The following is a 111,427-nucleotide window of genomic DNA, read 5'->3' on the forward strand; positions in this document are numbered from 1 at the left end:
CCTCAATCAGAGGTTCCCAGATCGCCCATGTCTCGTCCGTAAAGGTGCCTGTTCTGTCTCCTTCTTCCATCCCTACAATATGGGAAGAAATTCAAGATCTAACAGGCCCTAGAACGTGTTTAGGTGGTATTTTTTTCCACCCAGACACTGTGCTGTGCGAAAGACCGATTGCTTTGGCCACTACTACGCAGCCTCCCGCCCGGCGAACTATCTCTCGTGTGTCCATGCATTAAATGTCGGACATTCCAACATTATTGTCAAACGGAAATGTCGGCACAACCGGCACACGCAGAGAAACCGCCTGCCATGATGGCGACGCTATGACAGATACCACATTAGGGAACAGATTGAGAACACTGCGCAAAGAGCGTAGGATCACTCAATCAGAGGTCGCGTCAGCGGTGGGGGTTTCAAGATCTCATCTCGCTACCATTGAACGGGGGCTCGACAATCCAGGGCGGGAGACCCTAATGGCGTTGGCTGACTTCTATGGAGTATCTATGGACTGGCTGGCCGCCACACCAGGGCGAGCAGTCTCGTCGGTAGATATTAGGGCTCAAACACATGAAGAGGCTCTGCTCTTGTCGGCCTTTCGCAAATTGCCGAAAGACGAAGCTGAGCCTCTTCTTAGAATGCTTATCAGCAGATCAAAATCTGCCGACAAGTCATCGTGATCAATGTAAGATATTGGAATTAATGACTTTGTAGACGAAGTCAGTGCCGAGGCGGCGAATGGCTTTGTCGCCAGCCAAGTGGATTGCGGTTTCTGCATTGAAGCACCCACCGTCGGCGCTTTCTGTGCCTTCACCGTAAATCATCGCACGTGCCGCTGGCGTTCCTTGGGCGTCTCTCACATCCACGCGGCCAGTTATTTCGACATGAGCTTCTACTCTACTCGAAAACATCCGAGGTATCACGGAAATGCGGGCAGAAATGTCTTCCGCGTCAATTCGCATGTTGTAAGGGGCTGTCATTACTTCGCCATCGTGAGTTTCTGTTGCTTTAGCAAATCCCGCAGAAATCGCAGCATCCAAGGTTTCTTTGATTCCCGGTCCAATGCTTAATTTATATGTATGCGCCGCGCATGAAGCGCTTTCCGGCTCTATTGACTTGCTCGCGTTTGTTAAATCTTGGGTATATGAATACTGCGTCGGAGTCTGAATAATTCTATTTGGCATTACTTCTGACGCAGATGCTCCGGTTCCCGACAGTGTTATCGAGTGTGAGCAGGCACTCAGCATTACCATGCTACCTAAAGCGAATACGATATTGAGTCTCATTTGTTTGTCCCACATAAATTTCACCGGTCCCATACATGGAATTTTCCTAATAAGAAGTCGTAAAAATGCATTTCTAAGAGCCTGTTTGGAAAATCGGTCTGATGTGATTCAAGCTCTGGATGTGGACGCCAGAGCAGAGGGGCCGGATGGCCAGGATCACCCGCAAGACGAAACGCTACCCGTCTGACATGACGGACGAGGAATGGGAGCGGATCGCGCCATTGATGCCAGGCCCAGGGCGTCGTGGCCGCCCACGGGAGGTCGAATTCCGTGAGGTGATTAACGCGGTGCGCTATCTTGTTCGTTCAGGCTGCGGTTGGCGCATGCTGCCGATCCACTTCGGGCACTGGCGCACGGTCTATGGCTGGTTCCGGGAACTGGCGCGACGGTTCCTGTTCCAGACCATCCATGACGTTGAACTGATGCTCGACCGGGAGCAGGCAGGCCGCGAGGCCAGTCCGACAGCGGCGGTGATCGACAGCCAGAGCATCAAGGCGCCTCATGCAAAGACAAGAGGTTACGATGCCGGCAAGAAAGTCGTCGGACGCAAGCGCCATATTGCCGTCGATACGGACGGGCGCCTCCTGATGGTCAATCTGACCCCGGCCGATATCTCCGACAGTGCCGGCGCCCAGATGATCCTGGATGCGATCCGCAAGCGTTGGCCATGGGTGAAGCATCTGTTCGCCGATGGCGCCTATGACCGCCTGAAGTTGATGGACAAGGCGACTTATCTGGATTTCATCGTCGAGATCATCCGCCGCCGCGACGCAGCAAAGGGTTTCGAGTTACTGCCGCGACGTTGGGTGGTCGAGAGGACTTTCGGCTGGATGACCCGCTGGCGGCGGCTCGTACGTGATTATGAGCATCGTGTCGACGTGTCACAGGCCATGATCTTCGTCGCCATCGGCGCCAATCTCATGCGCAGAAATGCACACCCGTGATTTTCCAAACAGGCTCTAACCTGATGTCGGAAAGCCCGACGTTTTTTGTTGACGAAAATGTTGGGATATCCGACATTAGCCCATCACCCACTCGGGCGATGGAGAACGAGATGCACCACATACGACCTGAGCGGCACGCAGTTGACGTAGCCCTACAGGATCTGATGGCACACGCTGGCGACGCTGATGCAGCCGGCCCGTGATGCAGAAGCCATCACCTCAATTCAGAACGCAGCGCGGCGTGCCGTTAGCGCGCTGGAACGCGAAACCGGAACTGGCACGGGATCTGCGGCCGCACATGCTTGCCTCATTCCTCATCTGGGAGCGGTATCGTGACTGCCCCGGCACCGGAAATGGTCCGGACGCTTCAGGCGTCGGTGCGTCGTCTGGAAGCGCAGGCCGAGCTTGCTTTGGTTCTGGCGCAGCACATTCGCGACGGCCGTTGCAACAAGGATGCGCGGAACCAGCTTCTTGTTCTGTCTGGCGAATGCGTCAGTGCGATGCGCGAGGAAGAGAAGGCTGTCGCGCTCCAGCGGGGAGAGGCGGCGTGAACAGTTTACCAATGCTAAACACAACTTGTTACGTCCCCATGGCGGAGAGACCCAATGCCGGAAGAGTTAACGGTTGTAGACGCAGACCAAGAAACGGCGTGGGGTGCTATCGGTACAGAGTTTCCTTTATGGCAAGCCAAAGAGGCGATGTCACAAATAGAAAAGCGAATTACCGCACAGACGACCACCTTAGGGGTCTACGAAACGCGCGCCACAACTCTTCTGGGATGGTTGAGCGCGGAAATCATAGCTACAGCGACAGCTGCCATATCCAGTTTATTGAAGGCCCCAAGTCCGGTTATGGATACAGGGACGACACTTATTTTGGCTGCGAGCGTATTGATTCCTGCAATGACCTCAGCCTTTTGTTTGGCGAAGGTCTTTTCCTCGAAAGATTGGTCTCTTGGTGGCGTGGATATCAGATGGCTGATGGACGCCGACCACGCAGATCCAAGCGAACTCGAAGTTTTGCAGGAATTCGCGAAAAAAGGACTGGCAGGGGTGTCTGCCAACCACAGTATTCTTTTGTCCGCCTACAAATGGCTGACGCTGGGATGGAAGATATTTCTTGTCGTCCCAGTATCAGCCCTGATTGTCAGCCTTTTCGTGGCGTTGGTGAAGTAGGAGGTCTCGGTGGTGGAGCAGAAGGCGGAGTCTGCTTTGTGTCAGGTGTCCTTGGCACCACCGGTGCCGTACTAGGGCCACTTGGCCGCATCGGAGCTTTTACCACAGGTTTCCTCATTGCTGGAGTTCACACCGCAATGATGGAAGCGGCCGGGGCGGCTGACAATTGTCGCTCCGGCATGCGGGGTGCGTCATGAGCCCGCTTGAAGCAATTCGGCCCTGCCCGTGCCGGGACCAGGTTTTGGTCAATCTGACGGGGCAGTTTTTATCCTTCGCAGACGCTTTCGAAGAGGCCGCGCAGGACTGTCGAACACGCAATTTCATTCCGGCGTCTGAGGCTTGGCTGAACGTCGCGCGGTGCTTCCGTGATCAGGCCGCCATCCTCAAACGCCACATCAGCCCCGTCGATGCCGACGTGCGGGCGGAGTAACGTACATGCAGATTTCCCCTGGCTTTGAATTCGCTTCTCATACGCGCATCGAAAAGCGCAATCGTCCCGTGACGGTTCGCGATCCGTCCGGACGCCGCAACGCTTTTGCCGAACCGATGCATGGCCGTGAAGTCGCCATCAAGACGATCTCGGGCCGCACGATTGAGCACGTGATCATGCTGGAGAATGGCGTGGAACTGACATGCCCGCCGACATGGGTCAGCGCTGCTCCTCATATGCCGGTTCCAAGCCGCGCTTGGCATCCGTACTGCATCACGGGAGGCGCTGTGTCATGAGATCGCCTCATCTGATGCCGAGATCCGGAATTGATCCGCTCCTGATTGGCGTGTGGGCTTCGATTTTGCTTCTCAGTGCGATGGTCTGGGGACTTGCCTTTGAGATGGGTCGGGATCTGGGCGCAATTATCTGGGGCTATGTGCTTGGACTGCATTTCAACGCGATCGCTGTTGTTCTGATGGCGCTTATGGTTGTGGTGCTGGTCGAGAAGGGGCGCGGCTGACGATGCCGCGCTACCATCTCTCGCTGACGCCGATCGACAACGGCCTTTACAGCGCAATGCTCATGGACACGGCCATGAGATGGCCGATTGGCTTCCGCACTTGTCGCCGCACGCGCATTGAGGGACGAGCCGCCATCGTCGGATCCAGCACGGACGGGTTGCCGGGTTGGGAACTGACAGTTCGGCCGACATCTGACGGAATGTTCCAGGCCGATGCAACTGACGGCCGCGACTGGGAAATCCGGTTCCCGGAATGCGTTCTGGAGCAGGATGGCGCCGGCAAGCGGATCGATGGATGGGCTGAAGAGGCCGAGATAATCGAAGAGAAGAAAGGAGAAGCGGCGTGATTGATCACATGCTCACTCGGCGCGAAGTGGAAAGCCGGATCGGCCTGAGCCGGAGTTCCATCTATCAGCGCCTTAAAGACGGATCATTCCCCCAGCCGGTGCGGTATGGAAGCCGCACCGTGCGCTGGAAAGAGAGCCAGATCGCTGCATGGCTCAAGGAACAGGAGGATAAATACCTTCGTAAGAACTGTAATCTAGTCGACCCATAAAGGGATTGAGATGATAGGAGCTACTAAAAAAGTCGATAGTTCCTATCATCTGTGCCAGTTTTTTTGACTGGAGCCGATACTTCGTCGAGGATTCGAAGCCAGTCATCATAAACACTAAGAAGCAGATTGTTTATTTCAGTTATATCTAGGAAATCATTTCCTTCATAAATATGCTCTTCGAGATAAAATCCCTTCTTTTTGCTCCCAAGTATATTTATAATGCACGGAAGAACACTATCTAAGTCAGGATCTTGACTTAGTACAAATGCCTTTTGGATGCTGAAAACAATCTTTCTGGTTATGCTGCTGTCGATTCCTGACTGGGACCGAAAGTCAAGAAAGAGAGAAAACGCAACTCCACTTTTAATGCCAATTCTATCATGCCAAAATTTTATGTTTTTATCATCTGGAAGCGTTGGCCCGAAAGGCATAGGAAATTCTCTAAATAAAACATTATTTTTTCTTATATAATCAAAAAGAATCCTTCCCTTTATTATATTAAATTGCTGAGCTCTTTCAGGGTCTTTTTGTTTCTGACAATCTCTACGAATTTTCTTTTCGATGTTTTCCCATGGAACATCAGGCAAAAGTAAACCTAGCTCATTCTTCACATTTAAAATGTAGCGCGAAAGCCATGAGGCACATGGCGACCATGATACCCGGCTCGGTTGAGCAGATATCCGATTGCATTTTCACACAGAGGGACACGCGGACGGCGGCTGTTCGGAAAGAGGTGTGGCCAGCGATCTGAAAACGGGCGAAGGGCCTCAATGACCTCGACAGCAGCCGGCGCCAGAGGAACGACATGTTCGCGATCCATCTTCATGCGTTCGGCAACGATCACCCAGATAGGCTCCGATCCTGAAAGATCGTGAAACTCGTCCCAACGAGCACCTCGAACTTCACCTGGGCGCACGGCCGTCAGGTAAAGCAGTCGCATTGCCAGCAGAGTGACGGGATGGGCCGCCATATCTTCGGTCTTCCGGATCATTTCGCGCGCTTCATCCAGATCAGTGATCGCGGGCTGCCGCCCACGCTTCACCGGTCGCAGTGCCGGCTTCACGACAGCAGCCGGATCGGAATCCGCTCGATCAGTTGCGATGGCATGCACGAAGATTTCGCTGATGCGCTGCCTGATCCTATGGGCTGTCTCGATCGCTCCACGGTCTTCGACGTGCCTCAGGACATGCAGGACAGTGCGAGGCGTGATCTGTGAGGGCGGAAGCTTCCCAATCAGCGGAAAGACATCACGCTCAAGACTGGTGATGACATCATGGGCATGGCGCGGCCGCCATAGATCTCGGCGCTGGCCATACCATTCCCGCGCGATAGCTTCGAACACCTCTTCATGGGCTGGGCGCAGTAGCGCAGGAGCGATCTTTTTGTGCGCCACGGGATCAATACCTTGGCGCTTGATATCCTTGGCTGCATCGCGGGCGCGCCTAGCATCCTGCAGCGACATTGCAGGGTAGGGGGCAAGAGTAAGTGTTTGCTCTTTGCCTTCAGGAGAGCGGTAACGCATTCGCCAGATCTTGCTTCCAGACGCCATGACGTGGAGAAAAAGACCACCGCTATCTGCCAGACGGTAGGCTTTCTCGGCGGGTTTGGCCGTCCGGATCTTCGTATCTGTCAGCATTAGCGTTTACCCACACTCCACAAATTGTTTGCCCACTCCATACCCACATTCCTTGTGGCCTGGTTAGAACAAAACTGGAACACTGTGGATGCAAGAAAATGCCAAAAACCCTGGAAGATCAAGGGTTTTGGAACAATCAGAATTTACGAGGAAAACCTTTTGGCGGATGGGGTGGGATTCGAACCCACGGTACGGTTACCCGCACGCCAGTTTTCAAGACTGGAGCCTTCAACCGCTCGGCCACCCATCCGGTAGCAGGCTTATGCGTCAAAAAGCCTGATTTCGCAACAGCAACTCAAGACCATTAGGTCTTGGAACGATGCGTTGAATGTGTAGCCGCCTTGGCTTTGTGCGATCCTGTTACTTTAAGACGACGATTCAATGGCGCACGTGCCAGCACATAATGGATCATGCCCAGTTTCTTCAGGTGTTGGCGAGAGGCCGCCGACAGATTGCCCGTTCGCCCGCTTGCCGCCATCATGCGAAAACCTTGTCGTCGTGCGGACGCGCTGCCTGCCCGAGCGATGATGAGGGGAACCTGTGGCCGTGAAACGGGCGCCACACCTTCGTCCTGAAAGCCCTGATCCAGAAGGGCCGCCATTGTGCGGGTGCGCTCCGCATTGGAGCGCGCGCCCATCACTACGCCCACTAATCGCACATTGTCGCGCGCGGCGGAGCTTACGAGGTTGAGGCCAGCCTGCGCCGTATATCCCGTCTTCATGCCATCCGCTCCGGGATAAAAGCGCAGCATGGGGTTATGATTGGGAATTTCGCGTCCATGGAAATAGAACAACGGCACGGAAAAATAGTGATAATCTTCCGGAAAATCGTTGATGAGATGCCGTCCGAGCGTCGCCAAATCTCGCGCTGTGGTCACCTGATCAGGGTTGGGAAGTCCGGACGCATTGCGGAATGTCGTGGAACTCATTCCCAGCGCATGTGCCTGAGCGGTCATCATGGCTGCGAATCGATCTTCATCGCCGCCCACAAGTTCACCCAGTGCGCAGGCCGCGTCATTAGCCGATTTGGTGACCAGCCCCAGAATGGCCTGTTCGACAGTGATGTAGGAGCCGGGCACCAGTCCAAGTTTCGATGGCTCGCGGGTTGCGGCGCGGACGGAGACGGGAACCGCCTGATCAAGGGAAATCTGACCCGAACGTAGGGCGTTGAACGTCATATAGAGCGTCATCAGCTTGGTAAGACTCGCTGGATAACGCTGCAGATCCGGATTGATCTGGGCCATCACGGCGCCGCTACGGGCATCGGTCACGAAAGCGCTGATGCGGCCTACATACTGGGCGTGTGCGGCCGGAACGCTGAGAAGAGCGGACAGAAAAGCTGTTCCGACAGCCAGTCGCCGCATGAAACGATTGCTGAAGGAGGGCCGACCGGTCTCGATCCCGTCGCGTTTACCGAATGCTGACGGTGTAGGGGGCAGATCATTCATCATGGCGATCAGTACGAGAATCCTGTGAGCCGGGCACTCGAACCTTAGCAGTGCCGATTCGACCGTCTAGGCTAAAAGTGGCTAACAAGATGACAAAAATACGGATGGGAGGGGTGAGAAATGCGGGAAGCGTCTTCACGACTTCTCAACTGTGGGGAATTGGAGACACAATGACGCCCAAGACGCATGGGGCTGTGCCCGAATTCCTGTTCCCTTGACCGGGTCGGGGGTTTACAGAGACCTCATGAAGTCACGCGATTGGACAGAAGCAATGGGCGGCTCGGCTGGCTTTTGGCCAGCGAGCCACAGAGATGTCAGGCGGGTTGTCATGACGGAAAAGCCCGAAGACGGCGGCGATGACGTTGGTGTTCTGGTAAGGACAACGACGAAGACGCGCAAACCGTCGATGTACAAAGTGCTTATGCTCAACGACGATTATACGCCGATGGAGTTTGTCGTGCATGTGCTGGAGCGGTTCTTCAACAAGACCCGCGAAGAGGCGACCAGCATCATGCTGCATGTGCACAAGAAGGGGGTAGGGGTCTGCGGCGTGTTCACCTATGAGGTGGCCGAGAGCAAGGTCGCGCTCGTCATGGATTTGGCACGACAGAACCAGCATCCGCTGCAATGCACCATTGAGCGGGACTGACACCGGGAATAATTTTTTTCCCGGTAAAACCAGTAAAATGAGAAAACCCGCAAAGACGCGGGGATCAGAGATCCCCGCAGCATAGTTCCTCAGGAGTCGTGCTCGTCCTTTTCGGACGGAACGTCGATGTCCGAACTGATGTCGTCGGCATCGTCGTCCAGATCGGCGGTGTCCTCGATGGCGTCGTCGTCATCGTCATCACCGGTGTCGAGATCGATGTCATCATCGCTCTCTTCGGTCGGCTTGGGCGCCTTTACGGGCACAGGCGCGGGGATGTCCCCCGCGCGTTTGAGACGGGGAACCTCGGCAGGCTGGTCGGCGCCGCATTTCGGGCAGACGGCCGGCTCCTTGTTGAGGTCATAGAAACGCGCACCGCAGGAGACGCAGACGCGCTTGGAACCGAGTTCAGGCTGGGCCATGTTGAACCTGTCGATCGTGGTCGAGGGCGGGAGAAGATTTCCCGCAGGGATGCACAGTATGTGGGCGCAAACGACCGCACGCATCCCGAGGGCAGGGCACATGCCAGTTCAGGCCCATGGCGTCAACCGGACGTTGGGGAAAAGTGGCGAAACTGCCTTGTGTGCCGTTTTTCTGCCGTGATTTTTTCATGCCATGGCAGAAACGGCAGTCTGGCTCCTGAGTCTGGGTGCCTTGATGGAGAGCAATGCAAGATGTGTCGCAACGGGGAGCGTCGTATCCTTCGGATTCTGAGTGTTGGGGGGCTGCTGGCACTGGCCGCATGCAGCGCGACATCCCGACCCGGAGGTGACCCTTCCCAATGGGGACGTGGGAATTATACGCCCCCGGGCACGACCAGCGATCCGTGGGGGCCTTATGTCCGGGAAGCCTCTGGGCGGTTCCAGTTGCCGGAACAGTGGATTCGGGCCGTGATGAATCAGGAATCGGGCGGCAAGGAATATCGTAACGGTCGCCTGACCCGCTCGGGCGCGGGGGCAATCGGGCTGATGCAGCTCATGCCGTCCACATGGTCCTCTCTGGCGGCGCAGTATGGACTGGGCAACGATCCGTACGAACCGCATGACAATATTACAGCAGGATCTGGTTATATCCGGCAGCTCTACGATCGTTTTGGCTCGCCGGGTTTTCTGGCGGCCTATAACGCCGGACCGGGGCGGCTGGAGCAGTATCTTCAGGCAGGAACGCCGCTGCCGGATGAGACGGTCAATTATGTCGCGTCCATCTCCCCGCATCTTGGCGATACGGTCCCGGCTGTGGGGGCTACGCCTGTCATGGTGGCTAGTGCGTCGCAGCGCGTTCCGACTGTCCCGACGGCTTCTGTCGTGCCTGTCGAGACCGCAACTCTTTCCCGGACAGCGGATGGGTGCCTGAGAAACGTGGACGCTGCCTATGATCCGTCCGACTGTCTGGTGGATCGCGATGTTCCACATGCGGATCCGGCTCCTTTGCCGCCACCTCAGCCTACGATTACGGTGGCGTCCACTCAGCCTTTGCCGGCGCCGCAGCCAGCGCCTCTTCCCACTGAACTGGCGAGTTATGTGGAGCCGGTTGGTCATCGCGCCCCGGTCATGCAAGCGTCTTATGCTCCTGTGCGGGGGATGGGAGGTTCGTGGGCCGTGCAGGTCGGAGCCTTTTCGTCTGGCGGAGAGGCCCGTATGGCGCTTGCTCAGGCGCGCGCCATCATAGGTCCGCTGAGCGCCAGTCCGTTGGTGATGCGTGTGCCGTCCAGTGCGGCGCCTCTTTATCGTGCGCGGCTTGTAGGGCTTGGGGCGGAGGATGCGGCTGCGGCCTGTCGCGCCTTGCGCAGTCACGCCATGGCCTGCTTCCGGGTGCCCATCGCCACCTGATGCGATTGGCCCTTCCCGTGCGGATGAGCATTGCCCGACGCCGCCCCGTTCGCTAGACCGCCGCCTTCGCACGGGCATCCGTCCGCGCATCGGGTTCAGGGGCTGGGGGTGAAATGGCGCGCAATCGGGTTCGGAAGGGACGGCCACTGGATGGGTGGCTCGTCATCGACAAGCCGACAGGCATCACCTCCACGGCTGTCGTGGCCATCGTCAAACGGGCATTCAACGCGCAGAAGGTGGGACATGGGGGGACGCTGGACCCCTTGGCGACCGGTCTTCTGCCGATCGCTCTGGGGGCGGCCACCAAGACCGTGCCTTATATCATGGACGGCACGAAACGGTATCGCTTCACCCTGCGGATGGGAGAGGCGCGCGATAGTGATGATGCCGATGGCGCGGTGACGGCCACCTCCGATGTGCGCCCGACGGATGAGCAATTGCGCGCGGCAGCTGCGGCGTTGACGGGTGATATCATGCAGGTGCCCCCCGTCTTTTCCGCTCTCAAGGTGGCGGGCGAGCGGGCCTATGACATGGCGCGTGATGGTCGTCCTCCCGAACTGCCGCCGCGTCCCGCACGGGTGGATCGGTTCGAACTGATCGAGCGCCCGGATGCGGATCACGCCGTGTTCGAAGTCGAGTCCGGCAAGGGCGTTTATATGCGCTCGCTGGCGCGCGATGTGGCGCTGGCCTGCGGGACGCTCGGGCATATCGCCGTGCTGCGACGGCTCAGGGTGGGACCTTTCACGGAAACGGATGCGATTTCGCTGGACAAGCTGGCCGCAAGCGCCGAAGAAGGCCCCGCTTCACCGGAACTTCTGCGTCCGGTCGCGACCGCGCTGGCCGACATCCCGGCGCTGGCCCTGACTTCGGACGAAGTGGTTCTCCTGCAGCACGGGCAGGCTCTTGGCCTGCTGGATTTTGTCGGTCGTATCCCTCAAACGGGCGCTGATGGAATTGTCCGTGCGATGGACGGGGAGCGTGTGCTGGGGCTCTGCCGTCTTGAAGAAGGATGGCTGAGGCCCGTTCGTTTGCTTTGAATTCTGGGAGACGATGATGTCGATCACAGCTGAGCGCCGTACGGCGCTGATTGAGGAATACCGCACGAATCCGACCGATACGGGTTCGCCGGAAGTGCAGGTTGCCATCCTTACGGAGCGCATCAACAACCTGACCGAGCATCTGAAGACGCACGCGAAGGATTTCCACTCGCGTCGTGGCCTGCTGGTGATGGTGGGTAACCGCCGTGGCCTGCTCGACTACCTCAAGCGCAAGAGTCAGCAGCGCTACGAGACGCTGATCGGGCGTCTGGGTCTGCGTCGCTGAGCATGACAGGTCGGGTGTAGGGTGGCGTATCCGCTGTTTTACCTGCGCCGATAATCCTGTATGGGATCGCCCGAGGCACCGCTTTGCGGGGTCTCGGGTTTTTCATGCCCGGATTCCGGGTTCATCTGCGCCGAACCGGCCGTCGCAAGGGTTCGATCCGTTACGGCGTTTCAGGCCACATGGCGTCCTGGCGTTTTGCGCCAGCCACCATGCCGTCCGAGACGCTGTCCGCATTCGGGTCGTCCACTCTCCTGAACGGATTTGTCTGTTTCTGAGGGAAGGCGAGGCTCCTCCGTTCGGCCTGAAGTAAGGTTCGACTGAATGTTCAACTACTTCCGCAAGGAAATCGAATGGGGCGGCCGCCCGCTGATTCTGGAGACGGGTAAGATCGCTCGTCAGGCGGATGGCGCGGTTGTTGTGACCTATGGCGAGACGGTGGTGCTTTGCACCGCGGTTGGCGCCAAGACCGTCAAGCCGGGGCAGGACTTCTTCCCGCTGACCGTCAACTATCAGGAAAAAGCCTATGCTGCGGGGAAAATCCCCGGCGGCTTCTTCAAGCGTGAAGGACGTCCTTCCGAAATCGAGACGCTCAACTCGCGTCTGATCGATCGTCCGATCCGGCCGCTGTTCCCCGAAGGTTTCCGCAATGAGGTTCAGGTCATCACGACCGTTCTGAGCCACGACATGGAAAACGATCCGGCGGTTCCGGCTCTGATCGGTGCTTCGGCGGCTCTGACGCTCTCCGGCATTCCGTTCTTCGGTCCCGTCGGCGCGGCGCGTGTCGGTTATAAGGACGGCGAATACATCCTGAACCCGACCATCGACGAGGTGAAGGAAAGCGAGCTTGACCTCGTGGTCGCCGGCACGGCGGAAGGCGTGCTGATGGTGGAATCGGAGGCGTCCGAGCTTTCCGAAGCCACCATGCTTGGTGCTGTGAACTTCGGGCACAAGACGTTCCAGCCGGTTCTCGACGCCATCATCGCGCTGGCCGAGCATGCGGCGAAAGCGCCGTGGGAACTCGAAGGTCCAAGCAAGGAGGCCATCGCGCTTCGCAAGAAGGTCGATACGCTTGGCCGCAAGCTGTTCACAGCAGCTTATAAGGAAAAGGCCAAGCAGGCGCGTTACGAAAAGCTCGCTGCTGCCAAGAAGACGGTTCTCGACAAGCTGACGGCTGCTGATCTGGATGCCGAGGCGGCCAAGCCGATGCTCAAGGAGCTTGAGGCCGATATCGTGCGTGGCGCGATCCTCGACACGGGTCTGCGCATCGACGGGCGTGACCTGACGACGGTTCGTCCCATCGTGTCCGAGGTCGGTATCCTGCCGCGTGCGCATGGCTCGGCCCTGTTTACGCGCGGTGAGACACAGGCGCTGGTGATCGCGACGCTCGGCACCGGTCAGGACGAGCAGGTGATCGATGCGCTGGAAGGCGAGTATCGCACCAACTTCCTGCTGCACTACAACTTCCCTCCGTTCTCGGTGGGCGAGTGCGGTCGCACGGGTTCGCCGGGTCGTCGTGAGATCGGCCATGGCAAGCTGGCATGGCGCGCCATTCATCCGCTTCTGCCGACAAAGGCCGAGTTCCCCTACACCATGCGCGTGGTCTCCGAGATCACGGAGAGCAACGGCTCGTCTTCCATGGCGACGGTCTGCGGTTCTTCGCTGGCGCTGATGGATGCGGGTGTTCCGCTGAAGCGCCCGGTGGCGGGCATCGCCATGGGACTCATCAAGGAAGACCGCGGCTACGCTGTGCTGTCCGATATCCTTGGTGACGAGGATCACCTCGGCGACATGGACTTCAAGGTGGCGGGAACCGAAAAGGGTGTCACTGCGTTGCAGATGGACATCAAGATCACGTCCATCACGCCGGAGATCATGGAAATCGCGCTTGAGCAGGCGCGTGGTGGCCGTCTGCACATTCTCGGTGAGATGAGCAAGGCGCTGACGGAAGGACGTTCGGACGTGTCGGCGACGGCACCGAAGATCACAACCATGAGCGTGCCCAAGGAGAAGATCCGCGATGTGATCGGTTCCGGCGGCAAGGTTATCCGTGAGATCGTGGAATATTCCGGCGCCAAAGTGGACATCGGGGACGATGGCACGATCACGATCGCTGCGATGTCCGACGACCAGGCGCAGAAGGCCATCTCGCGCATCAACGGGATCGTGGCGGAGCCGGAGATCGGCCGTATCTATGACGGCAAGGTCGTCAAGACGGCGGATTTCGGGGCATTCGTGAACTTCCTCGGTGCGCGTGACGGACTGGTTCACATCTCGGAACTGGCGCAGGGCCGCGTCGGTCGCACGACGGACGTGGTCAAGCAGGGCGATGCCGTGAAGGTCAAGGTCATCGGTTTCGATGATCGCGGCAAGGTGAAGCTCTCCATGCGGGTTGTGGATCAGGCTACGGGTGCCGACATCACCTCCGAGGTGGGAGAGAAGCCCGCTCGCGCTCCGCGCCGCGAGGACTGACATCGTTTGACGACGGGCAGTTGGTGGGGCGGGCGCCGTGACGGAGTGGTCACGGCGCCCGCCTGCGTATGGCGCAGCCTCTGGCAATGATCCCGGTGCGGATGACCGCATCTGGTATGAACAGAAACGACGATGAGACAGGCATGAAGGCGATCAACGCAGTTAGGTTGGGCGGAGCGGAGATTCTGCCACTGGTCGAGGGCGGGAAGGGTGTGTCCGTCTCCACCGGTGAGTCGGCCGGCGCCTGGGCCGAGGCTGGTGGTGCGGGCACTATCTCCATCGTCAACGCCGACAGCTACGATGAGAACGGCAATGTCGTGCCGCAGATTTACAGGGGCAAGACCCGGCGGGAACGACACGAAGAACTGATCGACTACGCGATCCGGGGCGGCATCGCTCAGGCGCGTATCGCGCATGAGCGTGCAGGCGGCAAGGGACGTATCCACGCCAACATCCTGTGGGAAATGGGCGGTGCCGAGCAGGTCATCACGGGTGTTCTGGAAGGGGCCAAGGGGCTGATCCAGGGACTGACCTGTGGCGCGGGTATGCCTTACCGCCTGTCCGAGATCGCAACCCGTTTCGGTGTTCACTATTATCCGATCATATCTTCGGCACGCGCGTTCAATGCGCTGTGGAAGCGCGCCTACAGCAAGAGCTCCGAGTTGCTGGGGGGCGTGGTGTATGAAGACCCGTGGCGCGCGGGCGGACATAACGGTCTGTCCAACACCGAAAATCCGCTGGCTCCGGAAGATCCGTATCCCCGTGTGGCCGCTCTGCGTAAGCTGATGCGGACCTTCGGGCTGGGCGATACACCGATCATCATGGCCGGTGGTGTGTGGTGGCTGGAAGAATGGCAGGACTGGATCGATAACCCTGAACTGGGGCCAATCGTTTTCCAGTTTGGAACGCGTCCTCTTCTCACGACGGAAAGCCCTATCCCCGAGGCATGGAAGGCGCGTCTGCGCACGTTGAAAAAGGGCGATGTCTATCTGAACCGCTTCTCACCGACGGGCTTTTATTCTTCTGCTGTGAACAACAGTTTTCTGCAGGAACTGCGTGAGCGTTCGGAGCGGCAGGTGGCGTTCTCGCCAGAGCCTCTCGGCGAACTGGTGGCGAGCTATGGTGTGGGCGCACGTAAGCGCGAAGTCTTCGTGACGGAAGCGGATCTGCTGCGTATTCGTGCGTGGGAGGCCGATGGTTTCACGGACGCCATGCGCACACAGGATTCCACGCTGATCTTCGTGACGCCGGAGCGCGCGCGCGAGATCGTGGCGGATCAGGTTGCCTGCATGGGCTGCCTCTCGGAATGTCGGTTTTCCAACTGGAGCCAGAAGCCTCCCGAATACAGCAACGGCCACAGGGCTGATCCCAGGTCGTTCTGCATTCAGAAAACGTTGCAGAACATCGCACACGCGCATGGTCCGGACGAGGAAGAGATCGCGGACCATAATCTGATGTTTGGCGGCACGAATGCGTGGCGTTTCGCGACCGACCCGTTCTATTCGAACGGCTTTGTGCCCACGGTCAAACAACTTGTGGAACGGATCATGACGGGCCGCTGAGGTCGTCTGGCGTTACGTTTTGTCAGCAGGTGAAAGCATGTTCTTGCGTTCGTTCGTCGTTATGAGTGGCCTGTTCCTGACGGGTGTGACGATGTCTGTCGCCAGTCACGCGGAAACCGTGCTGACGCCGGCCGATCAGGGATGGATCGCGCGGGTGCAGGATGCCATGAATGGCGTTACGACGCTTGAGGGACGTTTCCAGCAGGTTGCTCCCGATGGGCAGCGCACGACGGGGCGTGTCTGGTTGGCGCGGCCCGGTCGCATGCGCTTTGAATATGACAAGCCAAGCCCGCTTCTTCTTGTGGCCAATGATGGAAAGGTTGTCTTTCGGGATTCGCAACTCGACCAGACCACCGAAATGCCACTTGAACGGACGCCGCTTGGGCTATTGCTCGCGGAACATCTCTCTCTGTCGAGGGATGTGACCGTAACCGATTTCCGGCATGAAGACGGTATATTACGTGTTGCCGTTGTACGCACGGCGTCACCGGGAGAAGGGACGCTTGAGATGATCTTCTCTGCCCAGCCTGTGGCCTTGCAAGGATGGATCGTCACCGATGCTCAGGGGCACCGTACGCAGGTAATGCTGACCGATCTGAAGGCCGGAAGACCGTTGTCACCCGATCTGTTTGTTCTGCCGCAAGGCGGTTGATCTCAAGCGGAGGGGTATTGTCGCAACTAAGATTTGATTTTGTAAATAATTTCAGTGAGTGCTTGGTGGATTCTATCGCGAATATGGGGTGGAGCTAAGAATTTGTGTTGTGTCGAACGGAAGCAGCGTTTTGTTGGAGATATCCACACTCATTGATTGAACGGTGGTGTCTGTCGGATTAAGACCAAAGCATCATGCAGAACGTGGACACGACAAAGATATCTTCCTCAAAGCTGGCTCCCATCGACCTCGGTGGTGTGGTGCTCGACACCCCAGTGATCCTTGCGCCCATGGCCGGTGTGACGGATCTGCCGTTCCGCAGGCTTGCGCGCAAGCTGGGTGCGGGGCTGGTCGTTTCGGAGATGATCGCATCGTGGGCGATGGTACGTGAGAACGCCGCCACGCTCCGCATGGCGGAGGTGGCGGACGGCGAGGGACCGAACTCCATCCAGCTTGCTGGATGCGAACCCGCAGCGATGGCTGAGGCTGCCCGCATTGCCGTCGCGCATGGCGCAAATATCGTGGATATCAACTTCGGTTGCCCTGTGCGCAAGGTGGCGGTGGGCCAGCAGGCCGGCTCCGCTCTCATGCGAGATGAGGCGATGGCCGCGCGGTTGCTTGAAGCGACTGTCAAAGCTGTGGACGTGCCAGTCACGCTCAAAATGCGCATGGGTTGGGATCATGAGCATCTCAACGCGCCTTCACTTGCTCGCATCGCGCAGGACTGTGGAATCCGTATGGTGACAGTGCATGGCCGCACCCGTCAGCAATTCTACAATGGCGTCGCCGACTGGCGCTTCGTGCGGCGGGTGAAAGAGGCTGTGGACATTCCTGTCATCGTCAATGGTGACATCATCACCAAGGAAGACGCGCGCACGGCGCTTGAGCAGTCGGGTGCAAACGGGGTGATGATCGGGCGCGGGTGCTATGGGCGGCCGTGGTTTCTCGGTCATGTGGCAACCTATCTTCGGACAGGGATTGCCCTGCCGGAGCCCGATCTGGAGACAGAACGCGGCATTGTGCTTGAGCATTACGACATGATGCTGCGCCATTTCGGTGAACAGCCGGGCCTGCGGCTCGCCCGCAAGCATGTTGCGTGGTACTCGGCTGGACTGCCGGATTCGGCGGGTTTCCGTGCCTCCATCACGCGAATGGACGATGCGAAGACCGTCATTGCGTCCATCAATACGTTTTATGATGAGCAGATCGCCCGGGGCGCCAGTCATACGCCCCGCCGTTCCCGTGAGGGGCAGATGCCGTCGTCCGAGGGCGTGGTGACAGATTGCTGCGCGGATGGTCTTCAGGCGGCATGAGCAGGCAGTGGCGGGCGCAGGCCGGATGAAAGACCGGCCAGCCAATGAAGCTACTGCCCCTGATGCGGCATTGCTGCTGGACACCTTGCCGGTTCCCATCATGGTAATGGGCAAAGACGACGCCATTCTGGCGGTCAACAATGCCGCCGAGATGTTCTTTGCCCGCTCGCGGGCCCTTCTTTGTCAGGAGCATCTGGGGGCACTGCTCTCTGCGGATCATCCGCTTTTTCCCTTGATTGCGCAGGTCCGTCGCAGCGGTGTCATGGTGACGGAGCATGACGTAGAGCTGACCGCGCCCCGTTTTCATCACGAAGATATCTGCGTTCATGCCTGCGCGATCCCAGAATGGCCCGATCGGGTGATGCTGGTTTTTCAGGATTCTTCGTCCACTCGTGCGCTCGACCGGCAACTGACGTTCCGCTCGGCAGCCCGGAGCGTGTCAGGAATGGCGGCCGTGCTGGCGCATGAAGTGAAGAACCCGCTGTCGGGCATACGCGGTGCGGCCCAGCTTCTGGAAAGCTCCGTCAGTGAGGCGGACCGGGAACTGGCGGTTCTCATTCGAGATGAAGCCGACCGTATTCGTGCTCTGGTCGAGCGAATGGAAATGTTCGGGGAAAAACCGGTCGGACGGCGGCCGGTCAACATCCACCAGATTCTTGAGCACGTGCGAAAGCTCGCGGAAAAAGGCTTTGCTGCAGGCATCCCGATTGTCGAGCGGTATGACCCGTCCTTGCCCCATGTGTGGGTCAATCGCGACGAACTCGTGCAGGTGCTTCTCAATCTGGTGAAAAACGCGGCCGAGGCCATTGTGGAATCCGGGCGACCGGGGACCATCACTCTCCAGACCGCCTACAGGCAGGGCGTGCGACTGGCTCTTCCCGGTTCCACAGAGCGTCGGCATCTGCCTCTGGTGGTTACGGTGAGGGATACGGGACCGGGTATTCCCGAGGCCATCCGGCCCCATCTGTTCGAGCCATTCCTAACCACCAAGACCTCGGGTTCGGGGCTCGGGCTTGCTCTGGCCGGCAAGATCATCAACGATCATGGGGGAATAATTGAAGTCGAAAGTCGTCGCGGATGCACCGAGGTGAGCCTTCTTCTTCCCGTGGTGACGGATGCTGGGCGGCGTGAGCGTGAACATGGCGAGTAAACGGGCGAGAGCGAGCGGGCGGGATGTGCAGGCGCCATGAGCGCGCCTGTTGTTCTGGTTGCCGATGATGATCGGTCCATCCGCACGGTTCTCGGACAGGCGCTAGGTCGAAATGGATACGAGGTGCGGACCACGCCCAGCGCTTCCACGTTGTGGCAGTGGGTGGAGGCGGGAGAGGGCGATCTGGTCATCACCGATGTGGTGATGCCCGAGGAAAACGGGCTCGATCTGCTCCAGCGCATCCGGGCGTTCCGTCCCGATCTGCGTGTGATCGTGATGAGCGCCCAGTCCACACTTGTGACGGCCGTAAAGGCCACCCAGCGCGGCGCGTTCGAATATCTGCCAAAGCCCTTCGATCTTACTGAACTGCTGGCCGTGGTGGAACGGGCGCTTGAGGAGCCAGCTTTTACCTTTGAAGAAGGCGGTGAGCCCGCGCCCGAGGAGCGCATGCCGCTTCTGGGCCGTTCGGTGCCCATGCAGGATATCTATCGCATCATCGCCCGCCTCACGACGTCCGATCTGACCGTGATGATTACGGGTGAAAGTGGAACGGGCAAGGAACTGGTGGCGCGCGCGCTGCACGATTACGGGCATCGTCGCACCGGGCCTTTCGTGGCCGTCAATCTGGCCGCCATTCCAAAGGATCGCATCGAGACGGAACTGTTTGGACAGGAAAGCGGGGGCGGCCGCGTTTCCGGTCGCTTCGAGCAGGCGGCGGGTGGCACCCTGTTTCTTGATGAGGTGGGCGATATGCCGCCTGAGGCGCAGATACGGCTTCTGCGCGTGCTTCAGGATGGCGAATTTACGGTCACGGGCGGTCGTCGGGCGATTCGCGCCAATGTGCGGATCATTGCCGCCACTCAGAAGGATTTGCGTCAGGCGATTGCCGCCGGGACGTTCCGTGAAGATCTGTTCTATCGGCTCGATGTCGTGCCCATCCGTGTTCCGCCCCTGCGCGATCGGGTGGAGGATATTCCCTTGCTCGCCCGTCATTTCCTCGATGAAGCGCAGGAGGAGGGACACACTCCCAAGACCCTGACACAGGATGCCCTCGACCAGCTTCAGTCGTGGCGCTGGCCGGGCAATGTGCGCGAACTTGCCAATCTCATGCAGCGCATTGTGGCACTTCATCCCCAAGAGAGTGTGACGGCCGCACTGATCGAGGCGGAACTGGCCGGTGCGCAGCCAGAAACGACGGGAACGAGTGGCCCCCGGGAGGAGGAATCGTTCGCGGACGTGGTGGCACGCCATATCCGGCGCTATCTTGCCATGGGGGATGAGCATGGTGATGGGCTGCACACGGCCCTGCATGAGCACATCATTGCGGAAGTGGAGCGTCCTTTATTGCGGGTGGTGCTGGAGGCCACGCGGGGCAACCAGATCCGGGCCGCTGCCATTCTGGGACTGAACCGCAACACGTTGCGCAAGAAGATCCGTGAGTTGGACATTCCTTTGAGCAAGGGGCCATGAACTCCTCGGATCAGCCTGTGGAAAAGAAGGGAAGCGTGAAGCACTTCCTTGAGTTGCGCGGTGTGTGGGTCACGCTCGCGGCGCTGGCGCTCATGCTGGTGTTCGCAATGTTCGTCGTGCTGTCAGGAGGCGCGGCGCTGGCCCATCATCCTCACATTCAAAACGCCGTCTTCGTGCTGGGTGGGCTGGCGCTGGCGCTGCTGGCGCTGACAAGCGGCCTGCGTGTGCGGCGGCTCATCAATGAGCGGCAGTCGGGAGAGGGAGCGGGTGCGCGGCTGCATGTGCGGCTTGTGCGTCTCTTTGGCCTTGTCGCGGTGGCGCCAACCATTGTGGTGGGCATCTTCGCCACTCTGTTTTTCGATTATGGCATCCAGATATGGTTCTCGGATCGTGTGAACACAGCGCTGAACGAGGCGCTGGAAGCATCGCGCGGGTATCTGAGCGAGCACAACGCCAACATCCGCACCGAGGCCTTCTCCCTGTCGAACTATCTGGTCAGCGCGGAGAACGAGCTTCAGGTCAACGGCACCGATCTGCTGCACGATCCGGACACACTCGGGCAGATGCTCGACAGTCAGGCCACGATCCGCGGCCTGACGGAAGCTGTGGTGTACGATCCCATCACCAACCGCGTGATCGCCACGGGTGGCCTGCTCAGCCGTTCAGGCTATGAACAGCCCCTGCCGCCGCCTGCCGCCACGATGATGGCGCGGACCAATGACGTGGCGATCTATGACAGTCCCGACGAGAAGGTGGTGCGCGCTGTCGTGGCGCTGGGGGAGACGCCGGAGATGATGCTGGTCATCACCCGTCCGGTCGATCCCGAGATTCTGGGGCATATGCGTAAGACCGAGAAGGTCGTTGCAGATTACAGGCGCCTCAATCACAATCGTACGAAGATCCAGACCACCTTCGTGATGATTTTCGCGCTTGTGGCCTTGCTGGTGTTGCTCGCCGCCGTGCTGATGGGGCTGGCGCTCGCTACCCAGATCGCTCGCCCGCTGGGACTGCTCATGGACGCATCGCGCCGCGTCAGTGAGGGCGACCTTGCCGTGCGCGTGCCCGAGGTCGGGCGCGACGATGAGATTCGCAATCTCTCGCATGCCTTCAATCTGATGACGGATGAACTGGCCACTCAGCGCACCAAGCTGATGGAGGCGTATGCGCAGATCAACGAGCGGCGACGGTTCACGGAGGCCGTGCTCTCGGGTGTTTCGGCCGGTGTGATCGGGCTGGATTCACTGGCGCGCATTGAGCTTCCCAATCGGGCAGCGTGTGAGCTTCTGGGGAAAGATCTTACTCTGGAGGTCGGGGTGCCGCTGGCTGAGGTGATCCCCGAGTTTGCCCCCATGCTTGCGCCATTGTGCGACGGGACGGATCGGGCTCTGACCCGGGAGGTGCAGATCGGTGAGCCGGGCAGCCGCCGTGTGCTGTTCGTGCGGGCGGCGGTCGAACTTCGCAATAATGTGACGGAGGGCTACGTCGTCACGTTCGATGACATCACCGCTCTTCAGGCGGCCCAGCGCAAGGCGGCGTGGGCAGATGTGGCACGGCGTATTGCGCACGAGATCAAAAATCCCCTCACACCCATCCAGCTCGCCGCCGAGCGGCTCAAGCGGCGGTTCCTGCGTGAGATCACCACCGATCCGGACACGTTCAGGCAGTGCGCGGACACCATTGTCCGGCAGGTGGGCGATATCGGTCGCATGGTGGACGAGTTCTCCGCGTTTGCCCGCATGCCGCAGCCGCGCATGGCGGAGGAAAACCTCAACGAGATCGTGCGTGACGCGCTGGTGCTCCAGAAAGGCGCGCACCCGGATATTTTCTACGATGTGGTTCTGCCCGAAGAGGGACTCCGGCTGTCGTGCGATCGTCGTCAGTTGGGGCAGGCTCTGACCAATCTTTTGCAGAATGCCGCGGATGCCATCGCCATGACCGGGCGACTGGGGCAGGGGAACGGTGAGGAAGAGAATGGCAAGGCGGGTGGACATATCCGCGTGGAAGTGCGGCATGACGGCGCGCGCGCGTGGATTATCGTCACAGATGATGGGGTTGGACTGCCCGGAGAAGACCGCGACAGGTTGACCGAGCCCTACGTTACGCACAAACCTCGGGGGACGGGTCTGGGGCTGGCCATTGTCAGGAAAATCATGGAAGACCATGAAGGGACAGTGGAACTCAGGGATCGTCCCGACGGAACAGGCACCGAGGTGATCCTCAGCCTGTCGATCAAGGCCGGAGTGCAGAAGGAAGACGATGGCGTATGAAATCCTGATCGTCGATGACGAACCGGATATCCGCATGCTGATCGAAGGCATCCTTCACGACGAAGGATACGAGACACGCGTTGCGGGCGATTCCGAAGCGGCATTGGCGGCTTTTCGCGCGCGCCGGCCTTCGCTGGTCATTCAGGATATCTGGTTGCAGGGCTCGAAGCTTGACGGGCTGGATGTGCTCAAGACCATGCAGGTCGAGGATCCGACCGTCCCGGTTGTGATGATTTCGGGGCATGGTACGATCGAAACCGCCGTGAGCGCGTTGCAGCATGGCGCTTACGACTTCATCGAGAAGCCTTTTCAGTCCGATCGTCTGCTGGTCGTGGTCCGTCGCGCGCTGGAAGCGTCGCGTCTGGAGCGTGAGAACGCGGAACTGCGGCTGCGCGCCGGCCCCGAGAGCACCCTGTTCGGTGAGAGCGGCACGATTGCCAATGTCCGCGCCCAGATCGAGCGCGTGGCGCCCACCGGTTCGCGTGTGCTCATCACCGGCGCGCCGGGGGCAGGCAAGGAAGTCGCGGCCCGCATGATCCATGCGCGTTCGCGCCGTGCGGATGGTCCCTTTATCGCCCTGAACTGCGCGACGCTGGCACCGGGGCGGTTCGAGGAGGAACTGTTCGGACTGGAAGGGGCGGAGGGCATTCCGCGCCGCATTGGCGTGCTGGAACGCGCTCATGGCGGCACATTGCTGCTCGATGAGGTCTCGGACATGCCTCTGGAGACTCAGGGCAAGATTGTTCGCGCGCTTCAGGATCAGAGCTTCGAGCGGATCGGTGGGTCCACACGGGTGAAGGTGGATATTCGCGTCATCTCCACGACCAATCAGGATCTTCAGGCCGAGATCGCAGCGGGCCGTTTCCGTGAGGATCTTTATTATCGGCTGGCTGTCGTGCCTCTGCGGATTCCCAGTCTGCGCGAGCGGCGCGAAGACATTCCCGAACTGGCCCGTATGTTCCTGCGCCGGGCCGCCGAGACGGCGGGGTTGCCGGTGCGTGAACTCAGCGCCGACGCGATGGCAGCACTTCAGGCTTATGACTGGCCGGGCAATGCGCGCGAACTGCGTAACCTGATGGAGCGTCTGCTCATCATGATGCCCGGCAGCGGCACCGATCCGATCCGCGCCGACATGCTGCCGCCCCAGATCAGCGAAGGCGCTCCGGCGCTCCTGAAGTTTGACTCCAATGCCGACATCATGAGCCTGCCGCTTCGCGAAGCGCGGGATCTGTTCGAGACGCAGTATCTACAGGCGCAGCTTCTGCGGTTTGGCGGCAATATCAGCCGTACGGCGGGATTTGTCGGCATGGAACGCAGTGCGCTGCACCGCAAGCTCAAGCAGCTTGGCGTCACGTCGGAAGATCGTGCCACAACGTGAAAAGGCGTTCTGTTTCTGCTGTCATCTGGTATGCGTGACGCACAGCCTGAAATTGATACGCGCGCCTGTATTCCTTACATGCGCGATTGTGGCATGATCGCCAAAACCTGTTCCGAACCGGGGCATGGGCGGTCTGCCGCCCTGACGCACCTTTGATTACGGGCGGAAGAACAAGAACGAACAAGAAACAGGACTGCATCGTGGCAAAGACACCGACCCAGAACGTCCAGGACGTCTTCCTTGGCCATGTGAGGCGCGGGAAGGCGCCGGTCACGATTTTCCTCGTCAACGGCGTCAAACTTCAGGGCGTCATAAGCTGGTTCGACGACGAAACCGTCCTTCTGCGACGCGACGGTCACACCCAGCTTGTCTACAAACACGCCATCAGCACTGTCATGCCCCTCGTGCCCGTCAACGTCTTCGAAGCTCCCAACGGGAGTGCGAGCGTGACGTCCGGCACGGAGCGCGAGGCGACCCTTCAAGCGGAGAGCGACGAAACTCTTGCCGACGACATCTACTGAAACAGCCACCCCGGCCACCCGCGCCGCTGTCATCCTCCCATGGGAAAAGCCTGATCGCGATCAGGACGCCCGCGCCGCTGACGCCCGGCTGGAGGAAGCGATCGGGCTGACCTCTTCCATCGGGCTGGTTGTGGTTCTCAATGCCGTGCTGCTGCTGCGTTCCCGCCGTCCCGCGACCCTGCTTGGAGCTGGACAGGTCGATTCCCTGCGTGAAGCGGTGGCGCGGGAAGAGGTCAAAGTCGTGGTCATTGACGCCCGGCTGTCTCCCGGCCAGCAGCGCAATCTGGAAAAAGCTCTCGGCTGCAAGGTGATCGACCGGACGGGGTTGATTCTCGACATCTTCGGCGCGCGCGCCGCAACCCGTGAGGGCTCACTTCAGGTCGAACTGGCGCATCTGGAATACCAGCGTTCCCGTCTGGTGCGCCTGTGGACCCATCTGGAACGTCAGCGCGGTGGCTTCGGCTTCCTCGGCGGCCCGGGCGAGACGCAGATCGAGGCGGATCGCCGGATGATCGGTGATCGTATTGTTCGGCTGAAAAAAGAGCTTGAGCAGGTCCGTCGCACGCGCGGACTGCATCGCAGCGCCCGCAAGCGGGTGCCGTTCCCCATTGTGGCGCTTGTGGGCTACACGAACGCGGGCAAATCAACACTGTTCAATGCACTGACAGGTGCAACCGTCTATGCGCAGGATCAGTTGTTCGCCACGCTCGATCCCACCATGCGGGCGATTGAACTTCCATCCGGACGAAAGGTGATCCTGTCCGATACGGTGGGGTTCATCAGCGATCTGCCGACGGAACTGATTGCGGCCTTCCGGGCAACGCTGGAGGAAGTGGCGGAAGCAGACATCATCCTGCATGTGCGTGACGTGGCGCATCCCGACACGGCGGCACAGAGGACCGATGTGTTGTCCGTTCTGGGTGATATGGAACGCGATCACATGCTGGACGCCCATTGGCGCGACCGGGTGATCGAGGTTCTCAACAAGGCCGACCTGCTCGGTGGTCCGGAAAATGTGCCGGTGCGTGAAAACACGGTGGCCATCTCAGCGATCACGGGAGATGGGTTGCCGGAACTTCTGGCGGCGATTGATGCCCACCTGACTGAATCCATGGTGACAGCCCGGTATGACATCCCTGTGGAGAAAGGGGATGCCATGGCGTGGCTGTATGAGCATGGGGAAGTGCTGGAGCGTCAGGATGACGAGATGCGTATCGTCGTCACTGTGCGGATGCGTGCCGAGGATCAGGCCCGGTTCGACCGGCTGTTCCCAAAACTTCTGTCGCCAGAGTCCTGATACACAGAGAGCGCGGAAACCATCGTGGTTTTCGCGCTTTGGGGCGTTTATATGCGCAATTTCTGCGGGATCAACGAACAGATCTCGCAAGTAATCTTACGGTCTGATATGGCGCTACTTTTTAAGGGAAAGTGGCGCGAGTGACGGGGCTCGAACCCGCGACCTCCGGCGTGACAGGCCGGCGCTCTAACCAACTGAGCTACACCCGCTTTTTTCAGTGACCCGGTGTTCCGTGCCGCTGTTGAGGGGCTTTATACTCGGGTTTTCGCAGCTTGCAACACCGTCTGGCGAAAAAAACGCACGTTTTGGTCCGAAGGCGTGAAATTTGACGGAAAGATTAGGAAGATCAACATGTTGCCAGAAATGTGGAAGGCGCTTGTGCACGGCGTCGCTTCAACGATTGTGTGAGAAGTTAAGGGCAGCCCGATTTCACCTTGGCGTTCTGAGCGTTCTCACAAGATGATTTCTGCGAAAACAACCCCGTGGTCTGAGCGGCTAGCCTGTCGTGCCGCCAGACCACAGGGGGGCTTTTAAGGCTCAGTTCGCAGGAGCGGCTTCCAGCGCTGCAGCAACACCATGAAGTGTCGCAGCGATGCGCACGGCAGTCTGGACCTGTTCGCTCGACAGACCGCCTTCACGAACCGCGCGCTCGTGGCTTTGCACGCACATCTCACAGCCGTTGATGGCGGAGACGGCAAGCGACCAAAGTTCGAAGTCCACCTTGTCCACGCCGGGACGGGCGATCACGCTCATGCGAAGCTTTGCAGGCATTTGCGTGTAGTCGCCACCCACCATATGCGTGAAGCGATAATAGATGTTGTTCATGCCCATGATCGCGGCTGCGGCCTTGGCGGCGTTGAGCGCTTCGGGCGAGAGCTTGCCGCCGAATTCGTCGAGAATATCGCGGGTCATTTCCGCGTTGCGGCAGGCGATGGCGCTGGCGACGAATGTTCCGGCCAGCTTCTGTTCATCGAGCGTGATGTCGGAGGCGAGGCTGCTCAGATTGAGGCGCAGATCCTTTGCGAAATCGGGAATGCGGTCCTTGAGTGCGTCAATCGACATCGTGTTTGGCCTCGGTGGAAATTTCGGTGGGTAAGGGGTTGAGGGAAGGGACGTGGCGTCCGCGCAAAGGCGGACACCACGATTCCCGGTCGTGCGATCAGCCCTGAAGGAAGGCGTCGCCCTTCTTCCAGTTGCACGGGCACAGCTCGTCGCTCTGCAGACCGTCAAGGATACGCACGATTTCCTGCGGGTTACGGCCCACCGAGAGATCGTTGACCGACACGTGACGGATGATGCCGTGCGGATCGACCACGAACGTGGCGCGCAGATCGACGCCTGCGTCCTTGGCAATGATGCCCAGAGCCTCGGACAGCTCGCGCTTGATGTCGGACAGCATGGGAATCTCAAGCTTCTTGAGGTCCTCATGGTGCAGACGCCAGTTCAGGTGAACGAACTCGCTGTCGATGGACGCGCCGTAGACCACGGCATCACGGTCGGCGAAGTCCTTGGCCAGCTTGCCGAACGCCACGATCTCGGTCGGGCAGACGAAGGTGAAGTCCTTCGGCCAGAAGAACACGATCTTCCACTTGCCGGCATTGGACGTGTCGGAAATCTGGACAAACTTGCCCTCCAGACCTTCCGGGCCACCCGGAACGGCGGTCAGATCGAAGCTTGGAAACTTGTCGCCTACTGTCAGCATCGGAATGCTCCTTGTATGTAGCGGTAATTGAGACAGGAAACCGGTTCCGGCCCCCTGCGGACCCTATCCATGACAGCAGGAAGAGGGAGGTGCCAATGAATAATTCAGCATGGCATGATCGACGCGGTCGATGGTCGGATTTGCTTTTTTAATAAGATATTCGATCATACTCCCGTACAACCGACGTGGCGGAGAGAATACGACATGGTGGCGTTTCCATCGCCTCAACAGTTGAGATACCTGCTAGCACTAGCGGAACTGCGCCATTTCGGGCGGGCGGCGACGGCCTGCTCGGTGACGCAATCCACGCTTTCCGCCGGCATTCTCGCGCTGGAGCGGCAGCTTGACGTTCAGCTTCTTGACCGGGAAGTGGGCAAACGCGTGGTCTTCACGCCGCTGGGTGAGGAGATTCTGCGACGGGGCAGAGTCGCGCTGGAAGCGTTGGAGGCAATCTGCCAGGTGGCGGAAGCATCGCGCGATCCGATGACGGGACCAATGCGGCTGGGCATAATCCCCACCATCGGGCCGTTTATTCTCTCTCGTCTCGTGCCGTTGGTGAGCGATCTCTTTCCGCGAGTCCGGCTTTTCATTTCCGAGGACATGACCGAGCGCCTTCAGGAACGGTTGATGACGGGGCGACTGGATGTTCTTCTGCTGGGCATGCCGTGTGACTGTGACGGGCTTGAGACAACACCCTTATGGCGCGATCCGTTCGTGCTGATCGTTCCGCCGGGACATCCGCTGGAAGCATTGCCGGTCGTTCCGCTCGACCGGTTGGCGGGCGAGCGGATGGTTCTGCTTGAGGACGGTCATTGCCTGCGGGATCAGACGGTGGATGTGTGCCGACAGGGAAACAACTGGGCGGATAGCGAGCCGGAAGCGATGCACACGGCGTCCTCCCTGCATACGCTGGTCCGTATGGTGGGGCAGGGACTGGGAATCGGTCTCGTGCCGCAGCTTGCGGTCGATCATGGTCTTCTGGACGGGGCAGGTGTGATGGCGCGACCGCTGACGGGTGGACCGGTCTGGCGGACCATCGGACTGGGATGGCGGCTCCGCTCGCCGCGCGCCGAGGACTTTCGGACCCTTGCAAATGGTTTGCGGCGGTTGGGGCCTGAGGGGGCCGTGATTGCGGGAAACGCGCTGGAGACAAGGGTCGGTTCTTGAAGAAAAGCGGCCACAAGGCACGGTTTTCCTAGGTTGAGTGGGTGTTGTGCGTTGACTTTCCCGGTCTGGCTTCGTATGTCGCAGCACCTTTTGTTGCAGGTTTCCTGCAGCCGCATGAATGAAAGAAACGGGTCATGAAGATCAGAAACAGCCTCAAGTCCGCTAAGGTGCGTGACAAGGACTGCCGCGTCGTTCGTCGTCGTGGCCGCGTCTACGTCATCAACAAGAAGAACCCGCGCATGAAGGCGCGTCAGGGCTGAAACCTGACCGTCATGTCCTCTGACATGCAGCGTAAGGCCCGCCCGTCAGCCCCTCACGGAGGCTCACGAGGCGGGCTTTTTCGTATGCTCGCGGTGCTCACTGTATGGGGGGCGATCCCGTCGGTGCTGTGCCATGCAGCACCCCCAACGACAGCCACTCCCGCTCCCGCCCCGAAAGACTCCAAGACGGATCTGGTGGCACGGTTGGCTCACGCCCAATCCGCTCAGGAAGCAGCACTGATCCGTCAGGCGCTCGAAGGATTGCGGCTCAAGCCCATTCGCCCGGCCACGCAGCTTCTCGTGCGCCGCGCCACGCGGGAACTGGGCGAAGAGAAGCCTGCGGAGGCGATTGAGGATATGGGAGCGGCTCTTGCTCTACAGAGCGATGTCGCGGCCTTGTGGCGGATGAGGGCGCAGACACGTCTGTCCGGCGGTGACGCACGGGGCGCCATCAGCGATCTGGGTGAGGCGCTTCAGCGTGACCCAGAGGATGCCCAGTCATGGCAGACACTGACATCGGCTGAAGAAGCGGCTGGAGCCAACGATGCTGCGCTGAAAGCGTGGGAGCATGTCATGGCGCTCGACCCACTTACGCCGGGAGCGGTGAAGACATACGACAAGCTGAAGCTCAAGGCGTACGGTCAGCCGACCTGACGTTGAAGGAAAACTGTTTCTCCCGCCCGTGCTATAGGGGCGGGAGAAACGTGCGTAATGCTCAGCTATTGGCGCCGAAGGTCGTGCGCGTGATTTCGAAGAGGAACCACGTGCGCTTTTCGCTCTGATCGATCCAGTTTTCGAGCAGGCTTGTCGTCGCACAGTCCCCCACGTCGCTGGTAAGGCCGTGCAGCGACCGCATGGAGGCGACAAGCTGTTTGTTGTCTTCGCACAGTTCCGCAATCATGTCCGGCGCATCGACATATTCGGCGTTGTTGTCCTTGATGCGCTGGTGCGTGCTGATTTCACCGATGGAATGCAGCGTCAGGCCGCCGATGCGACGGGCGCGCTCGGCCACCGGGTCTGTCATGGCGAACAGCTCGGCGCTCTGGTCATCGAGCATCAGATGCAGGTCACGGAAGTGACGGCCGCTCATGTGCCAGTGGAAGTTTTTCGTTTTCAGGTAAAGAGCGAAAACGTCGGCCAGAAGAGCGCGCAGACCGGCTGAAATCTGCTCCACGCCTTCGCGCGGGAGGTCCGAAGGTGTGCCGAGAAAATGCTGAACCTCGGCTGCATAGGCCGCTTTGGCTTTGGTCTTGTCGGTCGTTTTCGTCGTGCTCATGACAACATTCCTCTGATCGTTCCGGCCGTTCCCACGTGGACGTGCATATACCGCCACTGAGAGGCCGCGCATGTGAGACAACGGTTTTCGATACCGTCGGTTCATGCACGATCTGTTTGAGGACACTGTCAAGGCATGGGAGCCGTGTGATATTTACGCTCCCGCAGCCGTGATCCGGTGGAGGTGCCGGTGCGGTGATTTTCCGAAGGAGTCGGGAAAGAAAGCATGTCCATCACGCAGGATGGATTCAGCTTCCTCCGTGAAATGCCGGTCCGCTCGATGCAGCGTGAGCCCCGGCAGCATGCGCGCTCCTCCGCGTCCCAGATGGCGACCGCGCACAAGAACGATACGGGCCTCCCGTGCTCCGCCGGGCCAGAGAGGGACGATTTCCGTGCTTCCGATGCGATGACGCTCACAGGCTGCCAATGTGCGGGCAAGCAAAGCAGCGGGTATCGCTAGAGTGAGTGAGCCGCCCGATGTGAGAAATCCAGCCAGCGCCCGGATCCAGTCTTCCGGCGTGCGGGCGCGTGCGCGGCGGGCAAGGTCACGGCGCGCGTCCGGACACGGGGTGCCGGTGGGAGGATGCCATGGCGGGTTGGCCATCACGTGATCGAATCGTTCCGTCAGACGGAGCGTGCGGATGTCGGCCTGCAGGATCTGGAGGTTCGTTCTGTGATTGAGGGCGAGATTTTTTCGTGCGAGTTCCGCCATCGCAGGGTCGAGTTCCACCCCCGTGCCAACGAGATCATGTACGCGCTCGGTCAGGCAGAGCAGGCCCGCTCCGGCCCCGCAACCGGCCTCCAGAACCCGCTGGCCCGGACGTGCGGGGACGAGGGCCGCCATGAACACGGGTTCAAGCCCGGTGCGGTAGCCATTGTGGAACTGATGGTACATGACACGTCCTCCGAGCAGCGTGTCGTGGGTGATCGCGACATCGGGAACAGAGAGCGGAATTGCAGGTGGGGCAGGGGTCACAGCTTGACCGCCTTCGGAGCGCCGCTCATATGCTGAAAAGAACAGGGTAACCTGTGGCGGGAGAAAGTCATTTGCGCGTTGCAGTCAATCGGCCGGAAACGGAGGGCTCAGGCCCGGAAACGGAGAGCCCCATCGGTGTGGTGGATGCCGGTGCGCGTGACGAGGCGCGCGGTCGGGATGGCGAGACGGCCCTGAGAGGGCTTGCCGACTATCTTGCCGATGATATGGCGGCCTGCAATCGGGAAATCGTCGCGCGGATGCAAAGTGACGTGCCGCTGATCCCCCAGTTGGCCGCGCATCTGGTGGCGGCAGGTGGCAAGAGGCTCCGTCCACTCCTTGTGCTCGCGGCGGCTCGGCTGGCAGGCTATGACAAATATGGCGAGGACATGCGGCATGTTGGGGTCGCAGCCTGCGTCGAATTCATTCACACCGCTACATTGCTGCATGACGATGTCGTGGATAACAGCCAGTTGCGGCGCGGGCTGGCGAGCGCCAACGCCGTGTTCGGCAACAAAGCCTCCGTCCTCGTCGGGGATTTCCTTTTCGCACGCGCCTTCCAGATTCTTACGGCGGACGGATCGCTGCCCGTGATGGCGATCCTTTCCGCCGCCTCCGCGACGCTGGCGGAAGGTGAGGTCATGCAGATGACCACACAGAACGATCTGTCCACGTCCGTCGAGCAGTATCTCAAGGTGATCTATGGCAAGACGGCGGCCCTGTTCGCCGCAGCCTGTGAAACTGGGGCCGTCGTAGCGGAAGCGCCGGACAGTGTGCGTGAGGCGCTTCGTCTGTATGGCGCCAATCTCGGCATGGCTTTTCAGCTCGTCGATGATGCTTTGGACTACGCCGCCGATCAGGCCGTGCTCGGCAAGACGGTTGGCGATGACTTTCAGGAAGGCAAGGTGACGCTTCCCGTGCTGGCCGCTTATCACGCGGGCAACGAGGAAGAGCGGGCTTTCTGGGTGCGCACGATCGAGAATAATGAGGAGCAGCGGGAGGGCGACCTCCAGCGCGCCCTCGATCTCATTGCGCAGACCGATGCGATCGGCGTGACGATGGCTCGTGCGCAGGAATATGCGGAAGACGCCGTAAAGGCGCTGGCCCGTATCCCTCAGGCAGCACCCGGTTCAGCCCGTCATCGTCATGAGCCGCTTCGCGAGCTTCTAGTCGACGTTGCGCTCTACACGGCCAATCGTGCGCGCTGATATTATTCGGAGTTTTTCGGATAGGTTCAGGTTGAGGCCCAAAGTTCGGGCTGGTCGTATCTGAGCTTCTTCAGTCCATTTTCCAGACGCGCCGGGTTATAGGGCGGTGCTGTGAACCAGATGTGTTCCGGTTCGCTCCTTACTCCTGTTGAGAGACCGGTCGTTTCCAGCACATGCCGGGTCTGACGTGCCACGGCGTCTGCCGGGTCCAGCCATGCAACATCTGGCGGCGAGGCGGCACGCAGGGCGTCTGCTACGAAAGTGTAGTGTGTGCAGCCAAGCGCCACAGCATCGATGCGTGATCCTGAAGGTTGCTCGAACAGTCCCGCCACATCCTGTCGGATGCAGGTGGCATCGGGCGGAACACCCCGGAACGCACTCTCGGCAAGAGCGGCCAAATCTCGTGCGCCGTAGGCGATCACTGTGCAGTCAGGCGCGTAATGGTTTCGAAGATCCGTGATGTAGGCGCGGCGCACGGTAGCCGGGGTGGCCAGTAGCCCGATCACCTTGCTGCGTGTGATCCGGGCGGCCCAGCGAATGGGTGGCACGCACCCCACAAAGGGCACGCCACAGATCTCACGCAACGCGGCGAGAGCGAGTGTGCTGGCGGTGTTGCAGGCAATGACGACGACATCGGGGGCAAGGCGCAGGATGGCGTTCTCAAGCAGCGACACGATGTGCCGTTTGAGAATATCGTCGTCTTGCCCGCCGTAAGGAAAAAACGCGGTGTCGGCGAGATAGTCGATATGGGCGTGGGGGAGATGGCGGCGCAGGGCGGCGACGATGCTCAGCCCCCCGATTCCGGAATCGAAGGCAAGGATACGGGGAGAGGCGGACAGCGTGAAGCTGCCCGCCCTCATGTTGTCGCCTGCCGTTTCGTCCATCGTGACGTGTCGTTAGGAATCGCGCGCGGTCTTGAGCGCGAGAGCCTCTTCGAGGCTGCCCACGCCACCATGCTTTTTTGACCAGCCGCATGGATCTTCGAGGAAGCGGCGCACTTCCGCAGCCGCGCCTTCTGCGAAGTAAGGCCGTTCGGCAGAGGCTTCCAGAACATCCCACCATGTGCACAGTGAATGCAGGGTGATGCCCATATCGGCCAGCGTCTTATGAGCGCCGGGAAACACGCCATAGAAGAAGACGACGAATGTGTGTTCCAAGATGGCACCGGCATCACGCAGGGCCTTGGCAAAGCCGATTTTGGAGGCGCCATCCGTCGTGAGATCTTCCACCAGCAGCGTGCGCATGCCCTCCGGCACATCGCCCTCGATCTGGGCGTTGCGGCCAAAGCCTTTGGGCTTTTTGCGCACATAGGCCATGGGCGTCATCATCCGGTCTGCGAACCAGGCGGCAAAGGGAATGCCCGCCGTCTCGCCGCCGACCACGGCGTCGATGCTTTCGTAGCCAACGTGACGACCGATCTTTTCCACACCGAGTTCCATGATCTTCGCACGGGCGCGGGGAAAGAAGATGATACGGCGGCAGTCGATATAGACCGGGGATTTCCAGCCGGAGGTGAGGGTGTAGGGCTCTTCGGGACGGAAATTGACGGCTTTGATTTCAAGCAGAATGCGCGCGGTTGTGAGTGCTGCATCCCGGTCCCACGCCGAAGCGTCATTGCCGAGAACCGATTCCTGTTCGATCATGCGTGTCATGTCCCTTCTTCCTTGCGCGCGTTCTTCGGCGTTGTGGTGGCATAGCCGCAGATCGCTGGAAAATCCATCGGGAGTCGCCCGGTGCTGGCATATGGGCGTGATGATGGAAGAAAGGCGGGACGCATGATCCGTGAAGAAAGGACATGCAACACACCTTTGTGGATTATCGAATCGGGTTTGTCGAAGGGTGAGGCCGGGCCGGCTCATGCACTGGCCAGCCGGTTTGATCTGTCGTTCCGTCGATTGCGCGATTTGGCTTCCATGGAGCCGGGATGCGTGCCCCCGCGTCTGGTGATGACATCCGGGTCTTCTGCTGCGTTTGCCGGATTGTCGTTGCGCCGTCGTTTTGGCGTGCCCGTTGTGCACTGTACCCATCATGGCACGACTGGTTTTTTCGGGCAGCGGCTGTTCGATGAACTAATCCTGTCCGCGACGCATCCGGTGCGAACACACGGCACGCATGTTATCCCCGTGCTTGGGCCTCTCAGTATCGTCTCCCCCACGCTCTACGAACGGGCGCGGCATGTATGGGGTGAACGTCTGGAGCATCTGCCCAGCCCGAGAGTGGCCGCTATTCTCGATGCCGGAGGCGCAATCGATCCCCGGCGGGCGAGTGTTCTGGGACGGCAATTGGGAGAGATGGTGCGGGCGGAAGGTGGCTCGGTCATGGTGTCCGTCGCGCGTGGTGTGGCGCGGGAGGTTGCCGAGAGTTTCATCGCGGGTCTGGATGAGTGTTTCAGTCTTGTCTGGCGGCATGGTGAACCCGATGACGATCCGACATTGGGCTTTATGGCCTGTGCTGACGCCATCGTGCTCTATGGGTGTCGAGTGGAAACGGTGATCGAGGCGGCAGCCAGCGATCTTCCTTTGTTCGTGGAGGCGGCTCCCGGCCGTTTCGGAACGTGGAATCGGCTCGTTCGCACGTTGATGGAACAGGGGATGCTCCGGCTTTTCGATCGGGATATTTCACCGTGGTTGCGGTCCCCGCTCGATGAAGCTGGCCGTGTGGCGCAGATGCTGCGTCGTCGTTTCGGTCTCTGACGCATCCGTGAGATGAAGAGGCGCGAATCATTGGCGCGAAAGGTCATCGCAGGCTTGCTTCCTGCACCATCAAACGCCTATAATACACGAGTTGAGAATGATTATCAATTCAAGGAAGCCTGCGGTGACTGATATCACCCGGATCAGCCGGAAATGCGAACGTGCCGTTATCACGGCTTACCAGGAGCTGCGGCTGGTGGGGACCAACGATGTCTCGGCCTTCAACGCCTGCACCACGCTCTATCGTATCCATCACCCGGAGGCTTCGGTGAACGAAGCGCGCCGACTGGTGTCGGAGTGGATTGACCACCACGTCGTTCGCAAGAGCGAGGCTCCAACGAAAGGATGCGCCTGCCCGTAAGGCTTTTGCATCTGGGATAAAAAAGGGGCGGCCTGATATGGCCGCCCCTTTTTTCTTTGCTGTGTGCGAGAGCCATTCCCCATTCTGTATACAGAATGGGGAATGGAAGACTTCAGCGTTTGTCGAGAGCCGTGAAGTCGCGGCGGTCCGAACCGGTATAGAGCTGGCGCGGACGGCTGATGCGCTGCCCCGGTTCCTCGATCATTTCCTTCCACTGGCTGGTCCAGCCGGTGGTGCGGGCGACGGCAAACAGCACGGTGAACATGCTGGTGGGAATCCCCATCGCCTTGAGGATGATGCCCGAGTAGAAATCCACGTTCGGGTAGAGCTTACGCTTGACGAAGTAATCGTCGCTCAGCGCGATTTTTTCCAGCTCCACGGCCAGATCGAGCAGCGGATCGTCCTTGATGCCAAGTTCCGTCAGCACCTCGTGGCAGGTGGCCTGCATGATCTTCGCCCGTGGGTCGAAGTTCTTGTAGACGCGGTGCCCGAAGCCCATCAGCTTCACGCCGCTGTTCTTGTCCTTCACCTTTTCAATGAAGGAAGGGATGTTCTCCTTGGAGCCGATCTGTCCCAGCATCTTGAGAACGGCTTCGTTCGCACCGCCATGAGCCGGTCCCCAGAGGGCCGCAATGCCGGCGGCAATACACGCGAAGGGATTGGCGCCCGTGGAACCGGCCAGCCGCACCGTTGAGGTGGAGGCGTTCTGCTCGTGATCGGCGTGCAGGATCAGGATACGGTTCATGGCGCGTGCCAGAACCGGATTGACCTTGTACGGCTCGGAGGGGCGGGCGAACATCATCGAGAGGAAATTCTCGGCGTAGTTCAGGTCGTTGCGCGGATACACGAACGGCTCGCCGATCGTGTATTTGTAAGCCCATGCCGCGATCGTGGGGATCTTGGCGATCAGGCGCATGGCCGAGAGTTCGCGGCTCTCGGGGCGTGAGATGTCGTTGGCATCGGGATAGAACGCCGACAGCGCGCCCACGGTCCCGCACAGGATGGCCATCGGATGGGCATCGCGGCGGTAGCCGTTGAAGAAATTGCGGATCTGTTCGTGCAGTAGAGTGTGATTCGTGAGCGTATTCACGAACGTCTCATGCTGCTGCTTGTTGGGCAGTTCGCCATTGAGCAGAAGATAGATCACCTCCGGATAGGAAGCATGCTCGGCAAGCTGATCGATGGGGTAGCCACGGTGGAGAAGAATGCCCTTCTCGCCGTCGATGAAGGTGATCTTGCTCTCGCACGAGGCCGTTTCACCGTAGCCGGGGTCAAAGGTGAAGACACCCAGATCAGCGGTCAGGCGACGGATGTCGACGACCTCTGGCCCGAGCGTCCCCTTGAGAATCGGCAGGTCAGCCGAGTTGGCCCCGATTTTGATGCTGGCGGTTGTTCCCGTCACTGCTTCCTCCGACGCGCTCAATGGCGCTGCTTCTGAAACGAACTGCCCACGCACCGGGAGGTCGTGGTGTCCCCACTTTTGTCCCTGATCGGACGCGAAACCGAAAGCCGCTGGACCGTCACCTTGTTGAGAGGCGGGACGATCCATCCCTATTTCCGCTCAATTTTGCGAGAACGACTCAAGCCAGGCCGTTCGTGGCCCGAGCGCTTTCCATGTCAGCGCAATCGACTCCCGCTCTTCCACTTCCACATGGAAGGTGGCGAGGGTGCCAAGCGCGAAATCGGAGTCGAGCGCGCGTTCCACACCGTTGAGATAGCGGGCGAGGGCGGGAAGCCCCGGATTGTGCCCCACAAGAAGGATGGTGTGGACCGAATCTGACGTTGCGCGCAGGCGCGCCAGCAATTCGTCTGGGGCGGCCAGATAGAGAGTGGGCTCAATGCGGATTTCGGGGCGTGCGCCTTCTCCGAAAGGCAGCAGACCGGCATAGGTCTGGCGTGTGCGCATCGCGGGGCTGCACAGGACGAGATCGGGCACGAGCCCGGCGCGACGCATGCTCTCGCCTCGGCGGCGCGCCATCATGTGGCCTGCCTGCGTGAGCGGGCGCGCCTGATCGGCCGCGCTTCCAAACTCATTGCCTCGTGCCGGTTCGGCCTCGCAGTGCCGCAGGAGAAGCAGGCGATGCGCGACCGGCCGGATCATGCGGCGGTGCCCGTTTTTCCGGCGATGGCTTCGTGATGACGAATGACTTCGCGGATGATGAAGTTGAGGAACTTTTCGGCAAAATCCGGATCGAGATGCGCGTCTGTCGCAAGCTGCCTCAGCCGCGCGATCTGCCGGGCTTCACGCGCGGGATCGGCGGGCGGCATGTGATGCCTGGCTTTGAGTTTGCCGACCTCCTGCGTACACCGGAAGCGTTCGGCCAGCATGGCGACAAGAGCCATGTCGATGTTGTCGATGCTCTGACGCAGTGACGCCAGTTCCGCGCGCGGATCCTTCTGATCGTCCGCGCCGTTGGTCGTCTCATGAGTCCGGTCTGCCGTCACGCTTCTTGGTCCTGTCTTCTTACGACGGGTTCATGCGGCCTTTGCCGACCCGCCTTTCATTCTGAAAGCGGATTCATTCACCACGCCGTGATGTCTCCTGTCAAAAGGAGTCGCGCACGCTGCGCCGGTCTCCCGGCATGGGAATGGGAGTCGGCTCGTAGGCGGGCGGTGCAGGGTAGTCGGGCTGATCGGTCTCATCGGGCAGGTCGATCCATGCCAGATGTCCCCCTTTGCCCGCTCCTGTGTCCACGAACACGGCCGTTCCTCCGGAGCGGCCATGCTTCACCCATGGGCGTCCATCGGTCGAGCGGCGGTCATGTCCGCAATAGACGGTATAGCCCGCCGGAATATGATCGACCCAGTTCAGACGACGTTCGGGATACCCGTCCGTCTGGGTGCGGCCCGTGACCTCACCGAACAGGGCGCGGGAGAGAAGGTGCGAAACACTGTCGAGGCCGGGAGGGCAGGACTCGCTTAGCATGCCGGTGTGGAACGCGGCATGAACGAAGATACGGCGCCCGAATTTCAGCCATGTGGGGGCGGATTCAAAGAGGGGCAGCGCGTGTTCCAGAACGTCCGAATTACCGGGCTCGAAAAGCTGGTGGATGGTGGCTTCCAACGTTTCGTCCCGACGGAGCTTGCGGCCCAGAAGAGCGCGGCCAAGCTTGCGATCGTGATTGCCCAGCAGAAAGAGACCGCGACCCTCTTCGAGGATCGAGTCCATCAGACGCAGCACGCCTGCGCTATCGGGGCCATAATCCACCAGATCGCCCAGTTGTACGATGAAGCGGTCTGTCGCCACCGCATGCCGGAAAGCTTCCAGATCGCCGTGGACATCTCCCACCACCCGGATGCGGCGACCGGCAACTCTGCGCTGGAACTCTCTTTCGTCGTGCATCGCCTGCTCACCATTCATCTTCTTGTCATATTGGCAGCCAAATCCCGCGAGCGAAGGGGGCCGCGTCATTTTTCCTGCATATGTAACACCATACGTCCGTGCTGTGGGGTGCCCATCTGAGGGAAATATGTGTTCACGAGCGCGTGGCAATGGGGCGATGCACAATCATGTGACAGGCTAAAGCCTGCGAATTCAGCCTAGAGTGCGCTGCAAACGGACCGCGTTTGTTGCGAAAGACGGTTGCCGCGCATGTGAAAAATGGCATCAGGCACGTCGGAACGCTCCATCGGATCGTTGCACGGAAAACCGATTTCAGGTCGGTGTCCGTGGAAAATCGAAACGTGAAGCTGAACAGGACCCTATTCTGATGACTGATCGCATTCGCAATCCGGCGCTACGCAGCAAAGAGAAGCCCGCTGCCGCTGCTGCCGCTCTTATTGGAAATGGCGCAACCCTGGGCACAAGCGGCTTCACGGGCGCGGGTTATCCCAAGGCTGTCCCGATGGCGCTGGCCGAGCGCATTGAAGAGCTGCGCGGGAAAGGCGAGGACCTGAAGGTCCGCCTCGTAACGGGCGCATCCACCGGGCCGCAGCTCGACGGTGCGCTGGCGAAGGTCCATGGCGTGTCCTACCGCTCTCCGTTCAACACGGATGCGGCGATGCGTAACAACATCAATTCGGGTGAGACCGAGTATTTCGACACGCATCTCGGATTGGTCGCGCCGCGCTCGGTGCAGGGCAACTACGGCAAGTTCGATTTCGCCATCGTGGAAGCCACGGCCATCCGTGAAGATGGCGGCATCGTTCCGTCCTCCTCGGTCGGCAATTCGCAGACCTTCCTTGATCTGGCCGAGAAGGTCATCATTGAGGTCAATTCCTGGCAGCCTGAGGGGCTGGAAGGTATGCACGACGTCTGGCGCGGCAATGCCAGCGGTATCCCTCCGCGTGACCTCATTCCCCTGCGCAGCGCCGATGACCGTATCGGTGAGACATTCCTGCGGGTCGATCCCGAGAAGATCGTGGCTGTGGTGCGCACGGACGACCCGGATCGCAATGCGCCGTTTGCCAAGCCGGATGAGGCGGCAAAGGACATCGCCGGTCACCTTCTGGAATTCTTCGAGCATGAGGTGAAGGTGGGCCGTCTGCCGCCCAACCTGCTGCCGCTTCAGTCCGGTGTGGGCAACGTGGCCAATGCGGTGCTCGACGGTCTGAACGAAGGTCCGTTCGAGAATCTGATGGGCTATTCCGAGGTCATTCAGGACGGCATGCTGCGGATGCTCGACAATGGCCGAATGAAGATCGCCTCCGCTACGTCCTTCTCCCTCAGCCCGGATGCCGTGGAAGAGATCAACAACCGTATCTCGTTCTTCCGCGAGAAGATCATCCTTCGCCAGCAGGACATCAGCAACAACGCCGAAGTCATCCGGCGGTTGGGCTGTATCGCCATGAACGGCATGCTGGAGGCCGACATTTACGGCAACGTCAATTCGACCCGTGTAATGGGATCGAAAATGATGAACGGCATTGGCGGTTCGGGCGATTTCGCGCGCAACTCCTTCCTGTCGATCTTCCTTACGCCTTCCACGGCGAAGGACGGCCATATCTCGGCCATCGTACCGATGGCGGCGCATGTCGATCACATCATGCAGGACAGCCAGATCATTGTAACGGAGCAGGGACTGGCCGACATGCGCGGTCTTGGCCCGGTGCAGCGCGCCGAGGTGGTGATCCGCAACTGCGCCCATCCGAGCTATCGCCCACTGCTGGAAGACTATCTGGAACGCGCCAAGAAAAGTTCGTTTGGCAAACACACGCCGCATCTGCTCACGGAAGCTCTTTCGTGGCATCAGCGTTTCATTGAAACCGGGTCGATGCTGCCGCGCTGAACAGCCGTCCAGAAAAGACTTCGACATCCGGGGCGTCCTTCACGGGGCGCCCCGTTTGTTTGTGAGGGATGGAAAAATGAAGGTCATGATCGCCTGCGATTCCTTCAAGGAAAGCCTCGATGCCGAGGACGTGGTCCGTGTGATTGCCGAGGCGTTCGAGGACGTCTTTCCCAATATCTCCTGTGTCCGCTGTCCCATGGCCGATGGTGGAGAAGGCACGGTTGCGGCTTTTGTCACGGCAACGGGTGCTCAACGGATCGAGGCAACGGTGACGGGCCCGCTTGGGGCGCCGGTAAAGGCTGGATTCGGTCTCTCTGCCGATGGTGAGCTTGCCGTGATCGAACTGGCGGAAGCGGCGGGACTGATGCTCGTACCGCCCGCTGAACGCGACCCATGCCGCGCTACGACTCGCGGTGTTGGTGAGCTGGTGAAGCTGGCGTTGGATCGTAACTGTCGTCGTGTCGTGCTGGCGGTAGGAGGGAGCGCCACGAACGACGGTGGGGCGGGACTCGCTCAGGCGCTGGGTGCGCGGCTGCTGGATGCTGGCGGTCGGGAGATTGGAGCCGGAGGACTGGCGCTGAGAGATCTGGCGCGAATCGATATCTCGGCGCTCGATCCGCATCTGAAGGACGTAACGGTCGATCTGGCATGCGATGTGGACAATCCATTGCTTGGGCCGGATGGCGCGTCCGCGATGTTCGGTCCGCAGAAAGGCGCGTCCCCCGCGATGGTGACGGCGCTGGATGAGGCGTTGGGGCGATACGCTCAACGCCTGCGTGACGATGTCGGACGCGATGTGGCTCACGTGTCGGGCGCGGGAGCGGCTGGCGGCACGGCGGCTGGCGCAATGGCCTTTCTGGACGCACGGATGCGCTCGGGCTTTGAATTGATGGCCGGTCTACTGGGCTTGGAAGAGAAAATCCGCGAGGTCGATCTCGTCATCACGGGTGAGGGGCGACTGGATGAGCAGACAGCACGCGGCAAGGTGCCGGCCGGTGTGGCGTCAATGGCACGTCGCCAAGGTAAGCCAGTGATCGCGCTGGGTGGGTCGCTGGGGAAGGGCGTGGACAGTCTGGGTGAGGTGGGAATCGACGCCGTGTTTGGCTCGGTTCCCGCACCGGCCTCGCTGGAGGAGGTACTGAAACACGCGCGGGAGAATCTGCGGCGCGCGGCGCGTAACGTCGCGCTTGCGCTGCAAATCGGTCAGAGACTGCCGCGCTGAGCGGTCAGCTTTCGCCCAGAACGTGAGCGAAATGGTCCGGCGCGCTGGTGACGACGATGTCCACCGGCTCGCGCAGCAGGGCGCGAATGGCTTTTGGATTATCTTGTGGATCGGGACTGTCGGCAATCACCACATCCGCTTCACGGTGAGCGGTGGCGAATAGAGTGGGGGAGGCGTTGGCCGGGAGATATTCGGCATAGGGATGCTGGCCAGCCAGTCGGTGGGCGGTAAGCTGGTCGCGTGTCGAGCGAACCGGAATGGCGACCATGAGCGATCGATCGACTTTCAGCGCGGTTCGGGTTTCGCTCTCATTGCTGGCCACGATCACGGCCTGATGTCTCATGCCACTGGAACGGATAAGGCGCGCTGCTGGCTGGATGTCAGCTTCCTGCAAGGACAGCATTACCAGTTGGTGCTTGCGATGCGAGGCGTGCAGAGCCTCCTCCAGCGGCACGGTCTGTCCCTCGTCCTTTACCGCCAGAGTGTTGTCGGGAGTCCGCACCACTTCGAACGCGACCATGGACGGTGGTTGCGTGGGGGCTTCCGTCTTGGGCTGATCCGCCTTTCGGGATGGGAGGACAGCGTCAGCCAGTTCGGAGAGCGCGGAAGGCGCGCTGGTGGGGAGTGTGTCGGTTGCGGCCTTGCCCGTCGCACAGATGACCAGCCCATGATGGATGCGCGTCAGTAGCGCGTCCGCGTGCGAATCACGCCACAGGACGACAGCGGCCAGACTTCCCAATATGCCCAACGCCATGATGGTGTTGCGACGGCACTGTTTCGTCAGACGTGAGGAACGACCGATCGTGGGAGGAGATGTCGGCATATGATCCATGTTCACGGAGGAATCAGACATGAGCGTCTTCCTTCTTTCCCGCGCCGGCCATGGCCGCGGCACGTTCGAGATCGACGGACAGCACGCGACTGACGCCGCGCTCCTGCATGGTCACGCCGTAAAGGCGATCCATATGCGCCATGGTGAGTTGATGATGCGTCACGACAAGAAAACGGGTTCCACCCTCATTGGCCATGTCGCCCAGAAGGGCGCAGAAGCGTCCGACATTGGCATCATCAAGCGGGGCGTCAACCTCGTCGAGGACGCAGATTGGCGCCGGGTTACACCGAAAGACCGCAAAAATAAGCGAAAGCGCGGTAAGAGCCTGTTCGCCACCGGACAGCAGAGACAACGTAGCGAGCTTCTTTCCCGGCGGCTGGGCATAGATTTCCAAGCCAGCCTGCAACGGATCGTCGCTGCCGACAAGTCCCAGATGAGCACGCCCTCCGCCGAACATGCGTGAGAACAGGGACTGGAAGTGGTGGTCCACCTGCGTGAACACCGCCATCAGGCGCTCGCGGCCTTCCTTGTTGAGCGAGCCGATGGAGCCGCGTAGGCGGGCGATGGCGGCTTCCAGTTCCGCGTGTTCGCGGCGGATGGTCTCGATCTGCTGTTCGGCTTCCTGTGCTTCCAGATCGGCGCGCAGATTGACGGGGCCGAGTTCCTCGCGCTCGCGCGTGAGACGGGAAATCTTGCGGCGCAGACCAGTCTCCGCCGATTCTGTGAGATCACCCACGGGGGCGAGGGGTGGCTCCGGCGTTTCGGCCAGAAGCTGTGCGAGGATAGCCTGCGCCTGTTCGTTCTTGCCTTCACTGCGCACGACTGTCTCGCGCGCTTGGGTCAACGCGGTTTCTGTCTGGCGCCGGCTTTCCTGTGCGTCTTTCAGCCGCACCTCGGCGGCTTCGCGGGCCGCGTTAGCCTCCTGATAGGCTTTTTCGGCATCGTCCAGCGCGGCGAGAGTGGTCGTGCGCAACCGCAGCGCTTCCTCGGGCCGGGTCGCGACGGTGCGATGTTCTTCCGCAACCCCCGCCAGTCTCTGCTCGGCTTGTACAAGCTGGGTGCGGGCCACGCTCTCACGCTCGGTCCATTCGGCCAGTGCCGCTTTCAGTGCGCTTTCGCGGCTGCTCAGGGTCTCGCGTTCCGCAAGGAGCGCTGCGCGGGTTTCACCTGCTGCCTGCTCATCCGCACGAAGGGCTGTGATGCGGGCGCGGAGCGTTTCGGGGAGGGCTTCCTGTTCTGGGTCGATGGCGGCGGCAGTTACGGCCTGACGGGCCGCCTCCAGCGCGGTCGTGGCGTCCGCCAGTTCCTCGTCGAGAGAGTCCCGACGCGGGAGCAACGCTGACAGTTGCGAGCGCAGTTCGAGCGCGCGGGTTTGCAGGATACGTGCGGCCTCGGTGGCGGCGGTTAGTGCCTGTTCGGCTTCAGCGCATGCGGAACGTGCGTGAGCCTCGGCCTGCGTGCTCTCAATGGCCTCGGCTTGCGCAGCTTGCAGGTGGTTCGTGGCGGCTGCCGGATCGGCGGTCTCATCCAGAGCCGCCTGCGCGGTTGTCAGCGCCTTGGCGGCCGTAGCGCAATCGGTCTCAAGTCGCGCCAGATCGGGCGTGATGGTGGCGAGTTTCGTCTCGGCGCTGGTGTGGCGGGACTCCGTCGCCTGCCGGGCACGTTGCGCCTGTTCCAGCACCTGTGCCGTGCGGCGACGGGTTTCCCGCGCCGCCGTTTCGGCCTGTTGGGCGTTCAGGTCGCGTGTCCGTGCCGCGTCATGTGCCTGTTTCAGCGCTGCCGGATCCGGCAGCGCTTCTTGCGCAGCCTGCGCTTCGGTAAGGGAAATACGGGCGGCGTCGAGAGCCTGTGCCGCGCGTTCGTGTTGGGGACGCACCGCGTCCAGCCGGGCGCGGGCTGCGCCATGACGGCGGGCTGTCTCGGCTTCGTGTGTCCGGGCTTGTCCCAGTGCCGTTTCAATGGTGGCGCGCAGTTCACGGGCTTGCCGCATGGCCGCTTCAGACTTTGTCTGAGCCTGCATCGCTGTGCGTGCGCGGGCTTCCGCTTCAGGCTGGTGATCTTCAAGTTCGGCCAGACGAGTGCGGGATTCGAGCAGGATACGGCGCTGGGTCAGACGTTGGGCGGCGGCGTTCGGCTGCCCAGCCGCAATCCGATAGCCATCCCAACGCCACAATGCGCCTTCGCGGGTGACGAGGCTCTGTCCGGGCTGCAACGATCTGGCCAGCGCGTCCCCATCCGCCGTGTCTTCGATCAGGCCGGACTGTGAGAGGGCACGGCGCAACGTGTCGGGAGCGCTCTCCACCATGTCCGAGAGGGCACACGCACTGGCGGGTAGCGCGGGAGACGTCGCCCATGCCCCAAGGGCAAGCCAGGCGCGTGGCGCGGCGGGAGAGGCGCTGGCTTCCGGCGCGTCCAGTCCGTCGGCCAGAACGGCGGCCACGGCCATTTCCAGTCCTGCAGGAATACGCAGCAGATCGGAAACGGGTGTAATGCCCTGTGTTGAGTCTTCTGGCTCTTCGCTCCCAAGCGCCTGCGCAAGACCATCGATGCGGGCGCGAAGCTGGGTCAACTCCGCGTTCAGCGTGCCAAGAGCCGCTTCGCATTCCCGGGTGGCGCTGGTGGTGCGCGTGAGGGTTTCTTCAGTCTGCGTCAGCGCGGTTTCGGCATCCTGAAGACGATGTTCCTCTTTGGCGCGTGCGGCTTGTGCTTGTTCCAGAACAGAGTCCGGTACAGCATCGCGTTGGGCCGTCTCCAGCTCTTTCACGAGGCTTCCGGCTTCCTGCTCGGCGCGTTTCAGCGCGGCTTCGGCCCGGCGAACAGTCTCACTCGTGGCGGCGCGAAGAGTGCTGTCTTCCTGTACGCGCGCCCGCGCTTCCAGCAGCGCACTTGCGGCTGCCGCGCGTTCGGTTTCAGCGGCTTCGAGCGCGCGGGCGGCTTCTGTCTGGGCTGCTTCGGCCTGTGCGAGGGCTGTCGCAAGGGCTGCACGCTCCGTCTCGGGGACAAGGCCGCGTTGCGCCTCGGCCTGTCGCGCCATCAGCGCGTCCCGGTCGCGGGTCAGGGCGGCGAGCGTGTCTTTGGCGGTGGCGTGCGCTTTGGCGCGTTCTGCATGACGGGTTCGCGTGGCTTCGGCAGCATTTTGGGCGATGGAGAGCGCCAGATGGGCATCGGATTTCCGCTGTGTGGCGGTCTCCATGGCCTCTCGACAGGCAGAGAGATGCGCGTTTGCCTGATGGACCGTGTCTTCCGCAGCTTTCAGGGCCGCGTCATCGGGCATTTCGGCGTGAAGCTGCGTGAGTTCCGCTTCCAATGCCACCCGTGCCTGCGTCAGGCGATCATGACGGAGGGATGTGGCCTCCAGTGCCGTGCGCGCCTGTTCGGTGCGGGTGCGTGCGGCCGAGACATCCGCTGTGGCGCGTTCCAATGCATCACCCGCGTGCGTGAGTTCCGTGCGCAGGTGGGTGATCGTGGTGTCCGCTTCCTCCTGCCGGGCGGGCAGTGTGGCGCGAACGGTTTCGATAGCGGCCACTTCCTCGCCAAGGCGCGTGAGGGTGGCTTGCGCGTCCTCCATACGGGAGAGAGCCGCGTCCCGGTCGGCTTCGCTCTGCTTCAGACGGGAGCTTGCGGCCTCCAGCGCCTGCGCGGCCTGTTCTTCCTCGCGCGCGATGCCTTCGGCGGCCACGCGCTGGCGTTCCAGTGCTGTTCGGCGCTGTTCGGCTGCCTCACGAATGGCAGGCAGGGCGCGATCGGCTTCGTATTCGCCAAGGACAGCGGTTTCTGCGGCCTCCTCGGCGGCGATCAGAGCGTTGCGGGCAGCGATGGCGGCCAGCCGTGCGCGTTCCACCTGCTGGCGCGCACGGGCATGCAGCAGGGCGAGCAGCGTCGTCTCCGCCTCGCGCAGATTGGCGGAGAGTTCGCGATATTTCGCGGCCTGTGTGGACTGCCCCGCCAGTCCCTGTAACCGGGTTTCAAGCTGGATCTTGAGGTCTTCCGCGCGGGTGAGGTTGGCTTCAGTCGCCCGTAGCTTCAGTTCCGCTTCGTGGCGCCGTGCGTGCAGGCCGGTGATCCCGGCGGCTTCTTCGAGGATGGTGCGGCGCTCTTCGGGGCGTGCGCCGACCAGCATGGCGACACGGCCCTGACTGACCATGGCCGAGGAGCGCGCCCCGGATGCCAGATCGGCAAACAGGGTCTGGATGTCGCGACCGCGCGTTGCCTTGCCATTGAGACGATAATCGCTGCCGGACCCGCGCTCGGCGCGGCGGGTAATTTCCAGATCGTCCTGTTCGGCAAAGGCGCCGGGACCGAGACCTTTGGCGTTCTCCAGAACCAGCGTGACTTCGGCAAGATTGCGTGCGGGGCGACTGGTGGTGCCAGCGAAGATGAGATCGTCCATCTCGCCGCCACGCAGGTTGCGCGCGGACGTCTCGCCCATGGCCCAGCGCAGACCCTCGACCACATTGGACTTGCCGCAGCCGTTCGGCCCCACGATGCCGGTTAGGCCCGGAAGGATGTCCACCGAGACCGGATCGGCAAAGCTTTTGAAGCCCGCGATCCGCAACTGCACGAAGCGCGCGCTCATGAGAGAGGCGCGGACCTGCGGTCAGATGGGGCGGCAGCCGGAGAGAAGAGGCCCGTCATGTTGGAAAGGAGGGCGCTGTTCAGCCGCCCGCCGCCACGACCTTTTTCTCGAAAGCGTCATAGGTCAACTCACCCTGACGATAGACTTCATCGTTGAAACGGAATGTCGGCGTGCTGTCGATGTGATACTGCGCTTCGGCCCGGTTCTGCTCCGCCATGATGGCATCGCGCAGTGCAACGTCATTGACGGTGCGGTCAAAATTATCTGCTGACATACCGGCGAGACCGGCCATCTTGCGGAGCTGGTCTTCGGGGTTCCCGTCCTGAATGAACGCCCAGCGGTCCTGATTGGAGAAGAGAGAGAGGATGAACGCCTCATAGCGTTCGGCGGGCAGGGCGCGGGCCACCTGTGCTGCCATCAGGGCGATGCGGTCGAGGGGGAAGTCACAGAACACATAGCGGATGCGACCGGTGTCGATCAGCTTCTTCTGCACCTCGGGGAACACGTCGATGGCAAAGCGCGCGCAATGGGTGCAGGTCAGGGAGAACCATTCCTCGACCGTCACCTTGGCGGACGGATTGCCCAGCGCGCGCGGCGCCATGCGCGGGTCGGCGCTCGTTCCCGCAGCGCGTGCGACGGAGAGGAATGCCGGTGCGAGGGCGGCGGGAAGCGTGGCCCCGAGAAGGGCGCGACGTGTAATCGACATGGCGTTTGGGCTCCGCGCTGGATGGGTCGTGGAGAAAGAACCGGGACGCTCATGACCGCACGGCGCGATGGGCGTCAAGACTGCAGTGCATGGAAATTCGCTCACGTGTTCTGGTTTTCGCCACCTTTGAGGTTCATATGTCTCGCTGTGCCCCTGTTCGGGGTAGATGTGCAGAAGCAGGACAACAACTTCATGAAGAAACTACTTTGCCTGACGGCCGCGACCATGATCGCAGCCAGCTCGGTCTCCGTGGCGCATGCCGAGCCGGGCGGTTGCATCAAATACGGTGCGGCAGGAGCGGTCGGCGGTCATGTGGCCAATCATCATGGCGTGCTGGGTGCCATGGGTGGCTGCGTGACGGGCATGTATGTGCGTCATCGTTACCGCAAGGAAGCGCGCGCGAAGGCGGCTCTGTACGATCAGGAGCATCCGGGCGCAAAAGGCACATATGCCGAGAAGGCCACGGCTTACGATGTGGAGCACTCCACACAGCCGGGCAAGATGAACTCTGACACTCCGAGCACGCCGGCGGCACCCGCTCAGGCGCAGCCCGCAAATGGCGCGCAGCTCTGACGTATAAACGGGGCGGCCTCCATGAGGAGGCTGTCCCGGTCAGTTTCCGGAATGCGTGTCAGGGGGGAGCAGCGTGTGGCGTTTGCCGGACGGGTCGCTCACGGTTCTCTTCTCTGTTTCCAGATAGTCCGGCCCCAGCGGCACTTTTCCATGACCGCCCGGGATGTCGAGCACATAGGTCGGCCACGCCAGACCGGTGACACGGCCACGTAGTCCCGCCAGCAGGCGCCGTCCCTCTGTGATGGGGACGTAAAAGCGCGACGTTCCCGGCGCTGGATCGAGTTGGTGGAGGTAATAGGGCTTCATCCGGTTTTCCACCATCGCACGGAACAATCCCTCCAGCGCGGATACGCTGTCGTTCACACCGCGCAGCAAAACGGATTGTCCCAGAACGGGAATACCACGTCGCACGATGCGTCGGAGTGCGGCGCGGCCCGTCTCCGTAAACTCCCGCTCGTGGTTGGCATGCACCACCAGCCACATGGCCTGACGCTCCAGTTCCATTGCGTCCATAAGATCGTCCGTAATCCGCTCCGGCGCGGCCAGCGGGACGCGCGAGTGGATGCGCACCGTTGTGATGTGCTCGATATTTTCCAGTTCTCGCAAGATATAACCGAGGCGCCGTGGGGAGAGCATCAGCGGATCGCCCCCTGTGAGGATTACCTCGCGTATGGCCTCGTGGCTGCGCAGCCATTCCAGCGCCCGTTCCAGCGCCGCTTCATCCAGCAGGCCGCCATCCGGCCCGACATGTTCCCGCCGAAAACAGAAGCGGCAGTAAAGTGGGCAGATCAGAAGGGGTTTGAGCAACGCCCGGTCGGCGTAGCGGTGCACGATCCCCGGAACAGGGGAGAGCGCGTCGTCCCCTATGGGATCTTCGCGCTCATATGGCGCCATCTCCAGTTCGTCCGGCGAGGGGATGACCTGAAGTCCGATCGGATCGTCCGGGCGTTCGATCAAATGAAGAAAGGTCGGGGGGATGGCGGTGGCGTAGTCTTGCGCCACACGTTCGAGCGCCGCGCGGTCGTCCGGACGGGCAAGACCGTGTTCGATCAGGGCGCCGGGGGTGCGCAGCGTTTCGTTCCGAGATGGAGAGGAGCGGGAGGGCATGACGCGGTTCTAGCGTCGGGCAAAGGATATGGGCAACTTGCGTTTCTCCGGGTGGCACGCCACCTCTGCGCGGCAGACGCCTGCGCGAAAGAGGATGAGCCATGAACAGGACAAGCGATCCGTCGGATATCGCCGAGCGATTGCCCATGTTGCGCCGTCGCAGCCTGATGCTGCGGGCCACACGGGCTTTTTTCAATGGGCGTGGTTATCTTGAGGTGGAGACGCCCTGTGCCGTGTCGGTGCCCGGAGAGGAAGTGCATCTGGAGGTCTTCGCCACACGGCGAACGATGCCGGATGGAAGGTCCGAGCCTCTTTTCCTGCACACGAGTCCCGAATTCGCCATGAAGCGCATTGTGGCGGCCACAGGGCTGCCGATTTTCCAGCTCGCGCGGGTCTGGCGCAATGGCGAGGCCAGCGCCTTGCATGCGCACGAGTTCACGATGCTGGAGTGGTATCGCCCCGGTGCCGATCTGGATGCGCTTATGGACGAGACGGAGACGCTGGTACGCACGCTTCTGCCGCCCGTTGTGCTGCGCGACGGGTGTGAAATTGCCGTCGATACACCTTTCGAGCGGCTGACGATGGCGGAGGCCTTTCGCCGGTATGTCGGAGCGGATGTGCTGGGGACAATGGAGGACGCGCAGGCTCTGGCGTGTCAGGCGGGCTGCACGTTGCGTGAGGGAGAGAGCTGGGAAGATCTGTTCTTTCGGCTGCTTCTGGAGCGCATCGAGCCTGTAATCGGCCGTGAAAGGCCAACATTTCTCACGCACTGGCCGATCAGTCAGGCGGCGCTGGCGCGGGCCTGTCCTCAGGATCCGCGCGCGGCCTTGCGGTTCGAGCTGTATCTGGGGGGCGTTGAACTCGCCAATGCCTTCGAGGAGTTGACGGATGGGACCGAGCAGCGCAGGCGGTTCGAGGCTGATCGTGCGCGCAGGCAGGAACTCTATCCTCAGCATCCACGCTGGGAAATGGATGAAGCACTGCTGGCCGCGCTGGACACCATGCCTCCCACGGCGGGGATTGCCATGGGGTTCGACCGGCTGGTCATGCTGGCAACGGGCGCTCCCCGGCTTGCGAATATCTTGTGGCTGGGATGATTTCGGGCCAGCATGCGCGGCCCCGCAATGGTGAAGGCAAGGACAGGATCATGGTCGCAAGGCGTATCTGGCCATTGATGGCCGTTCTGGCAGTCACAGCCTGCGCATCGGGGCCAACCCCCGAGCAGCGCAAGCGGCTTGACGCTCTGATCGGGCATACGGATGTGGATGTGGTCCGGGCATTCGGCGTGCCGACTCGCACCTATCAGGCAAGTGGACATCTTTTCCTCGCCTATATCGACAACCAGACTGAGTACTATCCCGGCAGCATGGGCTGGGGATGGGGTTGGGACGGCTGGGGTTGGGATGGTCCCGGCTGGGGAGGAGGTGGTTGGGGCGGCGGCTGGGGTGGTCCGGGCTGGGGATATGGATCGGGTTTCGGGCCGTCCTATTACAACTCCGTCTGTCAGACCGCCTTCGAACTTGCCAATGGGCGCGTGATTGGCTGGACCATGCGGGGAGACGGGTGCTGATCGTCCCGAGGATCGGCGCGCGATTTACGGATACGCAACCTGTGTAACATCAGGTATGACACGCACGGTGCTTCCGTTGGGAGGTGCGTGGACATTCGTGACGGGAGATCTGGATGCTGACGGGACGGTACGGTGCGGCGGGCGCCATGATGATGATGGCGCTGTCCCTGGGAGCCTGCCAGAGTCCGGCGCGACAGGATGCCTACAAGGTTGTCGGCAGCAGCAACTCCTTCATGGCGCCCACTGTGTCGGGCGCGCGTAACTACACCCCTGCGGGAGAAAAGGACGCGCCGAACAGCAATGTGGCGTATCCCGACCCCGAAACGCCGATTTACTATGATCGTCCTCTGTCGGAATCCATTCTCTCCGCCATCGAACTGGGAAACTACTCCCGCGCGCTTCAGGTCAGCGGATATGACCGGCTGCTACAGATGGCCGGACCCTATACGGTCTTCGCCATTCCCAATGAGCCGATGAAGCATGTCTCGGAACAATATCCCGGTGGACTTCTGGATCCGGCCAACGCACAGGCGCTGAAGAACCTCATGGGCTTCACCATCGTGCCTGGAAAATGGTCTGTGGATCGTTTGCGGCGGGTCATCGCCCGGATGCAGACACATGCTGTCGGTCTGCGCACGCTCTCTGGCGCTCTTCTGACTGTGTCGGTGGAGCCGGGAACGAACCAACTTGTCCTCAGCAATGCGGCGGGCACCATCAATCGGATTTGGGTGACTGGAATCCCGCAGTCGAACGGGGTGCTTTATTTTACCCAGTCCGCTCTGCCGCCAGTGTTTCCCGCGTTGCCCGTAGCCGGGCAGTCGCAAGTGGCGCTGGGTGTGAAAAGCGCGCCGCTGGCAGCCCCTGCCTCCACCACGCATTGAACATTTACGGCGGACGGCGATGGCCGCTCGTCGTGATGTCATGAAAAAAGGCTCCGACCGTTTCCGGTCCGGAGCCTTTTTTCTGGGTCATCCTGAAGGGGGCTGGGTTCAGCCTTCCATTGCTGCGATGATTCCGGCGCGCACAGCGTCCAGCGCCGCGTCCACCTTGTCCGCTTCGGGGCCGCCAGCCTGCGCCATATCGCGACGACCGCCGCCTCCTTTGCCCCCCAGGGCCACGCTGGCAGCCCGGACGAGCGTCACGGCATCCAGCTTCTCGGAAAGGGCCGGGTTGACGGCCACGACCACACTGCCTTTGCCGTCAGCCGTCGAGACGAGGGCGACCACACCTTCTCCGATCTGCTTGCCAATGGTTTCGGCCAGTCCCTTGAGTTCCCGCGCCGGGGTTTCTCCCAGATTGCGCCCAGAGAACGGGACACCGGCGATGGTCTCGACGGCGGTCGTCTCGGCTGATCCCATGGCCAGCTTGCGCTGAAGATCGGCGATACGCCGCTCCATGGCCTTGCGTTCGTCCAGCAGGGTGGCGAGACGCTCCGGCGCTTCGGCCACGGTGACTTTCATCATTGCGGCCATCTGGTTCAGGCGGTCTTCATTGGCATGTGCCGCAGTTTCGGCCGCCACACCGGCCACGGCTTCGATGCGGCGTACACCCGCCGAAACACCGCTTTCCGAGGCGATGCGGAACAGGCCGATATCACCCGTGCGGCCGACATGCGTGCCACCGCACAGTTCCACTGACCAGCCGGGCTTGTTACCGTCCTCGCCCCCCATGGAGACTACACGGACTTCATCGCCATACTTCTCACCGAACAGGGCCATGGCGCCTTCGGCCTGCGCCTGTTCAGGTGTCATGATGCGCGTGGTGACCGGTGTATTGGCGCGGATACGGGCGTTGACCTCTGTCTCGATCTCGTCGAGTTCCTCGCGCGTGATCGGACGTGGCTGGCTGACGTCAAAACGCAGTCGGTCCGGCGCGTTCAGGCTGCCTTTCTGGGTGACGTGCTCACCTAGACGACGACGCAGCGCCTCATGCAGAAGATGTGTGGCGGAGTGATGGGCGCGGATCGCGGCGCGTCGTGCGTGCTCGACCTCGGCTTTCACGGCCATACCCGGCTTGAGCGTGCCTTCTGTCACGGTGCCATAATGTACCAGCAGGTCGCCAAGCTTCTTCTGCGTATCGGAAATGGCCACGCGCAGGCCCGGAGCGGTCAGGGTGCCCGTGTCACCCACCTGACCGCCGCTTTCACCGTAGAAAGGAGTCTGGTTGAGCAGGACAGCCACTTCCGTACCGACGCCAGCACTCTCCACGTTCTGGCCTTTAGCGACCACGAACTGCACTTCGGCTTCCGAAGTCTCGGTTCCATACCCAAGGAACTCGGTGGGACCGAAGCGGTCGCGGGCTTCGAACCAGACCGTTTCCACGGCGGCATCTCCCGAGCCACTCCATGCGGCGCGGGCGCGATCGCGCTGCTCCTTCATGGCGGCCTCAAAGCCCGGTACGTCCACGATATGACCGCTTGAGCGCAGTGCGTCCTGCGTCAGATCCAGTGGGAAGCCGAAGGTGTCATACAGCTTGAAGGCGACATCACCGGGTAGAGGTGATTTAGCGGGAAGCTTGGCGGTTTCTTCGGCCAGCAGGCCCAGACCACGATCGAGCATCGCCTTGAAGCGTTCTTCCTCACTGCGCATGGTCTCGCGGATGAGAGCCTGTGCCTGCGCCAGTTCGGGATAGGCTGCGCCCATCTGCTGAATCAGTGCGGGAAGCAGTTTGTAGAACACCGGTTCGCGGGTGCCCATCATGTGCAGGTGGCGCATGGCGCGGCGCATGATGCGACGCAGGACGTAACCGCGACCGTCCTTGGACGGCAGTACGCCGTCGGCGATCAGGAATGCGGTCGAGCGCAAATGATCGGCCACGACACGGTGGCTGGCGTTGAACTCACCATCCGGATCGCGGGACGTGACTTCGGCCGACGCGAGGATGAGGGCGCGGAACGTGTCCGTGTCGTAATTGTCGCGCTTGCCCTGCATGATGGCGGCAAAGCGTTCCAGCCCCATGCCGGTGTCGATGGACGGACGGGGAAGCGGTGAGCGCGTTCCCGGTGGGTCCTCGAAGAACTGCATGAACACGAGGTTCCAGATCTCGACGAAGCGATCCCCGTCTTCGTCCGGGGAACCCGGAGGGCCGCCGAATACATCCGGTCCATGATCGTAGAAGATCTCGGAGCACGGTCCGCACGGCCCGACATCGCCCATTCGCCAGAAGTTGTCGGTGGTGGGGATGCGGATGATGCGGTCATCCGACAGCCCCGCGATCTTGCGCCACAGTGCCGCCGCTTCCTCGTCCTCGGAATAGACAGTGACGAGCAGCTTGTCCTTCGGCAGGCCGAAATTGGACGTCACGAGTTTCCATGCGAACTCGATGGCTTCAGGCTTGAAATAGTCCCCGAACGAGAAGTTGCCCATCATCTCGAAAAACGTGTGATGCCGCGCCGTATAGCCGACATTGTCGAGATCGTTGTGCTTACCGCCCGCTCTTACGACCTTTTGCGCGGTCGTCGCCCGGTTGTAGGGGCGTGTCTCCTGCCCGGTGAAGACGTTCTTGAATTGAACCATTCCTGCGTTGGTGAACAGCAGCGTTGGATCGTTGCTCGGCACCAGCGACGACGACGGCACGATCTGATGCCCGTTGGACGCAAAGTAGTCGAGGAAGGCAGAGCGGATTTCGTTAGTCGTTGACATGATGGGGAAAAACGTCCTGACGGCGGACAGGCGACGCAAATGTCGTCAGTCCTGGAGAATAAAGATGTCTTTGTGCTTTAGCGCAGTCGATACGGGCAGGCAAAGAGTGGCGATAAAGCCTGAAGACTAGGGGCGAGATACGGGGGCTACGCTCTCTTTGTTTGCGGTTGCAACGGCGCTTTCAGGACATTCCGGATCAATCATTCCCGTCGAGATTTCCGCCAGTTCCAGCAGAGAGTCCGGTGCCCGTTCGCGAAAGACCAGTTTCTGGCTGAGATTGAAATTTGCAAACAGGCCCGCAAGAGAGCCCGCGGCCAGCGCGAGGAACTTGTGCTCGATGAACATGGGATTCAGCCAGAACAGCAGATAGACGGTGCCACGATTGAGCAGGAAGCCGAGGCTGTTGGCGGAAAGAAAGCGCAACCATTGAAGAACGGGATGTTCCGAATTGCCGGCATCACGGAACGTCCACAGACGGTTGGTGATCCAGTTCATTGTCGCGGCCACGAGATAGGCCACAAGCGTGGCCGCGATCAGGCCGATGACCGGTGTCAGGGCGTAAACGATGGAAATATCCCAGAGCAGACCTGCCGTTCCGACGATCCCAAATCTGATGAAGCGTCCAAGCGTCTTTGTCCGGGAGGCTGAAACAGCAGGAGAGGAGGGCATGAACGGTCCGATGGGCTTGATACTGGGCAAGAAAAAGGGCGCCCCGTGGGACGCCCTTCTTTCGTAGTCATTCTGACTGGATTCGGCGAACCGAAAATCAGTGCAGGATGATTTCCACGCGACGGTTCTGCGGCTCGCGGGTGTTCGCGCCCGTCGGAACCAGCGGGTGCTCTTCACCGTAGCCGTGGATGTCGATGGCGGACGCCGGAACGCCGTCACGAACCAGTTCGGCCTTGACGCTGTCAGCACGACGGATCGAAAGACCCATGTTGTACTTCGCACCAGCCGCGCCGCCACGAGCCGACGAGTTGTCGGTGTAGCCGTTGACTTCAATGCGCGTCGTCTGGACGTGCGTGGAAGCCTGAGCAGCCTCAGCAACGATCTGACGAGCGCGGGCCGTAAGGGCCGACTTGTCCCAATCGAAGAACACGAGATACGTGCGGGCCGGGGTAACGGCCGGCGGCGGCGTGTAGGGCTGAGCCGGCGGCGGCGGGGGAGCCGTGTCGAAAGCGTAGCGCAGGCCAACCATGAACATGTTGTTGAAGCGATGGTTGGAACCGACGTGACCAGCGCTCTCGCTGTCGCTGTAGTTGTACGAACCGTTACGGAACGAACCCGGCTGGCCGATCATGCGGTACTGAGCCGTGACCTGGAAGCCCGGGATGCCCGTGTCGAACGCCGCACCAACGATGGCCTGATAGGCGAAGCCGCCACGGTTGCCGCGGACCTTGCCCGAGAAACCGTTGCCATTGCTGTAGTTGGCGTGCTGATCGGTCCACAGGTAACCGGCACCGGCACCGATGAACGGCGTGACAGGCGCATCAATGCCGAACTGCTTCAGATCGATGTCATACACCAGGTTCACGAAACCGCCGTAGGACGAGTCCTTACCGCTGTTGTGAGCACCGTTGTAGTGCGAGCTGCCGCTCAGGTTGCTGCGGATGTAGGTGCCTTCGACCTCAGCGCGCAGACCGTTGCCGAAGCCCCAGCCGAACGAGCCGTAGCCACCCCAGCCACTCTTGTGACCCATGTTCTGCTTGCGGCTGTTTGCACCACCGTTGGTGTAGTCACGCATGTGCATGCCCTGCGTGAGGGTCAGGTCATAGCCACCGCCAACATCAACGTAGGGGCCGGTGATCGTTGTGGCAGATGCAGCTACAGGGGCTGCCGCCATCAGTGTCGTTGCAAGTAAAACTTTGCGGAGACGCATGTTTTCGTCCTCATTCTTCATCTGCGGGGCCGGGCGCCTACCGTTGGCATCGCCGCCCCATCGAGATGTCTAAAAGCCCTATAAAACGTTGAGTTCCGGGATTGGAACCCATCGACACGCGCTCCTGTCATTCGAAGAGGAGAACGTGATTTATATGCAACAGTCCCTTTGACGGCGGAAAAAGTGTAGTCGTGTTGCGGACTTGATCTGGATCAAGACTGTGGCACGCATAAGGTGACATGCCGCATTTATTCCACAGCGTCCTTCCCTGACTGTCCCCTGTTCAGAAGGCGGAATGCGGAAGGTGGCGGTCCGTCTGGGTGTCCGGAACACATCCATCCTCGGCCAGCACCGCCTTTACAGCTTCTTCCGGCACGTCGCGGCAGGTGAAAGCCTGCCCGATCCCACGGACGAGCACGAAGGTCAGCTTACCGCCTTCCATCTTCTTGTCGCGTGTCATGTGATTGAGGAGTGTCCCAACGGAAAAAGTCTGTGGCAGATCGGAAATGCGTGCTGGCATGTCATTGGCTTGCAGATGCGCTGTGACGCGGTCGAGATCGGTCGCAGGACAATAACCGAGTCTGACCGAGAGCATGAAGGCGAGACGCAGACCGATGGAGACCGCTTCTCCATGCAGCAGGCGGCCGTCATATCCCATTTCCGCTTCCAGCGCGTGACCGAACGTGTGCCCCAGATTCAGGAGCGCCCGACCACCTTCGGCCTTCTTTTCCTTTTCGTCATCGGCAACGACGCGCGCTTTGAAAGAGCAGGCACGCTCGACGGCTTCGGCCAGCGTGTCTGGATCCTGACCCAGAATACGGGGGGCGTTGTTCTCACACCATGCGAAGAAACCGGCATCTCCGATCAGGGCCGACTTTACGATTTCCGCATAGCCAGCTTTGATTTCGCGGGGTGGCAGGGTGGCCAATGTGGAGATGTCGGCCAGCACGATGGCAGGTTGATGGAACGCTCCCAGCAGGTTCTTACCCCACGGCGTGTTGATTCCCGTCTTGCCGCCCACGGAGGAATCCACCTGAGAAAGAAGTGTGGTCGGAATCTGGACGAAGGGCAGGCCGCGCAGGGTCGTGGCGGCGACGAACCCGGCCAGATCGCCCACCACACCGCCGCCGAGGGCGATGATGGCGGTCTTGCGTTCGACTTTCTGTTCCAGAATTGCGTCAGTCAGTTCTCGGTAACGATCCAGTGATTTGGTCTGTTCACCCGGTGGAACGATCAGGGACTGGGTGACGAATCCCGAATCTCCGAGCGAGTCCAGCAGTGGCTTGAGATACAGCTCCGCCACGTTCGCATCGCTGATGACGATGGCTTTCTTCTGTGGGAGCACCGGGGCGAGCAACGCGCCCGCACGTTCGATCAATCCGGCCCCGATCACCACTTCGTAAGAAGCATGGGCCAGAGTGACGGGCAGGCGTCGAGGGCGGTGATTGAGCGCCAGAGCCTCAATGACGCGGGTGGTGGCGTGATCCACGTTGTCGTCTCCACATTGCACGATGATATCGGCCTGAGCGTAGACCGGATGGCGAACAACCATCAGTTGCGCCAGTACGTCCCGAGGACGGGCGTTGTTGAGCAGGGGGCGATGAGTGCGCCCGCTGACCCGACGGACGAGAACGGGCAGGGGGCAACGCAGCCATAACGAAATGGCCCGTTCGCGAATCAGGGCACGGGTTTCGCTGTTCATGAAGGCGCCGCCGCCTGTGGCGATGACGCGCGTGGGGCCGTCGAGCAGGCGTTTGATGACGCGACGTTCTCCGTCGCGGAAGGCGTCCTCGCCATACAGGCGGAACACATCGCTGATGGAACATCCTGCTGCGCGTTCGATCTCAGTGTCGGCGTCCACGAATCCGAGACCGAGTCTCTGGGCCAGTCTGCGCCCAATGGTGGATTTGCCCGCTCCCATCAGCCCGATGAGCACGATGCTGCGACCGCAGAGCGGCCCAAAGCCGGAAGGGTTGCGGACAGCATCCAGATTCAGGGGCAGGGCCGCGTGGTGAAGAGGCGCGACAGGACTGCCCGACATATCAGGTGGCCCATGGAGGGGCGAAGGCGGTGCTGGACAGTGATCGTCCGGGAAAAATGGGCGTGACATGGATCACATCGTAACATAGAGCCGGACGAACACCTTCATAATGAAGCGGCATTTCCTTTTCGGAATGTCTGATCGGGACAAGTGAGGACTCCATGAGCCGAATCGTCATCATTGCAGCGAGTGTTGCGGCAGTTATCGTGATTGGCGGCATCGTGGCTTTGGGGCTCCCTTCCGCACAGCCTGCCCGCCAGATGGTGCATCGCGATATTCCGGTGTCTCAGTTTGCGTCCAGCCAGCCGCCTGCGGCTCCGCTTGTGGCACCAGCAGGGCCGGTCGCGGCCCCCGCTGCTCCCGCGCCTGTTGCTGCGGCGCCGGTGCAGCCTGCTCACTGATCGGGATTGATCGAGGGAGTCGCAGGCATGACGGCGGCGCCTTGCATCGAGTCCTTTCTTGAGATGCTGGCCGCCGAACGGGCAGCCGCTCCGGCGACTCTTCTCGCCTATACGCGTGATCTCGATGACTGCGAGACGAGTCTTCGCGGGCAGGGGGAAACTCTCATGGAGGCCACCACCAGCGGTCTTCGGGAGTGGGTGGCGGGGATGAGCGCATCCGGTGCTGCCCGTCGCACAATCGCGCGGCGTATTTCCTGCATACGCCAGTTCTTTTTGTTCCTGCTTGGGGAAGGGCTGCGTTCCGACAACCCGGCGTCTTCTCTGGACGCGCCGCCGCCGGACAGGACATTGCCAAAATTTCTGACCGAAGCCGAAGTGGTTATGCTGCTTGATGCAGCAGAGCCTCCGGCCGAGGCCGATCCAGCGCTAAGGCGACGCCTGTTGATGGGACGAGCGGCGCTGGAACTGCTGTATGCCACCGGTCTGCGCATCTCCGAGCTTCTGGCGCTGAAACGCGACATGTTCCGTGAAGGTCTGCGTATGCTGATGGTGCGTGGCAAAGGCGGGCGGGAGCGACTCGTGCCGCTTTCGGACTCCGCGCGGGAGGCGGTCGCGGCCTTGGTGCATGAGGACACGGATCGCCCCTCTCCGTGGGTTTTCCCCGGACGCACACCGTTACGCCCTCTCACCCGGCAGGGGTTCGACAAGGTTCTGGCTTTCATCGGCGAGCGTGCAGGCATTGCAGCGGACCGGCTTTCTCCGCACGTTCTGCGCCATTCCTTCGCCACACATATGCTGGCGCATGGAGCGGATCTGCGGACGCTCCAAACCCTGCTCGGGCACGCGGACATCGCCACGACGCAGATCTACACTCATGTACAGGCCGAGCGACTGCGGGATATCGTTTCCGCTCATCATCCTTTGGGGCGCGGAGACGTCGCTGACGAGTGATCGCGGCGCGCGAGATGCTTGGCTTTGCGCGTGAGTGTGCTATCGGCACTCCCATGCGTCAGTTTCTGGATTTCGAGAAGCCGGTCGCCGAGCTTGAGACCAAGATCGATGACCTGCGTAAAACGGCCACCGCAGCCAGCGGGGATGCCGGTGGTGTCAGCATCTCCGATGAGGTTGGGCGTCTGTCCGACAAGGTGGAGAAGCAGCTTCGCGCGCTTTACGCGAAGCTGACACCTGTACAGAAAGTACAGGTCGCCCGCCACGCCCAGCGTCCTCACACGCTGGATTATATCGGCCAGCTCATCACGGATTTCACGCCTCTGGCCGGGGATCGTCAGTTTGCCGATGACAAGGCCATCATCGGTGGGCTGGGACGGTTCAACAATCAGGCGGTCGTGGTCATCGGCACCGAGCGTGGCTCGGACCTTGAGACCCGGCTTGCGCATAATTTCGGGATGGCGCGCCCGGAAGGCTATCGCAAGGCGATCCGCCTGATGGAGATGGCCGGGCGTTTCCGCCTGCCGATCCTGACATTCGTGGACACCTCGGGCGCGTGGCCGGGAATCGATGCTGAGGCTCGTGGACAGGCGGAAGCGATTGCGCGTTCCATTGAGACCTGCCTGACCGTGCCGGTGCCACTTATCGCCACCGTGATCGGTGAGGGCGGTTCGGGCGGTGCCGTGGCGCTGGCGACGGCAGACCGCGTGCTGATGCTGGAAAACGCGATCTATTCCGTCATTTCGCCGGAAGCCTGCGCGTCGATTCTCTGGCGTGACCCGAAGCAGGCGCCCACAGCGGCCGACGCTCTGAAGCTGACGGCACAGGATCTTCGCAAGTTCGGATTGATCGACCGGATCGTGCCTGAGCCTGTCGGCGGCGCGCAGCGCGACCCCAAGACCATGGTCCAGACAACGGGGCAGGCCATTGCCGAGGAACTGATGCCGTTGCTGACGGTTCCGCCCACGACGCTGGTGGCCCAGCGGCGAGAGAAATTTCTCGCCATGGGACGCAGTTCCATCGCCTGACACATCCGGCCTCTTTCCGCTTACAGGAAAGAGGCCGGATGTTCTTTCAGTTTGCGGGTTCGCCTTCCAGAGGCGTGGCACCAGCGGCTTCGATCAGAGCGCGAATCTGCTCTGCGGCCTGCTTGACCTCATTCTCATCCGCCCCCTTGGCCACGAGTGCCACGCCGCGTCGTTCCTCGGACTCCTTGAACGGATACGAGCCGATATCGAGCCCCGGAAAGCGCGTCTGCACGGCTTCGAGCGGCGTCGCGATGGCGCTTTCATAAAGACCGAGAGCGTGCCACGTGCGTGAAGTGATGGGCGCGCCGTGCTTGAGTTTCGGTGCCACCGCCTTGAACATGGCCTGCATGATGGTGGGCACGCCAGCCAGAACATGCACATTGCCAATGGAAAAACCCGGCGCAATGGAGGCTGTGTTCTCGATGGGTGTGGCGCCTCTTGGAAGCATTGCCATGCGTTGACGCGCGTCGGTGAAGCGGTCGGTGCCGTAATGGGCTTTCAGCCGCGCCGCGCTCTCGGCGTGCAGTTCCAGCGGCACACCGAATGTCTCGGCCACACAGGCGGCGGTGATGTCATCATGTGTCGGCCCGATGCCACCCGTCGTGAATACCTGCTCGTAACGCGCCTTCATTTCCGTGAGGGTCGCAACGATGGTCTCGCGCACATCGGGGATGATGCGCACCTCGCGAAGCGGAGCGCCGATCTGGCCGAGTTCTTGCGCAAGGAAGCGGATATTCGCATCCTGTGTGCGTCCGGAGAGGATTTCGTTGCCGATCACCACAAGGGCGGAAGTGGGATTCATGGTCATGGGTCCGGTCTTGTCTGGCGGGTTGCGGGCAGCAGGAAGCCGTCCCTGCAAGGGATACGTCAGAGCAGGGCCCGAAGAAAGGGAAGGAGAGGCAGATCCGCAGGCGGCATGGGATAGGAGGCGAGGTCATCCGCATGCACCCATGCCAGCGCCTGTCCCTCACGCCCCTGTGGTGTGCCCTGCCACTGGCGGCACAGATAAAGCGGCATCAGCAGGTCGAACGTCTCATAAGCATGAGAGGCAAAGGTGAAGGGCGTGAGACAGGCTCGTCCCACGTCGATTCCCAGTTCTTCGTACAGCTCCCGCACAAGAGCGGTTTCGAGTTCCTCGCCGGGTTCCACCTTGCCGCCCGGAAACTCCCACAATCCCGCCAGTGCTTTTCCCTCGGGGCGCTGGGCCAGAAGAATGCGGTTGTCAGGATCGAGCAGGGCGGCTGCAACGACGAGAAGGAGCTTGCGCTGCACGGGGGAGGTCTGGGCTTCGGCTTCCGGGGTACCGGGACGTAGTGCTGCGTCCAATTCCGGTTGCGTCACGGTGAAGTGCTGCACCGGAACCTTGCCACCGCGTGCCATGAACGACTGCTCTCCCTTGCCCGTCTGACGGAAGCCAAGACGGCCGAGGAGAGCGCAGGAAGCGGCATTGTCCTCGGCCGCTGTCGCCGTGATCGTGTGCAGGCCAAGATGCGCGAAGGCCCAGCGACACACGCGGCAGGCCGCCTGTCGTGCCACGCCTTGTCCCCAATGGGAGTGGGCCACCCAATATCCCAGAGAAGCGGCGTTTTTCTGCGCTCCTTGCCCGAGTGTAAGCCCCACGCAGCCGATGAGTTGTCCGGAGCTATCGAGAATGGCGAAATGATAGGCACGTCCCTCACGCGCTTGTCGGAGTGTCTCCGCAATCCATTGCGCCGCCAGATCGGCAGGGTAGGGGAACGGCAACCGGCTGAGCATCCGGATGACGTTCCAGTCATTGACACGGGCGTGGATGGCGCTGGCGTCATCGGGCTTCAGGGCACGGAGGGTGAATGTGCCCACCGCCAGTGTGGGACTGGCGATGGGGAGACGAAGGGCGCTCATACGCCCTCCTCAGGACGGGGACTTGGTGCCGGAACCCAGCGGAGCCGTCGTGCGATGTTTGGAGCGGCTGCGAGAGCGTTTCTTTTTCGCGGGGGCACCCTCCGCTGCGGTTACGCGGGCAGTGGACGAGGCCGCCTTGGCCACGGTCTTGCGGGCGTTGGTGCGCGCTCTGGTGTTCTGCGGCTTGGATGCCGTGCTGGAGACCAGTGCTGCGGAGGAGGGCGGAGCGGCAGGCGCGGCGGTTACTATGTCGGTTTTCGGAGCCGGGGACGCCGTTGCTACTTTCTCTGTTGCCGCGACGCTGTTGGGATGAGGTGCGAACGTCGGCGCTTTCTTGTCCGTTGCGGGCTGCACACCGCATTCCACCAACAGGGCGCGGAGCGCATTGATAACGGGGAACACCTCAAGATTGTGGTCGCCGCCGAGGTCTTTCCATGCTTGTTGCTCAAGCTCCACGATCTCGCGGTCTTCGGCAAAGATACGCTCGGTGAAGGCGACGAGAAATGGCCATGCGAGGTCGAGCACACCCGGAATGTTGGGACGCTTGACGGACAGCAGGCCGAACGTGCGGTTGGTGAGTTGATCCTTGTCCTGCGGCGTGTAGGCAATCCACAGATCCATCACCGGATCCTGATCGCCCGTCTGGATGTGCAGCGTCTGGTAGGGATAGGTCGTGCGGATGGTCATCACGTCACGATCCTGATGCTGCGCGGAGGTATCGCGCCGCTCACCAAAGATCAGCGCCTCACCCAACGGCTGCTTGCCGCTGGTGCGGGCGAAGGAATAGCGGGCTTCAACCAGTCCCGGCTCACGACGCTGGCCAAGGAAACGCGGGCGCATCTGGCCCATCTGTTTCATGTGCATGAACTGATGGTTCATATCCATCAGGTTCTCATGCATGAAGCTGTAATGGCAGCCGACTTCCTGCCCGAAGCAGCGGGTCTTGTAGGCCGGCTCACCCACTCGTGCGAGGCGGGGGGGGAGGAAAGTCGTTTCCGCTTTTTCCGGATCGCCGGGGAAAATGAAGATCAGGCCGTCCTGTTCCATCACGGGGTAAGTGCGCACACCGTTAGGCAGCTTGCCCTTGCCGAGATAAGGCACGTCGATGCAGCGACCGGAGCGGCCATAAGCCCATCCGTGGTAGCAGCATTTCACGGACTGGCCGCAGACACGCCCCTTGCTGAGCGGCACCTGACGATGGGCGCAGCGATCTTCCAGCGCGAAGAGAGGCCCTTCTTCGGGGCGAACCAACGCGATGGGGTCTGCCCCGTAACGCACGCCGATGGTTTTGCCATGTTTGAGGTCACGCGACCATGCGACAGGGTACCAGAAATCGGGATCGCAGTGGACACGACGGATATCGACCCCGCTCGGCAGACGCTGGCGGGGTGTGGCGATGCTCTGACCATCGTCATGTAGCATGTCGTCCGCCTGCGTTGGGAATTCGGTCTCGATTGACTGGTCCATCGTGCCTCTGTCTGCGCTTTGACTCTGCCTTGAATCGTCTCTCCCAACGGTTGGAAAGACAGAAACTGCGCGGCGTTTATATCATCCCTGTCGTGCAGTCGAAGTGAGTCAGATCAAATGACCACACTTTGCAAGAAACATTCTTGCCGCCTTTGGGTTCTCCCCTCCGTATCGTTCGTCGGAAAGCGGAAGGGAAAGACAAAAACAAAAACGGGCGGCAACAACAATACTTGCGAAGCGTTCGCATGTGTGCCGCGTTGTGTCACGCCTTTTTCGTCGGTTCAGCAAGATCGGCTGTCAGATCGTCGATGAACTGCGCTGCCACGCGGCCCGAACGGTTGCCGCGTGTGGTGGCCCATTCCAGCGCCCGGGCGACGAGATCTTTGTCCGTGATGGGGAGGTGCCGTTCGTGCGCATAAGCGCGGACCATGTCGAGATAGGTGTCCTGCGAGCACAGATGAAAGCCGAGCCACAGGCCGAAACGATCCGAGAGAGAAATTTTTTCTTCCACGGCCTCGGACGGGTTGATCGCGGTGGACTGTTCGTTGTCGATCATGTCGCGCGGCATGAGGTGACGACGGTTGGACGTGGCGTAGAACAGCACGTTGGCCGGCCGACCGGCGATGCCGCCATCGAGCACGGATTTGAGCGCTTTGTAATCACGGTCCTCGCGCTCGAAAGAGAGGTCGTCACAAAAGACGATAAAGTGCCTGTCCGATGTGCGCAGGAGCGCAAGCAGGTCGGACAGGGAGGCCAGATCCTCGCGTTCGATTTCGATCAGCACGACATGTTTGTCTGCCGGCAGTTGCGCGTTGACGGCTGCATGACACGCCTTGACGAGGGAGGATTTGCCGGTGCCGCGTGAGCCCCAGAGCATGGCGTTGTTGGCGGGAAGGCCGTGCGCGAAATGGCGCGTGTTTTCCAGCAGGGCTGTCCGCTGGGACTCGATGCCCTGAAGAAGATCCAGAGGCACATGCGCCACCTGCTCAACCGGTGCGAGGCGGCTGCGTTCGGGCTGCCAGACGAAGGCATCCGTGCTGTCCAGCCCGTCAAGTGTGGCGGCGGGGGGAGCCAGACGTTCCAGTGCGGAAGCGATACGTTCGAGAACCGGCAGCAGATCCGTGGTCATGGCATGCTCCTTGAAAAGCGAAAGAGGTGCGTGGGAACAGTTGACGGGTGTTTCCCGAAATCTATGGTCCCGCCGTATCAGGAGGCCATGACGGCCTGCAACCTGCTGGCTGAAAGCGCCGGCTGAAAAGTGAGTGTGATGATCGATCTTCTGATTTCCCCTGCCCACGCCCAGACTGCGGGCGCGGCCGGAGCCACGAGTGGCCTTCTCGCTTTCTTGCCCTATATCGCCATTTTCGCGATCTTCTATTTCCTGATGATTCGTCCGCAACAGCAGAAGCAGAAGAAGCTCAAGGAAGAGCTCGCACAGTTGCGGCGTGGTGACCGGGTGCTGACCGCAGGCGGCATTATCGGAATCGTGCGCAAGGTTGTGCCTGAAGGCGACGAAGTGGATCTGGAAATCGCAAGCGGTGTGGTCGTGCGTGTACTGCGTTCAACGATCACAGCCGTTCTGACGGCGGCTGGAAAGCCTGCCAATGATCCGACACCGGCTGCAAAAAACTGAACGCTATCCATATATTCTGTGTCCTGAATATCCGTCAGGACACAGGATGACATTTCAGGCGTGTTTGCGGGCCGTTGCCGACAGAGCCAGCGCCACGAGCACGCCCGCAGGGCCAGCACTCGCAATCCATGCGACCAGACCTTCACCGCCCGCAAGCGCGACAGCCAGTATCAGCGCGAGCAGGGGAAGGAAAACACGTAGGCGTTTCATCCACTGCTGAAGGCTGATCGCGGGTTGAACTGTCTGGCGTCGCAGCCACGCGGGTTGCAGGGCACCATGACAGGCCAGTCCCACTCCCCAGAGCAACGATGATTCTGCCAGCACGATTGCGAACATACTCATTTCACGGCCTCGCGCTTTATGGAGCGACCGAGAAACACACAGCCGCGCAGAACCATCAGGCCAAGCATCAAGGTCGCCGCATCGACGCCCAGATAGTCCCACTGTTTCTGTTGGCCGAGCCATTGCCAGCGGGTCGCGATATCGAGTGCGGGCAGAAGGCAGAGCAGGACGGCTAGAAGCGCGGCCTGTTCGCGCCAGCCGTGCAGCACATGCTTTTGCAACGCACGGGCCAAGGCATGGACCACACAGATGCCCCATACGAGAAACAGACAGGCGCTCTCCGTCGTCATGCGATCTGTCAGGCTCGCGGGAACCAGTCGGTTCGCCCACAGCACGGCAGCGCAGGCAACAGGTAGCCCGATGACGGTGCCGAGTGTCAGCCCTTCCGCCAGCACGAGCGCGAGAAAATGACGTGATGTCGCAGTCCGGCGGCGTTTGAGCAGGAACATCACCAGCCCTGTGCCGAACATTACGGAGCCTGCGATGCCGGACAGAAAATACAGCCAGCGCATGGGCGTGGGCGCCCAGTGGGCCATATGAAGGCCCGTCATGACCTGTCGTGTCTGTGCCGGTCCGCTGCGCTGGCGTGTCACTTTCAGTCGCTTACCCGTCCGTCGATCGTATTCCGCTCGATCCCGGGTCTGGGGGAGCGTACTGGCATCCGAACGCATGACGGAGACTGAGCGTGGGGAGAATTGCAGAAATCCGGTGCCGCCTTCGCCGAACAGTTGCGTTGCGTCATCCAGAATCGGTCCAAGCGCTGGAATCGGGAGTGCGTCACGATGGTGCCCGTGCTGTCCGCGACCGGGCGGACCTCCTCCCCCTTCCTGACGGGTTTCCGCCGTGAAGGGAAAGATTCGGTCCGCGTGGATGACCACGCCCGTCCATGCGACCATGAACGTAAAGGGCAGAAACAGGACGGCGGCGATTACGTGCGCGTCCATCCATGCGCGAGGGCTGGCCCCATTCGGCCGAAACATCACGAGGTTCGGTACGAGCGCCCGTAAATGAATGACAAGTCCCGATCCGAGAGTAACGAGAAGCCCGATGCCCAGCGCTTCCACCAGCACCACCCCGAACATGCGGCCCATCCGCAACGTGTAATGGAAGCGGAAAAACAGCGTGCCGCCGACTGTCTTTCGCAGGTTCAGCACCTCGCCTGTTACGGGATCGATGGCTGTGGTGATGACGTCCATGCCTTCGGGTTGCACCACGCGGAGCACGGGATCACGTGCGGAGGGCAGCGTGACGCTCACCCGGTGGTGCTGCGCTTCCTGCTCGCTTACCAGAGCGGACGCTCGTGCAAGGGCCGCATCCGATGGACGTGCGAGTGAGCCGCCGGTGAACTCCGGTTGCATCCAGCGCGTGATTTCCGTGTCGAAAACCGCCAGCGTGCCGGTGATGAAAATGCACAGCAGCAGCAATCCGCATACGAAGCCGACCCATGCGTGCAGCCATCCCATACGTGTGCGCAGGGAAAGGCCGGATGTAACGGCGCGAGCAGTGTTCATGGGGAGCCGAAAGCAAGGAACATAAAGGCAAGAGGAAACGTGGCCAGAAACGCGGCCAGCGTGGCCAGAAGCCCGCGGGAGAGGGTGGACGAACCGCAAAGGAACAGGATTGCCAGCGGCATGATCAGGACAGCCTCGACCTGCGCTACGAAAAGGCCGTCTGCGTGGCTTGCGGGCAGGAGAGAGGGCACCGCTGCGGTGATGGCCAGACCGATCGGCCATGCCAGAAGCAGGGCGATCAGGAGGCGTGCGGGCAGCAGCGAGGGCGCGGACGTTCCCGGCTCTTGAGAAGGCATCCTGTTGCGGTCTTTCTTGCTACTGCGATGCATTTGCAACTTCATAAGTGGTCCGTATTTTTCCGTAAAGCATTTTCCTTGCGCAGGCGAACCATGAAGGCAGGTGCCGACGGCAATGCAACAGCCCCCCTTTCCGTTTGGTGCGAAAGGGTAAATGGTTGGCGCCTCACATTTTTGTTTGTGGAGACATACATTCATGACACCCCGTTTTTTCGTGGCGACAGGTTTTCTGATGGCCGGAATGGCAGGTGCTTCGCTGGCCCATGCCGCGCAGCCCACCGAACAGCAGGTCGAGCAGGATTTCGGTCACCTGTCGCAGGATGGACTGCGTTCCTTTGCTGACGTGGACATCGCGGGGCGAGCGATCGCGGTGGGAAACATTTCCACGGCCAAGGACGCTCTGAAGGACGCGAATCGTTATCTGCTCCATGCGCAGCGCGACAACCATCAGTTCATGTTGCAGGAATCGGAGCTGCATCCGGCCAGCCGCGTGCCCGATGGACATTCAGGCCGTCTGCCATCCGCCGATCAGTCATCGGGTCGCTTGGGCTGGCTGCCGATTCTCGGGGAATATATCGAGAAAGACCCGACCCAGTCGCAGCCTGATCACGCAAAGGCCTTGGCCGATGCGAACAGCAAGCTCAAATCCGGCAATACGAAAGAGGCCGCTGCCAGCCTGAGCAAGGCGGGTGAGAATGTGGAGTTCGTGCTCGCCGTGGCGCCACTGAAGGATTATCAGGCCGTCGTGCACCGTGCGTCCGAACTGCTGACGGCAGGCAAGACAGGTCCGGCGATGGATGCGCTGACGGAGGCGCAGGAGTCGGTCCGTTTCGTCAGTCAGGATTTCACGGTTGCGGCGGACGGCAAGACCCTTCAGCCGGTTCCGGCGACCTCTGCTCCGGCGACCTCTGCTCCGGCGACCTCTGCTCCGGCGACCTCTGCTCCGGCGATCTCTGGCTCCGCCGCTCCTGCCAGCGGCAACTGAGTTGCGCTTGATGTGACTTGAAAGGGCTGCCTGTTCTGCGGGCAGCCTTTTTTCGTTTTGGTTCAGTGTCGCTCGACATATCCATGGGTCTGTCGGCACGTTGAAACCGGGTCATGAGAGAAGAGGATTTCCCGATAGGAACATTCTTCCACGGCGCCGTGGTCTCATGACCGCATTATTTCCTCCGGAACACGGAGAGAAAGGAGATTTTCATTATGGATGAACAGGCCAGAAAAACCGCGCTGCGTATGATCCCCTATGGGCTGTACGTGCTAACGGCAGGAACGAAAGACGGCGACAAGGCCGCTGCCACCATCAACTGGGTAACCCAGACGAGTTTTGCGCCGCCGCTGCTCGCTCTTGGAATCAAGACGGATTCCGCCATTTATTCCCATGCTCGGGAAACAGGCGCTCTGGTCCTGAACATTCTGGGTAAAGGGCAGCAGGGAGCGGCTTTCGCCTTTTTCAAACCGGCCGAGTACGCCGATGGCAAGCTTTCGGGAGAGGCCGTGACATGGGCCGCGAACGGAGCGCCTGTTCTCGAAAGTGCTCCCGCCGCAGTGGAACTGAAGGTGCGGGAGGTCGTGGAACTGGGCGATCATCACACCTTTGTCGCTGAGGTGACGGGGTGCATCTGAACAAGACAATTACCGGCCGACCAGATGAGGCTGTGCTGGAGATGAAGGATCTGGGAGAAAAGGTCTTCTACGGAGGCTGAGATTTCTCCTGTCTTGCGGCACGGAGCGTTTCCACGCCGCAAGACGTTCTACGGGGCGGGAGGTTTACCCGCGCCGCCGGTTCAGCCGACGCTTGGCTCCTTCCAGCGCATTTGCCAGATCCAGCACTCCGAAAGCGTGCAGCAGCAGCAGATACACCACGCCGCCCGCTGGCACTTCAATGGCGAGAAGCATGGCAAGCCACAGCGTCCGTCCCGACGTGGGTGGGGCTGGCAGCATGGCATTCAGCCCATAAAGCCCCAGCGCCATTATGACGGAGCTGATCGCCATCAGTACCACGCGACCGGCGAGAGCCGCGTCGGGCCTGAGCGCATCGCGACGAATCAGTAGCAATGACAGGATGGTGGTGTTGAGCAGCGCGGCCAGACTACTGGCGAGTGGCGGTCCGACATGCGCCAGCGGCTTCATCAGCAGCAGGTTGAGGATCAGATTCACCAGCAACACGAGGAAACCCACACGCACTGGCGTCACTGTATCGCCGCGCGCGAAGAAGGCGGGGGACAGTACTTTGATGAGCACGAAGGCGGGCAATCCGATGGCGTAGGCCCGCAGCGACTGCGCTGACAACAGCGCGTCCTCCACCGTGAAAGACCCGTGTGCGAAGAGGAAGGTCATGATCGGGGCAGCTAGGGCGAGCAGGCCGGCCATAGCGGGCAGGGTCAGCAGCAGCACGTAATCCATCGCCCGGTTCTGTGCGGCATGGGCGGCTTCGTGATCTTCCGCAGCCAGATGACGCGTAAGGACGGGCAGCAGCGTGGTGCCCGCAGCAGCGCCGAGAACGCCGAGAGGGAGTTGATTCAGGCGGTCTGCGAAATACATCAGCGAGACGCTGCCGGCGGGCAGCAGGGTCGCGATGATGGTGTCGATGGTCAGATTGATCTGGGTGACGCCGCTGCCAATCAAGCCCGGCACCATACGGCGGATGACCGTGCGCACTTCCGGAGTGAGACGCGGGGGCAGCGGTGAGAGGGGGAAACCCGCCCGCCGAACGGCCCACATCAATAACCCCAGTTGCACCACGCCTGAGAGCGTCACGCCCCATGCCGCGGCATGGGCGACACTGGTCATATAGGGCGTGGCGAACAGGATGGCCGTGATGCCCACCACGTTGAAGGCAAGGTAGGCGGCGGCGGCCATACCGAAATGGTGCAGGCCGTTGAGCACGCCAGACACGAGGGCGGCGGCGCAGATGAGAACCAGATAAGGGAAGGTAATGCGGCTGAGGGTGACGGCCAGCGCGTGACGGTTGCCGTCTTCCGCGAATCCCGGTGCGATGACGCGGAGCACGCCGGGCATGAAAATCTCCCCCAGCACACAAAGGCCTATGAGCCATGTGAGAAGCACGCCGAACACTTCGCGTGCCAGCTTGCGCGCTTCCTCTTCGCCTCCCGTTGTCAGGGTGGCGGTAAACAGTGGCACGAAGGCGGCATTGAACGCGCCTTCTCCAAACAGGCGGCGGAACATGTTGGGAAGGCGGCAGGCCACCTGATAGGCGTCCTGCATCGGGCCTGCGCCCATCATGGCGGCCAGAAGCTGGTCCCGCACGAGACCGAGTATGCGGCTGAGCATGGTCCAGCCGCCGACCGTGAGGAGACCTTTGAGCATGCGCGCTTATAGGGAGGAGTGGGGGTGGCCGGAAAGCCTGTTTCGCAATGGTACGGACGTCATCATGCCGGGTGTGTCATCACGGGATATTGCCTGTAAGGGTATTGCTGATAAAGGCTTTGGCGAAAGGCGGTTTTCCGACCGTTTTCAAGGATGACGCCAGTCGGGAGTGCGCACCATGAAGCAGATCAGACGTTCGCCTCTGACCACCACGGTCATTGTCCGTATCATGGCGTGCGTCCTTGGCATCATGCTGCTTGTTTTTGCGGCTAAATTTGTAGCTATCCTGCCCGATGTCATGCCGGGCGTGGCGGCAGGGCGCCTGCTTATGGTGGTGCTGGGCACGATCCTGCTTCTAGGGTCGATTTGGATCGGGGTGTGAGGAAGGCGGATCGGTTTCGCAAACTATTGCGCTAATCGACGTTAATAAATTTTCCTGAAATTATCAAAATATTTGTAAATTATCTTATATAATCCGAATTATTATTTTCATTTTCTGGAGATTGATGGATTTCCTTGTATTGGGCAGAAATGACGCGAGCATAACTCGCGCCATTTAGAAAAGCCGTTACGACGGACGATGCGTCGTATTATGTGCGCGTTCATTTTCCGCTTGAGAAGCGACAAGAACGGCGACAAGGCCATTCGACAGGAAGCGTGCGATGCGCGTAACCATGGCAATGCTCCTCTACTTCAAGTGTTGTGTCTGCAGATTACGATTTTGTGTGCCTCAGGTAAACATAAATCGTCATCCTGACATGAAAGAATCACATATCTCGGTGTGACGGGGACATATCCGCCTGCATCAGCCATTGGGTGGTGGGAAGAACCTCGGACCGGAGGCTCCACATCTTCAGATCTTCATTCTTTGCAAGAATAAGCTCGTCATATTCCCGATTGCCGTGAGCGTCCCACCGTTCTTTCAGAAGGTGAAAGGGAAGAGACGTTTTCAGATCGATGCCGATATCGAGGATCAGCGTGTTTGCATGCATCGCGGCAAGACGCGGTGCACCTATCTTCACAACGTCGGGAGTAAGGCCGAGTTCCTCGAAAGTTTCGGCCATGAGTTGCGCGCCCAGATCGACGCTGTCGTCATTGGTGCGCGCTTCCACTGTGCCAGCGGGCGGAGACTGCCAGAAACCACCAAGATAAAGCGCCTTCGGATTGCGTCTGGCGAGTACGAACCCGTCCGCACAGCGCAGAGCGCCACATACGGCAAGCTGTCGCAGGGGACGATCCTCGAACACGGACGGTTCACGCATCTGGGCTAAAGCGTGCCGGTAATCCGTCCAGTGGCCTTCGATCCGATGCGGCGCAATGCGATCGGCGCAAAAGATACGGCCATTGAAGAGCTGCGGTCGCAGCGTTGTTTCAGCGTCCCAGATCGCATCGACCCGGGCTTCCACCTCTGGTGAATAGGGAGTGGACTGCGGATGGACACACACCTGTAAATCGGCGGCAATTGGAAAACGGCTCCATCCCTCGGCGGAGGGGCTATCTGGGGACGAGAAACCGGTCATTCATACGTCCTTGCGCGGAAGATTTTCATGGCAGGTCCAGATGGATCGAAACGGGACAGTGATCGGACGTCGTCTGAGGGGTGTCATCCGCGCCAGTATAAGTCATCACGCGCAGACTGTTGTTTTTGAGCCAGGAACGCGCAGGACCACCAAGCAGGATATGATCGATGAAATACTCTCCGCCCCAGCAGGGACTGGCATATCCCGCTGTGGTTAGGAGCAGCGGCGCATCATGGAGCAGAGTGAGGAAGAACGGATCGGTCGGGGTCAGGCGGCGGTTGAAGTCGCCCATGATGGCAAAAGCTTCCCCTTCGTCCTGCCGCTCCAGAATCCAGTCTTCCAGCGCGGTGAACTGACTGACGAGAGTAGGGCAGGCATGAGCGTGTTCCGTGGGGGGATTATCCCAGCAGCCGGTCTTGAGATGCACGACAAGGAGACGCAGAGAGGCGGTTCCGTCGGAGATGGTGACGTCCAGTCCGCTGCGCAGAGGATGTGGAGCGCCGGGAGGATAGACATTCAGGGCGGTGACATCATCGTGGCGTGTGATGGTAAGGTCCGGTTTTACAGCGATGCCCACGCGCTGCACGACCGGGTCGTTTGTGAGCAGGAGACGGTAGGTGGGTGATGGGAAAAGCCGGGCAGCGGCTGTTTCCCCATCGACTTCCTGAAATCCGATCACATCGGCATCCAGATGCGCGACATAGGCACGCAGATGCGCCAGATCGACGGCGCTACGTCGGGGAATGTCATCAGGAAGGGCAGGATCGCCCGCTGGGCGCAGGGTCAGCCAGCCGAGATTCCACGTGGCGAGCTTGAGGTCACGCGCCTGCGCCGGGAGAGGCAGTGACAGGAAGCAAAGAAAAAGCAGCACAAGAAAGATTTGCACTGCTTTTCTCGGGAGACCGGACAGGGGAAACCTCTCAGGCCGGGACGCCGCTTTTTTCGAGTTGTGCGATGGCGTCTTCGATCGAAATGGTCTTGCGCGCCTGCTCGTCCAGCACCAGCACCTCACCTGTGCCGATGTCGTAGAACCAGCCCTGCAGGGTTAGTTCGTTGCGCGCGAGGGCAGCGGCGACAGAGGGATGGGTGCGCAGATGCGAGATCTGAAGCAGCACGTTCTGTTCGGCGAGGTTGCGCACCGTGGGTGGGCCGGCATCGGAGCCAGCCAATGTGACGGCTCGCGCGGCTTCGGCGTTGCGCAGCCACGACTGCACGGTCGGCATTTTCGCAAGCTTGGAGGGGTCCGGATCGAGCAGTGCTGTCATGGCGCCGCAGTTCGAGTGACCGCAGACGATGATGTTGGAAACCCCCAGTCCGGCAACGGCGTATTCGATGGCCGAGGACACGCCTCCGAGCATTTCGCCATAGGCCGGCACGATGTTGCCGATGTTGCGCAGAATGAAGAGGTTGCCCGGATCGGTCTGGGTGATCAGGCCGGGGCTGACGCGACTGTCCGCGCACGCGATGAATAGCGTGCTTGGCGCCTGACCTTTCGCAAGTTCCCGAAACAGTTCCTGCTTCTCGGGAAAGATATGCGTGTTGAAGTGTTCGACTCCACGCAGAAGGGCGATCAGGCTTTCTTTCGCGTTTCTCTTCGCCATATGGCTCCCTTTCAGGTGAGACAGTCTCGTGAGAACAGCAGTAACACGCTGTCTTCACGTGAGGAAAGCGTGAGAAGAGGCGCGGTTGCTTGCGACAGGAAATGTTATGAGGCGGACATTCCCCGACATGACGGGTGTGTGCGTCTGAAGGAGAAGGGTGATTGTTCGGGCAGGATGGTTCTGCTTGTCCTGCCGTGCTTGTACCGCAATGTTTTTTGTGGGTTCATGCGGAGCCGGGGCCGAGTGCGCGCGGCTGATTGACAGCGCGGGTGGAAGGCGGGGGCCGAAAGAAGTGAGGAGAGGCGTCGGCCCGCCTGTACAGACCAGACGACATCTTGCCATGGAACCGGGCAGTTCTGAAGACACAGGTCCGGAGGCTTGGTTACGATGACCCGTCCGACATGAAGGGTGGGACACAGGTCATCGTGGCGGCTGTTCCCATAGCCCTTAACGCCGGGGAGCCGTACGTGCGGGTGACAGAAGAAGGCGAGTTGCCGCATGTGTGTCCCAAAGAAACGGAGACCAATGTGCGGGAGGTTCTCGAGAGCCTTCTGGTTCGGAGCAGACGCCTTCCCGATGCATGTGCCGAGCCTCTGCCTGTCTGTCTGCACTGCGATGAAGCCGGAACGCGCATCGTGGAACTTCCCTATCTCGTTTCGACACGCATGACGACAGACGAGCCCGGATGGGTGCCTTGTTACGATCTGCTTCCATGGGAGGACCACCGACGTGAAGAAGGTATGGGGCAAGCATCCGCCCTTGGAAAACTCCTGATCGCGCAGAATGAAGGGATGCCCCCATCCGAACGGTTGCTGGAGAAGCGGCGTCTCGATGCGTTGTTCGCGATGGGAAACTGCAACTGGAAACCACCGCTCGCCAAAGAAAGATGGGCCGCCATCCGGAACGGGGCGCAACAGAAAGAGGCTGTCGGCATGGCGTCTTGTCGCTTCCCACATGAGACGAACTATCGGTGGTTGTGCGCGGCTCTGGGGCATCTGCGTCTGTCCATCATAGCGCAGGCCATGCCGGTCAATCTGATGCCTGAACGTTTCACCATCCCCCAGCTACATGCGGCGGTGGAAGGTATTTTGGGAGAGGCCGTGGATCGGCCTACGTTCCGTCGTGGGCTGACCAACGGGCGCAGCGTGGAAGACACGGGCGCCTGCAGTGACGAGGTTTTCGGACGTCCCGCCCGTCTCATGAGGTTTCGCACTGATGTGGTGGTCGCCAACCAGACCCAGGGGATTCCTCTCGCCCTTTCGCTTGCCGATACGGTGAAACAGGCGGAGACGATTGATCGCCTCTTCCCGGATGGAACGCCGCGTCCCGGTGATCGGAACTGAGCGGTAACCCTTTCCTGAACTTTTGCGACCATAATGCGGCGCGTCTGCCTGTCAGCCGGAACGGGAGCCGCGGTCATGGTCCGAAATGTCAATATTGAGGCCTTGCGCGGCCAGCCTGTCATCGTAGGAGCGGGGATCGCCGGACTGCTGGTGGCGCTCCACATGGGAGAGGCTCCCTGTGTTCTTGTGTCGGCTGCGGCCATGTCGGCTGCGGGCGCGTTATCGTGTGATGTCGCGCGTCAGCTTGGTGTGGGTGAAACAACAGACACGCGCGCGGAACTCACCCTGCGAAAAGGGGAAGGATTGGCCTCTCCCGAGGTTGTGCAACTGATCGCCGGACGTATGGAACACGCCCGCATGACGTTGCAGTCCTTCGGTGTTTCTGTCGAAGATGCAGGCACTCCGGTTTCGAATGCGGGTCTTCATCTCGCCCTGCTGAAAGCCGTGGCGCGGCGACCGAATATCACGATCATCTCGCCCGCCCTTGCCCGGAGACTGGTGCTGGTGGACGAGCAGGTCCGTGGACTTGTCATTGCCAGTGGTGAACACAGCATCATACTCGGCACAGATGCCGTCATTATGGCGGGAGGTGGGGCCGGCGGACTGTATGGCGAACAACTGCTTCCGCCAACGTCGGTGGGAACCGGCCTTGCGCTGGCGGCGCGTGCCGGAGCCGTTCTGGCCGATCCGGAGCTTGTGTGGTTTCATCCGTTTGCCCTGTCCAGTCCGGCTACTGCTGGAACGGGAGATACGCTTCCGTTGGGTCTGTGCACGAATCGCGCAGTACTGTTTGACGAACAGGGACAACGTGTCGAAGTGGCGAGTAGTCCGGAAGCGCTGTCGCGGACTATTTTCCAGTATCAACAGCATAACCGTGCCGTGTTTCTGGACCTGCGGCGGACGCTGGCCAATGGTGTTCAGCTTGCAGGGTCCGAGATCGATGAACTGGCGGCGGCCTGTCGTCGGGCTGGGATCGATCCGCAGCAGGCGGCGATCCCTGTTCGTGCGGCTGCGGCCTTCCACATCGGCGGTGTCCGCGCCACACCGGAGGGTGTGACATCGCTTGCAGGCTTGTGGGCGTGTGGTGAAAGCGCGTGTACCGGCTTTCATGGAGCCGCCATTCATGAAGGCAATCCGCTTCTTGAGGCGGTGGTGTGCAGTGAACTCGTGGCGCAGTCCATAGGCCGACGTGTCAGGTTGCCCGACGTCGATGTTTCGGATGTCGAACCTCTCGCTTCGTTGCAGCACGGTTGCCTTGAGATGATCGGGAAAACGCTGAGGGCAGCCATGGGGCCGCTGCGTGATAAAGCGGGCCTCATGCGGGCGATCTCGCAAATATCGGCTTTTGCTGAGTATGACGATGGGGCGCTGGTGGCGCAGATGATGTTGTTGGGCGCTCTTGAGCGGGAGGAAAGCCGGGGCGTGCATGGGCGCACGGATTTCCCGTCGCGTGCGTCGGTCGCGCGTCACACGGGACTTACGGAAGAAGATGTCGGCAACGCGATAAAGAGCCTTCTGCTTCCCCAAGAGCTGGAAGATGTGGGGGCTTTTGGTATGTCATTTGGGCCTGCGCCACAGGCGAGTTGACGTGCTTCAGAAAAGCGAAGCGAAGGAGCGTGGATCGGCCCATAGAGCGGTGAGAGGCGCGTCATCGTGCAACGTGCCAAGCGCCAGAAAATCGCTGTGTGTGAGCAATTCCCGGGGAATGAGGTTCGAATCCTGCTCAGGCAGATAATCGGTGACCACAGGAAGTTCCATCATTTCACGCCACCATTTTGGTAAAGCGAGGTCACTGTCCTGTGGCTGGTCTCCGAACGGCCCAAACGCCACATAATCCGCCCCATGTTCGCCTGCCTGCATGGCGAGATCACGGCTGAAGCCACAGACGGCACCCAATTGCAGATCGTTTCCCAAGGCCGCACGGGCTGTCGCTACCTCTTCCGCTGGAACATGGGCACCGTCGCAGCCCGTTTTGCGGGCAAGTTCCGGGAGGCCATCCAGCATCAAGGCGACATCATGACGGTGCACGATGGCTCGCACGCGCTCGATCAACTGACTCTGCGGAGTGGGTGAGGCATCCTCCAGTCGCAGGCGGACGGCGGCGACCGGAAGGGCGGCCAACACGGTCTCGAAATCCGGCAGGGGCGTGTTCGGGCCTAGGCGCGGTGTGACGAGATAAAGTTCACAAGGCTCGGAGGCGGAAGGCGTGGAGGTCATGATCTGCCTGTCGTGAGCGATTGAAACGGAACGTATGGAGTGTGTGTCGTCGGCAGCTTTGCCTGTTACGTCAAGGTGCCGAGTGCTTTTCGGGCCTGTTCCAGCGTGACACACCCTGTCAGATCGCACGATGCCGGAAGAAAAGAGTGGACTTGCGCGTCAAGTGAAGCGGCCAGAAGGTGGACGGCTTTTGTCTGTGGCGAACGATCCGAAAACAGGATCTGTTTCTGACCATGGCCGAGAGCGGCCACGGCATGTCCCGCAGACGATCCGCAATCGAGGATATCGGCGAATGCAACGCCTTCGGTGCGCAGGCAGCGCATCATGGCGAGCCACCAAGGTGTGCCCATGAAAGCCGGGGTATTGGGTGGTGAGAGAAGGAGTGGAAAGAGGCCGCTTTCTTCTGCCGCATGGATTGCCATATGTGCTTGCGCAAGATTGGCCACCCGAAACAAAGTCTCACGGGGTTCTGTCTTCATTTCGGTAGGCTGAATGGAAAAACGGGTGCGGATCATGCTTGACGTTCAGTCCCGTGCGGGTGATCTGTGGCCTTGGATTCCGAAATGACAAGGCGGAGAAGGTGTCGCACAGCAGCGAGGAAACAGGAACGGTTTCTCCAGCCGTGGAAGCAGCGGACAGGCTGCGTGTGGCTCTTGGGCGCATTGCGTTCGCTCTGGAGAAACATAAGGCTGAAGCCGCGCGCGAGCCAGAACCTGTCGTTGTGACGACCGGTCCCGATCTTGAGGCCGTGGTGGTCAGTGTGGATGCATTGATGCTGGATGTGCGCGGTATTCTTGCAGAGGCTTCTTCTGAGGAACACACATCGTCGACCGACTCGCAGCCGGGTCCAGAAGAAGATCCGTATGGCGATGACGCTCAACAGGACACTGTCGTGGCGCATGACGCGGAAGGAGAGGGCTGACGCATGCCCCAGATGACCGTACGCATCAATGGCTATGCCTATCAGATCGGCTGTGAGCAGGGCGAAGAGCGCCATCTTCTGGCCATGGCGCAGGAAGTGGACAAGCGTGTGGCGCGTGTCCGGGCGCTCGGTTTCAGCGGTGAATCGAAGGTTTTGGTGCTGGCGGCTCTGCTGATGGCCGATGAACTGTCGGACATGGTGGCGGAGAAGCTGTCATCAGGAACACAGGATGCGCTGATCGCGGGTGAAAAGGCCGAACGGGAGAACCGTTATCTGCGCGAGCAGTTGGTCGTTCTGGCGGATCGTGCGGAAGTCATTGCGGACGCCATCGAAAACGCCTAGATTTGATGAGGGGCTGCCAGGTGCGTCAGGCAATTTCATCCCCTGGGCCGATAAGCACTTCCTCGGGAGCTGGCGCTGTCCTGACCGTGGTCAGGGTATTTCCGGCACCCACCTGCACTAGCAGGTCCTGGAGGTTGTAAAGACCAACGGCCATGGTGGCTCCATTTTTCTCTTTTTCTGTTCTTCGCGATGCATGACACGCCTGATATCGCGGCTGTGAAACAACGGCTGCGTCTGCGTCTTGCCGCTGCGCGTGGTGTGGAGGCCGATGTGTCGGGCATCCTCTGCGCGCGTCTTCTGGATGCGGTCGAATCGCAGGAAGGCGAGCGTGTGGCCTGTGTCTGGCCGCTTCCCGGTGAAGTGGATTTGCGGCCGCTCTGTGGATCTCTGCATGCGCGGGGCCGCGAGATACTTCTTCCCGAGACGACCCCAAAAGGAACGCCACTTGTTTTTCGACAGTGGATGCCGGGACAGCCGATGAAAGAGGGGCGTTTCGGGACATTGTATCCCGATGGGCCTGTCGAAAAGCCCGATCTGATTCTGGTGCCTCTTCTCGCGTTTGATCGACGAGGACACCGGCTGGGATATGGCGGGGGGTATTACGACCGCACATTGGCCGCCTTTCCTCACGCTCTGCCTGTCGGCTATGCCGCGTCATGGCAGGAGGTGGAAGAGGTGCCCACCGGCCCTCATGACGTGCCGCTTCCCATGATCGTTACGGAGCGTGAGACCGTCTTCTCCGGACAGGGATGAGAATGGGCGGCGTATTTTCACGGGAACACGGTGCCCGTTTCAGGAGAATGATGTGAGACTGTTGTTTCTGGGGGATATTGTCGGGCGTTCCGGTCGTGACGCCGTGACCGCCCGTGTGCCTGAACTGAGAAAGGCGCTCCGGCTGGATCTGGTCGTTGCCAATGCCGAGAATGCCTGCCACGGCTTCGGTCTTTCTCCCGGAATTGCCCGTGATCTGATGGAAGCTGGGGTCGATGTGATGACTCTGGGCAATCATGCTTGGGACCGGCGCGATCTGATTGGGGAAATCGATGGGCTGCCCTCCGTCGTCCGGCCGGTGAATTTTCCTCCGGGCACGCCGGGACAGGGAAGCACGGTCGTGGCGCTGGCGGATGGACGCAAGATTCTGATCGTCAACGTCATGGGGCGGCTGTTCATGGACGCGATGGACGATCCGTTTCGCCTCACGCTGGACGTTCTCTCACGGCATCGGCTGGGTACGACGGTTCAGGCCGCAGTTGTGGATGTACATGCCGAAGCCAGCAGCGAGAAATGGGCGATGGGCCATGTGCTGGATGGCAAAGTGTCGCTGGTCGTGGGAACGCACACCCACACCCCCACTGCCGATCACCGCATACTGCCGGGTGGCACGGCGTTCCAGAGCGATGCGGGTATGTGCGGCGACTACGACAGCATTATCGGGATGCAGAAAGATGCGGCCGTCAGCCGTTTCGTGCGCAAGATGCCGGGAGAGCGCCTGCAACCGGCTGAAGGACCGGCCACGGTGTGCGGCCTTCTGGTCGAGACGGACGATGCAACCGGCCTTGCCCGGCGTGTGGCGCCATTGCGTCAGGGCGGGATGCTCTCCCAGACGTTGCCGGATTTCTGAGGCGGCTTTAGCTGGGAGAAATGATACCCACGCGCAGTCCCGGCTCTCCGATGAAAGTGGAGGGACCGGTGTGGGAAAGTTCCAGCGCCGTATCGAGCCAGACCTCGCCCCCGATATCGCGCCAGCGTTTGCAGAACGTGAAGTCCTCGCTGAGATAGGTGCTGGTCTCGGGATCGATCATGCAGTCGAACAGGGCATAGGCATCGTTGGCGTGAACAGACGCTGAGTTTTCCTGCCCCACTGGCGCGTCGATCCGGCGATAGCGTGTTTGCGGATAGGCCTCGACCATGCGGGCAATGGCATTGCGACTGATCAGCATGAAGCCGGTCCCGGCATAACCGGCTTTTACGAGGCCCCGGTCAGTCGGAGCGGGCATTGCCTGTTCGTGCAGGGATTCGCTCTCGCCCACATAGCGCAGGGAGGCGGTGCGGGCGGGTTCACCCCGTCTGACCTGAGCATCCGTCAGCTTGTCCCAGTAACGGTCCTTGAGCGGATAAAGCCCGGCCACGACATCTTTTCCATGAGCCATGAGTTGAGGGAGCGCCTCCGATCCGAAACCGATGTCACTGTCCACAAACAGGATGTGGGAGGCGGTGCTCTGGGCAAAAAACTGATGCAGGAGCGTGTTGCGTGAGCGCGTGATAAGCGCGTCGTTCCCCACCATCGAAAGTGTAAGTTCGATGTCGTGCATTTGAGCCGTTCCCATGCATCCGATGATGGACTGCATGTAGGTCTGGGTCACCACGCCCCCGAAGCAGGGAGTGGCGATGAACACATGGGAGGATGGGGAAGAATCGTTCACACCGATGGCCTTGTCTGTTCGCGCCATTGTGGGAACACGGCATTGCTATTCGTTTAATGGGCCGCCCGGCAGAGACGTGTTCTCAATCGGTGATGGTGTCGAATCCGTTTTCCGGTGGCAGGGCACGGGGTTTGCGCTTGTCGTCGATAGCGACGAACGTGAACTTGCCCTGTGTCACCTTCCGGCGTTCGTTGGTGTTGCGTGCGCGGCGCCATGTCTCGACATGCACGATGATCGAGGAACGACCTGTTTGTGTGATCTTGGTGTAGATGCTCACTTCATCACCCACCACAACCGGCTCATGGAAGATGAAGCTGTCGATGGCGACCGTCACGCAGCGTCCCTTGGCGCGGAAAGCTGCGGCCGTTCCTGCTGCAAGATCCATCTGGGAGACCAGCCAACCGCCGAACACATCGCCCGCCGGGTTGGTGTCGGTCGGCATGGCCACCACGCGGATCGTGGGGATGACTTCGGGAGGATAGGGATTGGACATCGGCACGTGGATATTCCTGACAGGCGATCTCCGCTTTCCCGGCGGTGGGAGATCGGGGTGACCGGACCGTTCGTTCTCAGTCTAGCTTTCTTGTGGGGTGTACGACAGCCCCGCCACCTCACACGTCTCAGCGACGGATGAGGATATAGTTGATGGTGACATCCAGATCGAAGTGATCGCCGGGCACATTGGGTGGCACAGGCGGGAGTTGTGCCGCGCGGAACATGCCCGTTGTGGCAGCGTCCAGAAGATAGGATCCGGACTGGTTGGTCAGGCGCACGAAGCGGACACGGCCGCTGCGGTCGATCACCACATGCACCGAAGACGGCCCTTCTTCCCCGTTTTCCGCCGCTTCCTCGGGATAATACATATGACGGCGGATCCAGCGATCCACGTCTTCGCTGTAATCGTCGCTCACGCCGCGGGTGGTTGTGCGCGTGGCATAGGGTGCGTTCAGTTTGCCGTTGCTGACCATCGGACCGATGGAGAGATCAATCGGACCACCACTGCCGCCGGTGCGGCCCTGTCGCTTTGCGCGAGGTGGGGCGGAAGACTGATCGAGTGAAAGATTTGTCAGCGAGTCGAACGGCGAAGGCGCGTGCTGGGGGCGTTGTGCGTGCTGCATCGACTGGCGGTGCGGAGCCTGCTTGGTCGTCTTGCGGCTGCCCTGTCCGGTATGGTTGGCGGCGGGCGTGATGGGGGCGGCCTCATTCGTGGGTTTGGGAAAGTTCTCGTTGGATGAAGCTTCCGGAACGGGAGGAGCCGCTGGCGTTTCCGCCGTGGGGCGGGTGGCACCTTCCGAGTCTTCGGCCTGTTCGGGCTGGCTCTCGCTGCTTTGGGAGGACTGGGCGGCCTGATTGCCTCCGGCCGCATCATCCGAATGTTCGCCCTTCATGCCGCTTTCTGCCGGGGGGGTGACGAACATCATGTCCACGGCGCCGGTTGCCTCCGCCTGCGGATTGCCGCGCGGCTGGTGATGGGCGGCGAGCCATGCCGCGACGGCGAAAAGCAGCGCATGCAGTGCCACCGACACCAGTAGGACGCTCATGATGTCGGGATCGGCGATGATCTGACGTGGCGTCAGCGCGGTGCGTGCTGCTCGGAGACGGCGATATCCGGCACTGACCGGCACAAGAAGACCGGCACCGAGACGGGGGCGATCCGTGTCCATCTCGACGGGTTGCCGGGGCGGAGCCGTACGAGGTGTATCACGGGTGGGGAAGAGGACGGGGTCCTTGCGATTCCCCTGCCGGGCGGAAGGCCTGTTCTGCGCCGTCATGAGGTGGAATCGGTCTCCGTGCAGGGGAGGGCGAAATCATCGCGTTTCGCGACGCACACAACCTGCCACTCCGCAGGCGCGGAAGCCACCCGGCCAATGCTGTCCGAATGTAACAGGCAGAGCGGAAAACGAGTGTCGATCATGCGCCGCCATGATGGCGATGCCGAAATCCGGCGGCTTCCGCAACATGGTGACGCAGGATTGTGTCATTTCCTTCCAGATCGGCAATCGTTCGTGCCACACGCAGCAGACGGGTGAAAGCGCGGGCTGACAGACGCAGGCGTCGTGCGACATCGGTGAGGAGCGCACGCGCCGGGTCGTCCAGCGCAAAACCGTCTGGAGAGGCCTCGGCGTTACGGACAGTCTGGCCGCGCGCAGCCTGCCGGGCACGGGCCGCCGCCACGCGCGCGGCGATAGGGGCAGTAGGTTCGCCTTGCGGGGCCGTCATCATCTCGACGGGGGAGAGTGGCTGCACATCGACCCACAGATCGATACGGTCGAGCAGCGGTCCCGAAATGCGGCCTACATAATCCTCCCCGCAGCGAGGGGCTTTGCGACATGCACGGCTGGCGTCACCCAGATAACCGCAACGACAGGGATTCATGGCCGCGACAAACTGGAAGCGCGCGGGGTAGGTCACATGCACGGCGGCGCGCGCGATGGACGTCTGCCCGGTTTCCAGAGGCTGACGCAGGGATTCGAGCGTCTGGCGCGAGAATTCGGGCAGTTCGTCCAGAAAGAGGACGCCACGATGGGCAAGGCTGATCTCGCCCGGCTTGGCGCGTGCGCCGCCTCCGACCAGTGCCGGCTGGCTGGCGGAATGATGCGGATCGCGGAAAACGGGCCGCCGTCCCGGAGACATCAGCCCGGCAGCGCTGTAGATGCGTGTGACTTCAAGGAACTCAGCGGCGGTCAGGTCTGGCAGAAGGCCGGGAAGCCGGGCTGCGAGCATGGATTTGCCCGAACCGGGCGGTCCGCACAGCAGGATCGAGTGACCGCCCGCCGCTGCAATCTCCAGCGCACGGCGGCCAACCTCCATTCCTTTGACGTCGGCCATATCGAGACCGTCCGGTGCCGCCTCTGGCAATGCCGCCAGGTCCGGTGGAGAGAGAACCTGCTGGCCCCGGAAATGGCTGACAAGCGAGGACAGATCGGGGGCCGCGAGAATGTCGGGATTGCCGCCATAAAGGGCCTCGGTGGCCTGCACGGCAGGGCAGATCAGGCCAAGATTCATCGCGGCGGCCTCGAGAGAGGCGGACGTCACTCCCGGAACGCGGTTGATGCGGCCATCGAGGGAAAGTTCCCCAAGGGTGGCGTAGCGTCCAATCTCTTCGATGGGCAGTACATCCATGGCGCAGAGCAGGGCAAGCGCCATGGGAAGATCGAAATGCGAGCCTTCCTTGAGCAGGTCGGCCGGGACGAGATTGACGAGAATACGCTTTGGAGGAAGGCCGAGCCCCATGGACGTCAGCGCCGCCCGGACGCGCTCGCGGGCTTCGCCCACGGCTTTATCGGGCAGGCCGACGATCAGGAACGCGGGCAGACCGTTCGCGATCTGGACCTCGACCCAGACCGGCACGGCTTCGATGCCGGAAAACGCGAAGGCGCGGACTCGTGTGTTGATCATCGCCTTCGCGTCGGATTGTGGGCGTCAGTGCCCCTGATAGAGCAGGCGTGCGCGGATGGTTCCCGGCAGCTTACGCAGTTCTTCGAGCAGACGCTCGTCCTTGTCCGTGTTGTTGCCGCCTGTCTCGGCGTCAATCACCACGTAGCCGACCTCTCCATCCGTCTGGAGATACTGGGCCGTCACGTTGCAGTTTTCACGTGAGAAGATGTCGTTAAGCTTCGACATCGCCCCTGGAAGGTTGTGGTGGACGTGCATGAAACGGGTGCCGCGCGGGCTTTGCGGAAGCTGCACGCCGGGAAAGTTCGTCGCTCCCAGCGTTGCGCCCACATCGGAGTATTCCACCAGCTTGCGCGCCACTTCCACGCCGATGCGCTCTTGTGCTTCCGCCGTGGAGCCACCGATATGCGGGGAGAGGATGACGTTATCCAGACCCTGAAGCGGCGAGTTGAAGCGCTCGTTCGGACCCTTGGGCTCGACGGGGAACACGTCGATGGCGGCGCCGAGGAGATGCCCCGATTTCAGGGCATCGGCGGCGGCATCGAGGTCCACGACATTGCCACGGGCGTTGTTGATGAGGAACGAGCCGGGCTTCATCTGCGCGATCTGCTCGGCACCAATCATGTTCTTTGTGCTGGGGAGCTGTGGCACATGCAGGCTGACCACATCGCTCTCGCCCAGCAGCGTCTCAAGGCTGTCGCAGGCGGTCGCGTTGCCGTGGCCGAGCTTGTCCACCACATCGTAGTAGATCACGCGCATGCCGAAGGCTTCGGCCAGAACGGAAAGCTGGGAGCCAATGGAGCCATAGCCCACGATGCCCAGAGTCTTGCCGCGTACTTCCCAGCTATTGGTGGCGGACTTGTTCCACAGACCTTCGTGACAGCCGACCGAACGTGGGAAGATCCGGCGCAGCAGCATCACGATCTCGCCCATGACGAGTTCAGCCACCGAGCGGGTGTTGCTGTAGGGAGCATTGAACACCGGAATGCCATGCTCGCGCGCAGCTTTCAGATCCACCTGATTGGTGCCGATGCAAAAACAGCCGATGGCGAACAGACGATCCGCGCTTTCAATCACCTCACGGGTGAGCTGGGTGCGCGAGCGGATGCCCACAACATGCACACCTTCGAGGGCGTGGCGCAGGGCCTCGCCTTCGAGAGCGCCCTTGTGACGGGTGACATTCTCATAGCCGCTGGCCTTCAGAAGGGCGACTGCGCTGTCATGCACGCCCTCGAGGAGCAGGATGCGAATCTTGTCTTTCGAGAGAGAAAGATGAGGAGTCATGCGTTTTGCTCGTGACTGTTGCAGCGGCCCCTGCGCCAAAGGCCAGTCTGGTTGGCACGGCGCACCCGGATTTTATCCGGGACGGGCCTTAGCCGCTGAACGCGGCATGTCTCCAGGCTGCGATCGGTTCTGGCATCTCGACCGGCGGGAGCGGCTCCATAGCACGATTTCCCCAAAGCGGAAATTCAGGGGCCGCTTTTATTCTTTCAGGCAGCTAACGGCCGCATCCAGAAGTGCCGGGTTGCCCACAGCCAGAACGGTTCCGTCTCCATCGGCGCGGAGAATCTGGCCGTTCCAGTCGGTCACACGACCGCCCGCGCCTTCGATAACCGGTACGAGAGCCGCCCAGTCCCAGGGCTTCATGGTGCATTCGGCAATGACGTCGATCTGGCCCAGCGCCAGAAGGCCGTAGGCGTAGCAGTCACCGCCCCAGCTTACGCGGTGGACGGCGGCCTTGAGCTGTTTCCATGTGGGGCGCGGTGCGTCTTCCAGCATTTCGACGGCGGTGCAGGACAGATCGGCCTGTGCCAGACTCGCGCAGGCCCGGGTGCGAATGACGTGGGGGGCGGCAAGACTGCCAAAACCGGGACGAAACAGGGTTCCGCGTCCGGCTACACCAATCCAGCGCTCGCCTGTGATGGGCTGGTCGATCACGCCGATGACAGGTGTGCCTGCGTGCGAGAGGGAAATCAGCGTGCCGAATGTCGGGCGGCCTGTGATGAAAGCCCGTGTTCCATCGATAGGATCGAGCGTCCATTGCCAGTCGGAGTTGCCCGCGTGCAACCCGAATTCCTCACCCAGAATGGCGTGATCGGGATGCCGCTCGGCCAGCACAGCGCGCATGACACGCTCGGCTGTACGATCCGCGATGGTGACGGGGCTTTCGTCCGCCTTGTCATCGATGCCGACAGAGGTGCGAAACCACGGGCGGATAACGGTTCCCGCGACATCCGCCAGAGCGTTGGCCGTAGCAGCGAAGGTATCGAGATCGTGCGACATAACGAGGCTCCGCTCAGAAAGGAGAAAGAATCAGCTTCGGTCTTTCAGCCACGCGATGATATCGGCCCGATCTGCAGCGGAGGGCAAGCCGGGAAACGACATGCGGGTTCCGGGCGCAAAGGTGGCCGGATCACGAAGCCAGCGGTTGAGAGCCGCCTCATCCCATGTGCCGTTTTGCGAGTGAAGCGCCTGTGAGTAGGGATAGTCCGGGAGAGAGCCGATCTTGCGGCCGAACACTCCGCTCAGTTCGGGGCCTACACTGTCTTTTACGCCGGGCGTGAGCGAATGACAGGCCGCGCAGCTTTCGGTGGCGAGAGTCATGCCACGGTTGGGGTCACCCGCAGGGAGAGGTGTTGCGTCCTCTTTCTGTGAAGATGCGGCCTGTGCCGGAGCAGTGGCTGAGAGAGGCGGGATGGCCAGCGCTCCCCCCATCCAGGAGACGCCCATTGCGCAGGCGACAAGAAGAAGAGCGAATGCGCCGCGATTGGCAGTCGAAAAGTCCATTTTTCTCCGCATGTCCGCAAGAGAGCCGACAGGCGGCACGGCGGACGCTGTTGCGTAGGTGGGACGTCTTTTCTAGAGTGCGCTGCGCTTCCTGTGAAGCCGCCGGCGGTTTTGCGCTGTTTCCTGCCGGCTGACGGTGTTTCGCGACCTTTTCTCATGGCTTCTCCCCTTATCCTGATCCCGGCCCGCATGGCGTCCTCCCGGCTGCCCGGAAAGCCGCTGGCGGACATCGCCGGACGTCCGATGATCCTTCACGTTGTGGAACGGGCGCAGCGCGCGGGCGTCGGGCGTGTGGTCGTGGCGGCGGCCGAGGTCGAGATTGCGGATGCAGTGCGCAGCGCAGGAGGGGAGGTTGTGCTCACGCCACCCGATCTTCCTTCCGGTTCGGACCGTGTGCATCACGCGGCGCGCGCCCTCGACCCGCAGGGACAACACAACATCATTATCAACCTTCAGGGTGATCTGCCGGGACTTGATCCGGCAACTCTACAAGCCGCGCTTCGTCCATTGGATGACGCGGCCATAGATATAGGCACGTTGGTGTCGCCCATTCGGGACGCAGAGGAAGCAGGCGCCAACTCTGTGGTGAAAGTCGCTTGTGCCTTTGCTCCAGAGGCGCAGACGGCCCGTGCACTCTATTTTTCTCGTGCCGTCATTCCATGGGGCGCGGGAGAATTGTGGCACCATATCGGTGTCTATGCGTGGCGGCGCTCTGCGCTTGAGCAGTTCGTGGCCTTGCCCGAAGGGTTGCTCGAACGACGGGAAAAACTGGAGCAGTTGCGCGCGCTTGAAGCTGGTATGGTCATTGGTTGCGCGCGGGTGGCGCAGGCGCCGTTCGGTGTGGACACTCCAGCCGATCTGGAGCGCGCGCGGCGCATGTTGGGAGGTGTGTCGTGACCGGCACCGTAATCGGCCCCGTTCCGGGGCGCATTGCGTTTCAGGGGCGTCCGGGCGCCTATTCCGATCTTTCGTGTCGGACAGCCTATCCGGGATGGGAAACCGTGCCGTGCGCAACCTTTGCGGACGCTATTGCCGCCGTGCATGACGGACGCGCGGATCTGGCCATGCTCGCCTGCGAGAATAATCTTGCGGGACGGGTGCCGGACATCCATGCGTTGCTGCCCGAGTCGGGGTTGCACATCGTGGCGGAGCATTTCCAGCGTGTGGAACACTGTCTGATGGGGGTGCCCGGCACGACCATTGAGCAGGCAAAGCGCCTGCATACGCATCCGGTGGCGTTGGCGCAGGTGCGGGATCTGATCCGCGATCTGGATCTGACCCCCGTTGCGGAGTTCGACACGGCTGGGGCTGCGGAGATGGTGGCCCAGTGGGGACGCCCCGAGGATGTGGCTGTGGCCTCAGAACTGGCGGCCGAACTGAACGGATTGGAAATCCTGCGTCGCAATGTGGAAGACGCCACGCACAACACCACGCGGTTTTATGTGGCGGCCCGGGAGCCTTTGGCCGTTTTCGACGCAGGCCCCGTCATGACCACGGTGCTGTTCAGCGTCCGCAACGAGCCCGGTGCTCTCTACAAGGTGCTGGGTGGTTTCGCGACGAACGGGGTGAACATGACGCGGCTTGAAAGCTACATGCTTGACGGATCGTTCGCGGCCACCCAGTTCCTGCTGGACGTGGAAGGGCGGCCTGACCGTCCGGGCCTGAAGCAGGCTCTGGCGGAACTGGAATTCTTTTCCGCGCGTTTCAGCATCCTCGGTGTCTATCCCCAGTCTCCTTTCCGGTTGCGCGCGCAAAAAGCCGCGGCCTGACAGGGCCTCGCTTTCGTGGCATACCAACGCCACATTCAGGACGTCGCAGCGTCGGATCACAAGAAGAAGAGCCTCATGACCGAAGCCATGTTCACGGGGGCGATCACGGCCCTCATCACACCGATGAACCGCGATGGCTCCCTCGATCTTTCGTCCTTCGACCGTCTTGTCGAGTGGCAGATTGCTGAGGGAATCTCGGGTCTGGTGCCTGTTGGTACCACGGGCGAAAGCCCCACGCTTTCCCATGCCGAGCATCACGAGATCGTCGAGCGTACGGTGAAAGTCGCCTCCGGTCGTGTGCCGGTGATTGCTGGCGCTGGTTCTAACAGCACGGCGGAGGCCATTGATCTGGCGAAGCACGCCGAAAAGGCGGGGGCATCGGCGGTGCTGGTTGTGGCGCCCTATTACAACAAGCCGACGCAGGAAGGACTCTACCAGCATTTTGCCGCCGTGGCCGATGCGATCAGTATCCCTGTCGTGCTCTACAACATTCCCGGCCGCTCGGTGGTGGATATCTCTGTCGAGACGATGGCGCGACTGGCCAGGATCGGCAACATTGTGGGCGTGAAGGATGCGACCGCCAACCTGCTGCGCCCGTTGCAGGTGCGGCATGCCATCAAAGGGCGGCATTTCAACCAGATTTCGGGCGAAGACGGCACGGCAGTCTCGTTTCTTGCGGCAGGTGGCGACGGCTGCATCAGTGTGTCGTCCAATGTCGCGCCTGCGTTGTGTTCCCAGATGCAGACAGCATGGCGGGAAGGCCGCACGAAGGATTCCGTGGCGCTGCAAGATCGGCTGCTACCGCTGCATGACGCGATGTTCTGTGAAACGAGTCCGGGTCCGGTGAAGTTCGCGGCATCGCTTCTTGGTCTGTGTGGCGAACACACCCGTCTTCCTCTGGTGCCGCTTTCCGAGCCCGCGCGTCAGGTTGTGCGTCTGGCCCTGACGGATGTCGGGCTTCTGGGCTGATCCATGGCAAAAGGAAGCAAGAAAGCGTCCGGCATGATTTCGCATGGCATTGCCGCGCAGAATCGGAAGGGACGTTTCAACTATACGATTCTGGAAACCGTCGAGGCCGGTATTGTGCTCAAGGGACCGGAGGTGAAGAGCCTCCGCCTTGGACGGGCGACGATTACGGAAGCGTACGCGGCCGAACGCAATGGAGAAATCTGGCTCTTCAACAGCTTCATCCCTGAATATCAGGGGGGAGTCCTCTCACGTTTCGACACCAAGGCACCGCGCAAACTGCTTCTGCACGCCCGACAGGTGACGCATCTTCTCAATGCCGTGGCGCGTGAAGGGGCATCGCTCGTGCCACTCGATATTCACTTCAACGAACGCGGGATGGCGAAAGTGACGCTCGGGCTGGGTGAAGGGCGCAAAAAGGAAGACAAGCGCCACGCGATTGCCGAGCGAGACTGGCAACGCGACAAGGCGCGCCTGCTGCGTAACAAGGGAAAGGGCGACTACTAAGTCGCTTTTTTCTTTTGTGTGAATGACAAAAAACGCCGCGAGCCTGAAAAGGCTGGCGGCGTTTTCCGTTCATGAACACATCCCGAAAGGAACGTGTTCATGACAGGAGTATCGGGATCAGTCAACCGAAACGGCAGCGGCTTCCGGACCCTTCTGGCCCTGCACCACCTTCACGTTGGTCACCTGACCTTCGTTCAGCCCCTGAATGCCGGAACGCTCAAGAGCGGAGGCGTGGACGAAAATGTCCTTGCCGCCATGATCCGGCGTGATGAAGCCGAAACCCTTGGTGGCGTTGTACCACTTCACGGTGCCACGGACTTCCTCGGCTGACGACATGTCAGGCGCGGGACGGGGGGCGCGACCACCACCGAAACCGCCCGCACGCGGGCCAGCACCGAACTGGGCGCGGGGACGCTCCGGCTGCGCCGTGCTCTCATCGACGGAGATCACTTCTGCGACCTGACGGCCCTTCGGACCCTGTCCGATGCGGACCATGAGAGTGGCGCCGGGGCTCACGCTGTCGTGGCCTGCCTGCGAAAGGGCGTTGGCGTGAAGGAACACGTCTCCGCTACCATCGGCGAGTTCGACGAAGCCGAAGCCCTTTTCGCTATTGAACCACTTTACAGTGGCTTCAATTTCCGGACCCGTAGCGACGACCTGAAGGCCACCACCGCCAGCCGGGCGACGCGGAGCAAAGCCCCCACGGTCTCCACCGAAGGGGGCGCTGTTCCCGCGGTCATACTGCGAGGGGCCGCCGCCCATAAAATCATCGTCAAATCCGCCGCGGCGGGGAGAGCGGGAGCTGCGGTCGGTTCTGTTACTTCTCAAGGGTCTTGATCCCGAAGTCTGGCGGCGCCATGTGCCACCTGTGAAAGCAATTCCGGGTCGGGAAAACTGAGCCTCTGGTGAAGCCCTGTCGAGACATACGATGTCTCGTCCTGGTGGCCGGTATCCTGAAAGCCAGTTGGCGTTCCAGAACGTTCCTACAAAAGCATAAGCGATCGGCTGAAAGCTACAGTCTTTTTGGTATTTCGGCTGTCCGCGAGATGAATTTAATGAAAGATCGGGCCAAAAAAGGAGCGTGGAGAGACTTTCTTGAGCTTTTCCCATCACAGGATGCGTCCCTGAGGACGATGTGGGGGCGGATGAACGAAACGGCAGTTGACGCGCCCTCCGAGACAAGACCACACCGGATGTCAGAGGATGTGGGACGGGGAGTGTGAGTGTGCAGACAGCCAGTCAATCATCGGAAGTGAGAAACAGCCGGACGCTTGTGATGGCTGCCATGCTCGTGGGAACGGTCCTCGCCCCGACAGCGCGCGCCACGCCCTTGCAGGACGATCAGAACACATGGACCCTTCAGGGTGAGAACGATGCGGTCACGACGCTGAAAGGCACGTCGGATCAGTATTATACCAGTGGATTGCGCTTCAATTGGACCTCCCGAACCGATCATCTTCCCGGACCGCTGGCGGCCGTGAATCGTTTTGTGCTTGGTCGCGGCATGCAGCGTGTGAGTGCGGGAGTGCAGCAACTCATCTTCACACCTTCTGATACCCAGACCGCGACTCCATCTTCGCGCGACCGGCCTTATGCTGGCGTTCTGCTGGGCACGCTTAACCTCATCAATGACACGGATCTTTCACGCAGCGTCTTTGGAATCCAGATGGGCGTGATGGGACCGGCTTCGGGCGCGCGTCAGCTTCAGAACGGCTTTCATGGCGCGATCGGCGACACGCAGAATCTCGGCTGGCACCATCAGCTCAAAAACCAAGTGATCTTTCAGGTGCAGATGGGGCGCACATGGCGTCTGCCGCTGGGAAACATCGGGGGCGCCAATGGCATTTTCTTCGATATGTTGCCGTCGGCCTCCGCGCGTGCGGGCGATTACCGGATTGCTGGTACCTTGGGGGATACGTTTCGTATCGGGCAAGGATTGGACAGTGATTTCGGGGTTCCCACGATCGGGGCGGGAACTGATGGAACGGATGCCTACAAGGCCACCCGCATGGTGCCGTGGTATATTTTTGGCGGCGTGAGTGGGGACGCGGTGGCCTATGATGCCACGTTGCAGGGCAACACCACTCTGAAAAACTCCCCCCATGTGGACAAGAAGCCGGTGGTGGGCGAGATTCACGCGGGTGTGGCCGTCATGTTCTACGGCGTGCGTATTTCCTACAGCCAAGTCTGGCAGACACAGGAATTTACAACCGCACGCTCGGGGCTTTTCAACTACGGCTCCCTCAACGCATCCGCGAAATTCTGATCCTGACGGAAGGCACCCGTCAGGAGGGCAGGCGAGAGCGTCTTACCGGGGCGGTTGCACGCTGGGTCGGCCGATGAGGTATCCTTGGATTTCCTCGCATCCGTGAGCGTCGAGGAAACCGAGTTGTTCTTCCGTTTCCACGCCTTCGGCGCAGCAACTCATGTTCAGCGCGTGGATCATGTAGATGGTGGAGCGGAGGATGGTTTCCACTCGGCTGTCGCGCCCAAGCCTGCGAATGAACACTCGGTCGAGTTTGACCTGATCGAACGGATAATTCGTCAGCTTTTCCAGCGCCCCGAAGCCCGTGCCGAAATCATCCAGCACCAGCCGCACGCCCATGGCCCGGATGCGAGCCAGTTCCTTGCGAGCGATATCGGGTCTGTCGAACCCACTTCGTTCTGACAGTTCGATTTGAAGCCGTGCCGGTTCAAGTCCACTCTTTTCGAGCGCGCTTCCGATGCTGGCGGCCACCCGCTCCGTTTCCAGCCAGCTTGGCGAGACGTTGATGCTCAGACCGAGGGGTTGAGTCCATGTGGTGGCCTGCTGGCAGGCGTGATGCAACACCCATGTGTCGATGTCCTCAATAAGGCCGGTACTCTCGGCGCAGTCGAGGAAGACAAGCGGATTGACCTCTCCGTGGCCATTACGGTCCCACCGAACCAGCGCCTCAAACGCAATGACATGTTCCGTGGCCGTTTCCAGGACTGGCAGCCAGTTGAGGCGAAAATGTCCTTCCGCGATGGCGTGCCGCAAATCACCTTCCAGCCCGACCCGTTCGGCATGCACTTTTCCAATTTCAGGAGCCACACGATTGACCCGCGTGCCACCGCGTTGTCCGCGAATGCCAGCCAGCGCGGCGTTGGCAAAGCCGATCAGTGTGTCGGTATCGGGTGCATCGAAAGGAAAGGCGGCCCACCCGATATGAGGTTCCAGCGGAAAGCTGTTTTCCGGGCGGCTGTGTGCCGCTTCCATGCGTGCCACGATGGTGGTGGCCAATTCGTTGGCGGCTTCCACGTTCTGCTGTTCGAGCGGGACGACAACGGCGAAACTCCCGCCGCCGAGATGAACGGTAAAGCAGGAATCGGGCGTGGTTGCGTGCAGGATATCGTGCGCCTGCCCGATCAGGGCGTCAGAGACAGGCCAGCCGTCGCTGTCGTTGATCGGACCGATCCGGGCAAGGTCGATGCGCAGGAGAGCCAGAGGTGTGGCTGTGGAGATGCCGGGGTTCGTGATGCGCGTGTCGAGATAGCGCATGAGATCGGCTATGCCGGAACTGCCTGGCACAGGTGGCCGAAGACCGCTGACGGCCGGAAGAGAGAGGCTGGCCAACCGCGTCAGGGCGGAAGAAGGAAAGGGCTGTTCTGAGCGGTTGAGGCAGAGCAGAAACGGAGAAGAGTCGTCTTTCCCGTCCCGTAGGGGTTTGCAGACCCATGCGCTGAATTCCCCGACTTTTTCAGCGAACTGTCCCGCTTTTACACCATTGCCCGCAGCTAACTGGTCAACGGATGCGTCCATCGCCTCTTTCAGTTGTGCGAAGGGAGGCAGGCGCACAGGTTTTGAGTGAGACAGAACGATCGGCTGTTCATCCTGCTCCACTGAGCCGAGCACACACGCCACATCACAGGGGAGAAGTTGTGCTGCGCAGCGGACAAGCAGGGTGAGCAGCGGCCCTTCATCGGTGGGAAGAGAAGATGTGTCGTTCATGCCGCGCCAGCCGTTCTATGGTCATGGGAGACGTCACGGAAAGGGAACTCGTCCTGCGCGGCGTCATACGCACAGGTGGTAGCAGGCGGCTGTAAATGGGGCCTTAATTGAACCGCGTACATCAAAGCGTCGCATGATTGCGACGGGTTTGTGCAGGCAATCACGATTGAATGGCAAGCGTGGAATTGTCCTTGCCGAACAGGCAGAGCAGCATGATCAGACGTTCTGGCGGAGTGCCATCAGTCGGAAAAGTCTGCAATTCCAGTTCTGCGGTCTGGCGCGCCAGCACAATGAGATCGGAGAAATCCGCGTCCTCATCATCCGATATGGCCAGTCGGAAACCCGGAAGCCCGGATTGCCTGCGGCCGGTGGCGTCGCCTCCTCCGCGCATACGGAAGTCCTCGTCCGCGATCAGAAACCCGTCTTCAGTCTCCCGCAAAAGCGCCAGACGCTGTTTAGCGACAGCGCCTTTCTCGCTGCCATGGAGAAGCAGGCAGTAAGATTGATCCGCACCGCGCCCGACGCGCCCTCGCAACTGGTGCAACTGGGCCAGTCCGAAGCGTTCCGCGTGCTCGATCACCATCACGGTGGCCTGTGGCACATCCACGCCCACTTCGATCACGGTGGTGGCCACAAGCACACGGCTTCGGCCAGCGGCAAACTCGGCCAGTGCAGTCTCGCGCACAGCAATGTCCTGTTGCCCATGCGCTAACGCCACGTTCACTCGGGGGCCGAAATGTTCCGCAAGAGCCGCATGTCGTGCTTCGGCAGCGGCGATGTCGAGCGTCTCGCTCTCACTGACGAGCGGGCACACCCAATATATGAGCGCGCCGGAGGCCAGCGCCCGGTCCAGCCCTGCCAACACGGCTTCGAAAGCGTCCAGCCCATGAACGGAAGTGTGAATCGGCTTGCGACCGGCAGGTTTGGCGTCCAGACGGCTCACGTCCATTTCGCCCCAATGAGCCAGAAGCAGCGTGCGAGGAATCGGTGTCGCGGTCATGACGAGCATGTCCACGCATTTTCCTTTTTGGCCCAGTGTCTGGCGCTGTCCCACGCCGAAGCGGTGCTGCTCGTCCACCACGGCGAGCGCGAGGTCGTGATATTCCACTGCGTCCTGCACCAGTGCGTGCGTGCCCACGATCAGGGAGGCCGAGCCATCCGTAATGGCTGCCAACGCTTCCTTACGCGCCTTGCCACGTACAGAGCCGGAAAGGAACACGACGGGCACGGGCGAAAGGCGCTCGAAGGTGGCGAAGTGCTGGCGGGCGAGGATTTCCGTGGGGGCCATGATCGCGGCCTGATCGCCAGCCTCGGCGGCCCGCAGCATGGCGAGCAGCGCCACCATTGTCTTGCCTGCGCCGACATCGCCCTGAAGCAGCCGCACCATGCGGCGTGGAGCGGCGAGATCCCTATCGATTTCATGCAGGGCGCGTTTCTGGGCATCGGTCAGGGTATGACCGAATCGGCGCAGGGCTTCGCGTTGGAGGTGGCCGTCGCCTTTGAGAGAGCGGCCCGGCCGTGAGCGGTTGGCGCGGCGGGCGAGCAGGAGCGCAAGCTGGGATGCCAGAAGTTCGTCAGCGGCCAGCCGTTCGCGTGCGCGACGGCGTGCGGCGTGCCACTCATTGCCCTGCAGAAACTCCGGCACATCGCCCGGAAAATGGGTCCACAAAAGGGTTGTGCGGAAGTCTGGCCATTGGCGGCGTCTGACCGCGCTCTCGTCCTGCCATTCGGGCAGATCGGTGGGCAGCAGCGCGAACGCCTTACGCATGGCGGCCCGGACCTGTCCGGCAAACAGGCCTGCGGTCAGCGGCCAGACCGGATCGAGGAGTGGGATTTTTTCTCCCGGAGCGGCAAAGAAATCAGGCGTGCCGATGACGGGATGACCGCCAAACATGTCCACCCGTCCCGACACCAGAACCTTGCTGCCCACCACGGCTTTGCGGGCCTGCCAACGCGAGAAAAAGGCCACTTCAAGCGCGCCGGTGTCATCTTCCAGCATCACGCGCCATGGCTGGCGACTGTTGGGAGCGGGTGAGACGACACGGGTGATGGTGGCGTCCACCGTGGCGATGGTGCCGGGTACCACATCGGCCAGTTTCGGTCGGCGCCTGCGGTCCGTCACGTTTTCGGGCATGTGAAACAGCAGGTCGATGATGGCCCGCCCGCCTGTCACTTTTGCCAGCAGTTTTGCGGTAGCGGGGCCCACACCGGGAAGAGTGTCCAACGGGGCGAGAAGAGGGGCGATGACGGGCGGGACCGGAAAAGGCCGAGGCTCAACTTCCAGACGCGCAGAACCGTCCTGCGATCCCGATTGCGGGAGCGGTCTGGACACGGAGGGCGCAACGGCCTTTCTTGTCGGGCTGGCAGGCATCGGCCACAAGGCTTACAGGACAGGCGCGCCATGGAACAGAATGAAAACGCATCTTCCGCCCAGACAGGGAACGATCACGCGGAATCGCTGGAGGCGCGCCGCCGTCGGCTCATCTTCCGCGCCCAGCATCGTGGCACGTTCGAGACCGATATCCTGATTGGCGGTTTTGTGGACCGGCATGTGAACGGCATGAATGCGGAGCAGGTGGCGGACATGGAACACGTGCTCCAACTGCCCGACCCGGATCTGACGGACTGGTTGTTCGGACGGCTGTCCATTCCCGAAGAGAAAAAAACGCCCATGCTCGTGGCGCTGGTGGATGACGCGCTGACACGCATGGGCAAGAAAGAGGCGACGGCCTGAGCGCTTTTCCACGCTCTCGCCGTAGTGAATCAGGACGAACGGACACATCATTGATGGACGCAGACGTACGCACCGCCACACGCGCCACCACCATCTGGGGCGCGCCTGAAGGATTCGACGGACTGCTGCTGGCGCGGCGTGCGCGGGAACACAAAGGCCCGCTGCTGCATGTCGCGCGTGATGACGCCGCCCTCTCTCGTCTGGGTGACGTGCTGGACTATGTGGGGGAGGGCGTGCAGGTTCTGCGTTTTCCCGCGTGGGATTGTCTGCCGTACGACCGCGTTTCACCTAACCCGGTCATCATTGCCGAACGTGTCGCCACCCTGACGCGGTTGCTTGAGCCTGTGCCGCCTGCGGGCCGTATTGTGCTCACCACTCCGTCCGCGCTCATACAGCGTGTGCCGCCACGCGAAGCGTTTCGCGGTCAGTCGCTCGACATCGTGCAGGGAGAAAGTCTCGATCAGGCGTTTCTGATCGAATTGCTGATCGCCAATGGCTATACCCGCACAGACACGGTGATGGAGCCGGGCGAGTTCGCTACGCGCGGCGGCATTTTCGATCTTTTCCCAGCCGGTCAGGCAGAGCCTGTCCGGCTCGACCTTTTCGGGGACGAAGTGGAGAACATCCGCAACTTCGACCCCGGCACACAGCGTTCCACTGGGCACGTGAAATCTCTCACCATGCGGCCCGTCTCGGAGTTTTCGCTCGACCCGGACAGTGTGTCGCGATTCCGCAGCGCATGGCGCGATCAGTTCGGTCCCGCTGCGGCCAGCGACGCGCTGTATGAACACGTCAGCGATGGCCGTCGCTACACCGGCATCGAACACTGGCTGCCGCTGTTTCACACCGAGATGGAAACGCTGTTCGACTACATGCCGGACGCGGCCCTCTCGCTCGATCATCAGGTGGACGAGTCTCTTGCCGCCCGGTTCGAGATGATCGCGGATCACTATCAGGCGCGCCGCGAACCGACCCGCGAGGGCGAGACACCGTATCGCGCGCTGCCGCCACACCTGCTTTATCTCGATCGCAAGGGATGGGACGCGGCGACGTCTCGGCTGCCGGTCATGCGGTTTAGCCCGTTCGCTAAACCTGACGGCGCGGAGGGGATCGACGCGGGCGGTCGTCCCGGCATCCTGTTCGCCAAGCTGACGCCGCAGGGCGAGCGTGAAAAAGTCTTCGCGCTGGTCGAGGATTACGCCCGCCAGTGGGCTGAAACCAAGCGCCGCTGTTACATTGCCGCGTGGACGAAAGGTTCGCGCGAGCGCATCCGCACGTTGTTCATGGAGCACGGCATTCCGGTCGAGACGTTTGACGACTGGAAGACCGCGCGCCGCATGAAGCCGGGGCCGGTCGGCCTGCTGGTGTTTGGCATCGACCGTGGTTTTGTGGGCGACGATCTGGCGCTGGTCTCCGAGCAGGATCTGCTGGGCGAGCGCATCGGTCGGCCAGCGCGCAAGCGCCGACGCGCCGATGAGTTGATCGCGGAGGCGGGCGAGATCACGGAAGGCGATCTCGTGGTGCATCAGGATTACGGCATCGGGCGCTATGACGGGCTTGAGACCGTCAGTGTCGGCGTGGCGCCGCATGACTGTCTGCGCCTCCTCTATGATGGCGGCCAGAAGCTCTACCTCCCCGTGGAGAACATTGAGCTTCTGAGCCGTTTCGGCTCCGATCAGGCCGGTGTGGCGCTCGACAAGCTGGGCGGTGTTGCGTGGCAGAGCCGTAAAGCGAAGATGAAGGAGCGCATCCGCGATATGGCGGGTGCGTTGATCCGCACAGCCGCCGCTCGCGCGCTTCTTGAGGCACCGGCTTTCATGACTCCGGAGGGCATGTGGGAAGAGTTCTGCGCCCGTTTCCCCTTCGTGGAGACGGACGATCAGGCCCGCGCCATTGCCGATGTGGTGGAAGACCTTTCCTCCGGCCGGCCGATGGACCGTCTGGTGTGTGGCGATGTGGGCTTTGGCAAGACCGAGGTGGCGCTCAGGGCTGCATTCATCGCCGCGATGTCAGGCGTGCAGGTGGCCGTCGTGGTGCCGACCACGCTGCTGGCACGGCAGCATTTCCGTACATTCGAGACACGCTTCGAGGGTTTCCCCATTCATGTGGTGCAGCTTTCACGCATGGTCACGCCCAAACAGGCGACCGAGGTGCGTAAGGGCCTCACGGATGGCAGCGTCAACATCGTGATCGGCACACACGCGCTGCTTGCCAAGACGGTGAAGTTTGCCGATCTGGGGCTGCTCATCATCGATGAGGAGCAGCATTTTGGCGTTTCCCACAAGGAGAAGCTCAAGGCGTTGCGTGAAGGCGTGCATGTGTTGACGCTCTCCGCCACACCGCTGCCGCGCACGCTTCAGCTTTCGCTCTCCGGTGTGCGTGAGATGAGCCTGATAGCCACGCCCCCAACCGACCGTCTGGCCGTGCGGACCTTCATCATGCCGTTCGACAGCGTGGTGATTCGCGAAGCCATCCAGCGCGAGCGCTTCCGGGGCGGTCAGACGTTCTGTGTGGCGCCACGCATCGAGGATCTGGACCGCTTGGCCGAGCGTCTGGCGGATATCGTGCCGGATGCGAAAGTGGTGAAAGCGCACGGGCAGTTGTCCGCGACCGAGCTTGAGCGCGTGATGACGGAGTTCGCGGACGGGAAATACGACATCCTGCTCTCCACCAATATTGTGGAGAGCGGGCTGGATATGCCCACCGTCAACACGCTCATCATCCACCGGGCCGACATGTTCGGGCTGGGACAACTCTATCAGCTTCGTGGGCGCGTCGGGCGCGGCAAGCAGCGTGGCTATGCCTATCTCACGTGGCCGCAGACGCATGTGCTGTCGGCTTCGGCCCAGAAGCGGCTGGAGATCATGCAGACGCTCGACACGCTGGGCGCAGGCTTCACGCTGGCATCCCACGATCTGGACTTGCGTGGCGCGGGCAATCTGTTGGGTGAGGAGCAGTCGGGCCATATCCGCGAGGTTGGCATCGAATTGTATCAGCAGATGTTGCAGGATGCCGTGGCTGATCTGCGCGCGGAGAAAGGCCGCGCGAAATCGCAGGATCGCGACTGGACACCTACTATCGTGCTTGGCCTGCCGGTGCTGATTCCTGACACGTATGTCACGGATCTTCCGGTGCGGCTGGGCCTGTATCGTCGCATCAGTGCGCTTGCGTCCGAGGCGGAAGATGAGGCGATGGAAGCCGAACTGGTGGATCGCTTTGGTGAGGTGCCACCAGAACTCAAGAACCTGCTCGATGTTGTGGCGCTCAAGCGCTTCTGTCGTGAGGCCGGGATTGAGCGACTGGAAGCCGGGCCGAAGGGTATGGTGCTTCAGTTCCGCGGCAACAGCTTCGCCAATCCGGAGGGCCTTATCCGCTGGATCACGAACTGGAAGGACGGTGCAGCCCGTCTCCGTCCCGACCACAAGCTGGCTGTGGTGCGGGAACTGACGAATGCGCAGCGGATCAAACTGGCGCGCAAGGTTGTGGGAGGGTTGGCGAAGCTGGTGAGGTGAGGGAGGCCGGCATTTGCTAGAGTGACGGCCGCAACGGTAGCCCGATGCGTCGATACTGGGGATTTGCTGGCTGTCGATAGTGCTTAAAATATTCATTCACTCGGAATTTAAGAATAAGCGTTTTTAATTTTCCTGAAGAGCTGAAGTGTTTGTTGGGTATCTGCTAAGATAACGCCCTGTATCTTATATGGGTTTTTCGTTTTATTTGTTGATTTGCCGAAGAGCGCTTTTTTGCGGTGTGTTGCTGGCACGTTACAGTGCGGAGCCATGCAGTGAGTGCGATATTTTTTCCGGTTGCGGGCACCCGTAACACCTGCTTCGGTTTCGGTCGGTGGGGACGACAGAGGTCATTCTGCAGGTTTAGTTTCGTAGTCTTCCTGATGCCTGTGACCTATGGTGTAGCCAGTCCGGCACCTTATTTCATTCCTCCCTCAAGTTCGGGAGGTGCGAACCTCTCTTCCTCTACTGCTCACGCAGGCATGGCTTTACCGAGCGGCACGAAACTGACTTCGCCTGAAAAAGACTATTACGTCACGGCTCCGGCATTGTCCCTGAAGCCGCAAGAAAAAGACGGCATACGCCATATCGGGCCGTTCAACATCGAACAGAGCAACAGCAGCCCCGTCCCGATGGAAACCGGCCGGACCATTACGGCGGCCTATCCCGTCAAAGGGGTGCCGGGAATGGATCTGACCATCAATATGTTCGCGGGACATCGTGAAACCAATACTGGAAGCAATGTTGGAACGGCTGCGCTGACGGCTGGCATGCGGATCAAATGGTGAGCGCAATCGCGAGACGTACTTGCTGAACGCATAACCTTCAAATGCATTCGACCGTGTTTCGTGCGATCAGAATGGTTGATGACACAGTGGGTTTCACACATCGCGCGAAGGATTCCGGGGTTGTTTCTGTCTGGCTCCTGTCTCGTCGGACTGTCTTTTGCGCTGCCTGTTCGTGCTGCCAATCCGGATGCCCTATGGCACATCGTGCATGAGCGCTGTGCTTCTCAGGATATTTCTCATGGCCCGGGAGCCTGCGCGGTTCTCGACAGTCCTCATCGGGTTGCGGTTCTGAAAAGTATTGAGGGACGATCGCAATATCTCCTGATTCCAACCGACCGTAATTCCGGCATGGAATCACCTGCTCTGCGCGATCCTGCGACGCCGGATTACTTTGCCCATGCCTGGGCACAGGCTTTCCGTGTTGGTGAAGGGTATGGCGTTCGCCTGCCGCGTGAAGATGTCGCACTTGCCATCAATTCACAGGACGGTCGCTCCCAGAATCAGTTCCATATTCATGTGGAGTGCATCAGACCCGAAATAAAAGTCGCTCTCTATTATATGCGCGAAGCTGTTTCCTCACAGTGGGCGTTCCTTCCGGCTTTGCTGCGAGGTCATCCCTATCGGGCCATGCGTGTGAATGGCATGAACCTTGCTGGCGTGAAGCCCTTTCTTCGTCTGGCGCAATCCCTGCGGCATCCTGAGTTTGAAATGGGGCACCACACGCTTGCCGTTGTTCCTGAAACCTTTGAGGACAACCAACCCGGTTTCCTGATCCTCAATGACGTGGCGGATCTTGCGCACAAAAACCGTGGCTCAGCCGAAGAATTGCAGGATCATAGCTGTGCTATTGTCGCGCTCGATCCTCTTGTCCGGCCAATCGGCAAGCCATCCAGTCGGTGACGGCCATCATATCGGCGGCAGTCATGATGGTTTAAAAGAGCGACATGAAACTTTATTCCGCCGCTGAAACGCAGCGCCTCCTGCCGTTTTCTGCCCTACTCGATGCGTTGGAACGCACGGTGCTGGATTATGCGCAGGGGCGTCTCATCTGTCCCGAGCGTGTGGTGACGCAGGCCCCCGGCAGTTCAACGCTACTGATGGCCATGCCCTGCGCAAGCCCGGACCTGCTTGTCACCAAATTGCTGACCATCTGCCCCGCTAATGCAGGCTCGGAGCGACCGATCATTCAGGGACAGGTGACGTGCGCGGATGCGGGCACGGGCGAACTGCTTTTTGGGTTGGACGGTCCCACCGTGACCATGCGGCGTACGGCGGCCATCAGCATGCTGGGCATCCGTATCTTCCGACGTGAACCTGTTCGGCGTGTGCTGCTCGTGGGCACAGGCGCGCAGGCCGTGGCGCATTGTGACGCGCTGGCAGCGCTTTATCCGGGCGTTACGATCTTCATCAGAGCGCGCTCGCCCGAGAAGGCGCGAGGGTTCTGTCTCAGGCATGTCACGCCTGAATGCGACCTGCGGCCTGAAACCGGCGATGAGGGACGGTTCGACGCGGTTATCACCGTCACGTCCAGTCGGGAGGTCATTTATGACGCTGCGCCTCACCCGGACACACTCGTCATTGGGGTTGGAGCGTTTCGCCCGGACATGATCGAGGTTGGGCCAAGGATCGTTCGGGAAAGCAGCCTCTATGTGGACGATCCGCAAGGCGCTCCTTCGGAGGCAGGCGATCTCATTCAGGCGGATGTGGACTGGGCGAGCGTGAGATCGCTTGCCGATGCGCTGAAAGAGCCGCCATCGACGGATGAACCGGTGTTCTTCAAATCCGTGGGATGCGCGGCGTGGGATCTGGCGGCTTGCCGCGTCGTGGTGGAGGAGAAGGAGGACGCGGTCTGAACGTGCCCTTCACAGGCCAGTGATGTTATTTCGATATTGAAACGTATTTCCGCTTCTGTATGGTGATCGGAAGATTGCCATGAGGAAGCGGACAGACGCATGCGCATTGCCGGACTTCAGACGGCCGGAACACCGGGAAACATCGCGGCCAACCTTGCGGAACTCGACCGGGCGGCAGCCGATGCACGTGCGCAGGGAGCGGACATCCTTGTCACGCCGGAACTGTTCGTCACAGGCTATGACATCGGCCCGCAGCTTTTCGATCTGGCGCGCGTCGATGCGCTCGCTGCGGTGCGACAGATGGCGGTCATGCACGGTCTCGCCATTCTCGTGGGGCTGGCCGAGAGCGCGGAAGAACTGGGACCACGCAAGCTCTATAACAGTGCGATCCTGATCGATGCCGATGGGCGCGAACTGACGCGCTACCGAAAGCAGCATCTGTTCGGGGAACTGGACCGCGCATTCTTCGTGCCGGGGGATGCCCTGCCCGAGATCGTGCCGTTTCATGGTGTGAAGATCGCCACCATGATCTGTTACGACGTTGAGTTTCCTGAATATGTCCGCGCTGTTGCCCTTGGTGGGTGCGAGGCGCTTTTGGTGCCCACAGCGCAGATGGAGCCGTTCACCTTCGTGGCCCGGGAGGTCATCCGCACCCGCGCGTGGGAGAACCAGATCTATGTTGCCTATATCGACCACGACGGTCGGGAAGGCAGTACGGTTTATGTCGGCAACAGTCAGATCGTGGCGCCTGACGCCACCGTCCTTGCCCGTATCGAGCGCGGCAACGGATTGATTCTGGCCGATGTCGAGCCCGGCGCGGTGGTGCGGGCACAGACCGAAAATCCGTATCTTCTGGACAGGCGGCCTGCGGCTTATCGTCGGCTTGCCGTCGAACCTGTGGGGAATGTCGCATGAAGGAAACCAGTAGCCCACTTACTCTGCCCGGTGAGGGACCATCCGCGCGTCTTTCGGGAAATCTGGGCGTGACGGAGATTATTTTCATGGTCGTGGCGGCTGCGGCACCGTTGACCGTCATCAGCGGTAACGTGCCACTGGCCATTGCACAGGGTAATGGCGCGCAGGCATGGACCGGGTTTGTGGCGGCCGCCATCGTGCTGCTGCTGTTCTCGGTCGGCTTCGTGACCATGGCGCCTTACATGAAGGATGCAGGAGCGTTCTTCTCCTATATCCGCGCGGGTCTCGGTGGTCGTGTCGGGCGGGGCAGCGCTTTTCTCGCGCTTCTGACGTACACGGCGATCCAGCTTGGTGTGTATGGTTTCTTCGGCTGGGCAGTGGACGATACCGTTCGGCAGTGGGGCGGTCCTCATCTCCCATGGTGGGGCTATGCCGGGGGGGCGCTCGCGTTGGTGGCGTTTCTGGGATACCGTCACATCGATCTCAGTTCACGGCTGCTGGGAACGGCGCTGGTGTTGGAAATCGGTGTGGTGCTGGTCATGAACGCGGCCATTCTGATCCATCCATCGCCCGTCATGCCGCCGCCCAGCGCGACACCACCGGTCACTGGACCGTTTGCTGTGGCTCTTCTTTTTGCCATTACAGGCTTCATCGGATTTGAGGCGACGGCCATTTTCCGTGATGAGGCACGTGATCCGGAACGCACCATTCCGCGTGCGACCTATGGCGCGGTCATCATTATCGGCGTGTTTTATGCCTTCTCCTGCTGGTGCATCATCATGGCGTGGGGGCCGGATGCGGTGACGGGCGTGGCGCAGCGCTATCTGGCGGATGGCGGCAACATGGTGCTGGAAACGGCAGGCCGTTACGCCGGCAATGTGGTGAAGCAGATCATGGCGGTGCTGCTGCTGACCAGTCTGTTTGCCTGTGTGCTGTCTTTTCACAACATCATCGCGCGGTATCAGCTCGTGCTGGGACGCGAAGGGGTGCTGCCGAGCTTCCTTGCCCGCACGCATGACCATCATGAGTCGCCGCACGCCGCTTCGGTCGTGCAGACGCTCACGGCGCTCGTGCTGATGGTACTTGCGGCATTGTCGGGGGCCGACCCGCTGGTGACGGTCTACGGTTCGATGGCGGGCATTTCCACGGTCGGCATCGTGCTGCTGATGATCCTGACATCGTGCGCTGTGGTGGCATTTTTTCGTGCGCGTCCGACGCTGGTGAAGGAGCGTAAGTTCAAGACGGCTCTGTTGCCTATGCTGACGACGTTCCTGATGGCGCTGGTGTTGTTCGTTATTCTGGAGAATTTCACCACGATCACCGGTTTGTCGCTTGTGATCAGTACATGTCTTGGAGCTCTGCCGTTTGTGGCGCTGGGACTTGGTATGTGCCGCGACATGTCGGTTGAAGGCATTCTGGAAGAGGGTGTGGCGGTCAGATCCTGAATTGGGGAAGTGTGGGGAGGCAGGTGAAGTGGCTCCCCACCGTTTTTATTTGATGAAAATCATCTATATTTGAATTTTATTCTGCTTTGTCGTGTGGTTTCGTGATCGTATATAAATAAAATATTTGTATATATCCCATATGATTTTCGATACCCTCAGTGGGGTAAGTTCAAAAAAACAAACGGCCTTCTCATGCCCTCCACGTCCGACGTGCTCCGTCATCTCCCTATCGAAGGCATGACCTGTGCGTCCTGCGTTGGGCGTGTGGAAAAGGTGCTTCGACGTGTCGAAGGCGTGAAAGATGTAAGCGCTAACCTTGCCACCGAAAGTGCCGATGTGACGGCTGACGCCTCCGTCACACTTCCAACACTCGTTCGCGCCATTACAGCCGCAGGCTACGGAGTGCCTGCTCAGACGGTCGATCTCGCCATTGACGGCATGACCTGTGCCTCCTGCGTCGGCCGTGTAGAGAAAGTTCTGCGCGCTGTGCCGGGCGTGCAGGATGTTTCCGTCAATCTCGCAACAGAACAGGCCATTGTGACAGGACAGGCGGACGCCTCAGACCTGATCGCAGCAGTGGAGAGGGCCGGGTATGATGCCCGGATTACAGAGGATGGAGGGCGCGACATCGGCGAGGCAGCCGAACGTCGTCAGGCGGAAACCGTCTCTCTCACCCGCGCTTTTATCCTAGCACTGGTCTTCACTCTTCCCGTTTTTCTGATGGAAATGGGCGGTCATATGATCCCCGGTTTTCATCACCTGCTGGACCACGTCATAGGCATGAGAACGAACTGGATCCTCCAGTTCATCCTGACTTCGATTGTTCTGTTCGTGCCCGGTTGGCGCTTCCTTCGCACCGGGTTCGTCGCTCTGGTGCATCTGGCGCCGGAAATGAATTCGCTTGTGGCCATCGGTTCGCTGGCGGCGTGGGGATATTCGGTAATCGCCACATTCGCTCCCCGGTTGCTGCCTGCTGGCGCCGTGCAGGTTTATTATGAAGCTGCCGCGGTTATCGTGACGCTCATTCTGTTGGGCCGACTTCTGGAAGCCCGCGCGAAAGGGCGCACATCGGACGCTATTCGTAAATTGGCGGGATTGCAGGCCCGTGCAGCCGTGGTTCTTCGTAATGGCACACCTGCCGAAGTGCCGGTTGGAGAGGTGAAAAGTGGCGATCTGGTTCTGATCCGGCCGGGAGAACGTATTCCCGTCGATGGAGTGGTGGCGGAGGGCGAAAGTTACGTCGATCAGTCGATGATTACAGGCGAACCCGTGCCGGTGGCGCGTCATTCTGGGGAAAGCGTTGTCGGTGGAACCGTGAACCAGAACGGCACGCTGACTGTCAGGGCGACTTCAGTGGAGGAGGCGTCCACACTCGCGCAGATCATCCGCATGGTGCAGGACGCGCAGGCCTCGAAGCTGCCGATTCAGGGGTTGGTGGACCGTGTGACGATGTGGTTCGTGCCGATCATTCTTCTCATCGCCGCTGTGACTTTCGTGATCTGGCTTGTCTTCGGGCCGACACCGGCACTGGGCGTCGCTCTGGTGCGGGCTGTATCGGTACTGATTGTTGCCTGTCCCTGCGCGATGGGACTGGCGACGCCCACCTCCGTGATGGTCGGCACAGGGCGTGGCGCTGAACTTGGCGTGCTGTTTCGTAAAGGAGAAGCGCTTCAGACGTTGAAGGACACAAAAGTCGTGGCGTTCGACAAGACCGGAACGCTCACACAGGGGCACCCTGAACTGACGGATATGACCGTGGCGGAGGGCTTCGAGCGGGAGGAGGTTCTGCGTCTGGCCGCAGCGGTGGAAGCGCGCTCCGAACACCCGATCGCACGAGCCATTGTAGCAGCAGTCGGAAACACCGTTCTGCCAGATGTTTCGGCGTTTGAGAGTGTAACGGGCGGAGGCGTGCGGGCCTCGGTGGAAGGGCGAACGGTTGCGGTGGGCGCGGATCGCTACATGCGCGATCTCGGCTTGGATGTAGCGGCGTTTGCCTCTCAGGCCGTGCATCTGGGAGAACTGGGTCGCACGCCCCTTTATGTGGCTCTCGATGGGCGGCTGACGGCCATTCTTGCCGTGGCCGATGCATTGCGACCTACCACGGTTGCGACCATCACCCATCTTCACGCCATGGGACTGCGGACGGCCATGGTGACAGGCGACAATGCGCACACCGCAAGCGCCATCGCCCGTCAGGCTGGAATCGATACGGTGGTGGCCGAGGTGCTGCCGGCCGGAAAGGTGGAGGCCATTCGCAAACTGAAGGTAGCGGACGGCCTGCTGGCTTATGTGGGTGACGGCATCAACGACGCACCGGCTCTGGCGGAAGCGGATGTGGGGATGGCAATGGGGTCGGGCACCGACATTGCGATGGAGGCAGCGGATGTCGTGCTGATGTCCGGCAATCCCGAGACTGTCTGCACGGCCATCGCGCTTTCCAGAGCGGTGATTGCCAATATCCGGCAAAATCTGTTCTGGGCGTTTGCCTATAACACGGCGCTCGTTCCCTTGGCCGCGGGCGTGTTCGAGCCTCTGTTCGGCTGGCAGATGTCTCCTGTTTTTTCAGCGGGGGCGATGGCGTTTTCCAGCGTGTTTGTGGTGGGCAACGCGCTTCGGTTGCGACGGTTCTCGCCACGCTGACATGCGCACGTTCAGGTGCTGGGGTGTCAAACCTGTGGCGACATCGTGCGTTGAGAGGCCGTCTTTCGCCTCGAACATCCTGATCTCTTTGCGAAAACGGTCAGAAGGGCGATTATGTGCCTTCTGTTGTTCGGTGGCCTGTCCATCTTCCATAATTCGAAAGTCAGCATGAACACGACGTCTCATTGCACTTCCAGCCAATCTTCCGATGAGCAGGAAATGCGCCGTTCATTTCGTCCCGGCCGTGGCCCCTTCCAGTTCTGGGCGCAAGGTGTTCTTGTGGCGGTTGTGGCCGCGCTGGCGCTCTACACTCTGGGGCGGTTTCGGGTCTCTCTTGTGTGGGGCGGCGTGCTGGCGATCGTCTGCTGGCCTCTTCTGGGATGGCTGCAACGGAAGTGGTCACCCCGCCATGCGGATATTGTTCTGCCGGCCATTATCGTTCTGGGCATTGCCCTGATTTTTGGTGTACCGACGATGGTTATTGGCGGGATCGCGGCCAGTCAGGCGCGCGATGCGGCAGCGTGGGTGCGCGACATCCATGAGTATGGCTTGCCGGAACCGGCGTGGCTCTCCTCCGTGCCATGGGGGCGGGCGCAGTTGGAGCATTGGTGGCAGGCCAATCTGGCCGATCCGTCAGGTGTGCAGCAGCTTCTGCATCGTCTTCATCCGGGGCAGCCTCTGCGGACGATCGATCATGTCGGGCAGGGTGTGGCCAACACGCTGGTTCTGTTCGGTTTTACCCTGCTTGTACTGTTCTTCTTCCTCAAAGCAGGCCCGGCTGTGGTCCGGCATATGAATGTCGTGCTCTGGCGCCTGTTCGGTCCGCGGGGTGAGTTGCTCCGTTCTCAGGTCGTGGGGGCCGTGCGTGGTGCCATGGCGGGGTTGGTGCTGGTGGGTCTGGGTGAGGGCGCGCTGATTACGGTGGCCTATATCATTGCTGGAGCGCCACAGGCTCTGCTGCTTGGCGTGTTCACGGCTTTGATGTCCATGATTCCGATGCTCGGCGGCTTGGCTGTGGCGCTGGCTGTGGTGGTTATCCTTGTCAAAGGAACAGTGGGAGCCGCCGTTGGAGTGGGTGTATTTGGCATGATCGTGCTGTTTCTTGCCGATCATTTTATTCGCCCTGTCCTGATCGGCGGATCGATCAGGTTGCCCTTCGTGTGGGTGCTGCTTGGGATTTTGGGCGGTCTTGAGGGCTGGGGGCTTTTGGGTCTGTTTATCGGGCCAGTGTTGATGGCGTTGGCGCATCTGATGTGGCGGTTCGGCTCTATGAGCGCGGCGGGGGCGCATGCGTTGCCCGTTGAAAAGTGAGGCGATGATTTCCCCGAAATGGCTGTCTGGAAGGAAAGTGAGGGAACGCAAAACTTTCGCTTATCGTTTCCCGTTCAATATGCCATGCGTGATCTGTCCAGAAGGAAAGAGACATCCATGAACGACGAAGAAGAAGTCATTGTCGGCTATCTGATCCAGCGCGAGTCCGAAGACGGTGAACTCGACTTCTGGAACCCGGAGACAAAGTGGTCGGACGATCCAAACGACGCCAAGCTCTATGAAAGCGAGGACGAAGCGGATGCGGACGCCACGGCGCTTCAGGCACAGGGCGGCGGTGAGATCAGCGTGGCCGTCGTGATTGAAGATGACGGTGAAGACGAGGATGAAGAAGACGAAGAAGTCTGAATCTTTCCGCGTTACGAGTTTCCCAGCCCACGTTCTGCTTTCTGGCGGGGCGTGGGTTTTTTGTTTGTGGAAGAAAACTCACGCTGGTCGGACAGAACGGTAACTGCGAAGCACTATGTCGCATGGTAGACGGTGTGTGACCGAATACTGCGGTTATCTTGGAACTCCGTCATTCCGATGGCGAAAATCTGTCCAAATGTTGATTTTGTTACATTTCGATATTTTTTGACTTGCTTTGAAAATTTTGTAAACGAATTATTGACAATTGTTGCTGTCTGCGTTTTTTACGTTTCGTCCATTTCATGTGACGGAGATAGAAAAATGCGTGAATTAAACACAGCTGAAATCAACGAAGTTTCAGGTGGCTGCAGCTTTGGTGGCGGCTGGGTT

General features: G+C 60.8%; 111 protein-coding genes, 2 tRNA genes, 1 other RNA gene and 1 pseudogene (1 of these 115 cut by a window edge). 67 read left to right on the forward strand and 48 right to left on the reverse strand.

Going from position 1 to position 111,427, the window contains the following annotated elements:
* Window positions 1–320 precede the first annotated feature (320 nt).
* Window positions 321–674, forward strand: a complete 354-nt coding sequence (locus GOB87_RS17100; RefSeq protein ID WP_373320708.1) for a helix-turn-helix domain-containing protein — start codon at window positions 321–323, stop codon at window positions 672–674.
* Here the strand turns inward: GOB87_RS17100 and GOB87_RS03780 are convergent, their stop codons facing one another.
* Entirely contained in the window at window positions 675–1,313 is a 639-nt protein-coding gene (locus GOB87_RS03780) for a hypothetical protein (protein WP_166313224.1), read from the reverse strand.
* A gap of 86 nt (window positions 1,314–1,399) precedes the next feature.
* Here GOB87_RS03780 and GOB87_RS03785 point away from each other — a divergent pair, with 86 nt between their 5' ends.
* The 8 genes from GOB87_RS03785 (at window position 1,400) to GOB87_RS03820 (ending at window position 4,905) form a co-directional block, all read left to right on the forward strand.
* Window positions 1,400–2,224, forward strand: coding sequence for an IS5 family transposase (locus tag GOB87_RS03785; RefSeq protein ID WP_166313225.1), 825 nt, complete (start codon window positions 1,400–1,402; stop codon window positions 2,222–2,224).
* 332 nt (window positions 2,225–2,556) lie between these two features.
* Window positions 2,557–2,775 (forward strand): hypothetical protein, encoded by a 219-nt coding sequence (locus GOB87_RS03790; RefSeq protein ID WP_166313226.1) that lies wholly within the window; start codon window positions 2,557–2,559, stop codon window positions 2,773–2,775.
* A 54-nt stretch (window positions 2,776–2,829) separates the two neighbouring features.
* Entirely contained in the window at window positions 2,830–3,399 is a 570-nt protein-coding gene (locus tag GOB87_RS03795) for a hypothetical protein (protein ID WP_166313227.1), read from the forward strand.
* 241 nt (window positions 3,400–3,640) lie between these two features.
* Complete coding sequence (locus tag GOB87_RS03800; protein WP_166313228.1) at window positions 3,641–3,829, forward strand: hypothetical protein; 189 nt, start codon at window positions 3,641–3,643, stop codon at window positions 3,827–3,829.
* 5 nt (window positions 3,830–3,834) lie between these two features.
* Window positions 3,835–4,125, forward strand: a complete 291-nt coding sequence (locus tag GOB87_RS03805; protein ID WP_166313229.1) for a hypothetical protein — start codon at window positions 3,835–3,837, stop codon at window positions 4,123–4,125.
* Window positions 4,122–4,349 carry a hypothetical protein gene (locus tag GOB87_RS03810; RefSeq protein WP_166313230.1) on the forward strand — a complete coding sequence of 76 codons (228 nt, stop codon included), beginning with the start codon at window positions 4,122–4,124 and terminating at the stop codon, window positions 4,347–4,349. The genes GOB87_RS03805 and GOB87_RS03810 overlap by 4 nt, the downstream gene beginning before the upstream one ends.
* 2 nt (window positions 4,350–4,351) lie before the next feature.
* The gene (locus tag GOB87_RS03815; RefSeq protein ID WP_166313231.1) at window positions 4,352–4,696 is read left to right on the forward strand and encodes a hypothetical protein; all 345 of its coding nucleotides are present in this window, start codon (window positions 4,352–4,354) and stop codon (window positions 4,694–4,696) included.
* Window positions 4,693–4,905 carry a helix-turn-helix transcriptional regulator gene (locus GOB87_RS03820; RefSeq protein ID WP_198911704.1) on the forward strand — a complete coding sequence of 71 codons (213 nt, stop codon included), beginning with the start codon at window positions 4,693–4,695 and terminating at the stop codon, window positions 4,903–4,905. The genes GOB87_RS03815 and GOB87_RS03820 overlap by 4 nt, the downstream gene beginning before the upstream one ends.
* Window positions 4,906–4,928: 23 nt before the next feature.
* Here GOB87_RS03820 and GOB87_RS03825 read toward each other — a convergent pair whose 3' ends face one another.
* The 4 genes from GOB87_RS03825 to GOB87_RS03840 form a co-directional block, all read right to left on the reverse strand.
* Window positions 4,929–5,516, reverse strand: a complete 588-nt coding sequence (locus tag GOB87_RS03825) for a hypothetical protein (RefSeq protein ID WP_166313232.1) — start codon at window positions 5,514–5,516, stop codon at window positions 4,929–4,931.
* A 2-nt stretch (window positions 5,517–5,518) separates the two neighbouring features.
* The gene (locus GOB87_RS03830) at window positions 5,519–6,541 is read right to left on the reverse strand and encodes a tyrosine-type recombinase/integrase (RefSeq protein WP_166313233.1); all 1,023 of its coding nucleotides are present in this window, start codon (window positions 6,539–6,541) and stop codon (window positions 5,519–5,521) included.
* A 160-nt stretch (window positions 6,542–6,701) separates the two neighbouring features.
* A tRNA-Ser gene (locus GOB87_RS03835) sits at window positions 6,702–6,791 on the reverse strand.
* A 54-nt stretch (window positions 6,792–6,845) separates the two neighbouring features.
* Entirely contained in the window at window positions 6,846–7,904 is a 1,059-nt protein-coding gene (locus GOB87_RS03840; protein ID WP_194303198.1) for a D-alanyl-D-alanine carboxypeptidase family protein, read from the reverse strand.
* A gap of 412 nt (window positions 7,905–8,316) precedes the next feature.
* Between GOB87_RS03840 and clpS the strand changes: the two genes are divergently transcribed.
* Complete coding sequence (gene clpS / locus GOB87_RS03845) at window positions 8,317–8,637, forward strand: ATP-dependent Clp protease adapter ClpS (RefSeq protein ID WP_166313235.1); 321 nt, start codon at window positions 8,317–8,319, stop codon at window positions 8,635–8,637.
* Window positions 8,638–8,726: 89 nt separating this feature from the next.
* On the opposite strand, the gene GOB87_RS03850 is transcribed toward clpS, so the two are convergent.
* Entirely contained in the window at window positions 8,727–9,056 is a 330-nt protein-coding gene (locus GOB87_RS03850) for a TIGR02300 family protein (protein ID WP_166313236.1), read from the reverse strand.
* A gap of 252 nt (window positions 9,057–9,308) precedes the next feature.
* Here GOB87_RS03850 and GOB87_RS03855 point away from each other — a divergent pair, with 252 nt between their 5' ends.
* From GOB87_RS03855 to hflX, 14 genes are all read left to right on the forward strand, one after another.
* Window positions 9,309–10,463, forward strand: coding sequence for a lytic transglycosylase domain-containing protein (locus GOB87_RS03855; RefSeq protein WP_242006144.1), 1,155 nt, complete (start codon window positions 9,309–9,311; stop codon window positions 10,461–10,463).
* 113 nt (window positions 10,464–10,576) lie between these two features.
* Window positions 10,577–11,500 (forward strand): tRNA pseudouridine(55) synthase TruB, encoded by a 924-nt coding sequence (gene truB, locus GOB87_RS03860; protein ID WP_166313237.1) that lies wholly within the window; start codon window positions 10,577–10,579, stop codon window positions 11,498–11,500.
* Window positions 11,501–11,516: 16 nt separating this feature from the next.
* The gene (gene rpsO / locus GOB87_RS03865) at window positions 11,517–11,786 is read left to right on the forward strand and encodes a 30S ribosomal protein S15 (protein ID WP_166313238.1); all 270 of its coding nucleotides are present in this window, start codon (window positions 11,517–11,519) and stop codon (window positions 11,784–11,786) included.
* A gap of 104 nt (window positions 11,787–11,890) precedes the next feature.
* The gene (locus GOB87_RS03870) at window positions 11,891–12,061 is read left to right on the forward strand and encodes a hypothetical protein (RefSeq protein WP_166313239.1); all 171 of its coding nucleotides are present in this window, start codon (window positions 11,891–11,893) and stop codon (window positions 12,059–12,061) included.
* 46 nt (window positions 12,062–12,107) lie between these two features.
* The gene (gene pnp / locus GOB87_RS03875; protein ID WP_166313240.1) at window positions 12,108–14,255 is read left to right on the forward strand and encodes a polyribonucleotide nucleotidyltransferase; all 2,148 of its coding nucleotides are present in this window, start codon (window positions 12,108–12,110) and stop codon (window positions 14,253–14,255) included.
* Window positions 14,256–14,398: 143 nt separating this feature from the next.
* Window positions 14,399–15,817, forward strand: coding sequence for an NAD(P)H-dependent flavin oxidoreductase (locus GOB87_RS03880; RefSeq protein WP_166313333.1), 1,419 nt, complete (start codon window positions 14,399–14,401; stop codon window positions 15,815–15,817).
* 61 nt (window positions 15,818–15,878) lie between these two features.
* Window positions 15,879–16,469: a LolA family protein gene (locus GOB87_RS03885; RefSeq protein WP_242006145.1), complete on the forward strand. Its 591-nt coding sequence runs from the start codon at window positions 15,879–15,881 to the stop codon at window positions 16,467–16,469.
* Window positions 16,470–16,663: 194 nt separating this feature from the next.
* Entirely contained in the window at window positions 16,664–17,782 is a 1,119-nt protein-coding gene (gene dusB, locus GOB87_RS03890) for a tRNA dihydrouridine synthase DusB (protein ID WP_166313242.1), read from the forward strand.
* A 25-nt stretch (window positions 17,783–17,807) separates the two neighbouring features.
* Window positions 17,808–18,932, forward strand: coding sequence for a two-component system sensor histidine kinase NtrB (locus tag GOB87_RS03895; protein WP_166313334.1), 1,125 nt, complete (start codon window positions 17,808–17,810; stop codon window positions 18,930–18,932).
* A gap of 36 nt (window positions 18,933–18,968) precedes the next feature.
* A complete protein-coding gene (gene ntrC, locus GOB87_RS03900; protein ID WP_166313243.1) occupies window positions 18,969–20,402 on the forward strand; it encodes a nitrogen regulation protein NR(I) in 1,434 nt (477 codons plus the stop codon).
* Window positions 20,399–22,669 carry a sensor histidine kinase NtrY-like gene (locus GOB87_RS03905; protein ID WP_166313244.1) on the forward strand — a complete coding sequence of 757 codons (2,271 nt, stop codon included), beginning with the start codon at window positions 20,399–20,401 and terminating at the stop codon, window positions 22,667–22,669. The genes ntrC and GOB87_RS03905 overlap by 4 nt, the downstream gene beginning before the upstream one ends.
* Window positions 22,659–24,047, forward strand: a complete 1,389-nt coding sequence (gene ntrX / locus GOB87_RS03910) for a nitrogen assimilation response regulator NtrX (protein ID WP_166313245.1) — start codon at window positions 22,659–22,661, stop codon at window positions 24,045–24,047. The genes GOB87_RS03905 and ntrX overlap by 11 nt, the downstream gene beginning before the upstream one ends.
* A gap of 200 nt (window positions 24,048–24,247) precedes the next feature.
* A complete protein-coding gene (gene hfq, locus GOB87_RS03915) occupies window positions 24,248–24,568 on the forward strand; it encodes an RNA chaperone Hfq (protein ID WP_166313246.1) in 321 nt (106 codons plus the stop codon).
* The gene (hflX, locus tag GOB87_RS03920) at window positions 24,549–25,865 is read left to right on the forward strand and encodes a GTPase HflX (RefSeq protein ID WP_166313247.1); all 1,317 of its coding nucleotides are present in this window, start codon (window positions 24,549–24,551) and stop codon (window positions 25,863–25,865) included. Before hfq ends, hflX begins: the two co-directional genes overlap by 20 nt.
* A gap of 132 nt (window positions 25,866–25,997) precedes the next feature.
* Here hflX and GOB87_RS03925 read toward each other — a convergent pair.
* The 3 genes from GOB87_RS03925 to GOB87_RS03935 form a co-directional block, all read right to left on the reverse strand.
* Window positions 25,998–26,074: transfer RNA gene (locus GOB87_RS03925), tRNA-Asp, on the reverse strand.
* Window positions 26,075–26,402: 328 nt separating this feature from the next.
* Window positions 26,403–26,927: a carboxymuconolactone decarboxylase family protein gene (locus GOB87_RS03930; protein ID WP_166313248.1), complete on the reverse strand. Its 525-nt coding sequence runs from the start codon at window positions 26,925–26,927 to the stop codon at window positions 26,403–26,405.
* A 97-nt stretch (window positions 26,928–27,024) separates the two neighbouring features.
* Window positions 27,025–27,567, reverse strand: coding sequence for a peroxiredoxin (locus tag GOB87_RS03935; RefSeq protein WP_166313249.1), 543 nt, complete (start codon window positions 27,565–27,567; stop codon window positions 27,025–27,027).
* Window positions 27,568–27,771: 204 nt separating this feature from the next.
* Between GOB87_RS03935 and GOB87_RS03940 the strand changes: the two genes are divergently transcribed.
* The 3 genes from GOB87_RS03940 to GOB87_RS03950 all read left to right on the forward strand — a co-directional run bounded on the left by GOB87_RS03940 (window position 27,772) and on the right by GOB87_RS03950 (window position 29,648).
* Window positions 27,772–28,734 carry a hydrogen peroxide-inducible genes activator gene (locus GOB87_RS03940; protein WP_166313250.1) on the forward strand — a complete coding sequence of 321 codons (963 nt, stop codon included), beginning with the start codon at window positions 27,772–27,774 and terminating at the stop codon, window positions 28,732–28,734.
* A gap of 134 nt (window positions 28,735–28,868) precedes the next feature.
* Window positions 28,869–28,994 carry a type B 50S ribosomal protein L36 gene (gene ykgO, locus GOB87_RS03945; RefSeq protein ID WP_003625637.1) on the forward strand — a complete coding sequence of 42 codons (126 nt, stop codon included), beginning with the start codon at window positions 28,869–28,871 and terminating at the stop codon, window positions 28,992–28,994.
* A gap of 12 nt (window positions 28,995–29,006) precedes the next feature.
* Window positions 29,007–29,648, forward strand: coding sequence for a hypothetical protein (locus GOB87_RS03950; RefSeq protein WP_166313251.1), 642 nt, complete (start codon window positions 29,007–29,009; stop codon window positions 29,646–29,648).
* A 61-nt stretch (window positions 29,649–29,709) separates the two neighbouring features.
* Here the strand turns inward: GOB87_RS03950 and GOB87_RS03955 are convergent, their stop codons facing one another.
* Both GOB87_RS03955 and GOB87_RS03960 read right to left on the reverse strand, forming a co-directional pair.
* Entirely contained in the window at window positions 29,710–30,270 is a 561-nt protein-coding gene (locus GOB87_RS03955) for a Dps family protein (protein ID WP_166313252.1), read from the reverse strand.
* 153 nt (window positions 30,271–30,423) lie between these two features.
* Window positions 30,424–31,245: a tRNA1(Val) (adenine(37)-N6)-methyltransferase gene (locus tag GOB87_RS03960; RefSeq protein WP_264805898.1), complete on the reverse strand. Its 822-nt coding sequence runs from the start codon at window positions 31,243–31,245 to the stop codon at window positions 30,424–30,426.
* A 224-nt stretch (window positions 31,246–31,469) separates the two neighbouring features.
* On the opposite strand from GOB87_RS03960, the gene GOB87_RS03965 reads away from it, so the two are divergent.
* Entirely contained in the window at window positions 31,470–32,450 is a 981-nt protein-coding gene (locus GOB87_RS03965; protein ID WP_166313336.1) for a polyprenyl synthetase family protein, read from the forward strand.
* A gap of 26 nt (window positions 32,451–32,476) precedes the next feature.
* On the opposite strand, the gene murI is transcribed toward GOB87_RS03965, so the two are convergent.
* Both murI and GOB87_RS03975 read right to left on the reverse strand, forming a co-directional pair.
* Window positions 32,477–33,334, reverse strand: coding sequence for a glutamate racemase (gene murI / locus GOB87_RS03970; RefSeq protein WP_166313253.1), 858 nt, complete (start codon window positions 33,332–33,334; stop codon window positions 32,477–32,479).
* Between the two features lie 12 nt (window positions 33,335–33,346).
* Window positions 33,347–34,102, reverse strand: a complete 756-nt coding sequence (locus tag GOB87_RS03975; protein ID WP_166313254.1) for an orotate phosphoribosyltransferase — start codon at window positions 34,100–34,102, stop codon at window positions 33,347–33,349.
* A 123-nt stretch (window positions 34,103–34,225) separates the two neighbouring features.
* Between GOB87_RS03975 and GOB87_RS03980 the strand changes: the two genes are divergently transcribed.
* Together GOB87_RS03980 and GOB87_RS03985 are read left to right on the forward strand one after the other, a co-directional pair.
* Window positions 34,226–35,143, forward strand: a complete 918-nt coding sequence (locus GOB87_RS03980; RefSeq protein WP_166313255.1) for an ELM1/GtrOC1 family putative glycosyltransferase — start codon at window positions 34,226–34,228, stop codon at window positions 35,141–35,143.
* A gap of 124 nt (window positions 35,144–35,267) precedes the next feature.
* Entirely contained in the window at window positions 35,268–35,504 is a 237-nt protein-coding gene (locus tag GOB87_RS03985; RefSeq protein WP_254454939.1) for a hypothetical protein, read from the forward strand.
* Between the two features lie 112 nt (window positions 35,505–35,616).
* Here the strand turns inward: GOB87_RS03985 and gltA are convergent, their stop codons facing one another.
* From gltA to GOB87_RS04005, 4 genes are all read right to left on the reverse strand, one after another.
* Window positions 35,617–36,927 (reverse strand): citrate synthase, encoded by a 1,311-nt coding sequence (gltA, locus tag GOB87_RS03990; RefSeq protein ID WP_194303200.1) that lies wholly within the window; start codon window positions 36,925–36,927, stop codon window positions 35,617–35,619.
* A 138-nt stretch (window positions 36,928–37,065) separates the two neighbouring features.
* Window positions 37,066–37,605, reverse strand: a complete 540-nt coding sequence (locus tag GOB87_RS03995; protein WP_166313257.1) for a SixA phosphatase family protein — start codon at window positions 37,603–37,605, stop codon at window positions 37,066–37,068.
* Entirely contained in the window at window positions 37,602–37,949 is a 348-nt protein-coding gene (locus GOB87_RS04000) for a chorismate mutase (RefSeq protein ID WP_166313258.1), read from the reverse strand. The genes GOB87_RS03995 and GOB87_RS04000 overlap by 4 nt, the downstream gene beginning before the upstream one ends.
* A 100-nt stretch (window positions 37,950–38,049) precedes the next feature.
* Window positions 38,050–38,847 (reverse strand): metallophosphoesterase, encoded by a 798-nt coding sequence (locus tag GOB87_RS04005; protein ID WP_166313338.1) that lies wholly within the window; start codon window positions 38,845–38,847, stop codon window positions 38,050–38,052.
* Window positions 38,848–39,214: 367 nt separating this feature from the next.
* Between GOB87_RS04005 and GOB87_RS04010 the strand changes: the two genes are divergently transcribed.
* Both GOB87_RS04010 and GOB87_RS04015 read left to right on the forward strand, forming a co-directional pair.
* Entirely contained in the window at window positions 39,215–40,732 is a 1,518-nt protein-coding gene (locus GOB87_RS04010; protein WP_166313259.1) for an acetyl-CoA hydrolase/transferase family protein, read from the forward strand.
* A 76-nt stretch (window positions 40,733–40,808) separates the two neighbouring features.
* Window positions 40,809–41,954, forward strand: coding sequence for a glycerate kinase (locus GOB87_RS04015; protein WP_166313260.1), 1,146 nt, complete (start codon window positions 40,809–40,811; stop codon window positions 41,952–41,954).
* 4 nt (window positions 41,955–41,958) lie between these two features.
* Here the strand turns inward: GOB87_RS04015 and GOB87_RS04020 are convergent, their stop codons facing one another.
* The 3 genes from GOB87_RS04020 to GOB87_RS04030 all read right to left on the reverse strand — a co-directional run bounded on the left by GOB87_RS04020 (window position 41,959) and on the right by GOB87_RS04030 (window position 48,068).
* Window positions 41,959–42,807: a hypothetical protein gene (locus GOB87_RS04020; RefSeq protein WP_166313261.1), complete on the reverse strand. Its 849-nt coding sequence runs from the start codon at window positions 42,805–42,807 to the stop codon at window positions 41,959–41,961.
* On the reverse strand, window positions 42,800–47,362 hold the full coding sequence (locus tag GOB87_RS04025) for an AAA family ATPase (RefSeq protein ID WP_166313262.1): 4,563 nt from the start codon (window positions 47,360–47,362) through the stop codon (window positions 42,800–42,802). The genes GOB87_RS04020 and GOB87_RS04025 overlap by 8 nt, the downstream gene beginning before the upstream one ends.
* Window positions 47,363–47,441: 79 nt before the next feature.
* On the reverse strand, window positions 47,442–48,068 hold the full coding sequence (locus GOB87_RS04030; protein WP_166313263.1) for a thioredoxin domain-containing protein: 627 nt from the start codon (window positions 48,066–48,068) through the stop codon (window positions 47,442–47,444).
* A 192-nt stretch (window positions 48,069–48,260) separates the two neighbouring features.
* Between GOB87_RS04030 and GOB87_RS04035 the strand changes: the two genes are divergently transcribed.
* Window positions 48,261–48,641, forward strand: coding sequence for a hypothetical protein (locus GOB87_RS04035; protein WP_166313264.1), 381 nt, complete (start codon window positions 48,261–48,263; stop codon window positions 48,639–48,641).
* Between the two features lie 39 nt (window positions 48,642–48,680).
* Here GOB87_RS04035 and GOB87_RS04040 read toward each other — a convergent pair whose 3' ends face one another.
* Window positions 48,681–49,748, reverse strand: coding sequence for a lysine-2,3-aminomutase-like protein (locus tag GOB87_RS04040; RefSeq protein ID WP_166313265.1), 1,068 nt, complete (start codon window positions 49,746–49,748; stop codon window positions 48,681–48,683).
* Between the two features lie 101 nt (window positions 49,749–49,849).
* Here GOB87_RS04040 and epmA point away from each other — a divergent pair, with 101 nt between their 5' ends.
* The 3 genes from epmA to GOB87_RS04055 all read left to right on the forward strand — a co-directional run bounded on the left by epmA (window position 49,850) and on the right by GOB87_RS04055 (window position 52,199).
* Window positions 49,850–50,845 (forward strand): EF-P lysine aminoacylase EpmA, encoded by a 996-nt coding sequence (gene epmA / locus GOB87_RS04045; protein ID WP_166313266.1) that lies wholly within the window; start codon window positions 49,850–49,852, stop codon window positions 50,843–50,845.
* Window positions 50,846–50,895: 50 nt separating this feature from the next.
* Window positions 50,896–51,318 (forward strand): hypothetical protein, encoded by a 423-nt coding sequence (locus GOB87_RS04050; protein ID WP_166313267.1) that lies wholly within the window; start codon window positions 50,896–50,898, stop codon window positions 51,316–51,318.
* Window positions 51,319–51,431: 113 nt separating this feature from the next.
* Window positions 51,432–52,199, forward strand: coding sequence for a fasciclin domain-containing protein (locus GOB87_RS04055; RefSeq protein ID WP_242006146.1), 768 nt, complete (start codon window positions 51,432–51,434; stop codon window positions 52,197–52,199).
* A gap of 108 nt (window positions 52,200–52,307) precedes the next feature.
* Here the strand turns inward: GOB87_RS04055 and alaS are convergent, their stop codons facing one another.
* From alaS to aroB, 4 genes are all read right to left on the reverse strand, one after another.
* A complete protein-coding gene (gene alaS / locus GOB87_RS04060) occupies window positions 52,308–54,959 on the reverse strand; it encodes an alanine--tRNA ligase (RefSeq protein ID WP_166313268.1) in 2,652 nt (883 codons plus the stop codon).
* A 126-nt stretch (window positions 54,960–55,085) separates the two neighbouring features.
* On the reverse strand, window positions 55,086–55,628 hold the full coding sequence (locus GOB87_RS04065; RefSeq protein WP_166313269.1) for a GtrA family protein: 543 nt from the start codon (window positions 55,626–55,628) through the stop codon (window positions 55,086–55,088).
* Window positions 55,629–55,725: 97 nt separating this feature from the next.
* Complete coding sequence (locus tag GOB87_RS04070; RefSeq protein ID WP_166313340.1) at window positions 55,726–56,838, reverse strand: OmpA family protein; 1,113 nt, start codon at window positions 56,836–56,838, stop codon at window positions 55,726–55,728.
* Between the two features lie 283 nt (window positions 56,839–57,121).
* A complete protein-coding gene (gene aroB / locus GOB87_RS04075; protein ID WP_166313270.1) occupies window positions 57,122–58,879 on the reverse strand; it encodes a 3-dehydroquinate synthase in 1,758 nt (585 codons plus the stop codon).
* Between the two features lie 161 nt (window positions 58,880–59,040).
* Between aroB and GOB87_RS04080 the strand changes: the two genes are divergently transcribed.
* From GOB87_RS04080 to GOB87_RS04090, 3 genes are read left to right on the forward strand one after another with little or no spacing between them, the layout of a single operon-like run.
* On the forward strand, window positions 59,041–59,280 hold the full coding sequence (locus tag GOB87_RS04080; protein WP_166313271.1) for a hypothetical protein: 240 nt from the start codon (window positions 59,041–59,043) through the stop codon (window positions 59,278–59,280).
* A 27-nt stretch (window positions 59,281–59,307) separates the two neighbouring features.
* On the forward strand, window positions 59,308–60,231 hold the full coding sequence (locus GOB87_RS04085; protein WP_166313272.1) for a tyrosine recombinase: 924 nt from the start codon (window positions 59,308–59,310) through the stop codon (window positions 60,229–60,231).
* A gap of 53 nt (window positions 60,232–60,284) precedes the next feature.
* Complete coding sequence (locus tag GOB87_RS04090; protein ID WP_166313341.1) at window positions 60,285–61,256, forward strand: acetyl-CoA carboxylase carboxyltransferase subunit alpha; 972 nt, start codon at window positions 60,285–60,287, stop codon at window positions 61,254–61,256.
* Between the two features lie 46 nt (window positions 61,257–61,302).
* Here the strand turns inward: GOB87_RS04090 and GOB87_RS04095 are convergent, their stop codons facing one another.
* From GOB87_RS04095 to GOB87_RS04110, 4 genes and pseudogenes are all read right to left on the reverse strand, one after another.
* Window positions 61,303–62,058 (reverse strand): competence/damage-inducible protein A, encoded by a 756-nt coding sequence (locus GOB87_RS04095; RefSeq protein ID WP_166313273.1) that lies wholly within the window; start codon window positions 62,056–62,058, stop codon window positions 61,303–61,305.
* A gap of 65 nt (window positions 62,059–62,123) precedes the next feature.
* Entirely contained in the window at window positions 62,124–63,137 is a 1,014-nt protein-coding gene (locus GOB87_RS04100) for a bifunctional GNAT family N-acetyltransferase/(deoxy)nucleoside triphosphate pyrophosphohydrolase (RefSeq protein ID WP_166313274.1), read from the reverse strand.
* A gap of 321 nt (window positions 63,138–63,458) precedes the next feature.
* Window positions 63,459–64,604 (reverse strand): annotated as a pseudogene (locus GOB87_RS04105) (Rieske 2Fe-2S domain-containing protein); the annotation flags it as partial.
* Between the two features lie 262 nt (window positions 64,605–64,866).
* Window positions 64,867–65,733 (reverse strand): ATP-binding protein, encoded by an 867-nt coding sequence (locus GOB87_RS04110; protein ID WP_166313275.1) that lies wholly within the window; start codon window positions 65,731–65,733, stop codon window positions 64,867–64,869.
* Window positions 65,734–65,871: 138 nt separating this feature from the next.
* Between GOB87_RS04110 and yajC the strand changes: the two genes are divergently transcribed.
* Window positions 65,872–66,237: a preprotein translocase subunit YajC gene (gene yajC, locus GOB87_RS04115; RefSeq protein WP_166313276.1), complete on the forward strand. Its 366-nt coding sequence runs from the start codon at window positions 65,872–65,874 to the stop codon at window positions 66,235–66,237.
* 54 nt (window positions 66,238–66,291) lie between these two features.
* On the opposite strand, the gene GOB87_RS04120 is transcribed toward yajC, so the two are convergent.
* Genes GOB87_RS04120 through GOB87_RS04130 form a run of 3 tightly spaced genes read right to left on the reverse strand, consistent with a single transcriptional unit; the run spans window position 66,292 to window position 68,386 of the window.
* The gene (locus GOB87_RS04120; protein ID WP_166313277.1) at window positions 66,292–66,579 is read right to left on the reverse strand and encodes a hypothetical protein; all 288 of its coding nucleotides are present in this window, start codon (window positions 66,577–66,579) and stop codon (window positions 66,292–66,294) included.
* Window positions 66,576–68,090 (reverse strand): PepSY-associated TM helix domain-containing protein, encoded by a 1,515-nt coding sequence (locus GOB87_RS04125; protein WP_166313278.1) that lies wholly within the window; start codon window positions 68,088–68,090, stop codon window positions 66,576–66,578. The genes GOB87_RS04120 and GOB87_RS04125 overlap by 4 nt, the downstream gene beginning before the upstream one ends.
* A complete protein-coding gene (locus GOB87_RS04130) occupies window positions 68,087–68,386 on the reverse strand; it encodes a hypothetical protein (protein WP_166313279.1) in 300 nt (99 codons plus the stop codon). Before GOB87_RS04130 ends, GOB87_RS04125 begins: the two co-directional genes overlap by 4 nt.
* A gap of 196 nt (window positions 68,387–68,582) precedes the next feature.
* Here GOB87_RS04130 and GOB87_RS04135 point away from each other — a divergent pair, with 196 nt between their 5' ends.
* Window positions 68,583–69,371 carry a YfdX family protein gene (locus GOB87_RS04135; protein ID WP_166313280.1) on the forward strand — a complete coding sequence of 263 codons (789 nt, stop codon included), beginning with the start codon at window positions 68,583–68,585 and terminating at the stop codon, window positions 69,369–69,371.
* 215 nt (window positions 69,372–69,586) lie between these two features.
* Window positions 69,587–70,009, forward strand: coding sequence for a flavin reductase family protein (locus GOB87_RS04140; RefSeq protein WP_242006147.1), 423 nt, complete (start codon window positions 69,587–69,589; stop codon window positions 70,007–70,009).
* A gap of 144 nt (window positions 70,010–70,153) precedes the next feature.
* Here the strand turns inward: GOB87_RS04140 and murJ are convergent, their stop codons facing one another.
* Window positions 70,154–71,713 (reverse strand): murein biosynthesis integral membrane protein MurJ, encoded by a 1,560-nt coding sequence (gene murJ, locus GOB87_RS04145; protein WP_166313281.1) that lies wholly within the window; start codon window positions 71,711–71,713, stop codon window positions 70,154–70,156.
* Between murJ and GOB87_RS04150 the strand changes: the two genes are divergently transcribed.
* Both GOB87_RS04150 and GOB87_RS04155 read left to right on the forward strand, forming a co-directional pair.
* On the forward strand, window positions 71,712–71,870 hold the full coding sequence (locus GOB87_RS04150; RefSeq protein ID WP_166313282.1) for a hypothetical protein: 159 nt from the start codon (window positions 71,712–71,714) through the stop codon (window positions 71,868–71,870). The genes murJ and GOB87_RS04150 overlap by 2 nt on opposite strands.
* Before the next feature lie 21 nt (window positions 71,871–71,891).
* The gene (locus GOB87_RS04155) at window positions 71,892–72,095 is read left to right on the forward strand and encodes a hypothetical protein (RefSeq protein WP_166313283.1); all 204 of its coding nucleotides are present in this window, start codon (window positions 71,892–71,894) and stop codon (window positions 72,093–72,095) included.
* Between the two features lie 385 nt (window positions 72,096–72,480).
* Here GOB87_RS04155 and GOB87_RS04160 read toward each other — a convergent pair whose 3' ends face one another.
* The 3 genes from GOB87_RS04160 to GOB87_RS04170 are packed head-to-tail and all read right to left on the reverse strand — an operon-like array spanning window position 72,481 to window position 74,834.
* Window positions 72,481–73,233, reverse strand: a complete 753-nt coding sequence (locus GOB87_RS04160; RefSeq protein WP_166313284.1) for a phosphohydrolase — start codon at window positions 73,231–73,233, stop codon at window positions 72,481–72,483.
* A 25-nt stretch (window positions 73,234–73,258) separates the two neighbouring features.
* A complete protein-coding gene (locus GOB87_RS04165) occupies window positions 73,259–74,113 on the reverse strand; it encodes an endonuclease/exonuclease/phosphatase family protein (RefSeq protein WP_166313343.1) in 855 nt (284 codons plus the stop codon).
* 40 nt (window positions 74,114–74,153) lie between these two features.
* Window positions 74,154–74,834, reverse strand: a complete 681-nt coding sequence (locus tag GOB87_RS04170; protein WP_166313285.1) for a carbonic anhydrase — start codon at window positions 74,832–74,834, stop codon at window positions 74,154–74,156.
* A 335-nt stretch (window positions 74,835–75,169) separates the two neighbouring features.
* On the opposite strand from GOB87_RS04170, the gene GOB87_RS04175 reads away from it, so the two are divergent.
* On the forward strand, window positions 75,170–76,177 hold the full coding sequence (locus tag GOB87_RS04175; RefSeq protein ID WP_166313286.1) for an NrtR DNA-binding winged helix domain-containing protein: 1,008 nt from the start codon (window positions 75,170–75,172) through the stop codon (window positions 76,175–76,177).
* 75 nt (window positions 76,178–76,252) lie between these two features.
* The gene (locus GOB87_RS04180; RefSeq protein ID WP_166313287.1) at window positions 76,253–77,764 is read left to right on the forward strand and encodes an FAD-binding protein; all 1,512 of its coding nucleotides are present in this window, start codon (window positions 76,253–76,255) and stop codon (window positions 77,762–77,764) included.
* Window positions 77,765–77,770: 6 nt separating this feature from the next.
* On the opposite strand, the gene GOB87_RS04185 is transcribed toward GOB87_RS04180, so the two are convergent.
* Both GOB87_RS04185 and GOB87_RS04190 read right to left on the reverse strand, forming a co-directional pair.
* The gene (locus GOB87_RS04185; RefSeq protein ID WP_166313288.1) at window positions 77,771–78,394 is read right to left on the reverse strand and encodes a thiamine phosphate synthase; all 624 of its coding nucleotides are present in this window, start codon (window positions 78,392–78,394) and stop codon (window positions 77,771–77,773) included.
* A gap of 65 nt (window positions 78,395–78,459) precedes the next feature.
* Window positions 78,460–78,909: a hypothetical protein gene (locus tag GOB87_RS04190; protein WP_166313289.1), complete on the reverse strand. Its 450-nt coding sequence runs from the start codon at window positions 78,907–78,909 to the stop codon at window positions 78,460–78,462.
* A 2-nt stretch (window positions 78,910–78,911) separates the two neighbouring features.
* Between GOB87_RS04190 and GOB87_RS04195 the strand changes: the two genes are divergently transcribed.
* From GOB87_RS04195 to GOB87_RS04215, 5 genes are all read left to right on the forward strand, one after another.
* Window positions 78,912–79,316: a hypothetical protein gene (locus GOB87_RS04195; protein ID WP_166313290.1), complete on the forward strand. Its 405-nt coding sequence runs from the start codon at window positions 78,912–78,914 to the stop codon at window positions 79,314–79,316.
* 3 nt (window positions 79,317–79,319) lie between these two features.
* Window positions 79,320–79,658, forward strand: coding sequence for a cell division protein ZapA (locus GOB87_RS04200; RefSeq protein WP_166313291.1), 339 nt, complete (start codon window positions 79,320–79,322; stop codon window positions 79,656–79,658).
* 7 nt (window positions 79,659–79,665) lie between these two features.
* Window positions 79,666–79,824: non-coding RNA, 6S RNA (ssrS, locus tag GOB87_RS04205), on the forward strand.
* 23 nt (window positions 79,825–79,847) lie between these two features.
* Window positions 79,848–80,411, forward strand: a complete 564-nt coding sequence (locus GOB87_RS04210; protein ID WP_166313292.1) for a 5-formyltetrahydrofolate cyclo-ligase — start codon at window positions 79,848–79,850, stop codon at window positions 80,409–80,411.
* Window positions 80,412–80,463: 52 nt separating this feature from the next.
* On the forward strand, window positions 80,464–81,279 hold the full coding sequence (locus GOB87_RS04215; protein WP_166313293.1) for a TIGR00282 family metallophosphoesterase: 816 nt from the start codon (window positions 80,464–80,466) through the stop codon (window positions 81,277–81,279).
* A 7-nt stretch (window positions 81,280–81,286) separates the two neighbouring features.
* Here GOB87_RS04215 and GOB87_RS04220 read toward each other — a convergent pair whose 3' ends face one another.
* From GOB87_RS04220 to GOB87_RS04250, 7 genes are all read right to left on the reverse strand, one after another.
* The gene (locus tag GOB87_RS04220; protein WP_194303196.1) at window positions 81,287–82,108 is read right to left on the reverse strand and encodes a hypothetical protein; all 822 of its coding nucleotides are present in this window, start codon (window positions 82,106–82,108) and stop codon (window positions 81,287–81,289) included.
* Between the two features lie 55 nt (window positions 82,109–82,163).
* Window positions 82,164–82,580, reverse strand: a complete 417-nt coding sequence (locus tag GOB87_RS04225; RefSeq protein WP_166313294.1) for an acyl-CoA thioesterase — start codon at window positions 82,578–82,580, stop codon at window positions 82,164–82,166.
* A gap of 121 nt (window positions 82,581–82,701) precedes the next feature.
* Entirely contained in the window at window positions 82,702–83,853 is a 1,152-nt protein-coding gene (locus GOB87_RS04230; RefSeq protein ID WP_166313295.1) for a TonB family protein, read from the reverse strand.
* Between the two features lie 139 nt (window positions 83,854–83,992).
* On the reverse strand, window positions 83,993–85,480 hold the full coding sequence (locus GOB87_RS04235) for a YifB family Mg chelatase-like AAA ATPase (RefSeq protein WP_166313296.1): 1,488 nt from the start codon (window positions 85,478–85,480) through the stop codon (window positions 83,993–83,995).
* A gap of 24 nt (window positions 85,481–85,504) precedes the next feature.
* The gene (serA, locus tag GOB87_RS04240) at window positions 85,505–86,761 is read right to left on the reverse strand and encodes a phosphoglycerate dehydrogenase (RefSeq protein WP_166313297.1); all 1,257 of its coding nucleotides are present in this window, start codon (window positions 86,759–86,761) and stop codon (window positions 85,505–85,507) included.
* Between the two features lie 198 nt (window positions 86,762–86,959).
* A complete protein-coding gene (locus GOB87_RS04245; protein WP_166313298.1) occupies window positions 86,960–87,760 on the reverse strand; it encodes an inositol monophosphatase family protein in 801 nt (266 codons plus the stop codon).
* A gap of 30 nt (window positions 87,761–87,790) precedes the next feature.
* Window positions 87,791–88,264 carry a c-type cytochrome gene (locus GOB87_RS04250; protein ID WP_166313299.1) on the reverse strand — a complete coding sequence of 158 codons (474 nt, stop codon included), beginning with the start codon at window positions 88,262–88,264 and terminating at the stop codon, window positions 87,791–87,793.
* A 156-nt stretch (window positions 88,265–88,420) separates the two neighbouring features.
* On the opposite strand from GOB87_RS04250, the gene GOB87_RS04255 reads away from it, so the two are divergent.
* From GOB87_RS04255 to smpB, 4 genes are all read left to right on the forward strand, one after another.
* On the forward strand, window positions 88,421–89,161 hold the full coding sequence (locus GOB87_RS04255; RefSeq protein ID WP_166313300.1) for a 3-deoxy-manno-octulosonate cytidylyltransferase: 741 nt from the start codon (window positions 88,421–88,423) through the stop codon (window positions 89,159–89,161).
* Window positions 89,158–90,033 carry a prephenate dehydratase gene (locus GOB87_RS04260; protein ID WP_264805933.1) on the forward strand — a complete coding sequence of 292 codons (876 nt, stop codon included), beginning with the start codon at window positions 89,158–89,160 and terminating at the stop codon, window positions 90,031–90,033. Before GOB87_RS04255 ends, GOB87_RS04260 begins: the two co-directional genes overlap by 4 nt.
* Before the next feature lie 75 nt (window positions 90,034–90,108).
* A complete protein-coding gene (dapA, locus tag GOB87_RS04265) occupies window positions 90,109–91,002 on the forward strand; it encodes a 4-hydroxy-tetrahydrodipicolinate synthase (protein WP_166313346.1) in 894 nt (297 codons plus the stop codon).
* Window positions 91,003–91,005: 3 nt separating this feature from the next.
* The gene (smpB, locus tag GOB87_RS04270) at window positions 91,006–91,506 is read left to right on the forward strand and encodes an SsrA-binding protein SmpB (protein ID WP_166313301.1); all 501 of its coding nucleotides are present in this window, start codon (window positions 91,006–91,008) and stop codon (window positions 91,504–91,506) included.
* Window positions 91,507–91,623: 117 nt separating this feature from the next.
* Here the strand turns inward: smpB and GOB87_RS16940 are convergent, their stop codons facing one another.
* Window positions 91,624–92,334 carry a cold-shock protein gene (locus tag GOB87_RS16940; RefSeq protein ID WP_166313302.1) on the reverse strand — a complete coding sequence of 237 codons (711 nt, stop codon included), beginning with the start codon at window positions 92,332–92,334 and terminating at the stop codon, window positions 91,624–91,626.
* Window positions 92,335–92,782: 448 nt separating this feature from the next.
* Here GOB87_RS16940 and GOB87_RS04280 point away from each other — a divergent pair, with 448 nt between their 5' ends.
* A complete protein-coding gene (locus tag GOB87_RS04280; protein ID WP_166313303.1) occupies window positions 92,783–93,772 on the forward strand; it encodes a lipid A deacylase LpxR family protein in 990 nt (329 codons plus the stop codon).
* A gap of 42 nt (window positions 93,773–93,814) precedes the next feature.
* Here GOB87_RS04280 and GOB87_RS04285 read toward each other — a convergent pair whose 3' ends face one another.
* Entirely contained in the window at window positions 93,815–95,476 is a 1,662-nt protein-coding gene (locus GOB87_RS04285) for a putative bifunctional diguanylate cyclase/phosphodiesterase (RefSeq protein ID WP_166313304.1), read from the reverse strand.
* A gap of 160 nt (window positions 95,477–95,636) precedes the next feature.
* Complete coding sequence (gene recG / locus GOB87_RS04290) at window positions 95,637–97,760, reverse strand: ATP-dependent DNA helicase RecG (RefSeq protein ID WP_242006155.1); 2,124 nt, start codon at window positions 97,758–97,760, stop codon at window positions 95,637–95,639.
* 117 nt (window positions 97,761–97,877) lie between these two features.
* On the opposite strand from recG, the gene GOB87_RS04295 reads away from it, so the two are divergent.
* From GOB87_RS04295 to GOB87_RS04345, 11 genes are all read left to right on the forward strand, one after another.
* Entirely contained in the window at window positions 97,878–98,210 is a 333-nt protein-coding gene (locus tag GOB87_RS04295; RefSeq protein WP_166313306.1) for a succinate dehydrogenase assembly factor 2, read from the forward strand.
* Window positions 98,211–98,263: 53 nt separating this feature from the next.
* Window positions 98,264–101,722 (forward strand): transcription-repair coupling factor, encoded by a 3,459-nt coding sequence (mfd, locus tag GOB87_RS04300; RefSeq protein ID WP_166313307.1) that lies wholly within the window; start codon window positions 98,264–98,266, stop codon window positions 101,720–101,722.
* A 380-nt stretch (window positions 101,723–102,102) separates the two neighbouring features.
* Window positions 102,103–102,507: a hypothetical protein gene (locus tag GOB87_RS16730; RefSeq protein WP_166313222.1), complete on the forward strand. Its 405-nt coding sequence runs from the start codon at window positions 102,103–102,105 to the stop codon at window positions 102,505–102,507.
* Window positions 102,508–102,627: 120 nt separating this feature from the next.
* Complete coding sequence (locus GOB87_RS04310) at window positions 102,628–103,407, forward strand: CDP-diacylglycerol diphosphatase (RefSeq protein ID WP_166313308.1); 780 nt, start codon at window positions 102,628–102,630, stop codon at window positions 103,405–103,407.
* Window positions 103,408–103,451: 44 nt separating this feature from the next.
* Window positions 103,452–104,360, forward strand: a complete 909-nt coding sequence (locus tag GOB87_RS04315; protein ID WP_166313309.1) for a delta(1)-pyrroline-2-carboxylate reductase family protein — start codon at window positions 103,452–103,454, stop codon at window positions 104,358–104,360.
* Between the two features lie 99 nt (window positions 104,361–104,459).
* Window positions 104,460–105,275, forward strand: a complete 816-nt coding sequence (locus tag GOB87_RS04320; RefSeq protein ID WP_166313310.1) for a carbon-nitrogen hydrolase family protein — start codon at window positions 104,460–104,462, stop codon at window positions 105,273–105,275.
* Window positions 105,272–106,720, forward strand: a complete 1,449-nt coding sequence (locus GOB87_RS04325) for an APC family permease (protein ID WP_166313311.1) — start codon at window positions 105,272–105,274, stop codon at window positions 106,718–106,720. The genes GOB87_RS04320 and GOB87_RS04325 overlap by 4 nt, the downstream gene beginning before the upstream one ends.
* 192 nt (window positions 106,721–106,912) lie before the next feature.
* Window positions 106,913–109,360 (forward strand): heavy metal translocating P-type ATPase, encoded by a 2,448-nt coding sequence (locus GOB87_RS04330; protein ID WP_166313312.1) that lies wholly within the window; start codon window positions 106,913–106,915, stop codon window positions 109,358–109,360.
* Window positions 109,361–109,528: 168 nt separating this feature from the next.
* The gene (locus tag GOB87_RS04335) at window positions 109,529–110,671 is read left to right on the forward strand and encodes an AI-2E family transporter (protein ID WP_242006148.1); all 1,143 of its coding nucleotides are present in this window, start codon (window positions 109,529–109,531) and stop codon (window positions 110,669–110,671) included.
* Between the two features lie 117 nt (window positions 110,672–110,788).
* Window positions 110,789–111,037 (forward strand): hypothetical protein, encoded by a 249-nt coding sequence (locus GOB87_RS04340; RefSeq protein ID WP_166313313.1) that lies wholly within the window; start codon window positions 110,789–110,791, stop codon window positions 111,035–111,037.
* 321 nt (window positions 111,038–111,358) lie between these two features.
* Window positions 111,359–111,427: the start of a hypothetical protein gene (locus tag GOB87_RS04345; RefSeq protein ID WP_166313314.1), read on the forward strand. It continues 294 nt past the right edge of the window; 69 of the gene's 363 nt are visible here — the first part of the coding sequence; it begins with the start codon at window positions 111,359–111,361; its stop codon lies off the right edge, out of view.

This window comes from Acetobacter estunensis (genome assembly GCF_011516945.1).
Lineage (GTDB): Bacteria > Pseudomonadota > Alphaproteobacteria > Acetobacterales > Acetobacteraceae > Acetobacter > Acetobacter estunensis.

Excerpts from the sequence above, each read along its gene's own strand:
- GOB87_RS04220 (WP_194303196.1), bottom strand. The coding sequence starts at position 82,108 with ATGGCGCGAACAGACAAGGCCATCGGTGTGAACGATTCTTCCCCATCC.
- GOB87_RS04340 (WP_166313313.1), top strand. The coding sequence starts at position 110,789 with ATGAACGACGAAGAAGAAGTCATTGTCGGCTATCTGATCCAGCGCGAG.
- GOB87_RS04200 (WP_166313291.1), top strand. The coding sequence starts at position 79,320 with ATGCCCCAGATGACCGTACGCATCAATGGCTATGCCTATCAGATCGGC.
- clpS (WP_166313235.1), top strand. The coding sequence starts at position 8,317 with ATGACGGAAAAGCCCGAAGACGGCGGCGATGACGTTGGTGTTCTGGTA.
- GOB87_RS03795 (WP_166313227.1), top strand. The coding sequence starts at position 2,830 with ATGCCGGAAGAGTTAACGGTTGTAGACGCAGACCAAGAAACGGCGTGG.
- epmA (WP_166313266.1), top strand. The coding sequence starts at position 49,850 with ATGAACAGGACAAGCGATCCGTCGGATATCGCCGAGCGATTGCCCATG.
- GOB87_RS03880 (WP_166313333.1), top strand. The coding sequence starts at position 14,399 with ATGAAGGCGATCAACGCAGTTAGGTTGGGCGGAGCGGAGATTCTGCCA.
- GOB87_RS03950 (WP_166313251.1), top strand. The coding sequence starts at position 29,007 with ATGTCCTCTGACATGCAGCGTAAGGCCCGCCCGTCAGCCCCTCACGGA.
- GOB87_RS04255 (WP_166313300.1), top strand. The coding sequence starts at position 88,421 with ATGGCTTCTCCCCTTATCCTGATCCCGGCCCGCATGGCGTCCTCCCGG.
- GOB87_RS03905 (WP_166313244.1), top strand. The coding sequence starts at position 20,399 with ATGAACTCCTCGGATCAGCCTGTGGAAAAGAAGGGAAGCGTGAAGCAC.
- GOB87_RS04230 (WP_166313295.1), bottom strand. The coding sequence starts at position 83,853 with ATGACGGCGCAGAACAGGCCTTCCGCCCGGCAGGGGAATCGCAAGGAC.
- GOB87_RS04065 (WP_166313269.1), bottom strand. The coding sequence starts at position 55,628 with ATGCCCTCCTCTCCTGCTGTTTCAGCCTCCCGGACAAAGACGCTTGGA.
- GOB87_RS04190 (WP_166313289.1), bottom strand. The coding sequence starts at position 78,909 with ATGATCCGCACCCGTTTTTCCATTCAGCCTACCGAAATGAAGACAGAA.
- rpsO (WP_166313238.1), top strand. The coding sequence starts at position 11,517 with ATGTCGATCACAGCTGAGCGCCGTACGGCGCTGATTGAGGAATACCGC.
- GOB87_RS04180 (WP_166313287.1), top strand. The coding sequence starts at position 76,253 with ATGGTCCGAAATGTCAATATTGAGGCCTTGCGCGGCCAGCCTGTCATC.
- GOB87_RS04160 (WP_166313284.1), bottom strand. The coding sequence starts at position 73,233 with ATGACCGGTTTCTCGTCCCCAGATAGCCCCTCCGCCGAGGGATGGAGC.
- GOB87_RS04335 (WP_242006148.1), top strand. The coding sequence starts at position 109,529 with ATGAACACGACGTCTCATTGCACTTCCAGCCAATCTTCCGATGAGCAG.
- GOB87_RS03975 (WP_166313254.1), bottom strand. The coding sequence starts at position 34,102 with ATGACACGCATGATCGAACAGGAATCGGTTCTCGGCAATGACGCTTCG.
- truB (WP_166313237.1), top strand. The coding sequence starts at position 10,577 with ATGGCGCGCAATCGGGTTCGGAAGGGACGGCCACTGGATGGGTGGCTC.
- GOB87_RS04020 (WP_166313261.1), bottom strand. The coding sequence starts at position 42,807 with ATGTCTGATTCCTCCGTGAACATGGATCATATGCCGACATCTCCTCCC.
- GOB87_RS03885 (WP_242006145.1), top strand. The coding sequence starts at position 15,879 with ATGAGTGGCCTGTTCCTGACGGGTGTGACGATGTCTGTCGCCAGTCAC.
- GOB87_RS04315 (WP_166313309.1), top strand. The coding sequence starts at position 103,452 with ATGAAACTTTATTCCGCCGCTGAAACGCAGCGCCTCCTGCCGTTTTCT.
- GOB87_RS03935 (WP_166313249.1), bottom strand. The coding sequence starts at position 27,567 with ATGCTGACAGTAGGCGACAAGTTTCCAAGCTTCGATCTGACCGCCGTT.
- GOB87_RS04015 (WP_166313260.1), top strand. The coding sequence starts at position 40,809 with ATGAAGGTCATGATCGCCTGCGATTCCTTCAAGGAAAGCCTCGATGCC.
- GOB87_RS04085 (WP_166313272.1), top strand. The coding sequence starts at position 59,308 with ATGACGGCGGCGCCTTGCATCGAGTCCTTTCTTGAGATGCTGGCCGCC.
- alaS (WP_166313268.1), bottom strand. The coding sequence starts at position 54,959 with ATGTCAACGACTAACGAAATCCGCTCTGCCTTCCTCGACTACTTTGCG.
- GOB87_RS04040 (WP_166313265.1), bottom strand. The coding sequence starts at position 49,748 with ATGCCCTCCCGCTCCTCTCCATCTCGGAACGAAACGCTGCGCACCCCC.
- GOB87_RS04090 (WP_166313341.1), top strand. The coding sequence starts at position 60,285 with ATGCGTCAGTTTCTGGATTTCGAGAAGCCGGTCGCCGAGCTTGAGACC.
- GOB87_RS04050 (WP_166313267.1), top strand. The coding sequence starts at position 50,896 with ATGGTCGCAAGGCGTATCTGGCCATTGATGGCCGTTCTGGCAGTCACA.
- GOB87_RS04320 (WP_166313310.1), top strand. The coding sequence starts at position 104,460 with ATGCGCATTGCCGGACTTCAGACGGCCGGAACACCGGGAAACATCGCG.
- GOB87_RS04295 (WP_166313306.1), top strand. The coding sequence starts at position 97,878 with ATGGAACAGAATGAAAACGCATCTTCCGCCCAGACAGGGAACGATCAC.
- ntrX (WP_166313245.1), top strand. The coding sequence starts at position 22,659 with ATGGCGTATGAAATCCTGATCGTCGATGACGAACCGGATATCCGCATG.
- GOB87_RS04100 (WP_166313274.1), bottom strand. The coding sequence starts at position 63,137 with ATGAGCGCCCTTCGTCTCCCCATCGCCAGTCCCACACTGGCGGTGGGC.
- GOB87_RS04330 (WP_166313312.1), top strand. The coding sequence starts at position 106,913 with ATGCCCTCCACGTCCGACGTGCTCCGTCATCTCCCTATCGAAGGCATG.
- GOB87_RS04235 (WP_166313296.1), bottom strand. The coding sequence starts at position 85,480 with ATGATCAACACACGAGTCCGCGCCTTCGCGTTTTCCGGCATCGAAGCC.
- GOB87_RS04325 (WP_166313311.1), top strand. The coding sequence starts at position 105,272 with ATGAAGGAAACCAGTAGCCCACTTACTCTGCCCGGTGAGGGACCATCC.
- GOB87_RS04025 (WP_166313262.1), bottom strand. The coding sequence starts at position 47,362 with ATGAGCGCGCGCTTCGTGCAGTTGCGGATCGCGGGCTTCAAAAGCTTT.
- GOB87_RS04070 (WP_166313340.1), bottom strand. The coding sequence starts at position 56,838 with ATGCGTCTCCGCAAAGTTTTACTTGCAACGACACTGATGGCGGCAGCC.
- GOB87_RS03780 (WP_166313224.1), bottom strand. The coding sequence starts at position 1,313 with ATGGGACCGGTGAAATTTATGTGGGACAAACAAATGAGACTCAATATC.
- GOB87_RS04035 (WP_166313264.1), top strand. The coding sequence starts at position 48,261 with ATGAAGAAACTACTTTGCCTGACGGCCGCGACCATGATCGCAGCCAGC.
- GOB87_RS04005 (WP_166313338.1), bottom strand. The coding sequence starts at position 38,847 with ATGCACGACGAAAGAGAGTTCCAGCGCAGAGTTGCCGGTCGCCGCATC.
- murI (WP_166313253.1), bottom strand. The coding sequence starts at position 33,334 with ATGGACGAAACGGCAGGCGACAACATGAGGGCGGGCAGCTTCACGCTG.
- GOB87_RS03830 (WP_166313233.1), bottom strand. The coding sequence starts at position 6,541 with ATGCTGACAGATACGAAGATCCGGACGGCCAAACCCGCCGAGAAAGCC.
- GOB87_RS04250 (WP_166313299.1), bottom strand. The coding sequence starts at position 88,264 with ATGGACTTTTCGACTGCCAATCGCGGCGCATTCGCTCTTCTTCTTGTC.
- GOB87_RS04055 (WP_242006146.1), top strand. The coding sequence starts at position 51,432 with ATGCTGACGGGACGGTACGGTGCGGCGGGCGCCATGATGATGATGGCG.
- GOB87_RS04120 (WP_166313277.1), bottom strand. The coding sequence starts at position 66,579 with ATGAGTATGTTCGCAATCGTGCTGGCAGAATCATCGTTGCTCTGGGGA.
- aroB (WP_166313270.1), bottom strand. The coding sequence starts at position 58,879 with ATGTCGGGCAGTCCTGTCGCGCCTCTTCACCACGCGGCCCTGCCCCTG.
- GOB87_RS03940 (WP_166313250.1), top strand. The coding sequence starts at position 27,772 with ATGGTGGCGTTTCCATCGCCTCAACAGTTGAGATACCTGCTAGCACTA.
- dusB (WP_166313242.1), top strand. The coding sequence starts at position 16,664 with ATGCAGAACGTGGACACGACAAAGATATCTTCCTCAAAGCTGGCTCCC.
- GOB87_RS04080 (WP_166313271.1), top strand. The coding sequence starts at position 59,041 with ATGAGCCGAATCGTCATCATTGCAGCGAGTGTTGCGGCAGTTATCGTG.
- GOB87_RS04245 (WP_166313298.1), bottom strand. The coding sequence starts at position 87,760 with ATGTCGCACGATCTCGATACCTTCGCTGCTACGGCCAACGCTCTGGCG.
- GOB87_RS17100 (WP_373320708.1), top strand. The coding sequence starts at position 321 with ATGACAGATACCACATTAGGGAACAGATTGAGAACACTGCGCAAAGAG.
- GOB87_RS04285 (WP_166313304.1), bottom strand. The coding sequence starts at position 95,476 with ATGAACGACACATCTTCTCTTCCCACCGATGAAGGGCCGCTGCTCACC.
- dapA (WP_166313346.1), top strand. The coding sequence starts at position 90,109 with ATGACCGAAGCCATGTTCACGGGGGCGATCACGGCCCTCATCACACCG.
- pnp (WP_166313240.1), top strand. The coding sequence starts at position 12,108 with ATGTTCAACTACTTCCGCAAGGAAATCGAATGGGGCGGCCGCCCGCTG.
- GOB87_RS03930 (WP_166313248.1), bottom strand. The coding sequence starts at position 26,927 with ATGTCGATTGACGCACTCAAGGACCGCATTCCCGATTTCGCAAAGGAT.
- GOB87_RS03965 (WP_166313336.1), top strand. The coding sequence starts at position 31,470 with ATGGCGGCCTGCAATCGGGAAATCGTCGCGCGGATGCAAAGTGACGTG.
- GOB87_RS03955 (WP_166313252.1), bottom strand. The coding sequence starts at position 30,270 with ATGAGCACGACGAAAACGACCGACAAGACCAAAGCCAAAGCGGCCTAT.
- GOB87_RS03870 (WP_166313239.1), top strand. The coding sequence starts at position 11,891 with ATGCCCGGATTCCGGGTTCATCTGCGCCGAACCGGCCGTCGCAAGGGT.
- ykgO (WP_003625637.1), top strand. The coding sequence starts at position 28,869 with ATGAAGATCAGAAACAGCCTCAAGTCCGCTAAGGTGCGTGACAAGGAC.
- GOB87_RS04010 (WP_166313259.1), top strand. The coding sequence starts at position 39,215 with ATGACTGATCGCATTCGCAATCCGGCGCTACGCAGCAAAGAGAAGCCC.
- mfd (WP_166313307.1), top strand. The coding sequence starts at position 98,264 with ATGGACGCAGACGTACGCACCGCCACACGCGCCACCACCATCTGGGGC.
- GOB87_RS04185 (WP_166313288.1), bottom strand. The coding sequence starts at position 78,394 with ATGACCTCCACGCCTTCCGCCTCCGAGCCTTGTGAACTTTATCTCGTC.
- GOB87_RS04030 (WP_166313263.1), bottom strand. The coding sequence starts at position 48,068 with ATGTCGATTACACGTCGCGCCCTTCTCGGGGCCACGCTTCCCGCCGCC.
- GOB87_RS04125 (WP_166313278.1), bottom strand. The coding sequence starts at position 68,090 with ATGAACACTGCTCGCGCCGTTACATCCGGCCTTTCCCTGCGCACACGT.
- GOB87_RS03850 (WP_166313236.1), bottom strand. The coding sequence starts at position 9,056 with ATGGCCCAGCCTGAACTCGGTTCCAAGCGCGTCTGCGTCTCCTGCGGT.
- GOB87_RS04280 (WP_166313303.1), top strand. The coding sequence starts at position 92,783 with ATGGCTGCCATGCTCGTGGGAACGGTCCTCGCCCCGACAGCGCGCGCC.
- GOB87_RS04140 (WP_242006147.1), top strand. The coding sequence starts at position 69,587 with ATGGATGAACAGGCCAGAAAAACCGCGCTGCGTATGATCCCCTATGGG.
- murJ (WP_166313281.1), bottom strand. The coding sequence starts at position 71,713 with ATGCTCAAAGGTCTCCTCACGGTCGGCGGCTGGACCATGCTCAGCCGC.
- GOB87_RS04150 (WP_166313282.1), top strand. The coding sequence starts at position 71,712 with ATGCGCGCTTATAGGGAGGAGTGGGGGTGGCCGGAAAGCCTGTTTCGC.
- GOB87_RS03810 (WP_166313230.1), top strand. The coding sequence starts at position 4,122 with ATGAGATCGCCTCATCTGATGCCGAGATCCGGAATTGATCCGCTCCTG.
- GOB87_RS03805 (WP_166313229.1), top strand. The coding sequence starts at position 3,835 with ATGCAGATTTCCCCTGGCTTTGAATTCGCTTCTCATACGCGCATCGAA.
- GOB87_RS03815 (WP_166313231.1), top strand. The coding sequence starts at position 4,352 with ATGCCGCGCTACCATCTCTCGCTGACGCCGATCGACAACGGCCTTTAC.
- GOB87_RS04110 (WP_166313275.1), bottom strand. The coding sequence starts at position 65,733 with ATGACCACGGATCTGCTGCCGGTTCTCGAACGTATCGCTTCCGCACTG.
- GOB87_RS03855 (WP_242006144.1), top strand. The coding sequence starts at position 9,309 with ATGTGTCGCAACGGGGAGCGTCGTATCCTTCGGATTCTGAGTGTTGGG.
- GOB87_RS03840 (WP_194303198.1), bottom strand. The coding sequence starts at position 7,904 with ATGCGGCGACTGGCTGTCGGAACAGCTTTTCTGTCCGCTCTTCTCAGC.
- yajC (WP_166313276.1), top strand. The coding sequence starts at position 65,872 with ATGATCGATCTTCTGATTTCCCCTGCCCACGCCCAGACTGCGGGCGCG.
- GOB87_RS04095 (WP_166313273.1), bottom strand. The coding sequence starts at position 62,058 with ATGAATCCCACTTCCGCCCTTGTGGTGATCGGCAACGAAATCCTCTCC.
- GOB87_RS03785 (WP_166313225.1), top strand. The coding sequence starts at position 1,400 with ATGTGGACGCCAGAGCAGAGGGGCCGGATGGCCAGGATCACCCGCAAG.
- GOB87_RS04130 (WP_166313279.1), bottom strand. The coding sequence starts at position 68,386 with ATGCCTTCTCAAGAGCCGGGAACGTCCGCGCCCTCGCTGCTGCCCGCA.
- ntrC (WP_166313243.1), top strand. The coding sequence starts at position 18,969 with ATGAGCGCGCCTGTTGTTCTGGTTGCCGATGATGATCGGTCCATCCGC.
- GOB87_RS04170 (WP_166313285.1), bottom strand. The coding sequence starts at position 74,834 with ATGGCGAAGAGAAACGCGAAAGAAAGCCTGATCGCCCTTCTGCGTGGA.
- serA (WP_166313297.1), bottom strand. The coding sequence starts at position 86,761 with ATGACTCCTCATCTTTCTCTCTCGAAAGACAAGATTCGCATCCTGCTC.
- GOB87_RS16730 (WP_166313222.1), top strand. The coding sequence starts at position 102,103 with ATGCCTGTGACCTATGGTGTAGCCAGTCCGGCACCTTATTTCATTCCT.
- GOB87_RS04155 (WP_166313283.1), top strand. The coding sequence starts at position 71,892 with ATGAAGCAGATCAGACGTTCGCCTCTGACCACCACGGTCATTGTCCGT.
- GOB87_RS03995 (WP_166313257.1), bottom strand. The coding sequence starts at position 37,605 with ATGATCCGGCCGGTCGCGCATCGCCTGCTTCTCCTGCGGCACTGCGAG.
- GOB87_RS03980 (WP_166313255.1), top strand. The coding sequence starts at position 34,226 with ATGATCCGTGAAGAAAGGACATGCAACACACCTTTGTGGATTATCGAA.
- GOB87_RS04210 (WP_166313292.1), top strand. The coding sequence starts at position 79,848 with ATGCATGACACGCCTGATATCGCGGCTGTGAAACAACGGCTGCGTCTG.
- GOB87_RS04135 (WP_166313280.1), top strand. The coding sequence starts at position 68,583 with ATGACACCCCGTTTTTTCGTGGCGACAGGTTTTCTGATGGCCGGAATG.
- GOB87_RS03895 (WP_166313334.1), top strand. The coding sequence starts at position 17,808 with ATGAAAGACCGGCCAGCCAATGAAGCTACTGCCCCTGATGCGGCATTG.
- smpB (WP_166313301.1), top strand. The coding sequence starts at position 91,006 with ATGGCAAAAGGAAGCAAGAAAGCGTCCGGCATGATTTCGCATGGCATT.